This window comes from Serratia sp. PL7, assembly GCF_945957435.1.
This window is the reverse complement of record NZ_CAMFLB010000003.1, coordinates 282,877-396,831: the sequence shown is the minus strand read 5'-3', so window position 1 is coordinate 396,831 and position 113,955 is coordinate 282,877. Positions and strand designations below refer to the sequence as shown.

General features: G+C 59.9%; 104 protein-coding genes (2 of these 104 cut by a window edge). 67 read left to right on the top strand and 37 right to left on the bottom strand.

What is annotated here, in order from left to right; all coding sequences use genetic code 11:
• Nucleotides 1–258 carry the end of an alanine racemase gene (alr, locus tag N6G83_RS20000; protein ID WP_167324653.1) on the top strand. Its footprint begins 822 nt before the window's first position, so only the last 258 of its 1,080 coding nucleotides appear in the window; its start codon lies beyond the left edge, outside the window; the stop codon is at nucleotides 256–258.
• A 44-nt stretch (nucleotides 259–302) separates the two neighbouring features.
• Here the strand turns inward: alr and N6G83_RS19995 are convergent, their stop codons facing one another.
• Nucleotides 303–1,070 carry a transporter substrate-binding domain-containing protein gene (locus N6G83_RS19995; RefSeq protein ID WP_260515777.1) on the bottom strand — a complete coding sequence of 256 codons (768 nt, stop codon included), beginning with the start codon at nucleotides 1,068–1,070 and terminating at the stop codon, nucleotides 303–305.
• 215 nt (nucleotides 1,071–1,285) lie between these two features.
• On the opposite strand from N6G83_RS19995, the gene N6G83_RS19990 reads away from it, so the two are divergent.
• The 5 genes from N6G83_RS19990 to maa all read left to right on the top strand — a co-directional run bounded on the left by N6G83_RS19990 (nucleotide 1,286) and on the right by maa (nucleotide 4,643).
• A complete protein-coding gene (locus tag N6G83_RS19990) occupies nucleotides 1,286–1,759 on the top strand; it encodes an Lrp/AsnC family transcriptional regulator (RefSeq protein WP_025304444.1) in 474 nt (157 codons plus the stop codon).
• A gap of 80 nt (nucleotides 1,760–1,839) precedes the next feature.
• The gene (locus N6G83_RS19985; RefSeq protein WP_043139687.1) at nucleotides 1,840–3,033 is read left to right on the top strand and encodes an amino acid aminotransferase; all 1,194 of its coding nucleotides are present in this window, start codon (nucleotides 1,840–1,842) and stop codon (nucleotides 3,031–3,033) included.
• Between the two features lie 126 nt (nucleotides 3,034–3,159).
• On the top strand, nucleotides 3,160–3,576 hold the full coding sequence (locus N6G83_RS19980) for a secondary thiamine-phosphate synthase enzyme YjbQ (RefSeq protein WP_004936779.1): 417 nt from the start codon (nucleotides 3,160–3,162) through the stop codon (nucleotides 3,574–3,576).
• 4 nt (nucleotides 3,577–3,580) lie between these two features.
• Nucleotides 3,581–3,934, top strand: a complete 354-nt coding sequence (locus tag N6G83_RS19975) for an MmcQ/YjbR family DNA-binding protein (RefSeq protein WP_025304442.1) — start codon at nucleotides 3,581–3,583, stop codon at nucleotides 3,932–3,934.
• Nucleotides 3,935–4,085: 151 nt separating this feature from the next.
• Entirely contained in the window at nucleotides 4,086–4,643 is a 558-nt protein-coding gene (gene maa, locus N6G83_RS19970) for a maltose O-acetyltransferase (RefSeq protein WP_025304441.1), read from the top strand.
• 31 nt (nucleotides 4,644–4,674) lie between these two features.
• On the opposite strand, the gene N6G83_RS19965 is transcribed toward maa, so the two are convergent.
• Together N6G83_RS19965 and uvrA are read right to left on the bottom strand one after the other, a co-directional pair.
• Entirely contained in the window at nucleotides 4,675–5,727 is a 1,053-nt protein-coding gene (locus N6G83_RS19965) for an NAD(P)-dependent alcohol dehydrogenase (protein WP_025304440.1), read from the bottom strand.
• A gap of 229 nt (nucleotides 5,728–5,956) precedes the next feature.
• Nucleotides 5,957–8,785 (bottom strand): excinuclease ABC subunit UvrA, encoded by a 2,829-nt coding sequence (gene uvrA, locus N6G83_RS19960; RefSeq protein WP_025304439.1) that lies wholly within the window; start codon nucleotides 8,783–8,785, stop codon nucleotides 5,957–5,959.
• 277 nt (nucleotides 8,786–9,062) lie between these two features.
• On the opposite strand from uvrA, the gene ssb1 reads away from it, so the two are divergent.
• Nucleotides 9,063–9,596, top strand: a complete 534-nt coding sequence (gene ssb1, locus N6G83_RS19955; RefSeq protein ID WP_063988542.1) for a single-stranded DNA-binding protein SSB1 — start codon at nucleotides 9,063–9,065, stop codon at nucleotides 9,594–9,596.
• Between the two features lie 85 nt (nucleotides 9,597–9,681).
• Here the strand turns inward: ssb1 and N6G83_RS19950 are convergent, their stop codons facing one another.
• The 4 genes from N6G83_RS19950 to bhsA form a co-directional block, all read right to left on the bottom strand.
• Nucleotides 9,682–10,638: a cyclase family protein gene (locus tag N6G83_RS19950; RefSeq protein WP_025304437.1), complete on the bottom strand. Its 957-nt coding sequence runs from the start codon at nucleotides 10,636–10,638 to the stop codon at nucleotides 9,682–9,684.
• A gap of 221 nt (nucleotides 10,639–10,859) precedes the next feature.
• Nucleotides 10,860–11,072, bottom strand: coding sequence for a DUF1471 domain-containing protein (locus N6G83_RS19945; protein ID WP_004936800.1), 213 nt, complete (start codon nucleotides 11,070–11,072; stop codon nucleotides 10,860–10,862).
• A gap of 263 nt (nucleotides 11,073–11,335) precedes the next feature.
• Complete coding sequence (locus N6G83_RS19940; protein WP_127146306.1) at nucleotides 11,336–12,085, bottom strand: 3-oxoacyl-ACP reductase family protein; 750 nt, start codon at nucleotides 12,083–12,085, stop codon at nucleotides 11,336–11,338.
• 149 nt (nucleotides 12,086–12,234) lie between these two features.
• The gene (gene bhsA / locus N6G83_RS19935; RefSeq protein ID WP_099816661.1) at nucleotides 12,235–12,495 is read right to left on the bottom strand and encodes a multiple stress resistance protein BhsA; all 261 of its coding nucleotides are present in this window, start codon (nucleotides 12,493–12,495) and stop codon (nucleotides 12,235–12,237) included.
• Between the two features lie 195 nt (nucleotides 12,496–12,690).
• On the opposite strand from bhsA, the gene N6G83_RS19930 reads away from it, so the two are divergent.
• From N6G83_RS19930 to N6G83_RS19910, 5 genes are all read left to right on the top strand, one after another.
• The gene (locus N6G83_RS19930; RefSeq protein WP_197765063.1) at nucleotides 12,691–13,134 is read left to right on the top strand and encodes a lipocalin-like domain-containing protein; all 444 of its coding nucleotides are present in this window, start codon (nucleotides 12,691–12,693) and stop codon (nucleotides 13,132–13,134) included.
• Entirely contained in the window at nucleotides 13,131–13,799 is a 669-nt protein-coding gene (locus N6G83_RS19925) for a glutathione S-transferase family protein (protein ID WP_043139706.1), read from the top strand. The genes N6G83_RS19930 and N6G83_RS19925 overlap by 4 nt, the downstream gene beginning before the upstream one ends.
• A gap of 47 nt (nucleotides 13,800–13,846) precedes the next feature.
• Nucleotides 13,847–14,254 carry a VOC family protein gene (locus N6G83_RS19920; RefSeq protein ID WP_025304432.1) on the top strand — a complete coding sequence of 136 codons (408 nt, stop codon included), beginning with the start codon at nucleotides 13,847–13,849 and terminating at the stop codon, nucleotides 14,252–14,254.
• A 317-nt stretch (nucleotides 14,255–14,571) separates the two neighbouring features.
• Complete coding sequence (locus tag N6G83_RS19915) at nucleotides 14,572–15,933, top strand: NCS2 family permease (protein WP_025304431.1); 1,362 nt, start codon at nucleotides 14,572–14,574, stop codon at nucleotides 15,931–15,933.
• A gap of 197 nt (nucleotides 15,934–16,130) precedes the next feature.
• A complete protein-coding gene (locus N6G83_RS19910; protein ID WP_025304430.1) occupies nucleotides 16,131–17,780 on the top strand; it encodes a Na+/H+ antiporter in 1,650 nt (549 codons plus the stop codon).
• 76 nt (nucleotides 17,781–17,856) lie between these two features.
• Here the strand turns inward: N6G83_RS19910 and N6G83_RS19905 are convergent, their stop codons facing one another.
• Nucleotides 17,857–18,744, bottom strand: coding sequence for a LysR family transcriptional regulator (locus tag N6G83_RS19905; protein ID WP_025304429.1), 888 nt, complete (start codon nucleotides 18,742–18,744; stop codon nucleotides 17,857–17,859).
• Between the two features lie 140 nt (nucleotides 18,745–18,884).
• Between N6G83_RS19905 and N6G83_RS19900 the strand changes: the two genes are divergently transcribed.
• The 3 genes from N6G83_RS19900 to N6G83_RS19890 all read left to right on the top strand — a co-directional run bounded on the left by N6G83_RS19900 (nucleotide 18,885) and on the right by N6G83_RS19890 (nucleotide 38,379).
• Nucleotides 18,885–19,307, top strand: coding sequence for a CidA/LrgA family protein (locus N6G83_RS19900; protein WP_004936830.1), 423 nt, complete (start codon nucleotides 18,885–18,887; stop codon nucleotides 19,305–19,307).
• Nucleotides 19,300–19,989: an LrgB family protein gene (locus N6G83_RS19895; RefSeq protein WP_004936833.1), complete on the top strand. Its 690-nt coding sequence runs from the start codon at nucleotides 19,300–19,302 to the stop codon at nucleotides 19,987–19,989. The genes N6G83_RS19900 and N6G83_RS19895 overlap by 8 nt, the downstream gene beginning before the upstream one ends.
• 609 nt (nucleotides 19,990–20,598) lie before the next feature.
• Nucleotides 20,599–38,379 (top strand): non-ribosomal peptide synthetase, encoded by a 17,781-nt coding sequence (locus N6G83_RS19890; RefSeq protein WP_260515768.1) that lies wholly within the window; start codon nucleotides 20,599–20,601, stop codon nucleotides 38,377–38,379.
• 42 nt (nucleotides 38,380–38,421) lie between these two features.
• Here N6G83_RS19890 and N6G83_RS19885 read toward each other — a convergent pair whose 3' ends face one another.
• The 3 genes from N6G83_RS19885 to lpxO form a co-directional block, all read right to left on the bottom strand.
• On the bottom strand, nucleotides 38,422–39,120 hold the full coding sequence (locus tag N6G83_RS19885; protein ID WP_240275319.1) for a CTP synthase: 699 nt from the start codon (nucleotides 39,118–39,120) through the stop codon (nucleotides 38,422–38,424).
• A gap of 113 nt (nucleotides 39,121–39,233) precedes the next feature.
• Nucleotides 39,234–40,154 carry a kdo(2)-lipid IV(A) palmitoleoyltransferase gene (gene lpxP, locus N6G83_RS19880; protein WP_016930250.1) on the bottom strand — a complete coding sequence of 307 codons (921 nt, stop codon included), beginning with the start codon at nucleotides 40,152–40,154 and terminating at the stop codon, nucleotides 39,234–39,236.
• 303 nt (nucleotides 40,155–40,457) lie between these two features.
• Nucleotides 40,458–41,363, bottom strand: coding sequence for a lipid A hydroxylase LpxO (gene lpxO, locus N6G83_RS19875; RefSeq protein ID WP_025304427.1), 906 nt, complete (start codon nucleotides 41,361–41,363; stop codon nucleotides 40,458–40,460).
• A 248-nt stretch (nucleotides 41,364–41,611) separates the two neighbouring features.
• On the opposite strand from lpxO, the gene N6G83_RS19870 reads away from it, so the two are divergent.
• The gene (locus N6G83_RS19870) at nucleotides 41,612–41,953 is read left to right on the top strand and encodes a hypothetical protein (protein ID WP_016930249.1); all 342 of its coding nucleotides are present in this window, start codon (nucleotides 41,612–41,614) and stop codon (nucleotides 41,951–41,953) included.
• Nucleotides 41,954–42,101: 148 nt separating this feature from the next.
• Nucleotides 42,102–42,332 carry a hypothetical protein gene (locus N6G83_RS19865; protein WP_260524021.1) on the top strand — a complete coding sequence of 77 codons (231 nt, stop codon included), beginning with the start codon at nucleotides 42,102–42,104 and terminating at the stop codon, nucleotides 42,330–42,332.
• 74 nt (nucleotides 42,333–42,406) lie between these two features.
• Here the strand turns inward: N6G83_RS19865 and fis are convergent, their stop codons facing one another.
• The 11 genes from fis to N6G83_RS19810 form a co-directional block, all read right to left on the bottom strand.
• A complete protein-coding gene (gene fis / locus N6G83_RS19860; protein WP_000462905.1) occupies nucleotides 42,407–42,703 on the bottom strand; it encodes a DNA-binding transcriptional regulator Fis in 297 nt (98 codons plus the stop codon).
• A complete protein-coding gene (gene dusB, locus N6G83_RS19855) occupies nucleotides 42,685–43,689 on the bottom strand; it encodes a tRNA dihydrouridine synthase DusB (protein ID WP_025304426.1) in 1,005 nt (334 codons plus the stop codon). Before dusB ends, fis begins: the two co-directional genes overlap by 19 nt.
• 393 nt (nucleotides 43,690–44,082) lie before the next feature.
• Nucleotides 44,083–44,964 carry a 50S ribosomal protein L11 methyltransferase gene (prmA, locus tag N6G83_RS19850; protein ID WP_016930246.1) on the bottom strand — a complete coding sequence of 294 codons (882 nt, stop codon included), beginning with the start codon at nucleotides 44,962–44,964 and terminating at the stop codon, nucleotides 44,083–44,085.
• A gap of 11 nt (nucleotides 44,965–44,975) precedes the next feature.
• Nucleotides 44,976–46,421: a sodium/pantothenate symporter gene (gene panF / locus N6G83_RS19845; protein WP_260515758.1), complete on the bottom strand. Its 1,446-nt coding sequence runs from the start codon at nucleotides 46,419–46,421 to the stop codon at nucleotides 44,976–44,978.
• Complete coding sequence (locus N6G83_RS19840) at nucleotides 46,411–46,653, bottom strand: YhdT family protein (protein ID WP_025304424.1); 243 nt, start codon at nucleotides 46,651–46,653, stop codon at nucleotides 46,411–46,413. Before N6G83_RS19840 ends, panF begins: the two co-directional genes overlap by 11 nt.
• A 152-nt stretch (nucleotides 46,654–46,805) precedes the next feature.
• The gene (accC, locus tag N6G83_RS19835) at nucleotides 46,806–48,155 is read right to left on the bottom strand and encodes an acetyl-CoA carboxylase biotin carboxylase subunit (protein ID WP_019453177.1); all 1,350 of its coding nucleotides are present in this window, start codon (nucleotides 48,153–48,155) and stop codon (nucleotides 46,806–46,808) included.
• Nucleotides 48,156–48,167: 12 nt separating this feature from the next.
• Nucleotides 48,168–48,635 (bottom strand): acetyl-CoA carboxylase biotin carboxyl carrier protein, encoded by a 468-nt coding sequence (accB, locus tag N6G83_RS19830; protein ID WP_004936889.1) that lies wholly within the window; start codon nucleotides 48,633–48,635, stop codon nucleotides 48,168–48,170.
• Between the two features lie 32 nt (nucleotides 48,636–48,667).
• Nucleotides 48,668–49,120, bottom strand: coding sequence for a type II 3-dehydroquinate dehydratase (gene aroQ, locus N6G83_RS19825; protein WP_004936891.1), 453 nt, complete (start codon nucleotides 49,118–49,120; stop codon nucleotides 48,668–48,670).
• 287 nt (nucleotides 49,121–49,407) lie between these two features.
• Nucleotides 49,408–50,007, bottom strand: a complete 600-nt coding sequence (gene msrQ, locus N6G83_RS19820; protein ID WP_004936895.1) for a protein-methionine-sulfoxide reductase heme-binding subunit MsrQ — start codon at nucleotides 50,005–50,007, stop codon at nucleotides 49,408–49,410.
• The gene (gene msrP, locus N6G83_RS19815; protein ID WP_147823178.1) at nucleotides 50,008–51,009 is read right to left on the bottom strand and encodes a protein-methionine-sulfoxide reductase catalytic subunit MsrP; all 1,002 of its coding nucleotides are present in this window, start codon (nucleotides 51,007–51,009) and stop codon (nucleotides 50,008–50,010) included.
• Nucleotides 51,010–51,165: 156 nt separating this feature from the next.
• Nucleotides 51,166–52,143, bottom strand: coding sequence for an MDR family oxidoreductase (locus N6G83_RS19810; protein WP_260515755.1), 978 nt, complete (start codon nucleotides 52,141–52,143; stop codon nucleotides 51,166–51,168).
• 204 nt (nucleotides 52,144–52,347) lie between these two features.
• On the opposite strand from N6G83_RS19810, the gene csrD reads away from it, so the two are divergent.
• From csrD to N6G83_RS19670, 28 genes are all read left to right on the top strand, one after another.
• Nucleotides 52,348–54,282 (top strand): RNase E specificity factor CsrD, encoded by a 1,935-nt coding sequence (gene csrD / locus N6G83_RS19805; protein ID WP_025304421.1) that lies wholly within the window; start codon nucleotides 52,348–52,350, stop codon nucleotides 54,280–54,282.
• A 413-nt stretch (nucleotides 54,283–54,695) separates the two neighbouring features.
• Complete coding sequence (gene mreB, locus N6G83_RS19800; RefSeq protein ID WP_003855260.1) at nucleotides 54,696–55,739, top strand: rod shape-determining protein MreB; 1,044 nt, start codon at nucleotides 54,696–54,698, stop codon at nucleotides 55,737–55,739.
• A gap of 94 nt (nucleotides 55,740–55,833) precedes the next feature.
• Nucleotides 55,834–56,850 (top strand): rod shape-determining protein MreC, encoded by a 1,017-nt coding sequence (gene mreC, locus N6G83_RS19795; protein WP_025304420.1) that lies wholly within the window; start codon nucleotides 55,834–55,836, stop codon nucleotides 56,848–56,850.
• A complete protein-coding gene (gene mreD / locus N6G83_RS19790; protein WP_004936918.1) occupies nucleotides 56,847–57,335 on the top strand; it encodes a rod shape-determining protein MreD in 489 nt (162 codons plus the stop codon). Before mreC ends, mreD begins: the two co-directional genes overlap by 4 nt.
• A gap of 10 nt (nucleotides 57,336–57,345) precedes the next feature.
• Nucleotides 57,346–57,930, top strand: a complete 585-nt coding sequence (locus N6G83_RS19785) for a Maf family protein (protein WP_004936921.1) — start codon at nucleotides 57,346–57,348, stop codon at nucleotides 57,928–57,930.
• Nucleotides 57,931–57,968: 38 nt separating this feature from the next.
• Complete coding sequence (gene rng, locus N6G83_RS19780) at nucleotides 57,969–59,438, top strand: ribonuclease G (RefSeq protein WP_025304418.1); 1,470 nt, start codon at nucleotides 57,969–57,971, stop codon at nucleotides 59,436–59,438.
• Nucleotides 59,439–59,526: 88 nt separating this feature from the next.
• Nucleotides 59,527–63,330, top strand: coding sequence for an AsmA2 domain-containing protein YhdP (yhdP, locus tag N6G83_RS19775; protein WP_260515752.1), 3,804 nt, complete (start codon nucleotides 59,527–59,529; stop codon nucleotides 63,328–63,330).
• Entirely contained in the window at nucleotides 63,327–64,169 is an 843-nt protein-coding gene (gene nit1 / locus N6G83_RS19770; protein ID WP_260515750.1) for a deaminated glutathione amidase, read from the top strand. The genes yhdP and nit1 overlap by 4 nt, the downstream gene beginning before the upstream one ends.
• A gap of 25 nt (nucleotides 64,170–64,194) precedes the next feature.
• A complete protein-coding gene (gene tldD / locus N6G83_RS19765) occupies nucleotides 64,195–65,640 on the top strand; it encodes a metalloprotease TldD (protein ID WP_025304416.1) in 1,446 nt (481 codons plus the stop codon).
• Nucleotides 65,641–65,745: 105 nt separating this feature from the next.
• The gene (locus N6G83_RS19760; protein WP_049208419.1) at nucleotides 65,746–66,510 is read left to right on the top strand and encodes a CDP-diacylglycerol diphosphatase; all 765 of its coding nucleotides are present in this window, start codon (nucleotides 65,746–65,748) and stop codon (nucleotides 66,508–66,510) included.
• 473 nt (nucleotides 66,511–66,983) lie between these two features.
• The gene (locus tag N6G83_RS19755; protein ID WP_025304414.1) at nucleotides 66,984–67,373 is read left to right on the top strand and encodes a hypothetical protein; all 390 of its coding nucleotides are present in this window, start codon (nucleotides 66,984–66,986) and stop codon (nucleotides 67,371–67,373) included.
• A 65-nt stretch (nucleotides 67,374–67,438) separates the two neighbouring features.
• Nucleotides 67,439–68,497 carry a methyltransferase gene (locus N6G83_RS19750; RefSeq protein WP_025304413.1) on the top strand — a complete coding sequence of 353 codons (1,059 nt, stop codon included), beginning with the start codon at nucleotides 67,439–67,441 and terminating at the stop codon, nucleotides 68,495–68,497.
• Nucleotides 68,498–68,563: 66 nt separating this feature from the next.
• Nucleotides 68,564–69,289: a beta-ketoacyl synthase chain length factor gene (locus N6G83_RS19745; RefSeq protein ID WP_049204337.1), complete on the top strand. Its 726-nt coding sequence runs from the start codon at nucleotides 68,564–68,566 to the stop codon at nucleotides 69,287–69,289.
• The gene (locus N6G83_RS19740) at nucleotides 69,286–70,104 is read left to right on the top strand and encodes a lysophospholipid acyltransferase family protein (RefSeq protein WP_025304411.1); all 819 of its coding nucleotides are present in this window, start codon (nucleotides 69,286–69,288) and stop codon (nucleotides 70,102–70,104) included. Before N6G83_RS19745 ends, N6G83_RS19740 begins: the two co-directional genes overlap by 4 nt.
• Nucleotides 70,079–70,336 carry a phosphopantetheine-binding protein gene (locus N6G83_RS19735; protein WP_049204340.1) on the top strand — a complete coding sequence of 86 codons (258 nt, stop codon included), beginning with the start codon at nucleotides 70,079–70,081 and terminating at the stop codon, nucleotides 70,334–70,336. The genes N6G83_RS19740 and N6G83_RS19735 overlap by 26 nt, the downstream gene beginning before the upstream one ends.
• 13 nt (nucleotides 70,337–70,349) lie before the next feature.
• Entirely contained in the window at nucleotides 70,350–70,601 is a 252-nt protein-coding gene (locus N6G83_RS19730) for an acyl carrier protein (RefSeq protein WP_025304409.1), read from the top strand.
• 6 nt (nucleotides 70,602–70,607) lie between these two features.
• Nucleotides 70,608–71,186: a hypothetical protein gene (locus N6G83_RS19725; RefSeq protein ID WP_127146315.1), complete on the top strand. Its 579-nt coding sequence runs from the start codon at nucleotides 70,608–70,610 to the stop codon at nucleotides 71,184–71,186.
• On the top strand, nucleotides 71,183–72,544 hold the full coding sequence (locus N6G83_RS19720; RefSeq protein ID WP_049204345.1) for an AMP-binding protein: 1,362 nt from the start codon (nucleotides 71,183–71,185) through the stop codon (nucleotides 72,542–72,544). The genes N6G83_RS19725 and N6G83_RS19720 overlap by 4 nt, the downstream gene beginning before the upstream one ends.
• On the top strand, nucleotides 72,531–72,884 hold the full coding sequence (locus N6G83_RS19715) for a hydroxymyristoyl-ACP dehydratase (protein ID WP_025304406.1): 354 nt from the start codon (nucleotides 72,531–72,533) through the stop codon (nucleotides 72,882–72,884). The genes N6G83_RS19720 and N6G83_RS19715 overlap by 14 nt, the downstream gene beginning before the upstream one ends.
• Nucleotides 72,875–74,566, top strand: coding sequence for a glycosyltransferase family 2 protein (locus N6G83_RS19710; RefSeq protein WP_025304405.1), 1,692 nt, complete (start codon nucleotides 72,875–72,877; stop codon nucleotides 74,564–74,566). The genes N6G83_RS19715 and N6G83_RS19710 overlap by 10 nt, the downstream gene beginning before the upstream one ends.
• Nucleotides 74,567–74,569: 3 nt before the next feature.
• Nucleotides 74,570–74,992 (top strand): acyl-CoA thioesterase, encoded by a 423-nt coding sequence (locus N6G83_RS19705; RefSeq protein ID WP_025304404.1) that lies wholly within the window; start codon nucleotides 74,570–74,572, stop codon nucleotides 74,990–74,992.
• A complete protein-coding gene (locus tag N6G83_RS19700; protein ID WP_025304403.1) occupies nucleotides 74,989–75,594 on the top strand; it encodes an outer membrane lipoprotein carrier protein LolA in 606 nt (201 codons plus the stop codon). Before N6G83_RS19705 ends, N6G83_RS19700 begins: the two co-directional genes overlap by 4 nt.
• A complete protein-coding gene (locus N6G83_RS19695; RefSeq protein WP_260515746.1) occupies nucleotides 75,563–77,884 on the top strand; it encodes an MMPL family transporter in 2,322 nt (773 codons plus the stop codon). The genes N6G83_RS19700 and N6G83_RS19695 overlap by 32 nt, the downstream gene beginning before the upstream one ends.
• Nucleotides 77,881–78,468 carry a DUF3261 domain-containing protein gene (locus N6G83_RS19690; RefSeq protein ID WP_004144509.1) on the top strand — a complete coding sequence of 196 codons (588 nt, stop codon included), beginning with the start codon at nucleotides 77,881–77,883 and terminating at the stop codon, nucleotides 78,466–78,468. The genes N6G83_RS19695 and N6G83_RS19690 overlap by 4 nt, the downstream gene beginning before the upstream one ends.
• Before the next feature lies 1 nt (nucleotide 78,469).
• Nucleotides 78,470–79,639, top strand: a complete 1,170-nt coding sequence (locus N6G83_RS19685) for a beta-ketoacyl-[acyl-carrier-protein] synthase family protein (protein ID WP_260515808.1) — start codon at nucleotides 78,470–78,472, stop codon at nucleotides 79,637–79,639.
• On the top strand, nucleotides 79,636–80,112 hold the full coding sequence (locus N6G83_RS19680) for a hypothetical protein (RefSeq protein ID WP_004144507.1): 477 nt from the start codon (nucleotides 79,636–79,638) through the stop codon (nucleotides 80,110–80,112). Before N6G83_RS19685 ends, N6G83_RS19680 begins: the two co-directional genes overlap by 4 nt.
• The gene (locus tag N6G83_RS19675; protein WP_004144506.1) at nucleotides 80,109–80,840 is read left to right on the top strand and encodes a 3-ketoacyl-ACP reductase FabG2; all 732 of its coding nucleotides are present in this window, start codon (nucleotides 80,109–80,111) and stop codon (nucleotides 80,838–80,840) included. Before N6G83_RS19680 ends, N6G83_RS19675 begins: the two co-directional genes overlap by 4 nt.
• Nucleotides 80,837–82,066, top strand: a complete 1,230-nt coding sequence (locus N6G83_RS19670; RefSeq protein WP_260515744.1) for a beta-ketoacyl-ACP synthase — start codon at nucleotides 80,837–80,839, stop codon at nucleotides 82,064–82,066. The genes N6G83_RS19675 and N6G83_RS19670 overlap by 4 nt, the downstream gene beginning before the upstream one ends.
• Before the next feature lie 55 nt (nucleotides 82,067–82,121).
• On the opposite strand, the gene N6G83_RS19665 is transcribed toward N6G83_RS19670, so the two are convergent.
• A complete protein-coding gene (locus N6G83_RS19665) occupies nucleotides 82,122–83,804 on the bottom strand; it encodes a PglL family O-oligosaccharyltransferase (RefSeq protein ID WP_260515743.1) in 1,683 nt (560 codons plus the stop codon).
• Nucleotides 83,805–84,498: 694 nt separating this feature from the next.
• Nucleotides 84,499–85,440: a nucleoside hydrolase gene (locus N6G83_RS19660; protein WP_025304397.1), complete on the bottom strand. Its 942-nt coding sequence runs from the start codon at nucleotides 85,438–85,440 to the stop codon at nucleotides 84,499–84,501.
• A gap of 207 nt (nucleotides 85,441–85,647) precedes the next feature.
• Between N6G83_RS19660 and N6G83_RS19655 the strand changes: the two genes are divergently transcribed.
• Nucleotides 85,648–85,923, top strand: a complete 276-nt coding sequence (locus tag N6G83_RS19655) for a zinc ribbon domain-containing protein (RefSeq protein ID WP_025304396.1) — start codon at nucleotides 85,648–85,650, stop codon at nucleotides 85,921–85,923.
• A complete protein-coding gene (locus N6G83_RS19650; protein WP_060448023.1) occupies nucleotides 85,920–86,264 on the top strand; it encodes a hypothetical protein in 345 nt (114 codons plus the stop codon). The genes N6G83_RS19655 and N6G83_RS19650 overlap by 4 nt, the downstream gene beginning before the upstream one ends.
• On the opposite strand, the gene aaeR is transcribed toward N6G83_RS19650, so the two are convergent.
• Nucleotides 86,255–87,166: an HTH-type transcriptional activator AaeR gene (aaeR, locus tag N6G83_RS19645; protein WP_025304394.1), complete on the bottom strand. Its 912-nt coding sequence runs from the start codon at nucleotides 87,164–87,166 to the stop codon at nucleotides 86,255–86,257. The genes N6G83_RS19650 and aaeR overlap by 10 nt on opposite strands.
• A 314-nt stretch (nucleotides 87,167–87,480) precedes the next feature.
• Here aaeR and aaeX point away from each other — a divergent pair, with 314 nt between their 5' ends.
• The 5 genes from aaeX to N6G83_RS19620 all read left to right on the top strand — a co-directional run bounded on the left by aaeX (nucleotide 87,481) and on the right by N6G83_RS19620 (nucleotide 91,647).
• Nucleotides 87,481–87,684, top strand: a complete 204-nt coding sequence (aaeX, locus tag N6G83_RS19640) for a p-hydroxybenzoic acid efflux pump operon protein AaeX (RefSeq protein WP_004936952.1) — start codon at nucleotides 87,481–87,483, stop codon at nucleotides 87,682–87,684.
• A 7-nt stretch (nucleotides 87,685–87,691) separates the two neighbouring features.
• Nucleotides 87,692–88,627, top strand: a complete 936-nt coding sequence (aaeA, locus tag N6G83_RS19635) for a p-hydroxybenzoic acid efflux pump subunit AaeA (protein WP_033644462.1) — start codon at nucleotides 87,692–87,694, stop codon at nucleotides 88,625–88,627.
• On the top strand, nucleotides 88,627–90,594 hold the full coding sequence (aaeB, locus tag N6G83_RS19630) for a p-hydroxybenzoic acid efflux pump subunit AaeB (protein ID WP_197765058.1): 1,968 nt from the start codon (nucleotides 88,627–88,629) through the stop codon (nucleotides 90,592–90,594). The genes aaeA and aaeB overlap by 1 nt, the downstream gene beginning before the upstream one ends.
• 280 nt (nucleotides 90,595–90,874) lie before the next feature.
• A complete protein-coding gene (locus N6G83_RS19625) occupies nucleotides 90,875–91,342 on the top strand; it encodes a ribonuclease (RefSeq protein WP_025304391.1) in 468 nt (155 codons plus the stop codon).
• A 5-nt stretch (nucleotides 91,343–91,347) separates the two neighbouring features.
• The gene (locus N6G83_RS19620) at nucleotides 91,348–91,647 is read left to right on the top strand and encodes a barstar family protein (RefSeq protein WP_004936963.1); all 300 of its coding nucleotides are present in this window, start codon (nucleotides 91,348–91,350) and stop codon (nucleotides 91,645–91,647) included.
• A gap of 30 nt (nucleotides 91,648–91,677) precedes the next feature.
• Here N6G83_RS19620 and yjgA read toward each other — a convergent pair whose 3' ends face one another.
• On the bottom strand, nucleotides 91,678–92,226 hold the full coding sequence (gene yjgA / locus N6G83_RS19615; RefSeq protein WP_004936968.1) for a ribosome biogenesis factor YjgA: 549 nt from the start codon (nucleotides 92,224–92,226) through the stop codon (nucleotides 91,678–91,680).
• A gap of 179 nt (nucleotides 92,227–92,405) precedes the next feature.
• Between yjgA and pmbA the strand changes: the two genes are divergently transcribed.
• Together pmbA and cybC are read left to right on the top strand one after the other, a co-directional pair.
• Complete coding sequence (gene pmbA / locus N6G83_RS19610; protein WP_260515738.1) at nucleotides 92,406–93,746, top strand: metalloprotease PmbA; 1,341 nt, start codon at nucleotides 92,406–92,408, stop codon at nucleotides 93,744–93,746.
• A 138-nt stretch (nucleotides 93,747–93,884) separates the two neighbouring features.
• Entirely contained in the window at nucleotides 93,885–94,271 is a 387-nt protein-coding gene (gene cybC / locus N6G83_RS19605; RefSeq protein WP_016930224.1) for a cytochrome b562, read from the top strand.
• A gap of 4 nt (nucleotides 94,272–94,275) precedes the next feature.
• Here the strand turns inward: cybC and N6G83_RS19600 are convergent, their stop codons facing one another.
• The gene (locus tag N6G83_RS19600; protein ID WP_049204360.1) at nucleotides 94,276–95,058 is read right to left on the bottom strand and encodes an AraC family transcriptional regulator; all 783 of its coding nucleotides are present in this window, start codon (nucleotides 95,056–95,058) and stop codon (nucleotides 94,276–94,278) included.
• A 282-nt stretch (nucleotides 95,059–95,340) separates the two neighbouring features.
• Between N6G83_RS19600 and N6G83_RS19595 the strand changes: the two genes are divergently transcribed.
• Genes N6G83_RS19595 through N6G83_RS19585 form a run of 3 tightly spaced genes read left to right on the top strand, consistent with a single transcriptional unit; the run spans nucleotide 95,341 to nucleotide 98,454 of the window.
• Nucleotides 95,341–96,795, top strand: coding sequence for an FAD/NAD(P)-binding protein (locus tag N6G83_RS19595; protein ID WP_025304387.1), 1,455 nt, complete (start codon nucleotides 95,341–95,343; stop codon nucleotides 96,793–96,795).
• Entirely contained in the window at nucleotides 96,792–97,673 is an 882-nt protein-coding gene (locus tag N6G83_RS19590) for a formyltransferase family protein (protein ID WP_060434657.1), read from the top strand. Before N6G83_RS19595 ends, N6G83_RS19590 begins: the two co-directional genes overlap by 4 nt.
• Nucleotides 97,666–98,454: a sulfite exporter TauE/SafE family protein gene (locus tag N6G83_RS19585; protein WP_025304385.1), complete on the top strand. Its 789-nt coding sequence runs from the start codon at nucleotides 97,666–97,668 to the stop codon at nucleotides 98,452–98,454. Before N6G83_RS19590 ends, N6G83_RS19585 begins: the two co-directional genes overlap by 8 nt.
• 37 nt (nucleotides 98,455–98,491) lie before the next feature.
• Here N6G83_RS19585 and rnk read toward each other — a convergent pair whose 3' ends face one another.
• Complete coding sequence (gene rnk, locus N6G83_RS19580; protein WP_004936993.1) at nucleotides 98,492–98,902, bottom strand: nucleoside diphosphate kinase regulator; 411 nt, start codon at nucleotides 98,900–98,902, stop codon at nucleotides 98,492–98,494.
• Nucleotides 98,903–99,346: 444 nt separating this feature from the next.
• On the opposite strand from rnk, the gene N6G83_RS19575 reads away from it, so the two are divergent.
• The 10 genes from N6G83_RS19575 (at nucleotide 99,347) to N6G83_RS19530 (ending at nucleotide 108,276) form a co-directional block, all read left to right on the top strand.
• Complete coding sequence (locus N6G83_RS19575) at nucleotides 99,347–99,673, top strand: glycine dehydrogenase (RefSeq protein ID WP_089180543.1); 327 nt, start codon at nucleotides 99,347–99,349, stop codon at nucleotides 99,671–99,673.
• A gap of 36 nt (nucleotides 99,674–99,709) precedes the next feature.
• Nucleotides 99,710–100,075 carry a glycine-rich SFCGS family protein gene (locus N6G83_RS19570; RefSeq protein WP_004937000.1) on the top strand — a complete coding sequence of 122 codons (366 nt, stop codon included), beginning with the start codon at nucleotides 99,710–99,712 and terminating at the stop codon, nucleotides 100,073–100,075.
• Nucleotides 100,075–100,371 carry a DUF4312 family protein gene (locus N6G83_RS19565; RefSeq protein WP_004937003.1) on the top strand — a complete coding sequence of 99 codons (297 nt, stop codon included), beginning with the start codon at nucleotides 100,075–100,077 and terminating at the stop codon, nucleotides 100,369–100,371. The genes N6G83_RS19570 and N6G83_RS19565 overlap by 1 nt, the downstream gene beginning before the upstream one ends.
• A 30-nt stretch (nucleotides 100,372–100,401) precedes the next feature.
• Complete coding sequence (locus N6G83_RS19560; RefSeq protein WP_004937006.1) at nucleotides 100,402–101,178, top strand: DUF4311 domain-containing protein; 777 nt, start codon at nucleotides 100,402–100,404, stop codon at nucleotides 101,176–101,178.
• 11 nt (nucleotides 101,179–101,189) lie between these two features.
• On the top strand, nucleotides 101,190–101,840 hold the full coding sequence (locus N6G83_RS19555; protein ID WP_004937013.1) for a DUF4310 family protein: 651 nt from the start codon (nucleotides 101,190–101,192) through the stop codon (nucleotides 101,838–101,840).
• 63 nt (nucleotides 101,841–101,903) lie between these two features.
• The gene (locus N6G83_RS19550; protein ID WP_197825122.1) at nucleotides 101,904–103,043 is read left to right on the top strand and encodes an amidohydrolase/deacetylase family metallohydrolase; all 1,140 of its coding nucleotides are present in this window, start codon (nucleotides 101,904–101,906) and stop codon (nucleotides 103,041–103,043) included.
• Nucleotides 103,027–104,145 carry a DgaE family pyridoxal phosphate-dependent ammonia lyase gene (locus N6G83_RS19545; RefSeq protein WP_197825123.1) on the top strand — a complete coding sequence of 373 codons (1,119 nt, stop codon included), beginning with the start codon at nucleotides 103,027–103,029 and terminating at the stop codon, nucleotides 104,143–104,145. Before N6G83_RS19550 ends, N6G83_RS19545 begins: the two co-directional genes overlap by 17 nt.
• The gene (dagF, locus tag N6G83_RS19540) at nucleotides 104,142–104,882 is read left to right on the top strand and encodes a 2-dehydro-3-deoxy-phosphogluconate aldolase (RefSeq protein WP_025304381.1); all 741 of its coding nucleotides are present in this window, start codon (nucleotides 104,142–104,144) and stop codon (nucleotides 104,880–104,882) included. The genes N6G83_RS19545 and dagF overlap by 4 nt, the downstream gene beginning before the upstream one ends.
• 211 nt (nucleotides 104,883–105,093) lie before the next feature.
• Nucleotides 105,094–106,308 carry a lactonase family protein gene (locus tag N6G83_RS19535; RefSeq protein ID WP_260515734.1) on the top strand — a complete coding sequence of 405 codons (1,215 nt, stop codon included), beginning with the start codon at nucleotides 105,094–105,096 and terminating at the stop codon, nucleotides 106,306–106,308.
• A 51-nt stretch (nucleotides 106,309–106,359) separates the two neighbouring features.
• The gene (locus N6G83_RS19530) at nucleotides 106,360–108,276 is read left to right on the top strand and encodes a BglG family transcription antiterminator (RefSeq protein ID WP_038629931.1); all 1,917 of its coding nucleotides are present in this window, start codon (nucleotides 106,360–106,362) and stop codon (nucleotides 108,274–108,276) included.
• Between the two features lie 40 nt (nucleotides 108,277–108,316).
• Here N6G83_RS19530 and npr read toward each other — a convergent pair whose 3' ends face one another.
• The 9 genes from npr to kdsC all read right to left on the bottom strand — a co-directional run.
• Nucleotides 108,317–108,589, bottom strand: a complete 273-nt coding sequence (gene npr / locus N6G83_RS19525; protein WP_004937034.1) for a PTS phosphocarrier protein NPr — start codon at nucleotides 108,587–108,589, stop codon at nucleotides 108,317–108,319.
• Nucleotides 108,586–109,440 (bottom strand): RNase adapter RapZ, encoded by an 855-nt coding sequence (gene rapZ / locus N6G83_RS19520; protein WP_015379177.1) that lies wholly within the window; start codon nucleotides 109,438–109,440, stop codon nucleotides 108,586–108,588. The genes npr and rapZ overlap by 4 nt, the downstream gene beginning before the upstream one ends.
• A gap of 129 nt (nucleotides 109,441–109,569) precedes the next feature.
• Nucleotides 109,570–110,031, bottom strand: a complete 462-nt coding sequence (gene ptsN, locus N6G83_RS19515) for a PTS IIA-like nitrogen regulatory protein PtsN (protein ID WP_016930212.1) — start codon at nucleotides 110,029–110,031, stop codon at nucleotides 109,570–109,572.
• 155 nt (nucleotides 110,032–110,186) lie between these two features.
• Complete coding sequence (hpf, locus tag N6G83_RS19510) at nucleotides 110,187–110,474, bottom strand: ribosome hibernation promoting factor (RefSeq protein ID WP_004937038.1); 288 nt, start codon at nucleotides 110,472–110,474, stop codon at nucleotides 110,187–110,189.
• A gap of 23 nt (nucleotides 110,475–110,497) precedes the next feature.
• Nucleotides 110,498–111,931, bottom strand: a complete 1,434-nt coding sequence (rpoN, locus tag N6G83_RS19505) for an RNA polymerase factor sigma-54 (protein ID WP_043141961.1) — start codon at nucleotides 111,929–111,931, stop codon at nucleotides 110,498–110,500.
• 52 nt (nucleotides 111,932–111,983) lie between these two features.
• Nucleotides 111,984–112,709, bottom strand: coding sequence for an LPS export ABC transporter ATP-binding protein (gene lptB / locus N6G83_RS19500; RefSeq protein WP_004937040.1), 726 nt, complete (start codon nucleotides 112,707–112,709; stop codon nucleotides 111,984–111,986).
• A 6-nt stretch (nucleotides 112,710–112,715) separates the two neighbouring features.
• Complete coding sequence (gene lptA / locus N6G83_RS19495) at nucleotides 112,716–113,255, bottom strand: lipopolysaccharide ABC transporter substrate-binding protein LptA (protein WP_025304377.1); 540 nt, start codon at nucleotides 113,253–113,255, stop codon at nucleotides 112,716–112,718.
• On the bottom strand, nucleotides 113,224–113,802 hold the full coding sequence (gene lptC / locus N6G83_RS19490) for an LPS export ABC transporter periplasmic protein LptC (RefSeq protein WP_004937047.1): 579 nt from the start codon (nucleotides 113,800–113,802) through the stop codon (nucleotides 113,224–113,226). The genes lptA and lptC overlap by 32 nt, the downstream gene beginning before the upstream one ends.
• On the bottom strand, nucleotides 113,799–113,955 hold the end of the coding sequence (gene kdsC / locus N6G83_RS19485) for a 3-deoxy-manno-octulosonate-8-phosphatase KdsC (protein WP_021505108.1). 398 nt of this gene lie beyond the right edge of the window; 157 of the gene's 555 nt are visible here — the last part of the coding sequence; its start codon lies off the right edge, out of view; it ends in the stop codon at nucleotides 113,799–113,801. The genes lptC and kdsC overlap by 4 nt, the downstream gene beginning before the upstream one ends.

Below are 113,955 nucleotides of genomic sequence, written 5' to 3'. Positions count from 1 at the left end.
GACGGCTACCCGCGCAGCGCGCCGACCGGTACGCCGATCCTGATCAACGGCCGCGAAGTGCCGATTGTAGGCCGGGTGTCGATGGACATGATTTCGGTCGATCTCGGGCCGGATGCCGCCGATAAGGTGGGGGATGAAGCGGTGTTGTGGGGGCCGGCATTGCCGGTCGAGCGTATCGCCGCCTGCACCGGCATCAGCGCTTATGAACTGATCACCAAGCTCACGCAGCGCGTGGCGATGGAATACATCGGCGACTGATGCGCCGCAGGGGCCGACGCGCGTCGGCCCCGTTTCTCAGCGCGTTACTTCTTTACCGCCAACCACTTATCGATAACCTTCTGATACTCGCCGGTCGCCTTGGCCAGGTGCAGCCACTGATCCACATACAGTTTCCAGCTCAGATCGTCGCGCGGCAGCATGTAAGCTTTCTCGCCGTACTGCATCGGTTTGGTCGGATTCACCGCGCACAGCTTCGGATAGCGCTTCTGCTGGTACAGCGCCTCGGAAGCGTCGGTGATCATCACGTCCGCCTTGCGGTCCACCAACTGCTGGAAAATGCTCATGTTGTCGTGCGTCAGCGTCAGTTTGGCCTTCGGCAGATAGGCGTGCACGAAGGCTTCGTTGGTGCCGCCCGCCGGTTCCAACAGACGCACCGACGGCTTGTTGATCTGTTCGAGAGTGCGGTATTTCTTCACGTTGGTGCAGCGCACCAGCGGAATTTTGCCGTCGGTATCCAGCTTGTCGGCGAAGAACACCTGTTTTTGCCGCTCCAGCGTGACGGAGATGCCGCCCATTGCGATGTCGCACTTGCCGCCGACGAAGTCCGGGGTCAGGGTTTTCCAGCTGGTTTTCACCCACTTCACTTTCGCGCCCAGACTCTTGGCCAGCGATTCTGCCATGTCGATATCGATGCCTTCATAGCTGCCGTCTTCCTTGAGGAAGGTATAGGGCTTGTAGTCGCCGGTGGTGCAGACCTCCAGGGTCTTTTGCTGCAGCACTTTATCCAGGTGGGATTGCGCGCTGGCGCTGCCGGCGGCGAGCAGCAGCGCGAGGGGGAGTAGCTTTTTCATCTGGCGTCCTTTTTATACATTCGTGGTTTTATGCGTTACTTCGCCGTTAATTGTCGTTTGTCTGCATGAGTTAGCCGTTTTTTATGCCGCTTACCGGCGAAAACGCCGGGCGTTGCTGCTGTACGCGATTCAAGCGCCAGGGTGTGACGTCGGCAACGGTAAAAAAACTGGTAGGCTGTAACGTCAACATTTATTAACACAGTTTACAGGTGGCTATGTACAACATTGACGATTTTGATATGAAAATCCTGACGCTGTTACAGGCCAACGGCCGTTTGACCAATCAGGAGCTGAGCGAGCTGGTCGGGCTCTCGGCCTCCCAATGTTCGCGGCGGCGCATCAGCCTGGAGCAGGCGCAGCTGATCCGCGGCTACCACGCGCGGCTGGCGCCGGAGGCGGTCGGCCTGGGGCTGGTGGGGCTGATTGAAGTCAGCCTGATCACGCACGCGCAGGAGCAAATCGACAGCTTTCATCAGATGCTGGAGGACGTGGACGCGATCCTTGACGCTTACAAGACCACCGGCGACGCCGATTACCTGCTGAAAGTGGCGGTGGCTGACCTGCCGGCGCTGAGCGAATTCATCAGCCAGACGCTGTCGCCGCACAAAAGCGTGGCGCATATCAAAACGGCGGTGGTGCTCAATCGCATCAAGGAAAACGGTTTGTTGCCGGTGACGCGAGAAAGCTGAAACCGAATGCGCTTTTCCGTCTATATTAGGAACGTAACGCTGTGCCTAAACCACAATAAATAAACCAGGAGAAAAACCCCGTGTTCCAGAACGTTGACGCCTATGCCGGCGATCCCATTCTGTCGCTGATGGAAAAATTCAAACAAGACCCGCGCGCGCACAAGGTGAACCTGAGTATCGGCCTGTACTACGATGCGCAGGGCATCATCCCCCAGATGCGGGCGGTCGCCGCGGCGCAAGCGCAGTTGAACAGCGTCGAGCACGGCGCCTCGGTATACCTGCCGATGGAAGGGCTGCAACCCTATCGCTCCGCCATCCAGCAGCTGCTGTTCGGCGCGCAGCATCCGATGCTGCAGCAGGGGCGCATCGCCACCATTCAGACCGTTGGTGGTTCCGGCGCGTTGAAAGTGGGCGCCGACTTCCTGAAAAGCTACTTCCCGGATTCGCAGGTGTGGGTCAGCGATCCGACCTGGGAAAACCACGTCGCCATCTTCAGCGGCGCCGGTTTCAAAGTGAATACCTATCCGTATTTCGACAGCGAAAGCCTGGGCGTGAAGTTCGACGCCATGCTCGCTGCGCTGAAACAGCTGCCGAAGCACAGCATCGCGCTGCTGCATCCGTGCTGCCACAACCCGACCGGTTCCGACCTGACCCCCGCCCAGTGGGATGAGGTGGTCAAGGTGATCGCCGATCGTGAAATCATTCCGTTCCTTGATATCGCCTATCAGGGCTTCGGCGGCGGCATGGAGCAAGACGCCTACGCCATTCGCGCCATCGCGGCGGCCGGCCTGCCGTGCCTGGTGAGCAACTCGTTCTCGAAGATCTTCTCGCTGTACGGCGAGCGCGTCGGCGGCCTGTCGGTGGTGTGCGAAAGCGAAGAGGCGGCCGGGCGCGTGCTGGGCCAGCTGAAGGCCACCGTGCGCCGCAACTACTCGAGCCCGCCGAACTTCGGCGCGCAGCTGGTTGCCAAGGTGCTGAACGACGCCCAGCTGAAAACCCAGTGGCTGGACGAAGTGGAGAGCATGCGCACCCGCATTCTCGAGATGCGTCACGCGCTGGTGGACACCCTGAAGAGCGCGCTGCCGCAGCGCAATTTCGATTACCTGCTGGCTCAGCGCGGCATGTTCAGCTACACCGGCTTCAGCGCGGCGCAGGTCGATCGCCTGCGTGAAGAGTTTGGCGTCTACCTGATCCACAGCGGCCGCATGTGCGTGGCCGGCCTGAACCACAACAATGTGCGTCAGGTGGCCGAGGCGTTTGCCGCGGTGCAGTAACGCCTGTTAGTCTGAACGGACGTTCATCGGGGAGCGATAGCGATATCGCTCCTTTTTTATTGCCGGTGCGCCGCCGAAGTTGCCGCAAACCGGAGAGAGAATATACTGATTGAGGGGCGCTCACTCATGTGGCATCAGCAAACGCTAATCCTCAGCGCAAAAGCGCGTGGCTTTCATCTGGTTACCGACGAGATCGTCAACCAGTTAACCCACTTACACCGCCTGCAAACCGGCCTGCTGCATCTGTTGCTGCAGCATACCTCGGCCTCGCTGACGCTCAACGAGAACTGCGATCCCACGGTGCGAGCCGATATGGAGCAGCATTTCCTGCGCCAGGTGCCGGAAAACGCACCCTATCAACATGACTACGAAGGGCCGGACGACATGCCGGCGCACATCAAATCCTCGCTGCTGGGCGCTTCCTTGACGCTGCCCGTCAGGCACGGGCGGCTGATGTTGGGCACATGGCAGGGCATCTGGCTGGGGGAGCACCGCATCCACGGCGGAGCACGCCGTATTGTGGCCACATTACAGGGGGAATAACCCAATGAATAACAGCGCATTGCTGGAGTACTGCATGGCGAAGCCGGGCGCGGAGCAGAGCGACCAGAACCAGTGGCAGGCCAGCCAGATCAAGGTGGGCGACGTGATGTTCGCGATGGTGTGCGAGGTCGAAGGGCGGCCGGCGCTGGCAATCAAGTCCAGCCCGGAGCTGGCGGAAAGCCTGCGCGAGCACCACCCGGAGATCGTCGCCTGCGACGGCCTGAACAAGGCGCACTGGAATACGGTGTTTCTCGACGGCAACCTGCCGAACTCGCAGTTTTATACGCTGATCGACAGCTCCTATCAGCTGGTGGTGGAAGGCCTGCCCGAACACGTGCGCCAGGAACTGCGCGCCTGATTGCCGGGCGGCGGCACCGCCCGTTTTTCTCCTGCTTTTCGTGTTAAATCGTGATCGCGGCTTTAAATTGGGAGCGTTCCCTTTTTGTCGTCAGGAAAAAACGGCTACGCTTGGGCATTCAAGAAACGCGGATAAGATTAAGGAGGCCGACATGGCCATCAGCGAAGAAAAGCGCAAGATGATCGCCGGGGAGCTGTACGACGCCGGTGATGACCTGCTGCGCAGCGAACGTCGGCGCGCGCGCCAGTTGACGCATCGCTATAACCACTCCTCGCCGGAAGAGGGCGAGCTGCGCAAACAATGGCTGGACGAGCTGCTGGGCGGCTATCAGGGCGGCACCATTGAGCCGACGTTCCGCTGCGACTACGGCTATAACATCTATCTCGGCAAGAACTTCTACGCCAATTTCGACTGCGTGATCCTCGACGTGTGCGAGGTGCATATTGGCGATAACTGCCTGCTGGCGCCGGGCGTGCATATCTACACCGCCACCCATCCGCTGGACGCCGAGACCCGCGTCGGCGGCGCGGAGTTCGGCAAGCCGGTCAAGATTGGCGACAACGTGTGGATCGGCGGGCGCGCGGTGATCAATCCGGGCGTGACCATCGGCGATAATGCGGTCGTGGCCTCCGGCGCGGTAGTGACCAAAGACGTGCCGGCCAACTGCGTGGTGGGCGGCAACCCGGCCAGGGTCATCAAGCAGCTATAAAAAAACGGGCGCCGCCGGGCGCCCGCTGTCATCAGGCTCGCAGCGAGTCGATATCCACCACGAAGCGGTACTTCACGTCGCTTTTCAGCATGCGCTCATAGGCCTCATTAATTTGCTGCATCGGGATCAGCTCGATATCGGACGTGATGCCGTGTTGGCCGCAGAAGTCCAGCATCTCTTGCGTTTCCGCGATGCCGCCGATCAGCGAACCGGCGATACGGCGGCGCTTCATGATCAGGTTGAACACCTGCGGCGACGGATGATCGTGCTCCGGCGCGCCGACCAGCGTGAGGGTGCCGTCGCGGCGCAGTAAGTTGAGGAACGGGTTCAGATCGTGCTGAGCCGCTACCGTGTTGAGGATGAAGTCGAAGCTATTAACGTGCTGCGCCATTTCATCCGGGTTGCGTGAAATCACCACTTCATGGGCGCCGAGGCGCTTGGCGTCTTCTATTTTCGACGGCGAGGTGGTGAACAGCACCACGTGCGCGCCCATCGCCTGCGCCAGTTTGACGCCCATGTGCCCCAGCCCACCGAGGCCGACGATGCCGACCTTTTTGCCTGGCCCCGCGCCCCACTGGCGCAGCGGCGAATAGGTGGTGATGCCGGCGCACAGCAGCGGCGCGACCCCGGCCGGATCGAGGTTTTCCGGCACGCGCAGCACGAAGTCCTGATCTACCACCAGATTGGTGGAGTAGCCGCCGTAGGTTACGGCACCGGTCTGACGATCCTGGCCGTTATAGGTGCCGGTAAAGCCGTTCTCGCAATACTGTTCCAACCCCTCATCGCAGCTCGGACAGCTGCGGCAGGAATCCACCATGCAACCGACGCCGACCAGATCGCCGACCCGGTAACGCGAGACATGGCCGCCGACGGCGCTGACGCGCCCGACGATTTCATGGCCTGGTACCACCGGGTAAATCGTATTGCTCCATTCGTTGCGAGCCTGATGCAGGTCCGAATGGCAGACACCGCAGAACAACACCTGAATTTGCACATCGTGGTCGCGCAGGGCGCGCGGTGGGTAATCGAAAGGCACCAGCGCAGATTTCGCATCATGCGCGGCATAGGCATGGGTAATGTTCATGGTCGCTCCAGTTATCAATGTAGGGGGGACAACGCTTGGCCGGCAGCGGAGTGCCGGTAAGATGCGGCCTGAATCAGACAGGGCGGCCGCCGAGGGAACATTGATGATAAAAGCGGTGAGTGCGGAGGGAAATGCCTGAAAATGTCGAAATCTTGCCCGTTTCTGTTTGATTGCAATGAAACGGGTCAGCGTGCGGGTCGCCTGAACGACGGCCCGCACGTTGGCGATATTACTTGTTCAACAGCGGTTTTAGGAAGCGCGCGGTGTGCGATTTTTCACACTCGGCCACGGTTTCTGGCGTGCCGGCGACCAGGATCTCGCCGCCGCCGCTGCCGCCTTCCGGCCCCAGATCGACGATCCAGTCGGCGGTCTTGATCACGTCCAGGTTATGCTCGATGACCACGATGGTATTGCCCTGATCGCGCAGCTGATGCAGCACCGCCAACAGCTGTTGGATATCGGCGAAGTGCAGGCCGGTAGTCGGTTCGTCGAGGATATACAGCGTCTGGCCGGTGCCGCGTTTCGACAGCTCGCGCGCCAGCTTGACGCGCTGCGCCTCCCCGCCGGAGAGCGTGGTGGCCGACTGGCCGAGGCGGATGTAGGACAGGCCGACATCCATCAGGGTCTGCAGCTTGCGCGCCAGCGCCGGCACTGCGTCGAAGAAGTCACGCGCTTCTTCGATGGTCATCTCCAGCACTTCGTGGATGCTCTTGCCTTTGTACTTCACTTCGAGCGTTTCGCGGTTATAGCGTTTGCCCTTGCACTGGTCGCACGGCACGTAGATGTCCGGCAGGAAGTGCATTTCGACCTTGATCACCCCGTCGCCCTGGCAGGCTTCACAGCGCCCACCCTTGACGTTGAAGCTGAAGCGGCCTGGCGTATAACCGCGGCTGCGCGATTCCGGCACGCCGGCGAACAGCTCGCGCACCGGGGTGAAGATACCGGTGTAGGTGGCCGGGTTGGAGCGTGGCGTACGGCCGATCGGGCTCTGATCGATGTCGATCACCTTGTCGAAATGTTCCAGGCCGGTCACTTCGCGGAACGGCGCCGGCTCGGCGATGGTGGCGCCGTTAAGCTGGCGCTGGGCGATCGGGAACAGCGTATCGTTGATCAGCGTTGATTTGCCGGAGCCGGACACGCCGGTGATGCAGGTAAACAGACCGACCGGCAGCGTCAGCGTCACGTCCTTCAGGTTGTTGCCGCGCGCGCCGCTCAGCTTCAACACTTTGGTCGGATCGGCCGGCACACGCTGCGCGGGAATGGCGATCTCGCGCTTGCCGCTGAGGAACTGGCCGGTCAGCGATTCCGGCTGCGCCATGATGTCGTCGACGGTGCCTTCTGCCACCACCTGGCCGCCGTGCACGCCGGCGCCGGGGCCGATGTCGATCACGTGGTCGGCGGCGCGGATGGCGTCTTCGTCATGCTCCACCACGATCACCGTGTTGCCGAGGTTACGCAGGTGGATCAGCGTTTCCAGCAGGCGCTCGTTATCGCGCTGGTGCAGGCCGATCGACGGCTCATCCAGCACGTACATCACGCCCACCAGGCCGGCGCCGATCTGGCTGGCCAAACGAATACGCTGCGCTTCGCCGCCGGAGAGCGTTTCCGCCGAACGGGACAACGACAGGTAGTTCAGGCCGACGTTCACCAGGAACTTCAGGCGATCGCCGATCTCTTTCAGCACTTTCTCGGCGATCTTGGCGCGCTGGCCGCTGAGCTTCATGTTCTGGAAGAAGGTCATCGCATGGCCGATGCTCAGATCGGAGATTTCCGGCAGCGTGGTGTCTTCGACGAACACGTTGCGCGCTTCTTCGCGCAGACGGGTGCCGTGACACGAGGCGCAAGGGCGGTTGCTGATGAACTTCGCCAGCTCTTCGCGCACCGCGCTGGATTCGGTCTCTTTATAGCGGCGCTCCATGTTGTGCAGCACGCCTTCGAACGGATGGCGGCGCACGGTGGTGTCACCGCGATCGTTGATGTATTTGAATTCGATCGACTCTTTGCCGGAGCCGCTCAGTACCGCCTTCTGTACGTCGGCGCTCAGGGTGTTGAACGGCGCTTCGACGTCGAACTCATAGTGCTCCGCCAGTGAACGCAGCATCTGGAAATAGTAGAAGTTGCGGCGATCCCAGCCGCGGATCGCGCCGCCGGCCAGCGACAGCTCGGGGTTTTGCACCACGCGATCCGGATCGAAGAACTGCTGCACGCCCAGGCCATCGCAGGTCGGGCAGGCGCCGGCCGGGTTGTTGAAGGAAAACAGGCGCGGTTCCAGCTCGCGCATGCTGTAGCCGCAGATCGGGCAGGCGAAGTTGGCGGAGAACAGCAGCTCGTCCGCTTTTTCGTCGTCCATGTCCGCCACCACCGCGGTGCCGCCGGACAGCTCCAGCGCGGTTTCGAACGATTCGGCTAGGCGTTGCGCCATGTCGTCACGCACCTTGAAGCGATCGACCACCACTTCGATGGTGTGTTTTTTCTGCAGCTCCAGCTTCGGCGGATCGGACAGATCGCACACTTCACCGTCGATGCGCGCGCGGATATAGCCCTGAGCGGCCAGGTTTTCCAGCGTTTTGGTGTGCTCGCCCTTGCGATCTTTCACTACTGGCGCCAGCAGCATCAGGCGCTTGCCTTCCGGCTGGCTCAGCACGTTATCGACCATCTGGCTGACGGTTTGCGCCGCCAGCGGCACATGGTGATCCGGGCAGCGTGGCTCGCCGACACGGGCGAACAGCAGGCGCAGGTAGTCGTGGATCTCGGTGATGGTGCCGACCGTGGACCGCGGGTTGTGCGAGGTGGATTTCTGCTCGATGGAGATCGCCGGCGACAGACCTTCAATATGGTCGACGTCCGGCTTTTCCATCAGCGACAGGAACTGGCGCGCATAGGCGGAGAGTGATTCGACATAGCGCCGCTGCCCTTCGGCGTACAGCGTATCGAAAGCCAGCGAAGACTTGCCGGAACCGGACAGGCCGGTGACGACGATCAGTTTGTCACGCGGGATGATCAGGTTGATGTTTTTCAGATTATGGGTTCGAGCACCACGAACTTCGATATTGTCCATTTACACTTCCCGTCTTGATGATACACCGCGCCTGTCGCGATTTTTGCGGGGGATTTTGTGATGGATCTCGCAAAAAACCGGCACAGCCTGGTCGAAACGCATAATTATGACACAAAAAAACCTGAATGAATATCCAGTATGAGAATGCAACAAGGTCGATCGAAAAGACAATTCTGGAATGCAATTCGCACTTATCAACACGGGTGTGGTTTCGTACTCAGCGTGGTAAACTGACGCGTTTATACTGTGTAGAAATCAATCATCGGGAGAAGTGCTCATGGCCAGCAGAGGCGTAAACAAAGTAATTCTGGTCGGGAATCTGGGTCAGGATCCAGAAGTCCGTTACATGCCGAACGGCGGCGCAGTGGCCAACATTACCCTGGCGACCTCCGAAAGCTGGCGTGACAAGGCGACCGGCGAACAGAAAGAGAAGACCGAGTGGCACCGCGTCGTGCTGTTCGGCAAACTGGCCGAAGTGGCGGGCGAATACCTGCGTAAAGGCTCTCAGGTCTACATCGAAGGCTCCCTGCAGACGCGTAAATGGACCGATCAGTCCGGCGTGGAAAAATACACCACCGAAGTGGTGGTTAACGTCGGCGGCACCATGCAGATGCTGGGCGGCCGTCAGGGCGGCGGCGCACCGGCAGGCCAATCTGCCGGCGGCCAGGGCGGTTGGGGCCAGCCTCAGCAGCCACAGGGCGGCAACCAGTTCAGCGGCGGCCAGCAGCAGTCTCGTCCGGCGCAGAACAGCGCTCCGGCGGCCAGCAGCAACGAACCGCCAATGGATTTTGACGACGATATCCCGTTCTAAGCCTGGCGACAGTGCTAAAAAAACCCCGCTCAGGCGGGGTTTTTTGTGGGCGCTCGCTGCCGATTTTCTGCGGCGGTGTTGCCAATCAGTAAATTGCTACCGGGTTGATGTTGACCTGCGTTGAACCGACATACAGCGGTTGTCCCAGCACGAACAGGAATTCCCAGGTTTTCGTGCGCACCAGTGGGCGGCTGTCGATCAGTTCCAGGTTATAGACGCCGCGCTTGGCCAGCAGGTACTGGTTGACCGGGAACTCTTCGTCATTTTTCGGGTTAGGGTACACTTCGGAGGCCCAGGTATCACCGCCAAAGGCCACAATGCCTTGGTCAGCCAGCCACTTCGCCGCTTCCATGCCGATACCCGGTTCGACCTCCAGGAATTTTTTATTGTCCTTACCAATCAGCTCCAGCCAACCGGTATTAAATAAAACAACGTCGCCTTTTCTTAAGCTAATGCCCTGCTTCTTAAGCACCGCTTGAATATCCGCAACGGAAAATTCGGTGCCGCCCGGAACGATGTCTTTATGATAATAAGCCGTCATATCGAGCACCACGCCGCGGGTGACCATGGGCGGCACTTTTTCCACGCCCAATTTTTTCACGCCATCTACGGTGACGAAGTCCGCCGCCTTATTGCCGTTATAATAAACGTTGTCGATGCCGATATGGCCTATACCGTTCAACTGGGTGCCGACGCCGGTCCAGGCATTCACCAATTCATCATTAAAGGTGAATTTATTTGGGCCAAGCGTTTTGCCGTCCTGCTGACCAGGCTGAATATTATATAAACGGAAGCTACGGTGGCGGAACGCCGGGAAATCTTTATCGACGGGAACCGCCAATGACAATGTCTTGCCCTGTTTTACCAGTTGCACGGACTGTAGTACCCCTTCCGGCGTGAGCAGGTTGGCGGCGCCGATTTCGTCTTTTGCACCGTAAACAGAAGGGTACCAGTCTGACGGCTGAGCGGCGGACTCTGCGGCCTGTGCAGGCACTGTGGCAAGCAAAGGTAGCAAGAGGGAGAGGCGATACAATGATTTCATCAGTGACTCATCCTTATAACGACGTAGTGCAGAGTGAATGAAAATGAACCGTCCGGACTTAGGCGACGTCAGGCCGCCGAATAATAACCGGTGGAGAAAGAGGCTCATTTTTAGTACGCGGGTGTTTTAGCGTAATGCTTTATAAAGCATGGCGAATAACCACCCGACGATGACTTCCTTATGCGGAAATAAATAACGCCGTGCGAGCGGCGTCATTGATATTATTTTTTCAGCTCTGCACTCATGGTGACGAAATTGCCCATGTAGGCGCTGGTGATTTTGTAGCCGCTTGCACCGGCCTCTTGCGCTTTTTTAGCGATGAGAGCTTCGGTGGAGTCCAGCGTTCTACCGGTTGCGGTAACGCTTTCTGCTGCGGCGTTAAACGACAACATGGAAAACAGAGCGAGTGAAATAACGGTGGTCATGGTTTTCATATCTTTATCCTGTGTTCGACAATTCGAAAAATAAGGGTGTCCGGTACGACACGATGGAGCGAAGGATAAAGGGGACGGTGAGGTGAATAAATAACAGAATCGTCAATAAACTATTCCGTTTTTGTGCATAAACTGATTCGATTGTTGTCTTTCAAGCGGTATTGGTGGGGTATAGCGGGGGTGGCGAACGGGTATGTATCGACCTTCAGGCTTACACTCCGCGACAGGCGAATAAATAAAAAGCCCCTTACGGGGCTTGGACGTTACGCCGAGAAACCGCCGTCGATGCTCAGGCTGGCGCCGGTGATGTAACCCGCCTGCGGGCCGGCGAGGTAGGCGACGAAGCTGGCGATCTCTTCATCTTTGCCGTAGCGGCCGATCGCCATCAGCTGCTTGAGCTGATCGGCGAATTCGCCGGCGTCCGGGTTCATCTCGGTGTCTACCGGGCCGGGCTGCACGTTATTGACGGTGATGCCGCGCGGGCCGAGATCGCGCGCCATGCCTTTGGTCAGGCCGATCAGCGCCGATTTGCTCATCGCATACACCGCCGCGCCGCCGAACGGCACGCGCTCGGCGTTGGTGCTGCCGATGTGGATGATGCGCCCGCCGTCATTCATGTGGCGCGCCGCTTCCTGGCTGGCGACGAACACGCTGCGCACGTTGACCGCTAGCATGCGATCCAGATCGTCCAGCGCCAGCGCTTCGGTGCTGCCCAGTGTAAACACCCCGGCGTTGTTCACCAAAATATCCAGGTTGCCGAAGTGGCTGACGGCCTGACGCACCGCCTGCTGCAGCGCCGCCGCATCGGCGCTGTCGGCCCTGATGGCGAGGGCTTTGCCGCCGGCGGCGGTAACGGCGCTTGCCACCGCTTCGGCGCGATCGGCCGAGGTGGCGTAGGTAAAGGCGACCGCGGCCCCTTCACTCGCCAACCGTTTGGCGATGGCGGCGCCGATGCCGCGTGAGCCGCCTTGGACGAATGCGACTTTGCCTTGCAGAGGATGTGCTGTGGTCATGTTATTTCTCCAAAGTGGGTGAGGGTAAGGCGTTATTCCCAGTATCGGTGAAATGTCCGGCGGCCACTGTTCACAAAGAGCTTTGCCTGCCCACAACGAGAAAAGCCCCTTGCGGGGCTTCTTTCTTCCGTCGGTTGGCTGTTCGACGATCAGTTGAAGATTTCTGCGGTGCCGTACAGTTTGTTCTGGCCGCCGGCGGCGACGATGCGGTATGAGCTGGCGCCCGACGCGGCGGCTTTGCTGGCCAGTTCGCTTTCCAGCGCGCTCAGGTTGGTGGCGCCGCTAACGGAGATTACGCCGATTTTTTGGGCGTCTGCAGCGGGTTGGCTGGAAGGCAGGTCAGCGGCGAAGGTAGCGAAAGAAGCGGTAGCCAGCAGCGCAGCGGTAGCAAAAATTTTGACGTTTTTCATGATGTGTTCCTCAGAGTATTTGTTAGGTGAGAGCCTGTTGCCTCTCGATGTGTTAAATAATAGTGCACCGGGTGTGAATAAAAAATCGGAGAGTTTTGAGTATCTCTGTCAAATAAACTGATTGTTTTTCACCCGCTGGCGCGCGGTAAAAATCGCCACTACCCTTTACAGAGGATCTTTAACCGGAGAAGCGTAATGACGGTAAACGCGTTTATCGGCAGCTGGGCGCTGGTGTCGTCGGTGTTCAAAAACCAGAACGGCGAGCTGAATTACCCGCTGGGCGAGAAGGTGTTGGGGCGCATCCACTATGAGGCCAACGGCACGATGGCGGCGCAGCTGTATAGCGCCGTGCGGCCGCGTTTCGCCGCCGACGATTTGGCGCAGGGGTCTGAGCGGGAGATCCGCGCCGCCTTCATCAATATGATTTGCTACTTCGGCCACTATCAGGTGGAGGAAAGCGAACAGCGGGTGGTGCATCAGGTCGAAGGCTGTTCGTTCCCCAATTGGGTAGGCAGCCGTCAGGTGCGTTTTTACGCTTTCAGCGGCGATCGGCTGACGTTGCGCACGGTGCCCTTGCAGCTCGGCAACGGCGTGCAGGTTGGCGAACTGGTGTGGCAGCGGACAGAGGCTTCGTCATGATCATTGTTCATCATCTCAACCACTCGCGATCGCAGCGCATTCTGTGGTTTTTGGAAGAGCTGGGTGTGCCCTATCAGGTGCAACGCTACGAGCGCGATCCGCAGACCCTGCTGGCGCCGGCGGCGCTGAAAAAGATCCATCCGCTGGGCAAATCGCCGGTGATCGTCGACGGCGATCTGACGCTGGCGGAATCCGGCGCCATCATCGAATACTTGCAGGAAGCCTATGACGCGCAGGGCATGTTCATGCCGACCGACTTCCACGCGCGCCAGCAGTATCGCTATTGGCTGCACTACGCCGAAGGATCGCTGATGCCGCTGTTGGTGATGAAGCTGGTGTTCAGCCGCCTTGGCCAGCCGCCGATCCCCTGGCTGCTGCGGCCGGTGGCCGGCGCGATCGGCAAGGGCGTGCAGCGCGAATACCTCGACAAACAGATCGCGCCGCACTGCGAATACCTCGAACAGCACCTGAACAAGGGCAGCTGGTTTGTCGGCAACGATTTCAGCGCGGCGGATATTCAGATGAGCTTTCCGCTGGAGGCGATGGCGGCGCGCGGCGCGTTGGACAATTGCCCGAAACTGCGCGGCTTCCTGCAGCGCATTCATGCCCGGCCCGCCTACCAGCGGGCATTGGAGCAGGGCGGCCCTTACAACCTGCTGAGTTAAGCGGATGGGCTATACTCGATGGGGTCATTCTTCATCGGAGGTAGCCCATGGCTACGCAAATCTTCGTTAACCTACCCGTACGCGATCTGCCCGCGTCGATGGCGTTTTTCACCCACCTGGGGTTCGCTTTCAACCCGCAATTTACCGACGATACCGCCGCGTGCATGGTGGTCAGCGACACGATTTACGTGATGCTGCTGACCCATGACAAATTCAGGATGTTTACCCCGAACCCGATCGGCGACGCCAAACAGGCCACCGAGGTGCTGGTGTGCCTGTCGCAACCCAGCCGGGCGGCGGTGGACGAACTGGTGCGCAAGGCGATCGCCGGCGGCGGCAACACTTATCATCAGCCACGCGACTACGGCATGATGTATGGCCATGGCTTTCAGGACCTGGACGGCCATATCTGGGAATTGATGTATATGGATCCCGCTGCGGTACAGGCGCAATAATCTCGCCGGGGCGTCCGTCGCCCCGGTTTTATCGTGCAGACGCCATTCCCGCCACTTTCTGCATAAATTGCCGCGATCTTTAGTTGATTAGACGCCATGGAAGGCAGGATAATCGTTTGCCTTGAATAAACCACCATAAATTACCCGTACCGCGCGCTGCGAGTTAAACGTTTGCCTTGGTGCGCATTGCCGTTGGCGATGCGACGGAAGGGCAAGGAAGCGGAACGTGACGTAAACGATTACGTGGCGATCGGGCGCGGGCGAGATGACAGGCCTGCTGTGACGGGCCGATTAATGAAACACAGGGGAAGTAACCTATGTCGAACTCTCAAGCGAACCACGCCGCAAAACCAACCGGCGGGCTTGATGGCTATTTTAAAATTTCCGCGCGCGGCAGCAGCGTGCGACAGGAAGTGGTGGCGGGGCTGACCACCTTCCTGGCGATGGTGTACTCGGTGATCGTGGTGCCGAGCATGCTGGGCAAAGCGGGCTTCCCGCCGGCGGCGGTGTTTGTCTCTACCTGCCTGGTGGCCGGGCTGGGCTCGCTGCTGATGGGGCTGTGGGCTAACCTGCCGATGGCCATCGGCTGTGCGATCTCATTGACCGCTTTCACCGCCTTCAGCCTGGTGCTGGGCCAGCACATCAGCATTCCGGTGGCGCTGGGCGCGGTGTTCGTGATGGGCGTGCTGTTTACCGTCATCTCGGTCACCGGCATCCGCGCCTGGATCCTGCGTAACCTGCCGATGGGCGTGGCGCACGGCACCGGCATCGGCATCGGTCTGTTCCTGCTGCTGATCGCCGCCAACGGTGTCGGCCTGGTGGTGAAGAACCCGCTGGATGGCCTGCCGGTGGCGCTTGGCGCCTTCACCTCCTTCCCGGTGGTGATGACGCTGGTCGGCCTGGCGGTGATCTTCGGCCTGGAGAAGCTGCGCGTGCCCGGCGGCATTCTGCTGGTGATCATCGCCATTTCCATCATCGGCCTGATCGTCGATCCGGCGGTGAAATACCAGGGGCTGTTCGCCATGCCGAGCCTGGCGGACGCTGACGGCAAATCGTTGATCTTCAGTCTGGATATCATGGGCGCGTTGCAACCGGTGGTGTTGCCGAGCGTGCTGGCGTTGGTGATGACCGCGGTGTTCGACGCCACCGGCACCATCCGCGCGGTGGCCGGGCAGGCCAACCTGCTGGATAAAGACGGGCAGATCATCAACGGCGGCAAGGCGCTGACCTCGGATTCCCTGAGCAGCATCTTCTCCGGCCTGGTGGGCGCCGCGCCCGCCGCGGTCTACATCGAGTCCGCTGCCGGCACCGCCGCGGGCGGCAAAACCGGCCTGACCGCCACCGTGGTCGGCATCCTGTTCCTGCTGATCCTGTTCCTGTCGCCGCTGGCCTATCTGGTGCCGGTCTACGCCACCGCGCCGGCGCTGATGTACGTCGGCCTGCTGATGCTGAGCAACGTCACCAAGCTGGACTTCAACGACTTCGTCGACGCAATGGCCGGCCTGCTGTGCGCGGTGTTCATCGTGCTGACCTGCAACATCGTCACCGGCATCATGCTGGGCTTCAGCTCGCTGGTCATCGGCCGCATCTTCTCCGGCGAATGGCGCAAGTTGAACATCGGCACCGTGCTGATCGCCGTGGCGCTGGTGGCGTTCTACGCCGGCGGCTGGGCGATTTAAGCCTCTTGGGTTTCCCTCGCCCATCGGGCGGGGGAGCCTGTGACGGCAATTCCCTTCTTAAGATAAGTCTTCTTCTGCTCTGCACCGCGTTTTGAAAGGCACAACAAGCTTTAACGGCTGTAAAAAAAGTGATCTACTATCGGGACCAACGCAGGCCCTGAGCCGATGTCGTCTGAATCGTAGAGTCTAAGGAAAGCATGGAAATCTTTTTTACAATCCTCATTTTGATCCTGGTGGTCTCCCTGTCCGGGGTGGTGACGCGCATGTTGCCGTTCCAGGTGCCGCTGCCGCTGATGCAAATCGCCATCGGGGCCCTGTTGGCCTGGCCGCATTTCGGGCTGCACGTCGACTTTGATCCCGAACTGTTCCTGGTGCTGTTCATCCCGCCGCTGCTGTTCGCCGACGGCTGGAAAACGCCGACGCGCGAGTTCCTGCATCACGGGCGTGAAATTCTCGGCCTGGCGCTGGTGCTGGTGTTGATCACCGTGGTCGGCGTCGGTTATCTGATCTACGCCATGGTGCCGGGCATTCCGCTGGTGGCGGCCTTCGCGCTGGCGGCGGTGCTGTCGCCGACCGATGCCGTGGCGCTGTCCGGCATCGTCGGCAAAGGGCGGATTCCCAAGCCGATCATGGGCGTGCTCGAGGGCGAGGCGCTGATGAACGACGCGTCCGGCCTGGTATCGCTCAAGTTCGCCATTGCGGTGGCGATGGGCACCATGGTGTTCACCGTGGGCGGCGCGACCCTTGAATTCCTCAAAGTGGCGATCGGCGGCCTGTTGGCCGGCGTGGCGGTCACCTGGACCTACAGTAAATCGCTGCGGGTGATGAGCCGCTGGAGCGGCGACGATCCGGCGACCCAGATCGTGTTCCTGCTGCTGCTGCCGTTCGCTTCTTACCTGATTGCCGAACACATCGGCGTCTCCGGCATCCTGGCGGCGGTGGCGGCGGGGATGACCATCAGCCAATCCGGCGTGATCCGCAACGCGCCGCTGGCGATGCGTCTGCGCGCCAACAGCGTATGGGCGATGCTGGAGTTCGTGTTCAACGGCATGGTGTTCATCATGCTGGGCCTGCAGCTGCCGGGCATTCTTGAAACCTCCATCCTGCAGGCGGAGCTGGATCCGACCATCCAGACCTGGTACCTGTTCGCCGACGTGGCCACCATCTACGCCGCACTGCTGGTGCTGCGTTTCACCTGGCTGTGGGTGATGAAGAAGGCCAGTAACCGCTTTATGAAAAAGCGTCCGCTGCAGTTCGGCGATTACAGCACGCGTGAGCTGTGGGTGGCGTCGTTCGCCGGGGTGCGCGGGGCGATTACCCTGGCCGGCGTGCTGTCGATACCGCTGTTGCTGAGTGACGGCACCGCCTTCCCGGCGCGCTATCAGCTGGTGTTTATCGCCGCCGGAGTGATCCTGCTGTCGCTGATTGTCGGCGTGCTGGCGTTGCCGCTGCTGCTGCGCGGCGTGCAGGTGGCCGACAAGAGCGCCAGCAAGCACGAAGAGCGCATGGCGATCGCCATGGCGGCCGAGGTGGCGATCGAGAGCGTGAATAAAATGGAAGAGCGCCTGGTTGCCGATACCGAAGAGAACCTCGATCCGCAGGTGTTGAAAGAGGTCAGCTCGCGGGTAACGGGCATGCTGCGGCGGCGCATCGCGTCGAAAGACGATATCGAGAATGCGCTGGCGATGGAAAACCTCGAGCGGCGTTTCCGCCTGACGGCGCTGCGCGCCGAGCGCGGCGAGCTGTACCACCTGCGCGCCACGCAGAAAATCAGCAACGAGACGCTGCAAAAACTGCTGCACGATCTCGACCTGCTCGAAGCGCTGTTGATCGAACGCGAAGGGTAAACCCCAGAAGAGGAATAAACGTTTTTCCTCTTTATTTCTGTCCTGAAGGGCCGCCTGTGCGGCCCTTGTTTTTTGGCTACTTGAGCGGCGGCCAATAGTCGCGGCAGCAGGCGATCCAGGCCTGCGCGCTGTGCGACAGGTAGCTGCCCTGACGCCAGATCAGGCCGATTTTCCACTCCATGCGCGGCTCCAGCGGCAGCCAGACCAGGTTTTCCTTGTCCAGCCAGCGGCAAACCGGCTCCGGCAGCATGGCGATGCCCACGCCGGCCTGCACCATCGAGGCGAGGAAGTCCCATTGGCCGCTGCGCACCGCGATTTGCGGTTCAAAACCGGCCTGGCGAAACGCCTTCATCAGCATCTTGTAAAGCGCAAAGTCTTCGTTATAAATCAGGATCGGGCTGTCGGCCAATTCGGCGATATTGATGCGGGTGCGGTTGAGCCACTGCGGCGTGCGCGGCGCCACTACGCACATCGGATGGCCCAGCAGCGGCAGAAAGGTCAGCGGCTGTTCCGAATCGAAGGGTAACACCGTCATCGCCAGATCCAGTTCGCCGGACATCACCGCCTGTTCGACCGACAGCCCGCCCAGCTCGGAAATCTTCAATTCGATACCGGGGTAGGTTTGGCGAAAGCGGCGGATCAGATCGGCGATCTGCCTGCCCACCATTGGCGGAATGCCCAGCCGCAGCACGCCCTTTTTCACCGAGCTGATGTCTTCCAGCTCCGCCTCCAGTTGCCGGAATTCGTCGAGGATCGTCAGGCCGCGCTGATACACCGCCTGGCCGCTGTCGGTCAGGCGCAGCTTGCGGCCTTCGCGGATCAGCAGCGTGCACTCCAGCTCCTCCTCCAGATGCCGCAGCATCTTGCTGATGGTGGGCTGGGTGACGAACAGTTTTTCCGCGGCGCGGGTGAAGCTTTGCTGGCGCACCACTTCAACGAAGTAGCGCAGGGTGCGGACATCCACGTTAGGGTTCTCCTTGGGGACGCTACCGGCGGGAAACTATTCCCGGACGGCATGATGTCGATAATTTTAATTCATTTCAGGCGTGGTTTCCCGGCTGCGTATACTGTAGGCCGTTAATTTATTGTTTGAGGTCATCTTTCATGTCTCTGGCGTTACGCCGCGTTGCCCCCTCCCTGCTGACCCGCTTGCAGGTGCCGATTCAGGTGGCGTTGTATGCGGCGCTGTTCCTGATCGCCGATCGTCTGGTGCAACAATTCCACCTGCCGCTCCCCGCCAATATCGTCGGCATGTTGATGCTGCTGGCGCTAATCCTGCTGCGCATTCTGCCGCTGAGCTGGGTTAAGGCCGGCTCCCGCTGGCTGCTGGCGGAAATGCTGCTGTTTTTCGTGCCGGCGGTGGTGGCGGTGGTCAACTATGCCCAGCTGTTGATGGTCGAGGGCTGGAAGATCTTTTTGGTGATCGCGGTCAGCACCATGCTGACGTTGGGCGCCACCGGGCTGGTGGTGGACAGGGTGTATCGGCTGGAGATTTGGCTGCAGCGTCGGAAGCAGCGTCATGAATGATTTTATCCTTAGCTTGGCCTGTTTTCTGGCGACGCTGGCGCTGTACTTCGCCAACAAGAAGCTGTATCGCCGCCGGCGCACGCTGTTGCTGATGCCGCTGGTGCTGACGCCAATGATCCTGGTGCTGCTGCTGGTGGTCACCCACATCTCCTATCAGGACTATATTGGTGAAACTCACTGGCTGCTGTGGCTACTGGGGCCGGCAACCATCGCTTTCGCGGTGCCGGTGTATGAGAACCTGCATATCATCCGCCGCCACTGGCTATCGCTGACCGCCGGCGTAACGACCGCGGTGCTGGTGGCGGTGTACAGCTCGGTGTGGCTGGCGCGCCTGCTGACGTTGCCGGAAGAGGTGCAGCGCAGCCTGGCGGTGCGGTCGATCACCACGCCGTTCGCGCTGGAGGCCGCCAAACAGATGGGCGGGCAGCCGGATCTGGTGGCGCTGTTCGTGGTGATCACCGGGGTGTTCGGCATGGCGGTGGGGGATATTTTGTTTTTGCGGCTGGCGGTGCGCAGCCGTCTGGCGAAGGGCGCCGGATTTGGCGCCTCGTCGCACGGTGCCGGCACCGCTCGCGCTTATGAGCTGGGGCCGCAGGAGGGCGTAGTGTCGAGTTTGGTGATGATGCTGGCCGGCATCATTACGGTCGTGGCCGCGCCATTGATCGGCCGGCTGATGTGGTAAGACCTCTCGGGGCGGGCTCTGCCGCCCCTTTTACGTTATCTGTCGTTGGGAACGGTGCCGTTGGTGGACGCCAGAAAAAACGAAGAAATTTTTCAGCATAATTTTTCTCATCGTTATAACAAAAAACGATAGATGCGCCGCAGGCAAAATCGCCGTCCATTTTAATTGGAAGTAAATTAATTAAAAAATAAATTATTATCATTAAAACAATAAAGTATAACTTATTGATATGGAGGGGCTCTTACCGTAAGTATTGTTGCACATTAACTGTGGTGAATAATACAAAATAATATTAATCTCTCCATAATTATATCGAGTTAATAAAAGCGGAATACGCTCGTCATCCCTGAGTAATATCGGGGAAATAAAATGATCATTTATCCCCTTTCGCACATTTCGCCAAAAAAAATATCCTCTCCTATACTTCACACCTCAGCAAATTGAGGCACAGGGGGAACCTCTGGATTAACCATTTCATTCTTTCTTAGTTGGGGGAGACCCAGCTTTTCTACGGTTTTTTATTCTGACTTGAACTGTCGGACGGCCAGGCTTTGCCTAAATCCGGACGGACCCTTTCATTAACGTAATGAAAACGTGCTAGAGAATATTATGAACAAACAAACTGATGTGAAGAGTGGGGAATTCCGTACGGGTGCTCATATTTCGTTGGAAAAAGTCGAACTGCATGAAATTACCACCGCTCAGCGCGAGCTTTGGCTGAGCGCCAGCATGTCTGAAGGCTTGCCATTCAATATGTGGGGATACGGCACGATACAAGGGCCGTTGCAGATAGCCCTGCTGCGCCAGGCGATAGACGCGATCATTGAAGAAACGCCGGCGATGCAGGCCCATTTCACCGAACAAGACGGCGAGCTTTATCAATACCGTGCGGCGCGCAGTCATGACCCGCTTTCCGTGCATGACTTCAGCAGCCAGGAATACCCTGAGCTGGCGGCGCAGCGCTGGATGCGGCAAGATGCCGATCGCGTGATCTCCGCGCTGGATCAGGACCTGTTCGGTTTTGCCTTACTGACGTTGGCGCCGGGCAACTATATCCTCTACCGACGTTTTCACCACATGCTGGTGGATGGCCGCAGCGCCGAAGAGTTTATGCGTCGTATCGCGCTGTATTACAACGCATTGGCTGAGAAAAAAAACATTCCTGAATTCAGTAATTGCAGTTTTACCCGGCTCTATGAACACGACCTGCAGTACCGCGATTCTTCCCGCTTCGCCACCGATAAACAGTTCTGGCAAGGCTATACGCTCGCCGCGCCTCATAGCCTGACGCGTCAGGAGAAACTCGTCCCTTATTCGTCCATGCAAATCAGCAATCACACATTAAAAATAAATGAGATAGCGGCGATTGATCGGGGGGCGGAAAAAGCCGGCGTACATCGCGCTCATATATTGGCGGCGGCCGTCGCATTATGTTTCCATAGTATTACTGGTCAGACCTTATTGAATTTCAGCCTGCCGGTGACCGGTACGCGAGAGCGAAACAGTATTGGTATGACTGCGAATGTGGTGCCACTGATTTTAGCTATTAACCCTGAAAGTCGTCTGGCTGATTTTGCACAACAGGTCGCTGCGGAAATAGCCAAAGTGGTTCGTCGGCAATTATATCGCGGTGAGGATATTCGTCGCGATCGCAGCACCATGAGTTCATCCTGGTTTGGTCCCGCCATCAATATCGTTTCCTTCGATCATGGCGATCCGTTTTGGGGATGTAAGACACGTTGGTACTACGGTGGCAACATCGCCGTCAGCGATATGCAAATTCTATTTTACGAAGATCAGCAGGCGCAAGAGTTGGACGTCATGTTTGCCGATGCGCCGCATGCCCATTCATTAAGCCAGCTTGAGAGTTTACAACGGCGTTTCCAATTTATTCTGCGGCTCCTCTCTGAACAACCTGAAGGCAGCATTGCCCAGGTGATGCAACAGATCTCTGCGCAGCCTGAAGCGGACGTCAGCGGCAGTTTCTATGATCTCCGTCGACTGCCGCCGGCCGCCGGCTTCATCCGCTGGGATCGCCCTGCTGCTGAGCTGGTGCGCCTCGCGACGTCACTCGGCCATCCTGCGGGGAATTGCCCGCTGAAAATCCTGTTGGCCGACCGGGCGCTGGGCGTTGGGCGCCTGGAAATGCTGCCTGACGCCGACAATGCGCCACCCGGTACGCTGCTCTGCGTCGACGATGCGGGTTGGAATATCGCCACGGCGGAAGGGGCGGTGCGGATCGGGGGTTGGTTCACCGCCGAAGGCGAGCTGACGGCGGGGGAAGCGCTGGCGCAGCTGCACGGTTTGACGGTGGGCGAGCCGTTACCGTTGCTTGATCCTTCGCAGGCGAAACGATTGGAGGAGCGACAGGCGGCCGGTGGGCATCATGCGGCCTTCTGGCAACCGCGATTGGCGCAGTTTGCCCCGGCGGCGTTCCCGGTGGCCTGGCAGCGCGAAGCCCGGCCGGCATGGCAGGCTACGGCCTGGCAACACGCGGGCAAGATCGAGGTTGAAGCGGTGTTGACCGGGCTGGCGCTGTATCTGGGATTGATGGGCGGCGAAAGTGATTTCCAACTTGGCTGGCTGAACGCGACGGACGACGTCATCGGCGAACCGGGCCAGGTTTGGACACTGCCGCTGCAGATCTCGCTGAATCCGACGCTGGGTTTCGCCGAGGCGCAGGTGCAGATGCGACGCGAATGGCAGCAGGCGCGCGCGCGTCGCGCCTACCATCCGGCATTGCTCGGCCTGGACACGCGTTCGCGCGCCTGGTCAACCGTCGTGACGCTATTGCGCCGCGACACCTCGCCGGGATTCGACGACAGTCAGGAGGGCGCAGCGGCGGTGAAACGCTCCGGCGCTCGGGCAGTGCTGCAAATCTGTGAAAGCAACGCCGCTTTCCGTTGGGTGTACGACAGCGCCGCGGTGGGGGACGAGCAGATGCTGCGTGCCGCGCAGCATCTGCTATTGCTGCTCCGGCAGGCCGCTGCGGCGCCGAATGCGCCGGTGCGAGGCGATCGTTTACTGAGCCAGGCGGAGCGAGAGCTATTGCTCAACGTGCGCAACCGCACGCACCGGGCTTTCCCGCAGGCGTCGAGCGTGTCGGCCCTGTTTGAAGCGCAGGCGCGGCGTACGCCGACGGTGCCGGCGCTGTCTCAGGGGGCGATGTCGCTGAGCTATGCGGAATTGAACGCGCGCGCCAACCGGCTGGCGCATTACCTGACGGCACGCGGCGTAGGGCCGGAAAGCCGCGTAGCGGTCTGCGCCGCGCGCAGCCCGGAGATGATCGTCGCACTGCTGGCGATCCTGAAAGCCGGCGGCGCCTATGTGCCGCTGGATCCGGCTTATCCCGCTGAGCGTCTGCACTATATCGTGCAGGACTGCGCGCCGGCGCTGCTGTTGGCGGATAGTACCGGCCGCGCCGCGCTGGGGGCGGTAGCAGCGCCGTTGTTGGCGCTGGAAGACGCGCTGCCAGAGCAGGATCACGACCTGCCGCCGCGCGCGCAGCCAGGCAGCCTGGCGTATGTGGTTTACACCTCGGGCTCGACCGGCAAACCGAAAGGGGTAATGGTGGAGCAGGCGCACCTGATCAACCTGATCATGTGGCACTGCGAAGCGACCGGTTTGCAGGCTGGTGAGCGAACGACCAGCATGGCGGGGTTGGGTTTTGACGCCAGCGTTTGGGAAATCTGGCCGACGTTGACGCAGGGGGCGACGCTGCTGCTGCCACCGGCAGAGGCGGCGGGCAATGGCGAAGCGCTGCTGCAATGGTGGCGTGGCAGCGGTGTGCAGGTCGGGTTTATGGTGACGCCGCTGGCTGAGATCGCACTGATGGGCGAGATGCCTGCCGATCTGCGGATGCTGCTGATCGGCGGCGACAGCATTCGCCGCTGGCCGCTGCCGGCGCCGCCTGGTGTAACCATTGTGAATAACTATGGGCCGACGGAGACGACCGTGGTAGCGACTTCGGGCGAGCCGGCGGTCGGTACGGCGATGCCGTCTATCGGCCGGCCTATCGCCAACGGCCGGGCGTACTTGCTGGATGACGATGGCCAGCCGGTACCGCTGGGCGCCGTGGGTGAACTGTATATCGGCGGCGCGCAGGTGGCGCGCGGTTACCTGAACCAGCCGGCGCTGACGGCGGAGCGTTTCCTGGCCGATCCTTTCGCGCCGGGCGGCCGCATGTACCGCACCGGCGATCTGGCGCGCTATATGCCGGATGGCAGCCTGGAGTATCTGGGCCGCAACGATCTGCAGGTAAAAATTCGCGGCTTCCGCATTGAATGCGGTGAAATCGAGTCGCAGCTGGCTATGCATGCCGCCGTGCGCGACGCGGTGGTGGATGCGCTCACGGATGGCGAAGGCGACAAACGTCTGGTGGCCTGGATCGTGCCGCAGCCGGAGGCGGAGCGTGAGGCGCTGGCGCAGACGTTGCGCCGGGCACTCGCTACAACGTTGCCGGATTATATGGTGCCGACGGCCTTTGTGTGGCTGGAGGCGCTGCCGCTGTCGCCGAACGGCAAACTGGATCGGCGCGCGTTGCCGGTACCGGCGCCGGACGCCGCCATGCGCGAAGCCTATGTCGAGCCACAGGGGGAAACCGAAACGCTGCTGGCTCAGATTTGGCAGGGGTTGCTGAGCGTTGAACGCGTGGGGCGTCACGACAACTTCTTCGAGTTGGGCGGCCATTCGCTGCTGGCGGTGAAGCTGATGGCGCAGCTGCGCCAGGCCGGGCTGTCGGCGAGCGTTCAGGCGCTGTTCTCCACGCCAACGCTGTCGGCTCTGGCGCAAACGCTGGTGTCGCAGCAGCGGATTCAGGTGCCGGAAAACGTGATTGCGCCGGGCTGCCGTGCAATCACGCCGCAGATGCTGCCGCTGGCCGATCTGACTCAGGCGGAGATCGATCAGATCGTCGACGGTGTGGAGGGGGGCATCGACAACGTACAGGATATCTACGCCCTTTCCCCGTTGCAGGAAGGGATCTTGTTCCACCACATGCTGGCGGAAGAGGGCGACCCCTACCTGCTGTCGGCACTGCTGCGTTTCGACAGCCGGGCGCGTTTCGATCGCTGGCTGGCGGCGATGCAGCAGGTGGTGGAGCGTCATGACATTTTGCGCACGGCCTTTGTCGGTGCGGGGCTGTCCGAACCGGTACAGGTTGTCTGGCGTCGGGCGCGTTTAGCGGTGATCGAGCTGGCGCTGGATCCGGCCGAGGGGCCGGTCGGCCGTCAGCTGGAAGCGCGCTTCGATCCCCGACGGATCCGGCAGGATCTGACGCGGGCACCGCTGCTGTATTACGTTATCGCCGAAGAGAGCGACGGCAGCTGGTACGTCTTGCAGCAGTGGCACCACCTGATTGGCGACCACTCGACGCTGGCGATGATGGGAGAAGAAGTCAACGCCATTCTGGCCGGGCGCGGCGATACGCTGGGCTGCGCGCAGCCGTTCCGCAATGCGGTGGCGCAAGCGCGTTTGGGGCTCAGCGAACAGGAACATGAGCGTTTCTTCCGCGGCATGCTGGCGGATATCGACGAACCGGTGCTGCCGTTCGGGCTCGGCAACGTACACGGCGACGGACAGTGCGCCAATACCGGCCGTCTGGCGCTGGCGCCTGCGCTGAATGCCGGCCTGCGTCGACAGGCGAAGCGGCTGGGCGTCAGCCTGGCCAGCCTGTGCCATCTGGCCTGGGCGCAGGTGTTGGCGCGCACCAGCGGGCGTGATGCCGTGGTGTTCGGCACGGTGCTGCTGGGCCGCATGGAATCGGGCGAAGGCGCCGACCGGGCGCTGGGGCTATTCATCAATACGCTGCCGCTGCGGCTGGATATGGACGGGCGCAGCGTTGAGGCGTCGGTGCGGCAGGCGCATGCGCGCCTGAGCGGCTTGCTGGCGCATGAGCACGCCTCGCTGGCGTTGGCGCAGCGCTGCAGCGGCGTGAAAAGCGGTGCGCCGCTGTTCAGTGCGCTGCTGAACTACCGCCACAACGACGGGGAAGCCTTGGCGCTGCCGGAAGGGGTCAGCCTGATCGGCGCGGACGAACGCACCAACTACCCGTTCGTGCTGTCGGTGGACGACGGCATGGATTCGCTGGCGTTGACGGCGCAGGTCATCGACCCCATCGAAGCCTCGCGGGTGTGCCGCTATATGCAACAGGCGTTGACCGCTCTGGTGAATGCGCTGGAACACACGCCGGAAATGCCGGTGCGTGAACTGTCGATTCTGCCGGACGACGAGTACGCCTTGCTGATCAATGGTTGGAACGCAACGGCACAGCCTTATCCGCAGGACGTTTGCCTGCATGGGCTATTTGAAGCGCAGGTGCGCCGCACGCCGGACGCCGTGGCGCTGGTTTGCGGCGACGCCGAACTGAGCTACGCCCAACTGAACGCGCAGGCCAATCGCCTGGCGCACGCGCTGATGCAGCGCGGCGTCGGGCCGGATTGCCGGGTGGCGGTGTGCGCCGAGCGCAGCCTGGCGATGGTGACGGCATTGTTCGGCATCCTCAAGGCCGGCGGCGCCTATGTGCCTCTGGATCCGGCTTATCCGGGCGAACGTCTGCAATATATCCTGCAGGACGCCGATCCGGTGCTGCTGCTGGCAGACGCCGCCGGCCGCGCGGCGCTGGGCGAACACGCGGTGCCGCTGCTGGCGCTGGATGAACCGTTGCCGGACGATCTGAACGCCGATAACCCGGTGCCGCGCGCGCAGCCCAATCATTTGGCCTACGTGATTTATACCTCCGGCTCGACCGGAAAACCGAAAGGCGCGATGAATGAGCATCGCGGCATCGTTAACCGCCTGATCTGGATGCAGCAGGCTTATGGGTTGACGCCGGCGGATACGGTGCTGCAGAAAACGCCGTTCGGCTTCGACGTCTCGGTGTGGGAATTCTTCTGGCCGTTGATGTATGGCGCGCGCCTGGTGATGGCGCGCCCGGAAGGCCACAAGGATCCGGAGTACCTGAGCCGCGCCATTGAACAGTATGGCGTGACAACGCTGCATTTTGTGCCGTCGATGCTGCAAAGCTTCCTGCTGTATGAAGGCGCGAGCCGCCGTTGTGGGCAGGTGGTGCGCGTCATGTGCAGCGGCGAGGCGCTGCCCGCCTCGCTGGTGGCGGAGTTCTACCGCCAGATGCCGCATGTCGAGTTGCATAACCTCTATGGTCCGACCGAAGCGGCGGTGGACGTGACCGCCTGGCACTGCACCTGCCAACCCGGGCTGGTGTCGGTGCCCATTGGGCGGCCGGTGGCCAATACGCGGATCTATCTGCTTGATGAACAAGGGCAGCCGGTGCCGCTGGGGGCGGTTGGCGAGCTGTATATCGGCGGCATCCAGGTAGCGCGCGGCTATTTCAACCGGCCTGAACTGACGGCGGAGCGCTTCCTGGTCGATCCGTTCGATGCCGGCCACGGCGGCCGCATGTACCGCACCGGCGACGTGGCCCGCTACCTGCCGGACGGCAATATCGAGTATCTGGGCCGCAACGATCAGCAGGTGAAGATCCGCGGTTTCCGTATCGAATGCGGCGAGATAGAGGCGGCGCTGGCCGCGCATCCGCAGGTGCGCGAAGCCGTGGTGGATGCGCGCGGCGGCGACGGCGGTGAGAAACGCCTGATCGCCTGGGTGGTGCCGCAGCCAGGTGCCGATGAGGCGTCGCTGGCGGAGGTGCTGCGCCGGCATTTGGCCGACAAACTGCCGGATTACATGGTGCCGGCCGCTTGCGTGCTGCTGGAGGCGCTGCCGCTGTCACCAAACGGCAAGCTCGATCGCCGCGCATTGCCCGACCCGTCGGGCGAGGCCTATCGTCGTGAAGCCTACGAGGCGCCGCTGGGGGACGTCGAGCAGCGTCTGGCTGCGCTGTGGGAAGAACTGCTGGGCGTGGATCAGGTTGGCCGCAACGACAGCTTCTTCGCCCTGGGCGGCCATTCGTTGTTGGCGGTGCGTTTGGCCAACCGCCTGCAGCAAAGCGGGTTGCCGCTGTCGCTGCAGGCGCTGTTCGCCAACCCGGTACTGCAGGCGCTGGCGCGCCAGATCACGCAGGCGGAAAGCCTGCCGCCGATTCTGCCTGCGCCGCGCGATGCGGCCTTACCGCTGTCGTTCGCTCAGCAGCGCCTGTGGTTCCTGACCCAACTGGACGGCATGAGCGAAATTTACCACATGCCGCTGGCGCTGCGGTTGCGTGGGCCGCTGAATCTGGCCGCCTGGCAGAGCAGCCTCGACGCGCTTTATGCGCGCCACGACGCGTTGCGCACCGTCTTTATCAGCCGCGACGGCCAGCCGCAGGCGCTCATTTTGCCGATCGCCGGTTTGCCGCTGACAATCCACGATCTGCGCGGCGTCGCGGATGCGCAGGCGCGCGCCGCCATGCTGATACGGGAAGAGGCTGCGGCGCCCTTTGATCTGGCCGGGGGCCCGCTGTTGCGCGCCAGCCTTATCCGGCTGAGCGACGAGGAACAGCTGTTCGCGTTGACCTGCCACCACATCATTTCCGATGGTTGGTCGAACGGCATATTGCTGCGGGAGCTGGGTGCGTTGTATGGCGCGTTGTGTCGCGGCGAACCATCGCCGCTGCCGCCGCTGGCGTTGCAATACGCGGATTACGCCCACTGGCAGCGGCAATGGCTGCAGCCGGCGCGCTTGTCGAAGCAGGCCGATTATTGGCGCCAGACGTTGGGCGATGCGCCAGCGCTGTTGACGCTGCCGACCGACCGTCCGCGCCCGGCGGTGCAGTCATTCGCCGGGGATCGGGTGGCCGTCTCGCTCGATGCCGAACTGACTGCAGCGCTGAGGCAATTCAGCCTGCGTCAGGGATGCACGCTGTTCATCACGCTGTTGACGGCGTGGAGCGTCGTGCTGTCCCGTTTGTCGGGGCAGCGCGATCTGGTGATCGGCACGCCGGAGGCCAACCGTCGCCGGCTGGAAACGGAACCGATGATCGGCTTCTTCGTCAGCACCTTGGCGCTGCGCATCGATCTGTCCGACGATCCGGATTTGTCGACGTTGGCGCTGCGCGTGCGCGATACGCTGCTGGCGGCGCGCGATCATGGCGATCTGCCTTTCGAGCAGGTGGTTGAACAGGTGAACCCGCCGCGTCATCGTGGCCATACTCCGTTGTTCCAGGTGATGCTGAGCTGGCAGGACGGTTCGGTGCACGACATCGGCCTGCCGGGGCTGCAGGCGGAAGCGATCGATGCCGGCTATGCCGCGGCGAAATATGACATGACGCTGGATCTGACCGAGATCGGCGAAGAGATCGCCGGTTCGCTGTATTACGCCACCGCGCTGTTCGATCGTGAAACCGCCGAGCGCTACGGGATCTATCTGCGCCAGGTGTTGCAGAGCATCGCGTTGGCGGCGCCGCAGCCGGTTTCGCAGCTTGCGCTGTTGCCGCAGAACGAACGGCAGCGGTTGTTGCATGGCTGGAACTGGACGCCGGACGAACCGCAGGCGGATCTCTGCCCGCACCATCACCTGGAGCGGCTGGCGCTGCGCACGCCAGAGGCGATCGCTGCGGTGTGCGGAGAAGAACGCCTCAGCTATCGGGCGCTCAATGAACGAGCCAACGCGTTGGCGCAGGTGTTGATCGCGCGCGGCGTCGGGCCCGATCGTCTGGTGGCGCTGTGTGCGGAGCGCAGCACGCCGATGCTGGTCGGGTTGCTGGCGATCCTGAAAGCGGGCGGCGCCTATGTGCCGCTCGATCCGGCTTATACCGGCGAACGCCTGGAGTACATTTTACACGATGCCCGGCCGGTGTTGCTGCTGGCCGACGCCGCAGGGCGTTCGGCGCTGAGCGGGGCTGATGTGCCGACGATGGCGCTGGAGGAAGACTGGGGCACCGAGGCCGCCAATCCGCAGGTTGCGGGGCTGACGGCGGCCAATCTGGCCTATGTGATCTATACCTCCGGATCGACCGGTAAGCCGAAAGGCGTGATGGTGGAACATCGTCAGGTTGAGCGCCTGTTTACCGCGACCGACGCCGGGTTCGGCTTTGACGCCGGGGATGTCTGGTGTCTGTTCCACTCGTTCGCCTTCGATTTCTCGGTATGGGAAATCTGGGGCGCGTGGCGCCACGGCGGCCGGTTGGTGATCGTGCCGCAGGAAACGGCGCGCTCCGCCCCCGCGTTCTATCAGCTGGTTTGTCACCAGGGCGTGACGGTGCTGAATCAGACGCCAAGCGCCTTTAAAGCGTTCATTCAGGCTCATGACGACACGCCGCATCGGCTGCGCTACATCGCCTTCGGCGGCGAAATGCTGAATCCGGCCGATCTGGCGCCGTGGTATGCCCGTAATCGGCCGGACGCGCCGCGGTTAATCAATATGTACGGCATAACGGAAACGACGGTGCACGTCACCTACCGGGAAATGTCTCCGGCGGACATCACCGGCAGCGGCAGCCCGATCGGCCGCCGCATCCCGGATTTGCGCCTGTATCTGCTTGACGAACACGGTCAGCCGGTGGCGCAGGGCGCAGTGGGTGAGCTGTATGTCGGCGGGCTGGGTGTGGCGCGCGGCTACCTGAATCGGCCGGAGCTGAATGCGCAACGTTTCCTCGACGATCCTTTCGTGGCGGGAGAACGGATGTATCGCGCCGGCGATCTGGCGCGCTATCTGCCGAACGGTGAGCTGGAGTACCTGGGGCGCAACGACCAGCAGGTGAAAATTCGCGGTTTCCGCATTGAGTGCGGTGAGGTGGAGGCGGCGCTGCTGGACCATCCTGAGGTCCGCAGCGTGGCGGTTGACGCCTGGCAGGACAACGGCGGCGACAAACGTTTGGTGGCCTGGGCGGTGCCGGGCGAAGGGGGAGATCGGGAAACGCTGGCGCTGCGGCTGCGCCAGCATCTGGCCGGCCGTCTGCCGGACTATATGGTGCCGACGGCATTTGTGTGGCTGGACGCGTTGCCGCTGACCACCAACGGCAAACTGGACAAACGCGCGCTGCCGGCGCCTGAGCTGGGGGCCGCCGCGCGCGCCGTTTATGAAGCGCCGGCCAATGAACGAGAACGCCTGCTGGCGTCCATTTGGCGTCAGTTGCTGAATGTTGAACGCGTCGGTCGTCATGATGATTTCTTCGCTCTGGGCGGACATTCGCTGCTGGCGGTACAGTTGGCCAATCGGGTACAGCAGGCCGGCTGGCGGCTGCCGCTGTCGGCGCTGTTCGCTGCGCCGGTGTTGCAGGCGCTGGCGCAGTGGCTGGAACGGGAGGGGGCGGCGCAGCCGACGGCCATCGTGCCGACCCCACGTCACGACGCATTGCCGTTGTCGTTTGCCCAGCAGCGGCTGTGGTTCCTGAGCCAAATGGGCGGGATCGGCGAGACTTACCATATCCCGCTGGCGTTGCGCCTTGACGGCGACCTGGATGCGCCGGCGTTCCAACGCAGCCTCGACGCGCTGTATGCCCGCCACGAAGCCTTGCGCAGCGTGTTTGTTTGCCAGGATGGGCAACCTCAGGTGCGGATCTTGCCGGAGGCGGCCATGCCGCTGGCGCATCACGACTTGCGCGGCGAGCGTCATGCGGAGCAACGTTTGCACGCGCTAGCCGAAACGGCGATGAAAGCGCCGTTCGATCTGGAAAGGGGGCCGCTGGTGCGGGCTTGTTTGCTGCAAGTGAGCGAGCGGCGGCATCTGTTCCTGCTGACCTGCCACCATATCGTTTCCGACGGCTGGTCTACCGGGATCCTGATGCGGGAGTTGAGCGCATTTTATGGCGCCTTCCAACGCGGTGAACCGTCTCCGCTGCCGCCGCTGGCGGTGCACTATGTCGATTATGCCGTTTGGCAGCGCCAGTGGCTGACGCAGGAACGGTTGGCCGAGCAGGCGGCGTTCTGGCGCCAGACGCTGGGCGATGCGCCGGCGCTGCTGACGCTGCCGACCGATCGGCCGCGTCCGGCGATGCAGTCGTTCGCCGGCGGCGAGGTGCCTCTGGTTATCGACGCGGCGCTCACCGACGCGCTGCGGCGGTTGAGCCGCCAATACGGCGGCACGCTGTTCATGACGGTGCTGGCCGCCTGGAGTTTGGTGTTGTCCCGCATGGCCGGTCAACCGCAGGTGGTGATTGGCACCCCGGAGGCCAACCGCAGCAGGCTGGAAATCGAACCGCTGGCCGGCTTCTTCGTTAGCACGCTGGCGATGCATGTCGATCTGCGCGGTGAGCCGACGCTGAAAATCTTGCTCGAACGCGTGCGCGAGACGGTATTGGCGGCGCGGGAAAACGGCGATCTGCCGTTTGAACAGGTGGTGGAGGTGGTCAATCCGCCGCGCCAGCTGGACGCGACGCCGCTGTTCCAGGTGATGCTGGCCTGGCAGGACGGCTCGGTGCGCGATATCGCATTGCCGGGCCTGCAAACGACGGATGCCGGGCTGAACTATGACGTCGCGAAATTCGACATGACGCTCGAGTTGGCGGAAAGCGGCAGCGGCATTGTCGGCTCGTTGAACTACGCCAGCGCCTTGTTCGATCGCGACACGGCGGTGCGCTACGGCGCGTATCTGCAGCAGGCGCTGCGAGCGATGGCGGCGGATCTTGACCAGCCGGCGGCGCGCGTCGATCTGCTGCCTGCGGCCGAACGTCAGCTGCTGCTGCACGAGTGGAACCGCACCGAGCGGGCGTATCCGGCGCAGGCGTGCGTGCATCAACTGTTCGACGAGCAGGCGCGGCGCACGCCGCAGGCGACGGCGTTGGTCGATGGCGAGCAGCTTATCTGCTACGCACAGTTGGCGGAGCACGCCAATCGGCTGGCCTGGCGCCTGATTAAGGCGGGCGTGGAGCCCGGCCAGCGCGTGGCGGTCCGGTTTGAGCGCAGCGCTGCCCTGGTGATCGCCCAATTGGCGATCCTTAAGGCCGGTGCTGCCTATGTGCCGGTTGATCCGCAGCTGCCGGCCGGCCGCCAGAACTGGATCATCGCCGACAGCGGTGCAGTACTGTTGCTGAATGGCGGCGAGGACGACGCGCAGATCGGCGTCGGCGTCGCTCGTCTGCCTCAAAGCGATGACGCGGACCTGCCGTCCGATGCGCCGATATTGGCGAGCAACAGTCTGGATCTGGCCTACATCATGTACACCTCCGGCTCAACCGGTAAGCCGAAAGGCGTGATGGTGCCGCATCAGGGGATCAACCGACTGGTGATCAATAACGGTTATGCGGAGTTCAGCGACTCGGATCGTATCGCTTTCGCCATCAACCCGGCGTTCGATCCGGCGACGCTGGAAGTTTGGGGAGCCTTGCTGAACGGCGCCGCGCTGGTGGTAGTACCGCCGGCGGTCTTGCTGGACGCCTCGGCGTTCGCCGATTTGCTGACGCGCCAGGCGATTACGGTGCTGGTGCTGCCAACCTCGCTGTTCAATCAGCATGCGCATAGCATTCCCGCGACGTTAGCGGGGCTGAAATACCTGATCAGCGGCGGCGAAGCGGCGGATCCTCATGCCTATACCCGGGTGCTGAAGGAGGGGGGCCGGGTGCAGCTGATCAACGGATACGGCCCGACGGAAGCCACCACTGCCGCTACCTCGGCGCACATCACCGTGGCGGCGGGGCGGCACCGTTTGCCGATTGGCCGGCCGATCGGTAATACGCGGGTGTATCTGCTGGATGAACATCGCCAGCCGGTGCCGCTGGGCGCGATCGGCGAGCTGTATATCGGCGGCGTGGGCGTGGCGCTGGGTTACCTGAATCGCGAAGACCTCACGGCCGAGCGTTTCCTGGCGGATCCGTTTAACGAGGGAGGCCGCATGTATCGCACCGGCGATTTAGCGCGCTATCTGCCGGACGGCAACCTCGATTACTGCGGACGCAACGATCAGCAGGTGAAGATCCGCGGCTTCCGCATCGAGTGCAGCGAGATTGAAGTCCTGCTGGAAACGCACCCGGCGGTGCGCGAAGCGGTGGTTGACGTGCGCGGTGCGCATCCTGCGTTGATCGCCTGGATCGTGCCGCAAGCCGAGGCCGAGGGCCGCGATCTGACCGACGAGCTACGGCGGCATTTGGCGGCGCAGCTGCCGGACTACATGGTGCCGGCGGCCTGTCTGATGCTTGCCGACTTGCCGTTGACCCCGAATGGTAAAGTGGATCGCCGCGCGTTGCCGACGCCACAGGCCGGCGATTTTGCGCGCGTGGGCCATGAAGCGCCTCAGGGCGACACGGAAACCCTGTTGGCGTCGATCTGGGGCGAATTGCTCGGTCTGCCGAATGTCGCCCGACATGACAATTTCTTCGAGTTGGGCGGGCATTCGCTGCTGGCGGTGAAACTGATCGCGGAGCTGCGTCGCTGCGGCCTGACGGCGAACGTGCAAACGCTGTTTACCGCCCCGACGCTGGCCTCGCTGGCGGAGGCGCTGGAGGCGCGCTGCGAAATCGAGATCCCCGAGAACCTGCTGCGGCCGGATAGCGCGCGCATCACGCCTGAGTTGCTGCCGCTGGCCTCGCTGAACCAGGTTGAGATCGACAGCATCGTGGCGCGCGTGCCGGGCGGGGTGGCCAACGTGCAGGATATCTATGCGTTGTCGCCGTTGCAGGAGGGGATTCTGTTCCACCACCTGTTGGCGGAACGGGGCGATCCGTACCTGCTGTCTACGCTGTTGCGCTTTGAGAACCGCGAGCGTCTGGATCGTTGGCGGGCCGCGATGCAACAGGTGATCGATCGCCACGACATTCTGCGCACGGCGTTCATCAGTGAGGCGATCCGCGAGCCGGTACAGGTCGTTTGGCGCGCCGCCGCGCTGCCGTGGACTGAGCTGACGCTCGATCCGGCGCAGGGGGCGATTGGCGATCAACTGCTGGCGCGCTTCGATCCGCAGCATGCGCGTCTGGATCTCAGCCGTGCGCCGCTGCTGAACGTCGTGGTGGCGCAAGATAGCGATGGCGGCTGGTGGATGCTGCAGCAATGGCATCATTTGGTGGGGGATCATTCCACTGCCGCATTGATCGAAGAAGAGATCGCCGCGATCCTCGCCGGCAAAGGCGCCGAGCTGGGCGCCGCGCCGCCGTTCCGCAATGCGGTGGCGCAGGCGCGTTTGAGCGTCAGCGCGCAAGAACATGAAACCTTCTTCCGCGCCATGCTGGCGGACATCGAAGAGCCGGTGCTGCCGTTCGGGCTCGGCAACGTGCGCGGCGATGGCAAGGGCGTCACCACGGCGCACCAGCCTATCGACAAGGCGCTGAACGAACGTCTGCGGCATCAGGCCAAACGGTTGGGCGTGAGCCTGGCCAGCCTGTGCCATTTGGCCTGGGCGCAGGTCTTGGCCCGCACCAGCGGCCACGACCGCGTGGTGTTCGGTACCGTGCTGCTGGGACGCATGCAGGCGGGGGAAGGCGCCGAGCGAGCGATGGGGCTGTTTATCAATACCTTGCCGCTGCGCCTCGACATCGGCGATGACGATGTGGCGACGGCGGCGCGCCAGGCCCACGCGCGGCTGAGCGGGTTGCTGCAGCATGAGCACGCGCCGCTGGCGCTGGCGCAGCGCTGCAGCGGCGTGGCGGCGGGGATGCCGCTGTTCAGCGCGTTGCTCAACTATCGCCACAACAACGGCAGCGAGCTGGTGTTGCCGGAAGGCATGACGCTGTTGAGCGCGCAGGAGCGCACCAACTATCCGTTCGTCCTGTCGGTGGAAGACGGCGGCGACTCTCTGGGGCTGACGGCGCAGGTCAGCGAACCGGTGCCGGCGGCGAGGATCTGCGGCTATATGCAACAGGCGCTGGCCTCATTGGCGCAGGCGTTGGAAAGCCAGCCGACCCTGCCGGCGAGCGAGCTGGAGATCCTGCCGCCGTCTGAGCGCCGGCTGCTGCTGGAGGAATGGAATCAGACGACGGCGCCTTATCCGGCAGAGCTTTGCGTGCATCAGCTGTTTGAACGCCAGGCGCAGCGTGCGCCGCAGGCTGTCGCGATCGTGCAAGGCGACCGTCGGATCGGCTATGCGGCGTTGAATGCCCAGGCTAACCGGCTGGCGCATGCTCTGATCGCCCACGGCATTCAACCGGGCGAGCGCGTGGCGACGCGTCTGACGCGCAGCATCGATCTGGTGGCGACGCAGCTGGCGATCTTCAAGGCCGGCGCGGTGTATGTACCTATCGACCCGCAGCTGCCGGCGGCGCGTCAGCAGTGGATCCTGGAGGACAGCGGCGCGCGCCTTATCGTCGGTGAAGCGACGGACGGGGATACCTTGCCGCTGCTGCGGCCGGCAATCTCCGGCGGTGACGAGAACGACCCGGCGCTGTCGCTGTCGAGCGCTGAGGTGGCATACATCATGTACACGTCCGGCTCCACAGGGCTGCCTAAAGGTGTGATGACGCCGCACCAGGGCATCACTCGGTTGGTGATCAACAACCGTTATGCGGCGTTCGATGCGACCGAACGGGTGGCTTATGCCGCTAACCCGGCCTTCGACGCCGCGACGATGGAGGTGTGGGCGGCGTTGTTGAACGGCGGCGAACTGGTGGTGATCCCGGCGGAAACCGTGATGGATGCGGCGCGCTTGAGCGCCGCATTGACGCAGCATCGCGTGACGACGCTGTTCCTGACGACCGCGTTGTTCAATCAGTATGTGTACAGCATGGGCGCGACGCTCGCCCAGCTGCGCTATCTGATCTGCGGTGGGGAAAAGGAGGAGCCGAGCGCCTTCGAACGCCTGCTGCAGGAAGCGGGGCCGGTACAGCTGATCCATGCCTATGGGCCGACGGAAGCGACGACCTTCGCGACGACGGCGGCGATCGCCGAGGTGCAAGGCGCCATGCGTTTGCCGATCGGTAAACCGATCGGCAACACCCGCGCCTATGTGCTGGATGCGCGCGGCCGACCGGCGCCGCTGGGCGTGATTGGCGAGCTGTATATCGGCGGCGTCGGCGTGGCGCTGGGGTACCTCAACCGGCCGGAACTGACCGCGGAACGTTTCCTGAACGATCCGTTTAACCCGGGCGGGCGCATGTATCGTACCGGCGATCTGGTGCGTTACCGGGCGGACGGCAACCTCGAGTATCAGCGACGCAACGATCGTCAGGTGAAAATTCGCGGCTTCCGTATCGAGATGGGAGAGATAGAGGCGCGCCTGGCGGCGCACCCGGCGGTGAACGAAGCGGTGGTCGATGCCTGCTGCGTCGGTGCGGATACGCGGTTGATCGCCTGGATCAGCGTGCGTGAGAACGTGGCGAGCGACGGGTTGGCCGGTGAGCTGCGTCAGCACCTGGCGGCGCAGCTGCCGGACTATATGCTGCCTGCGGCCTTTGTCTGGCTGGCGTCGATGCCGCTGACGCCAAACGGCAAGATTGATCGGCGGGCTCTGCCGGCGCCGGAGATGGCCGCCGCCGCAGGCGAAGCCTACGAAGCGCCGCGCGGCGATACCGAGACGCTGTTGGCGCAGGCGTGGGCGGAGTTGCTGGGGCTGCCGCAGATCGGCAGACACGACAACTTCTTCGAACTGGGCGGCCATTCGCTGCTGGCGGTCCGTCAGGCCAGCCTGGCGCAGCAGTGGGGGATCGCACTGCAGGTACAGGCGATCTTTGACCACCCGGTGCTGGCGGATCTGGCGGCGCATGTCGAGCAGCGCACGGGCGGACAGCCGCTCAGGGCATTGCCGGCGCGCCGCAGCGGCCAGCGCCCGCCGGTCTTCTTCATGCCGACCGGTTATGGCGATCACTCCTATGTTTATGAGATAGCCAAAGAGATCGATGCGGACTTCCCGATTTATGCCGTGCCGTGGCCAGAGATGACCGACGCGCCGCCGGCAACGATGGAGGCGATGGCGGAGATCGTTGCCGGCGTTATCCGGCAGGCGCAAGCCAGCGGGCCGTATCACCTGTTCGGTTATTCTTCGGGCGGGATCTTGACCTACATGGTGGCGGAACGGCTGCAGGCGGAGGGGGAAGAGGTGGCGCTGGTGGGCCTGCTCGACACCCTGCGGCCGCAGCAGGCGATGCGCGATGCGACACAGCTATTCCTCAGTTGGCTGGAGGTGGAACATCCGACGCTGGAGGCGCCGCTGTTCTCCCGCCTGCAGCCGCTGTCGGTGGAGGAGGCGTTGGCGGTGCTGCACGGCCAGGGCATCAGCACTTTCCTCGACGATCCGCTGAAGGAAGCCGCGTTATGGCGCAAGCGTTATCACTATGCGACCCTGGTCGGCGCCAGCGTCATCCGGCCGCTCGGCCTTAATCTGCACCTGTTTAAAGCGGTGGAGGAGATGCCCGGCTTGCTGAACGACGATCTGGAAGCCTACTGGCAGCGCATCAAGCCGGCGGGTTACAACCGCCGCGACGGCTCGGCACTCGGCTGGGAGGGGCATTTGCCGGCGTCGGCGGTGACGGTCAACCTGGTTGATGGCGATCATGTCACCATGATGTCGGAAGCCGTGAACCGGCGCGGCTTAGGGGAGCGCATCAGCGCCGTGCTGAATTCGCTCGTCCGACGCTGACCGCGTTGCTTGTCAATGAAGCCCTCGCAGGAGGGCTTTTTTTTACCCGTTGGCGGCTGTTTTGACGAGTTCCACCACCAGCGGTGAAAGCTCGCCGCGCAGCGCGGCGCGTTCCGACTGGAACAGCGTGGCGACGTAAAAACGCTGGCCCGGCAGTTCGATGGCGCGCACGTCGCCTTCGCTGTCGTGGCCGCTGATGATCAGCGGGAAGCGCTCAAGATCGGCGACGAATTCCGGATTCACGCCAAAGTTGCAGTGGTAGCCTTCATGGGTGTTCAGGCTGCCGTAGGCCTGTGCGACGCGGGTGTCGGGCTGAAAAACGATGTCGCCGGTTTTTTCCACCAGCGAGCAACTCAGCGGGGCGATCACCAGCCGGCCACCGCTGTCGGTTTCCGCATGGCCGGCGTCGTGCCAGCCCATCACGTTGCGGGCGTATTCGACGATGGCGTATTGAAAACCACCGCAGGAGCCGAGGAACGGCACGTCGTTTTCCCGCGCATGACGGATCGCCATAAAGGCGCCGTCGTCGTAACGATACGGGCTGCCTGGCACCACCCAGATGGCGTCGAAATTTTGCAGCGTTTCGGGGGAGATCAAGGTTTCGGTCGGTAGCCACTGGGGCTGCACGTCAATATCGAGATGGGCGGCGGTGAGCTGGAGCGCCACGGGGATGGCCTGATGGGCCACGGCTTGCGGGTTGTAATCACCGACCAGAGCAATGCGAACTTGAGCTTTCATCATTTCCGTTCCTGTGCGGGTAAAGAAGGAGATTACAGGAAAGTACAGTGTCGAGCCGCCGTTTTTTAAAGGTGGCGCACAAAAAAGCCCGGCATTGGCCGGGCTGAAAAAAAAGGTCAGTACAGCGAGGGCGCACCAGCCGGTCGGGTTTTGAAACGGCGGTGCAGCCACATGTATTGCTCCGGCGCTCGCATGATCTCTTTCTCGATCACTTTGTTCATGTAAGCCGCCGCCGCCTGTTCGTCGCTGAGTGGATAGTCTTCCAGGGCCGGCTGGATCAGCAGGTCGTAGCCGCGGCCGCCTTCGCGGCGGATCAGCACCACCGGCACCAGCGCCGGGTTGGCCATGCGCGCCAGCATAAAGGTGCCGCTGGTGGTAGCGGCCTGATCGACGGCGAACAGCGGGGCGAATACGCTGCCGCGCGGGCCGTAGTCCTGATCCGGCGCGAACCATACCGCCTCGCCGCGCTTGAGCGCGTGCACCATGCCACGCAGATCTTTGCGGTCGATCATCGCCTTGTTGGAACGCATGCGGCCTTTGGTCTGCGCCCACTCCATCGCTTTATTGTTGTGCGGACGGTACATCGCCATCATCGGCTGGCACAGGCCCATTGCCCGGCCGCCCAGCTCCAGCGACATGAAGTGCACGCCGATCACCAGCACGCCGCGATCGTCGCGCTGCGCCATTTTGAGGTGGTTGATGCCGGAGACGTTGAACCAGCGTTTGACGCGTTTATCCGACCAGAACCAGGCCATGCCGGTTTCCAACAGGCCCATGCCGAGCGATTCGAAGTTGCCCACCACCTTGCGCTCGCGCTGCGCTTCGTCCATCTCGGGGAAACACAGCTCGAGGTTGCGACGAGTGATGGTGACGCGGCGTTTGAGAAATCGCATCGAGGTACGCCCCATCCACACTCCCAGCCGATTGAGCAACGGGTAGGGGAGCTGGACCAGCAGGAACAGCAGGGCGAGGCCGAACCAGGTTAACCAGTAGCGCGGGTGCAGCAAGGCCAGTTGAAATGCTTTGGCTGATTTCATAGAAACTCTTTTTATACGTTAAAAGGGGCAGCAAGCTGTAACGCATATAAAGGTTCCACTCGATAGCGATACGACTACTCAGACACCCAGGTACGGCCAGGGTTTAGTCGGAATTCCATAATTGACTAAACATTTACATTCGAAGGGCGGTTTGCGCTGCTATCAGGCTTCGGAGGGATAGCTGTTGGCCAGCGGAGGCGGCTCTAGGAACGTGTATGTTAACACAGGGTACGGGGTGTGGCGGAAGAGGGGCATGCGAATATTCTCATTCGCGTTGCCCCTGTGTTGACGATTGGCGACGGTTTACAGGCTGGGGAGGATGATGGCGGCGAAAATAGCGACGATCACCAGCCACTTCAGCAGGTAGTAACCACGGCGGTTGCGCGCTTTCAGGCGTTGGCCGGCATCGCGCACTGCGTTGACGTACTTGAAGATGCGGTTGATGCCGCCGGTGCGGTCCTGATCGTCGTTCGGCGAGCTGGCTGCCGACATCAGCGTGGCGCCGACCCAGTGGTTGACCGCCTGCGCCCAGCGCCATTTCATCGGCCGTTCGACGTCGCAAAACAGAATGATGCGCGTCTGATCGGTGGCGTTCTGCGCCCAGTGCACGTAGGTTTCATCAAAGATCACCGCCTCGCCGTCACGCCAACTGTGCTGCTCGCCATCGACCTCGATGAAGCAGCGATCGTCGTTGGGCGTCATCAGCCCCAGATGGTAGCGCACCGAGCCGGCGTAAGGATCGCGGTGTTTACCTAAATGGCTGCCGGGCGGCAGCTCGGCGAACATCGCGGCCTTGACCGACGGGATGCGGTTGAGCAGCTCGACGGTTTTCGGGCACAGCGTTTGCGCCGAAGGGTGGCTGTCGCTGTACCACTTCAGATAAAAACGTTTCCAGCCGCGCTTGAAGAAGGTGTTGAATCCGGCGTCGTTGTGCGACTGCGCCTTTTTGATGTGATCCTGCAAGCGCACCGCTTCCTCGCGGATCACCTGCCAGTTGTCGGTCAGCGTCTGCAGCTCCGGGAAGCCTTTTTCGTCGAAATAGGGCTGTTTGGCGGGCAAACGGGAGAAGCCGGTCATAAACATGTTGATCGGCCCCATAAAGGTGGAGTGATCGAACAGTTGGCGGGTAAGCTTTTGTTTCTCTTTGCCGCGGGAGTGTGCGTAGAGGAAGCTGATGATAAAAATGCCGATGATGATCGCGGCAACCATAGAATCCATCCCTGTTGGTGCTTGTTAAAAATTCGTACAAATTATAGTTTTGTGACAGGAAAAATTTAACTTTTTCGTGCGCTTTACCCGCTCATACTGCTTGGTGGCATAAAAAATCAATAAAACCGTTGGTAATAAAATTTTGTATCGATTTTTTTGGTTTTAGTCCTATTCTTAAATCGTTCAAGGGGCATTTCATGCCATCTTGTTTCATGACGAATGGCACGTATCTGAGAAAAGAGGGACTTATGAAGAAATCAATCATTGCCTTGTCTGCACTGCTGCTCGCTTCCCCGGTGTTCGCTGCTGAAACCGCGACCGACACCGCCGCTCACGCCAGCAACGAGGTCGTCGCTGAGGCGCATAAAGGGGCGGATACCGCCAAAGAAAAGCTGCACCAGTCTCAGGACAAGGGTGAAGAGCTGAAGCTGAAAGCCAAGCACGCCGCCGAAGGCAAGAGCGACAGCGTCGGCAGCAAAGTGAGCGAAGGCTCGCAAAAGGCCTGGCACTCCACCAAACAGGGTACGGAGAAGGCTTGGGACAAGACCAAGCAAGGGGCGGAAAGCCTCAAGAACAAAGCGACCGAATAAGGTCTCCGCTTTTTACCCCAAGGGCCGCGCTGCGGCCTTTTTTATTGCCCGCAAACCAGAGCCTATGCCCCCGCTTTGTCGCCCCGAGTAAAACGTGAGAGTATTCTTCATCGATTGGCGACTCAATCGTAAGCAAGGAGGAAGCTCTATGAGATCCCACTGGGTAAGGCGTTTATTGACACCCTCACCAACCTGGACAGGCAGAGCATCGGTTATCTTGGGTCTGCTGGTGTTTGGGGTGTTGAGCGGGCTGGATAGCCTGGGTGTAGCGTTGGACGGGTGGAAGCGTTCCGTGATGGTCGCGGCCGTGGCGGGTATTTGCTATTTCATTGCCGGATATATTGATAAGCGCATTCCGCGCAAAGCCCCGCCAATGTAGGCATAAATTAGACAAAGAAAAAGGCGCTTATCAAATGAGATAAAGCGCCTTTTCAACACGTTAACTGACTAGTATCAGTTCATGCCGTATTTTTTCAGCTTCTTACGCAGCGTGCCGCGGTTGATGCCCATCATCAGGGCTGCGCGGGTCTGGTTGCCACGGGTGTATTGCATCACCATGTCCAACAGTGGCTGTTCAACTTCAGCCAGTACCAGCTCATACAGGTCATTTACGTCTTGACCGTTCAGTTGAGCAAAATAGTTCTTCAGTGCTTGTTTAACCGAGTCACGCAGAGGCTTTTGAGTCACCTGATCTTGTGAGTTAACGGTAGAAACGGTCAGTACGTCAGAATTTACGCGTTGTTCGAACATAGTTCTGTCAGCTCTTTTTTTACGCTAAGATTTTCGAAATATGCCTCCAACGCCTCCAGCTGTTCGCTGGCATCCTCTATGGCGTTGAATGTGCGCCGAAACTGGTCATTCGGAGCGTGTTCCTGGAGATACCAGGACACGTGCTTACGAGCAATCCGGAATCCCTTGCCTTGGCCATAAAAGCCGTGCAATTCCCGAATGTGCCCAATCAACAAGCGCTTCACCTCGCCAAGCGGCAGCGGCGGCAGCAACTCCCCAGTGTCCAGATAATGCTGGATTTCCCGGAAGATCCAGGGTCTCCCCTGAGCAGCGCGGCCTATCATCAGGGCATCGGCCCCGGTGTAGTCGAGCACTGCTCTGGCTTTATGCGGGTCAGTAATATCCCCATTCGCGATAATCGGAATGGAAACACTCTGCTTAACTGCCCGAATGCTGTCGTATTCCGCGTTGCCGTTAAACAGACAGGCGCGGGTTCGGCCGTGAATCGTCAGGGCCTGAATACCACAGTCTTCGGCCAGTTGGGCAATCTCTACACAGTTACGATGCTCTGGCGCCCAGCCGGTGCGAATCTTCAGCGTTACCGGCACATCCACTGCGTCAACCACCGCGTGGAGGATCCGTTTAACCAGATCCGGGTACTGCAACAAAGCGGACCCGGCAAGCTTCCGGTTCACTTTTTTGGCCGGGCATCCCATATTGATGTCGATGATCTGCGCGCCGCTGGCCACGTTGATACGCGCGGCGGCGGCCATATCATCAGGATCGCATCCGGCAATCTGCACGGAGCGGATCCCTGGTTCATCGCTATGCACCATACGCAGACGCGACTTATCCGTCCGCCACACCTCCGGGTTGGAGGAGAGCATTTCGGATACAGCCATCCCAGCACCCATTGCATGACAGAGGGTTCTGAACGGGCGATCTGTAATACCGGCCATCGGGGCCGCAATCAGGCAATTAGTAAGCTGGTGGTGTCCAATGCGCATAGACAAAGAGTGACCATACTGTGTCCGCAAGGGCGCGTATATTACGCATTTTTGCGTCGAGATGAAAGGCCAAACTTTAACCAATTGGCCCTGTATTAGGGCGAAAAATGCGCTACGCGGCGATTCATAAAAATATTATATATATTTTACAATGAGTTGACGAAAAGTGCTTATTTTGTGTGCGGCAAAATATTCGCCTTTGTGCAGAATATTATCTGCATTCGCCCGCTATTTTTGCTGGTATAGCCTGCCTGGAAGGCGCATTGTCAGGGCGATCCGTCGTTGAACGGCAAAAAATTGCATAAAATTTTGTCTCGTCCGTCTGGCGATCGCCGGACAAAAAAAATCCACCGGCGCAGGGCCGGTGGATGAGGGGGCAATAGACCGTGACGCTTACTTGCGGCGGCCGGTGATACGGCACCACTCTTCGCGCTCGGCGACCGGATCGAGCGTGAACTTCTCTTCGTAGGCTTCCGCTACGCTGCTCGCCTGGCTGGCCAGCACGCCGGACAGCCCCAGATGACCGCCGGCCTTCGGCAGGCAACCAATCAGCGGCGCCAGCTCGCGCAGCGGGCCGGCGAGGATGTTGGCGACCACCACGTCCGCCAGCAGGTCCGCCGGCTGGTCTTTCGGCAGATACAGCTCCAGACGCTCTGAAACGCCGTTACGCTGTGCGTTATCGCGGCTGGCCTGAATGGCCTGGGGATCGATGTCGATGCCGATAGCGCGTGCCGCACCCAGCTTCAGCGCGGCGATCGCCAGGATGCCGGAACCGCAGCCGAAGTCGATGACGGTTTTGCCGGCCAGATCGAGGCCGTCCAGCCACTGCAGACACAGCGCGGTGGTCGGGTGGGTGCCGGTGCCGAACGCCAGGCCCGGATCGAGCATCACGTTAACCGCGTCGGGATCGGGAACGTCGCGCCAGCTCGGGCAGATCCACAAGCGCTCACCGAAGCGCATCGGGTGGAAGTTGTCCATCCACTCGCGCTCCCAGTCCTTGTCTTCTAGCTGTTCTATCTTGTGGCGGAAACCGGCGCCCAGCAGCGGGTGCTGTTCCAGCATCGCCACCACCTCGGCCATATCGGTTTCGGCGTCGTACAGGCCGATCACGTCGGTATCGCCCCACAGCAGGGTTTCACCCGGCAGCGGTTCGAACACCGGGTTGTCGTGGGTGTCCTGGAAGGTCACCGACACGGCGCCGCTTTCCACCAGCGCGTCGCTCAGGTCTTCCGCCTGGCTGCCGGTGGTGTTCAGTTTGAGTTGGATCCAAGGCATAGCAATTCTCTTTAAGAGGGTAATGATGACGCCGCCCGGCGCTTTTCGCCGACGATGTTACCGAGATAAAACGCCAACAGGCTGAGCAACAGCGAAGGCACGATAGGATGCAGCCCCGCCGGTTGCAGGTTGAAGCTGGCCAATAGCGTATAGCATACCGCACCCGACACCATTGAGCTAAGCGCTCCCTGAGCATTGGCGCGTTCCCAATACAGGCCCAGCACCAGCGGCCACAGGAAGACCGCCTCCAGCCCGCCGAAAGCCAGCAGGTTGAGCCAGATGATCATCTCAGGCGGCCGCCAGGCCGCCAGCAGCACCAGCAGACCGAGGATCAGCGTGGTCAGGCTGGAGAAGCGCTTGATCAACCGCTCGTTGTGGATCTGCTGTGGGCGTACGCCCAGGTAGAGATCCTTGATGATGGTGGCGGAGGATTGCAGCAGCTGGGCGTTGATGGTCGACATGATCGCCGCCATCGGCGCCGCCAAAAAGATCCCGGCGGCGTACGGCGGCAGCACGGTGATCATCAGCGTCGGGATCACCTGATCGGGGATCTTGAGGTCCGGCAAGACCGCGCGGCCGAGCGCGCCGGCCAGGTGCATGCCGAACATCAGCACCGCCACCACCACGGTGCCGAGCAGAATGCCGCGATGCACCGCCTTGCTGTCTTTGTAAGAGATGCAGCGCACGGCGGTGTGCGGCAGGCCGATCACCCCGAAGCACACCAGGATCCAGAACGACGCCATAAACGGCAGGCTGAGGATTTGATCGCCGCCCTGCGGCGACACCAGCGCCGGATCGATCTGCTGCAGCTTGTTCACCGCGCTGTCCAATCCGCCGGCGGCGTGGATCACTGCCACCAGCAGCAGTACGGTGCCGAGCAGCATCACCAGCCCCTGCATGGCGTCGTTCAGCACGCTGGCGCGGAAGCCGCCGAAGGCGGTGTACAGCGCGATGCTGATGCCGAAGATCAGCAGGCCGGTGTCGTAGGGAATGCCGGCGGCGGTCTCCAGCAGGCGGGCGCCACCGATAAACTGCACCGTCATGGCGCCGAGGAACGCCACCAGCAGACTGAGGCTGGCCAGCCACACCAGCAGGCGGCTCTGGTAGCGGCCATACAGCATGTCATTGAGGGTGATGGCGTTGTAGCGCCGCGCCAGGATGGCGAATTTCTTGCCCAGCACGCCGAGCGACAGCCACACCGCCGGTAGCTGGATCATCGCCAGCAGTACCCAGCCCAGGCCGTATTTATAGGCGGCGCCGGGGCCGCCTATAAACGAACTGGCGCTGATGTAGGTGGCGGTCAAGGTCATCGCCAGCACAAAGCCGCCCATCGAGCGGTTGCCGAGAAAGTATTCGCTGAGGAAATTCCCGCTCTGGCGGCGGCTGTAGGCATACACCGACAGGCCGAATACCAGCAACAGGTAGGCGACCAGCGGCAGGATCACTTCAGTTTGCATCGCTGTCCTCCAGCGAAATGTCGCGGAACACCGTGCGCACCATCAGCCAGCACAGGCCGGTGAACAGCAGCGGGACCAGCAGGCAGGCCATTTCGAACCAGTGCGGCAGGCCGGTGACGCCGATGGCGCTGTCCGGCAGGTAGGCTGCCAGCCCCCAGGCCAGCAGGTAGAGCAGCGTCAGCCCCAGCGCCCAGCGCGCTTCGCGGTGCGCCTGAATAAAGCGTTTGTCCATCCGTGTCTCCCATAGGTTTACGGTGATGGATTCATCAAAGGTAGGGAATTTTACGGCATGACGGCGTTTTGCCAAGCCGTTACTGGCGGCAGCGCCAAAGAAAAAGGCCGGTGATTAACCGGCCTTTCGTCAGACGATGCTGCGTGGCTGCCTTAGGTTTCCTGCAGACCCAGCTTCTTCTCCAGATAGTGGATGTTGGTGCCACCGTGCTGGAAGTTTTCGTCGTTCATGATCTTCTGCTGCAGCTCAACGTTGGTTTTGATGCCGTCGATGATCAGTTCAGCCAAGGCGTTTTTCATGCGGGCTATCGCCACGTCACGGTTTTCGCCGAAGGTGATCAGTTTGCCGATCATGGAGTCATAGTACGGCGGTACGGTATAACCGGCGTAGATATGAGATTCCCAACGCACGCCGAAACCGCCTGGCGCGTGGAAGCGGGTGATCTTGCCCGGGCTCGGCAGGAAGGTGTTCGGATCTTCGGCGTTGATGCGGCATTCTACCGCGTGGCCGTGGATCTTCACTTCTTCCTGTTTGATCGACAGCGGCTGACCGGCAGCGATGCGCAGCTGCTCTTTGATCAGATCCACGCCGGTGATCATTTCGGTAACCGGGTGTTCTACCTGAATACGGGTGTTCATTTCGATGAAATAGAACTCGCCGTTTTCATACAGGAACTCGAAGGTGCCCGCACCGCGGTAGCCGATTTCCACACAGGCTTTCGAGCAGCGCTCGCCGATGTAGCGGCGCATTTCGCTGGTGATGCCCGGCGCCGGCGCCTCTTCGACCACTTTCTGGTGGCGGCGCTGCATGGAGCAGTCGCGCTCGGCCAGATAGATGGCGTTGCCCTGGCCGTCGGCCAATACCTGAATCTCGATGTGGCGCGGATTCTCCAGGTATTTTTCCATATACACCATGTCGTTGTTGAAAGCCGCTTTGGCTTCCGCTTTCGTCATGTTGATGGACTGCTCAAGGTCTTTGTCGCTGCGCACGACGCGCATGCCGCGACCGCCGCCGCCGCCGGAGGCCTTGATGATGACCGGATAACCGATGCGCTTGGCGAAGGCACGGTTTTTATCCATGTCGTCGGTCAGCGGGCCGTCGGAGCCCGGTACGCAGGGCACGCCGGCTTTTTTCATGGCGTTGATCGCGGAAACCTTGTCGCCCATCAGGCGGATGGTTTCGGCTCTCGGGCCGATGAAGATGAAGCCGGAGCGTTCAACCTGCTCGGCGAAGTCGGCGTTCTCCGACAGGAAGCCGTAGCCCGGGTGGATCGCCACGGCGCCGGTGATTTCCGCCGCCGAGATGATGGCCGGGATGTTCAGGTAGCTTTTTACCGATGGCGCAGGACCGATGCAGACGGTCTCGTCGGCCAGCAGAACGTGTTTCAGATCGCGGTCGGCCGCGGAGTGAACCGCAACGGTCTTGATGCCCAATTCTTTACAGGCACGCAGGATGCGAAGCGCGATCTCGCCGCGGTTGGCGATAACAATTTTATCAAGCATGGGGGCGCCTCGTTATTCGATGACGACCAGCGGCTCGTCATATTCGACCGGCTGGCCGTTTTCCACCAGGATGGCTTTCACGACGCCGGACTTGTCCGCTTCGATCTGGTTCATCATTTTCATGGCTTCAACGATGCACAGGGTATCGCCGGCGTTCACTTTCTGGCCCACTTCCACGAAGGCTTTCGCGTCCGGGCTTGGGGTGCGGTAGAAGGTGCCTACCATTGGGGAACGAACGACATGGCCACTCACGGCCGCCGGTGCTGCAGGGGTTTCTGCCGCAGGCGCGGTGGCAACGGCGGTAGCCAGGGCTGGCTGCTGCTGTGCCGGCATCGCGTAGGCCTGCTGCATGACGGGATAAGCCTGCGCCGGTGCGGCACGGCTGATGCGAACCGATTCTTCGCCTTCAGAGATTTCCAGTTCAGAAATACCTGATTCTTCAACCAGTTCGATCAGTTTCTTGATTTTACGAATATCCATGAGTGTGATTCCGTACTCTTTTTGTGGAGCAATTAGTGGGTTTTCGACAGACGGTTAACCGCTGCCTGTAAAGCGAAAGCGTAGCCATCCGCGCCGAGGCCGCAAATCACGCCTACCGCTACGTCTGAGAGATAAGAGTGATGGCGGAAAGGTTCGCGGGCGTGCACGTTGGACAGGTGGATCTCGATGAACGGGATCTGCACCGCCAGCAACGCATCGCGCAGCGCCACGCTGGTATGCGTGAACGCCGCCGGGTTTATCAGAATGAAATCGGTGTTGCCGCGCGCCTGATGAATGCGATCGATCAGCTGATGCTCGGCGTTGGATTGCAGATGGCTCAGGGTAATATCCAATGCGGATGCCTGGTTTTCCAATCCGTTAACAATCTCTGTCAGCGTCGTGCTGCCGTACTTCTCCGGCTCACGCGTCCCCAGCAGATTGAGATTGGGGCCGTTCAGAAGCAAAATGTGAAACTTATCCGCCATTGTGCTGGTATCTCCGGCAATAAAACCATCATCGTAGAAAATAACCCGATGTTACCGATTTGTCACCTGTTAAGGGGCAAATTCACCCTGAGAACAGAAACAAGGTCGGGCATTATAACGATATCGTAGCAATTCGCAGCTAAATACTGGTCTTATCAGCGAAGATATTCAACCCCAAATCGAGGAACTGGGGGATCCGTGACAGGAATATGAGCGCTGGAACACAGAAAAAGTTCCCGCCGGCGGCGCGCGTTTTTCCGCGCCAATAACGCGCACCGCCGCGCGATTCAGCGCCACCAGGCGCGGAATTTCTTGTAACGCAGGCCCAACAGCGCCACCGCCAACAGCGCGTAAATGAACGGCTGGGGGGAGAACGTTTTGACCGACCACAGGTAGTGGATGGGGGCGAGGATCGCCGCCAGATAGACGAAGTTGTGCAACGTTTGCCATTTGGCCCCCAGCTTGCGCATCGCCCACAGCGTCGACGTGGCCGCCAGCGCCAGCAGGATCAGCCAGGTGAGGATGCCGAGCGTCAGATAAGGGCGGTTCACCAGCTCGCTGCCCAGCAGGCCGAGATTGCTCAGCCCCAGCTCCAGCGTGGAGTAGCTTATCAGGTGCAGCGTGCCCCAGGCAAAGCACCACAGCCCCACCAGACGGCGACAGCGGATCAGCAGCGGCTGCCGGGCGTAGCGCGCCAGCGGGGCTATCATCAGCGTGGCCAGCAGCAGTTTCAGCGTCATCCTGCCGGTGAAATGCTGGATGTCCTTGGACGGATCGGCGCTGAACCAGCCTTGATCCACTGCCAGCACCAACCACAAAAAGGGCAAAAACGCCGCCAGATGCAGGGCGGCTTTCAGCCATTTGATATGAACAGGCGTCAGGCGCACTTAGAAATTCTCCCGCAGATCCATGCCGCGATACAGCGACGCTACCTGATCGGCATAGCCGTTGAACAGCAACGTCGGCTGCCGTTTGACGTCGAGAATGCCGCCGGAGCCGATAAAGCGCTCGGTGGCCTGCGACCAGCGCGGATGATCGACGTGCGGATTCACGTTGGCGTAAAAACCGTACTCGTTCGGCGCGGATTGGTTCCAGGTAGTCGGCGGCTGATCGCGCACCAAACGGATATGCACGATCGATTTGATGCCTTTGAAGCCGTATTTCCACGGCGTGATCAGCCGCAGCGGCGCGCCGTTTTGCGGCGGCAGGGTTTTGCCGTATACGCCGACGGTCAGCAGCGCCAGCGGATGCATCGCCTCGTCCAGCCGCAGCCCTTCGACGTAGGGATATTTCAGGCCGCCGCCGATAAAGCGATCTTTCTGGCCGGGCATCTGCTCCGGATCGTACAGCGTCTGGAAGGCCACGTAGCGCGCGTTGCTGTTCGGTTCGGCCAGCTTGATCAGCTTGCCCAGTTCGAAACCGATCCACGGCACCACCATCGACCAGGCCTCGACGCAGCGCATGCGGTAAATGCGCTGTTCCAGCGGGAAACGCTTCATCAGATCGTCGATGTCCAGCGTGATCGGCTTCGCCACCTCGCCGTCGATGCGCACTTTCCAACCTTCGGTCTTGAGCCCGCCGGCGTTGGCGGCCGGATCGGCTTTGTCGAGGCCGAACTCATAGAAGTTGTTGTAGCCGGTGACCTTGTCTTCCGGCGTCATCGCCAGCTGCGCCTGCCAGGCGGCCGGTTTGCTGAATTCCAGCGCTTTGCCCGGCGGCGCCTTGGGGCGATCGTTGCCCTTGAACCACGACAGCAGGTCCGCCTGCGCGCCGGTAGGCAGCGCCAGCGTGGCGGCGGTGATGCCGAGCGCCTGCAGCACCTTGCGCCGCTGGTGGAACACGCTTTCCGGCGTGACGTCGGCCTCGGTTAATTTCGGGTGTTTGTTCATGCTTATGCTCTCCGCGACTGATGCCCGCCGTCCGCGAGCGGCTGACGGGTCTTCATGAAATAAGCATGGCGTTAAAGCCGGCCGGAAGCGAGGGGGCGCGGGAAAATATGAAATTTCGCAGATGCGGGCGAACCCCCCGTTGCCGGGGGGAGAAGGTCAGCGGATTTTCACCAGGGTGCGGCCGGTGATTTGGTTGTTCAGCAGTGCGGCGGCGGTGGCCGGCGCCTGCTCGAGGGCGATTTCATGCGTGGCCTGCTGATAGAAGCTGTCCGGCAGAATGCCGGCCAGCCGTTCCCAGGCGGTTTGGCGGCGGTGCAGCGGCGTATGCACCGAATCCACGCCCTGCAGGCGCACGTTGCGCAGAATGAACGGCATCACGGTGGTCGGCAGTTGATAACCGCCCGCCAGGCCGCAGGCGGCGACGGTGCCGTTATAGTTCATCTGCGCCAGCACCCGCGCCAGCAGTTTGTCGCCGACGGTGTCCACTGCGCCGGCCCACAGCTGTTTCTCCAGCGGACGCGGCGTGTCGATATAGCCATCGCGCGACATGACCTCTTTGGCGCCAAGCGCTTTCAGGTACTCGGTATTGCTGCCGCGGCCGCTGATGGCGGTCACCCGGTAACCCAGCGCCGCCAGCAGGGCGATGGCGGTGCTGCCCACGCCGCCGCTGGCGCCGGTGACCAGGATATCGCCGTCGTCCGGGTGTACGCCGCCTTCTTCCAGCGCCATCACGCACAGCATGGCGGTAAAGCCGGCGGTGCCGATGATCATCGCCTTGCGCTCATCCAGGCCGTTCGGCAGCGGCACCAGCCACTCACCGGAGACGCGCGCCTGCTCGGCCAGGCCGCCCCAATGGTGTTCGCCCACGCCCCAACCGGTGAGCACCACGCTTTGCCCCTCTTTGAAGCGATCGTCGCGGCTGTGGCGCACGGTGCCGGCGAAGTCGATGCCCGGCACCATCGGGAAGTTGCGCACGATCTTGCCTTTGCCGGTGATCGCCAGCGCATCTTTATAGTTCAGGCTTGACCAGTTGATGTCGACGGTGACATCGCCTTCCGGCAACCGATCGCTGCCGATATCTTTGATATGAGCCAGAGTTTGGTCGTCTTGTTGTTCCAATAACAGTGCACGCATGTCACTCTTCCTCTCGTTTACACTTTTCTATCAATGGCTGAATCACATTTATTTGACTATATGCATAATAAGCGGCCCAAGTCCTGATAAAGGACAAAAACGGCGCTTGCAGGTTTAATTCCTCGGCAAGGCTTGTTAGGGTTGGACGGCCCCTTTTAGCTAAAGGGTGAACACTCACTTAACCATAGCGGACAAGGCACAGGGATGCGATTTACCACCAAACTCTCTGCATTGATCACTCTGTTGGTCGCGCTGGCGATGTTTTTGATGCTGATGGGATGCTCATACAGCTTCTTTTACGTTACCCAGGATCGCCAGGAGCGCCGCTTTGATTCGCTGGTCACCTCTCTCGATCAAGCCATGTTGCAGGAATCGCCGCGCGATCAGGAGAAATGGTTGCCGATTGTCATGCGTCCGCTCGGCATTGTGTCGATCCGCGTAGAGGCCGGTACCAGCAAGCTCCTCGACTATAAATTGCCGACGCTGAAAAAAGAGCCCTGGGATGCGCTGAACGGCTATCGTCAGGTCTCGCGAACTCTGTTGCAGCACCCGGGCAGTACGCTGCACATCACCTACCTCGATCCCTTCGCCAGCGACGTGCGCACGCTGCAATCCACCGCCGCCGTCACGCTGTCGATCGTCGTCATGGTGGTGGTTTTGCTGTTCAGCCTGCGCTGGCTGCGTGAGCAGGCCGACGGCGAAGATCGTCTGGAACGCCGTGCGCGGCGCATTCTGAACGGCGAGCGTGAAAACGTCATGCAGGGCGACGTGCGTGAGTGGCCAGCCAACGTCAGCGGCGCGCTCGACCGCCTGCTGGCCGATCTGGCGGAAGCGCGGGAAGAGCGCAGCCGGGTCGATACGCTGATCCGCGCCTTCGCCGCGCAGGATGCCAAAACCGGGCTGAATAATCGCCTGTTTTTCGATAATCAATTGACCACTCAGTTGGAAGATGAAGGCTCGCACGGCATCGTGATGATGGTGCGGCTGCCCGACTTCGAGACCCTGCGCGAGACGCACGGCAGCATGGCGGTGCAAGAGCTGATGTATTCGCTGGTCAACCTGCTGTCTACCTTCGTGATGCGCTACCCGTCGGCGCTGCTGGCGCGCTACTTCCACAGCGATTTTACCGTGCTGTTGCCGCATCGAACCCTGAAGGAAGCCGACGGCATCGCTTCACAGCTGGTCAACGCCATCGATGCCTTGCCTTCCACGGCGCTGATCGATCGCGAGGCCTTCCTGCACATCGGCATCGTGGCGTACCGCAGCGGTCAAACCACCGAGCAGGTAATCGACTATGCGGAGCAGGCGACGCGCCACGCTACGCTGCAGGGCGAAAACGGGTGGTATGTGTACGACAGCCAGGTGCCGGAAAAGGGGCGCGGCAGCGTCAAGTGGCGCACGCTGCTGGAACAGGTGCTGGCGCGCGGCGGCCCGCGGCTGTATCAGAAACCGGCGGTGACCGTGGAAGGCGAGGTGCACCATCGTGAGATCATGAGCCGGATCTATGACGGCACCCAGGAATTGCTGCCGGCGGAATATATGCCGCTGGTGCAGCAGTTGGGGTTGGCGGAGAGTTACGATCGCCAACAGGTGAGCCGCATCATTCCCTTGTTGGCGCAGTGGCCCGAGGAAACGCTGGCGTTTCCGCTGTGCGTGGACTCGATTTTGCAGCGCTCTTTCCAGCGCTGGCTGCGCGATACGCTGTTGCAATGCGAAAAAAGCCAACGTCGGCGAATTCTGATTGAACTTGCGGAGGCAGATGTGTGTCAACATATCGACCGTTTGCGTCCGGTGCTGAGGCTGTTGTCAGGGCTGGGCTGCCGTCTCGCGGTGTCCAAAGCGGGTTTAACCGTGGTCAGTACGTCCTATATCAAGTCGCTGCAGGTGGAGATCGTCAAGCTCCACCCGGGGCTGGTGCGGAGCATCGATAAGCGGGACGAAAACCAGCTGTTCGTGCAGAGCCTGACCGGCGCCTGCGCGGGCACGCGTGCTCAGGTGTTCGCCGCCAGCGTACGTACGCGCAACGAATGGCAGACGCTGAAAGAGCGGGGGATCCACGGCGGGCAGGGCGACTTTTTCGCATCGCCGGAACCTATCGACGCGGGGCGTAAAAAATATTCACGTCGTTATCGTGTTTAAGCTGATTGCCGGACAAAAATTGACGTAGAATGAGCGCCGGATCCATCTGGGCCATGTCACCCGTCATTTTGGAGTTTTCTCCAATCTGCCTGCGACAACGACGCCTATTTGAGATAGGCTCTTGTCAGCTTTTATCTGGTTGGCGTTGGTAGGTGCTTACCATCGGCGGCAATCAGGGAATATGTTAGATTTTATGAGCTGTGTTACGCCGTTTCGTGCGTTGACAGGGTGGTAAACTGAGCCTTTGTTCAGGGAATTCAGGCCTCATCCAATTTCCGTGCATTCGAGCAGAAACAATACAGACTATTTTTCACCGAAGTAGAACGTTTTTGCGCCTTGTCGCTGCTTCGTGTGGTTGGTAAAGTAGGCGGATTTTATTTTCCGCCCCCAGCTTGCAGGATTATCCTTTCGTTATGTTTAAGAAATTTCGTGGCATGTTTTCCAACGACTTGTCCATCGACTTGGGTACCGCCAATACCCTGATTTATGTTAAAGGGCAAGGCATCGTACTGAATGAACCTTCGGTGGTTGCCATTCGTCAGGATCGTGCCGGCTCCCCAAAGAGCGTCGCGGCCGTCGGTCATGACGCCAAACAGATGCTGGGCCGCACCCCCGGCAACATCGCGGCTATTCGCCCGATGAAAGACGGCGTGATCGCCGATTTCTTCGTGACTGAAAAAATGCTGCAGCACTTTATCAAACAGGTTCACAGCAACAGCTTTATGCGCCCAAGCCCGCGCGTGCTGGTCTGTGTGCCGGTCGGCGCGACCCAGGTTGAACGCCGCGCTATCCGCGAGTCCGCCCAAGGGGCCGGCGCGCGTGAAGTGTTCCTGATTGAAGAGCCGATGGCGGCGGCGATCGGCGCAGGTCTGCCGGTCTCCGAAGCGACCGGCTCCATGGTGGTGGATATCGGTGGCGGTACCACTGAAGTGGCGGTGATCTCGCTGAACGGCGTGGTGTACTCTTCTTCCGTGCGCATCGGCGGCGACCGTTTCGATGAAGCCATCATCAATTATGTGCGCCGCAACTACGGCTCGCTGATCGGCGAAGCCACCGCAGAGCGCATCAAGCACGAAATCGGTTCTGCCTATCCGGGCGACGAAGTGCGCGAAATCGAAGTGCGCGGCCGTAACCTGGCTGAAGGCGTACCGCGCGGCTTTACCCTTAACTCCAATGAAATCCTCGAAGCCCTGCAAGAGCCGCTGACCGGTATCGTCAGCGCGGTGATGGTTGCGCTGGAGCAGTGCCCGCCAGAATTGGCCTCCGACATTTCCGAACGCGGCATGGTATTGACCGGCGGCGGCGCGCTGCTGCGCAACCTCGATCGCCTGCTGATGGAAGAAACCGGCATTCCGGTCGTGGTGGCGGAAGATCCGCTGACCTGCGTGGCGCGCGGTGGCGGCAAGGCGTTGGAAATGATCGACATGCACGGCGGCGATTTGTTCAGCGAAGAATAGTCAGCCCCAGGAAGGAGGAATCGTATCGGATGAATGCGCACAGCGAAAATCGGGTACGGTTCCTCTTTCTGTTGTCGAGGAACTCGCATAATTTATGAAGCCGATTTTTAGCAGGGGGCCTTCCCTGCAACTGCGACTTTTTTTGGCGGTGATTGCGGCCATTGGCCTGATCGTTGCCGACAGCCGGCTCGGCACGTTCGTGAAGATACGCAACTACATGGACACCGCAGTCAGCCCTTTCTATTTTCTGGCCAACGGGCCACGTAAAGTTTTGGACAGCGTGTCAGAGACGCTGGCCACCCGCCAACAGCTGGAGCTGGAAAACCGCGCTCTGCGGCAGGAACTGCTGCTGAAAAACAGCGATATTCTTCTTCTTGGCCAATTCAAGCAGGAAAACGCCCGCTTGCGCGAGCTGCTGGGTTCTCCGCTGCGCCAGGACGAACACAAGATGGTCACCCAGGTGATCTCCACCGGCTCCGATCCTTACAGCGATCAGGTCGTTATCGACAAAGGGTCGGACAACGGCGTCTATGAAGGCCAGCCGGTGATCAGCGACAAGGGCGTGGTTGGCCAGGTGGTGGCGGTGGCGAAAGTCACCAGCCGCGTGCTGCTGATCTGCGACGCCTCGCACGCGCTGCCGATTCAGGTGCTGCGTAACGATATTCGAGTGATCGCCGCGGGCAGCGGCTGCGCCGACGATCTGCAACTGGAGCATCTGCCGAACAACACCGATATCCGCGTTGGCGACGTGCTGGTGACCTCCGGCCTCGGCGGCCGCTTCCCGGAAGGCTATCCGGTGGCGGTCGTTTCCTCGGTCAAGGTCGACAATCAGCGCGCTTACACCGTGATTCAGGCGCGGCCGACCGCCGGTCTGCAGCGCTTGCGCTACCTGCTGCTGCTGTGGGGCGCCGATCGCAACGGCGACATGCCGCTGCCGCCGGACGAAGTGCACCGCGTGGCCAATGAGCGCCTGATGCAGATGATGCCGCAGGTGTTGCCGCCTGCCGGTTCCGTTGGGCCGCAGCTGCCCGCACCGGCCACCGGCGTGGCGCCGCAACCCGCCGGCGCTACGCCATCGGCTCAGCCTGCCGCGGCGGGAGTGGTGCAATGAACAGTTACCGCAGCCACGGGCGCTGGATCATCTGGCTGTCGTTCCTGGTGGCGTTGGTGCTGCAAATCATGCCGTGGCCGGAGCAGATCTACATGTTCCGGCCTTCCTGGCTGGTGCTGATCCTGATCTACTGGGTAATGGCCTTGCCGCATCGTGTCAACGTCGGTACCGGCTTCGTGCTGGGGTTGATTATGGATCTGATCCTCGGCTCTACGCTGGGCGTACGCGCGCTGGCGCTGGGCATCATCGCCTATCTGGTGGCGTTCAAATTCCAACTGTTCCGCAATATGGCGCTGTGGCAACAGGCGCTGATCGTCGTGCTGCTGTCGCTGTCGATGGATGTGGTGGTGTTCTGGGCTGAGTTTTTAGTGATCAACGTCTCTTTCCGCCCAGAGGTATTCTGGAGTAGTGTGGTAAACGGCATTTTGTGGCCGTGGTTATTCCTGTTGATGCGCAAAATCCGCCGTCAGTTCGCCGTACAGTAAGGGTATATCAATGACTTCGCTTTATCTGGCCTCCGGCTCCCCACGTCGACGTGAACTGTTGACCCTGTTGGGCGTGTCGTTTGACATTCTGCTGACGCATACCGAAGAGCAGCGCCGGGAAGGCGAAGCCGCAGAGGCCTATGTGCGCCGTCTGGCGCAGGACAAGGCCAAGGCGGGCGTGGCGCTGGCGCAGGAAGATCGGCCGGTGCTGGGCGCAGACACCATCGTGGTGCTCAACGGCCGGGTGCTGGAGAAGCCGCGCGACGAAGCCCATGCGGCGGACATGCTGGCGGCTCTGTCGGGCAAACAGCATCAGGTGATGACGGCGGTGGCGATCGCCGATCGCCACGACGTGCGCTGCCAGCTGGTGGTGACCGACGTGACGTTCCGCAGCCTGTCACAACAGGATATCCGCGACTATATTGCTACGGGCGAACCGATGGATAAAGCGGGCGCCTATGGAATTCAAGGAAAGGGTGGTTGTTTCGTCAGAACGATAACCGGGAGTTATCACGCGGTGGTCGGTCTGCCGCTGGTCGAAACACATGAGCTGCTCAGTAATTTTGTCGCATTACGTGATGTAAGAACCGGTTGATGGGCGCTGCCATTATCGACCGGCTCTGAGGAGAAGGCATGACAGCTGAGCTACTGGTTAATATCACACCGTCTGAAACGCGGGTCGCCTATATCGATGGCGGCATTCTGCAAGAGATTCATATCGAACGCGAATCCAAACGCGGCATCGTCGGCAATATCTATAAAGGGCGCGTTAGCCGCGTCCTGCCGGGGATGCAGGCGGCGTTCGTCGACATCGGCCTGGACAAGGCCGCCTTCCTGCACGCCTCCGACATCATGCCGCATACCGAATGCGTCGCCGGCGACGAGCGGAAAAACTTTCATGTGCGCGACATCGCCGAGCTGGTGCGCCAGGGGCAAGACCTGATGGTGCAGGTGGTGAAAGATCCGCTCGGGACCAAGGGCGCGCGTCTGACCACGGATATCACGCTGCCTTCGCGCTATCTAGTCTTCATGCCGGGCGCGGCGCACGTCGGCGTTTCGCAGCGCATCGACAGCGAAGCCGAGCGCGAGCGCCTGAAGTCCATCGTTGCGCCGCACTGCGACGAGCTGGGCGGCTTTATTATCCGCACCGCGGCGGAAGGCATCGGCGAGGAAGAGCTGGCGCAGGATGCCGCGTTCCTCAAACGCCTGTGGACCAAGGTGATGGAGCGCAAGAAGCGCAACCAGACCAAATACAAGCTGTACGGCGAGCTGGCGCTGGCGCAGCGCATCTTGCGCGATTTCGCCGGCGCGGCGCTGGATCGCATTCGCGTCGATTCGCGGCTGACGCACGATCTGTTGGTGGAGTTTACCGGCGAGTACATCCCGGACATTACCAACAAGCTCGAACTCTACACCGGCAGCCAGCCAATTTTCGATCTGTACGACGTGGAAAACGAAATCCAGCGCGCGCTGGAGCGCAAGGTTGAGCTAAAGTCCGGTGGCTATCTGATCATCGATCAGACCGAGGCGATGACCACCGTCGATATCAATACCGGCGCCTTCGTCGGCCACCGCAACCTCGACGAAACCATCTTCAATACCAACATCGAGGCGACGCAGGCCATCGCGCGCCAGCTGCGGCTGCGCAACCTGGGCGGCATTATCATCATCGACTTTATCGATATGAACAACGAAGAGCATCGCCGCCGGGTGCTGCACTCGCTGGAGCAGGCATTGAGTAAAGATCGGGTAAAAACCACGATCAACGGCTTCTCTCAGCTAGGCTTAGTTGAAATGACGCGTAAACGCACGCGTGAAAGCATTGAACATGTGCTCTGTCACGATTGTCCTACTTGCAATGGGCGCGGCACCGTGAAAACGGTGGAAACCGTGTGCTACGAGATCCTGCGCGAGATTGTACGCGTGCACCATGCTTACGATTCCGATCGCTTCCTGGTGTACGCCTCCGCGGCGGTTGGCGAAGCGCTGAAGAGCGAAGAGTCGCATGCGCTGGCCGAAGTGGAGATCTTCGTCGGCAAACAGGTGAAGGTGCAGATCGAACCGTTGTACAGCCAGGAGCAGTTCGACGTCGTCATGATGTAGCCCGCCCGACATCGGTAGGGGCCCGGCACGCCGGGCCCGTCAGTGCATAGATATTCCCGTTGCCAGGCAGCGGAGCAAGGAGAACTGCGTGAGGCGACTGCCTGGGATTCTGTTAGCAACAGGCGCCACCCTAATCGTGATTGTGGCGCTGCTGATCAGCGGGCTGCGCCTGATGCTGCCGAAGCTGAACGACTATCGTCCCCAACTGCTGGCGCAGGTGGAGAAGCTATCCGGTGTGCCTGTGCAGATGGATTTCCTGCAGGGCAGTTGGGAAACGTTCGGCCCACAGCTTGAAGTGCGCAACCTGAGCGTTACGCTGCCCAAAAGCGATGTGCATATCGAACGCGTGACGCTGGCGCTGGACGTGTGGCAATCGCTGCTGCACTGGCGCTGGCAGTTCCGCGATCTGACCTTCTATCAATTCCGCCTCGATCTGAACGCCACGCTGGGCGGCGATCGTGAGGGCGACGGCCTTGAGCCCGGTAAAATCAGCGATCTGATGCTGCGCCAGCTCGACCATTTCGATCTGCGCGACAGCCGTATCTCGTTCCTGACGCCCGCCGGCGCGCGCGCCGAATTCGACATTCCCCAACTGACCTGGCTCAACGGCCGCGATCGCCACCGCGCCGAGGGGCAGATCAGCCTGTCGACTCTGAACGGCCAGCACGGTGTGGTGCAGCTGCGCATGGACCTGCGCGATAATCAGGGCCTGCTGGACACCGGCACGGTCTATCTGCAGGCCGATAACATCGACATGAAACCCTGGTTTACCCGCTGGCTGCGCGCCAACACCGGGCTGGAAAGCGCCGACTTCAGCCTGGCGGCCTGGCTGCAGGTGCAAAACGGTGAGATCGCCGGCGGCCATGCGTTGCTCAAGCAGGGGGCAGCTAACTGGAATACCGGCGCCGCGCAGCACCGGCTGGACGTCGACAATCTGGCGCTTTCGCTGCGCCGCCAGGGCACCGGTTGGCAGCTCGACGTGCCGCAGTTGCGGTTGAGCACCGACGGCCAGGCCTGGCCGCAGGGCGCGCTTTCCGCGCTGTGGCTGCCGGAAAACACCGAATTTATGGGGCCGGCGCAGAATGAAGAGCTGCGGGTGCGCGCGACCCATCTTCAGTTGGAGCGTCTATCGGCGCTGCTGCCGACCTTCTCGTTCCTCAGTCCGGACGTGCTCGATCGCTGGAACGATCTGCAGCCGCAGGGGCAGGTGGAAGCGCTGGCGCTGGACATCCCGCTCAAGCAGCCGGAAAAGAGCCGTTTTCAGGCGCTGTGGCGCGATGTCAGCTGGCAGCGTTGGGAACTGCTGCCGGGCGTCAACCACTTCTCCGGCGCGTTGAGTGGCGGGGTGGAGAACGGCCGCCTGACGCTGGGGCTCACCGACAGCACCCTGCCTTACGGCGACATGTTCCGCGCCCCGCTTGAAATCAGCAGCGCGCGTGGCGCGCTGACCTGGCGTTACAACGATCAAGGCTGGGAGCTGGCGAGTCAAGGGCTGGACGTCAAGGCGAAGTCGCTGTGGGTCAACGGCGATTTCCGTTATCAGCAGCCGGCCAAGGGCGATCCGTGGCTGAATATCCTGGCGGGCATCCGCCTGTATGACGGCGCCGACGCCTGGCGCTATTTCCCGGAACCGCTGATGGGCAAGCATCTGGTGGACTACCTGGGCGGCGCCATTCAGGGCGGCCAGGTGGATAACGCCACGCTGATTTATTCCGGCGATCCGCAGCATTTCCCGTACCGCAAAAACGAAGGGCAGTTCGAAGTCTTCGTACCGCTGCGTCACGCCACCTTCCAGTTCCAACCGGGCTGGCCGGCGCTGACCGATTTGGCGATCGATCTCGATTTCGCCAACGAGGGGCTGTGGATGCATGCGCCGCAAACCCGCTTGGGCAAGGTGGCGGGCAAAAATATCAGCGCGGTGATCCCGGATTACCTGAAAGAGCGGTTGCTGATCGACGCCGAAGTCGCGGGTGCGGGCAGCGACGTACATGACTACTTCATGCAGACACCGTTGCACGATTCGCTGGGGGCGGCGCTGGATCAGCTGCAGATTGGCGGTGATGTCAGTGGGCGCTTACATCTCGATATCCCCCTGGACGGCGAGCAGGTCAGAGCCACCGGTGAAGTGGCGCTGAACAACAATTCGTTGCTGATAAAACCGCTGGAAAGCGAGCTGCAGAAGCTCAGCGGCAAGTTCCGCTTCGACAATGGCAATCTGGAGAGCGACACCCTGTCGGCCAACTGGTTCGGGCAACCGGTGGCGGTCAACTTCACTACGCAGGAAGGCGAGCGTGACTACAAGGTCAACGTCGGTCTGAAAGGAGACTGGCAGCCGGGCAAGTTCCCCGGCCTGCCAAAAGAGGCCGCCGATGCGCTCAGCGGCAGTGCGCCCTGGCAGAGCCAGGTGGCCATCACGCTGCCGCATCAGGGCTCGGCCAGCTACGATATCGGCCTTGACGCAGACCTGAAGAAAGTGAGCAGTCACTTACCTTCGCCACTGGACAAGGCGTCGGGAGAGGCGCTGCCGGTGAACGTCAAGGTCAAAGGCGGTTTGAACGGCTTTATGTTGACCGGCAGCGCGGGCAAACAGAACCGCTTCAGCAGCGAATGGAACTTCGATAAAAAACAGGTGAACCTGGCGCGCGCCGCCTGGCAAACCAACGGGGGCGGCACCCCGCCTCTGCCGGCCGGCAAGTCGATGACGTTGAACCTGCCGGCGCTGGACGGCGAGCAGTGGCTGGCGCTGCTGGCACCGGCGCTGAAACAGGGCGGCGGCAGCGGTCAGGTGGGCGGTTTCAGCTTCCCCACCACCGTGGCGCTGACCACGCCGCAGCTGCTGTTGGGCGGCCAGGCCTGGCATAAGCTGACGCTGTCGGCCGAGAAACAGCTTGGCGCTACCCTGGTGAGCGCCAAGAGCGACGAAGTGGATGGTAGCCTGCGGGTGGCCGATCGCGGGCCGTGGCGCGCCGATATCAACTACCTGTATTACAACCCGCAGTTCGCAGAGACGAAAAACGCGGCGGGCACGCCGCCGCCGTCGACCGAGAACGTTTCCTTCCGCGACTGGCCTTCGTTGATGCTGCGCTGCAAATCGTGCTGGGTGCTGGGGCAGAACCTCGGCAGGGTCGAGGCGGATCTGACCAATCGGGGCGATACCCTGACGCTGGATCACGGCCTGGTCGATACCGGCAAAGGGCGCATGACCGCCACCGGCCTGTGGAAACAAAATGCGCAGGAAGAGCGCAGCTCGCTGAAAGGCAAGCTGCTTGGCGGCAAGATCGATGAAACCGCCGCCTTCTTCGGCATCACCATTCCGCTTAAGGGCGCGCCTTATGACGTGGATTTCGATCTGTACTGGCATGGCACGCCGTGGCAGCCACGGGTCGATACGCTGAGCGGTGCGCTGCAGGTCAAGATGGGCAAGGGTGAAATCGACAGTATGGGCGGTGGCCGTGCCGGTCAGCTGCTGCGGCTGGTCAGTTTCGATGCCCTGCTGCGCAAGCTGCAGTTCGATTTCAGCGATACCTTCGGCAAAGGCTTCTACTTTGATTCCATCCGCAGTACCGCCTGGCTGAAAGATGGCATAATGCATACAGATAATCTATTGATCGACGGCCTGGCGGCGGATATCGCCATGAGCGGCCAGATCGATCTGGCGCGCCGTCGCATCGATATGGAGGCGGTGGTGGCGCCGGCGATTTCGGCGACGGTCGGCGTGGCCACGGCGTTTGTCGTCAACCCGATCGTCGGCGCGGCGGTATTTGCCGCCTCGCAGGTGCTGGGGCCGCTGTGGAGCAAGATTTCGCTGATTCGCTACCATATCGGCGGCGATCTCGACCAGCCGAAGATCAATGAGGTACAGCGTAAGTCAAAGGAGGATAAGGCGTCATGAAGAATGCTAACGTTGCGTTGTTGCAGTTGTGCAGTGGCGATCAGGTGCGCGATAACCTGGCCCAGATTGAACAGCAGATCAAGCAGCTCAATGCCGGGGTAAAACTGGTCATGACGCCGGAGAACGCGCTGCTGTTCGCCAACTCCGCAGCCTATCGCCAACAGGCGGAAAAACAGGGCGATGGCCCGCTGCAGAATGCGGTGCGCGAACTGGCGCGCCGCTATGGCGTGTGGTTGCTGGTGGGCTCGATGCCGCTCGTCAGCCGTGAGAACCCGGAGCTTATCACCACCAGCAGCCTGTTGTTCGACGAGCAGGGCGAGATCCGCGCCCGCTACGACAAGCTGCACATGTTCGATGTGGACATCAACGACGCGCACGGCCATTACCGCGAGTCGGATACCTACCAGCACGGGCAGCACCTGACGGTGGTGGATACGCCGGTCGGGCGTTTGGGCATGACCATATGTTACGATCTGCGCTTCCCTGCGCTGTTCCAGGCGCTGCGGGCGCAGGGCGCCGAACTGATTTCGGTGCCGGCGGCCTTTACCCGGGTAACCGGCGAGGCGCATTGGGAAATCCTGCTGCGCGCCCGGGCGATCGAAAACCAGTGCATGATCCTAGCGCCGGCGCAGGTGGGGCGCCACGGGCCGACCCGCCGCACCTGGGGCCACTCGATGGCTGTCGACGGCTGGGGCAAGGTGTTGGCCGAGAACGCGGACGCCGTGGCGGCACTGAAGGTGCGTGTGGACGCCGCAAGCCTGAAAAATATTCGTGCGCAGATGCCGGTGCTGCAGCACAACCGATTCCAGACGTCGCTGACGGCGCCGTCTGACAAGTAATCCTCCAATCAAGAGTGAAACCATTATGAGCCTGACGTTTGTCAGTGAGCAGTTACTCGCTACCAACAAGCTGAGTCATCAAGACCTGTACAGGGTACTGGGTCAACTGGCAGAACGCCGTATCGACTACGCCGATCTCTATTTCCAGTCCAGCTATCACGAAGCCTGGGTGATCGAGGACGGCATCATCAAGGATGGCTCTTACAATATCGACCAGGGCGTCGGCGTGCGCGCCGTCAGCGGCGAGAAGACCGGCTTCGCCTATGCCGATCAGATCACCCTGAATGCGCTGCAGCAAAGCGCCCAGGCGGCGCGCAGCATCGTGCGCGAGCAGGGCGACGGGCGGGCGCATACTCTGGGCGAAATCGGTTATCAGGCGCTGTACCCGCTGCTCGATCCGCTGCAAAGCCTGCCGCGCGAAGAGAAAATCGCCCTGCTGCACCGCGTCGACAAGGTGGCGCGCGCCGCCGATGCGCGGGTGCAGGAAGTGAACGCCAGCATCACCGGCGTTTACGAGCAGGTGCTGGTAGCCGCCACCGACGGCACGCTGGCAGCGGACGTTCGCCCGCTGGTGCGCCTTTCCGTCAGCGTGCTGGTGGAGCAGGACGGCAAGCGTGAGCGCGGCTCCAGCGGCGGCGGCGGCCGTTTCGGCTATGACTACTTCCTGGAAGCCGTCGACGGCGAGGTGCGCGCCGATATCTATGCCCAAGAGGCGGTGCGCATGGCGCTGGTCAATCTTGGCGCAGTGGCGGCGCCGGCCGGCAATATGCCGGTGGTGCTGGGGGCCGGTTGGCCAGGCGTACTGCTGCACGAGGCGGTGGGCCACGGCCTGGAAGGCGACTTCAACCGGCGCGGCACCTCGGTGTTCAGCGGCCATATGGGCGAGCTGGTGGCGTCCGAGCTGTGCACCGTGGTGGATGACGGCACCCTGCAAGGGCGCCGCGGTTCGCTGGCGATCGACGACGAAGGCGTGCCGGGCCAGTACAACGTACTGATCGAAAACGGCGTGCTGAAAGGCTACATGCAGGACAAGCTCAACGCGCGGCTGATGGGCGTCGCCCCGACCGGCAACGGCCGCCGCGAGTCCTACGCGCATCTGCCGATGCCGCGCATGACCAACACCTACATGCTGGCGGGCCAATCGACGCCGGAAGAGATCATCGCCAGCGTCGAGTACGGCCTGTACGCGCCGAACTTTGGCGGCGGCCAGGTGGACATCACCTCCGGCAAGTTCGTGTTCTCCACCACCGAAGCCTATCTGATCGAGAAAGGCCGTATCACTAAGCCGGTGAAAGGGGCGACGCTGATCGGCTCCGGCATTGAGGCGATGCAGCAGATCTCGATGGTCGGCAACGATCTGGCGCTTGATAAAGGCGTGGGCGTGTGCGGCAAGGAAGGCCAGAGTGTGCCGGTGGGCGTCGGCCAACCGACGCTGAAACTGGACACGCTGACCGTCGGCGGCACGGCGTAATTTTTCCTCAAGGGGCCGCATTGGCCCCTTGTTCATTCCCCATTTTGAGTTTTCTCTCGCCCGCGCAAAGAGTGCTGTGCGGCGATGATGCCGAGAAAGATGACGATGGCGTGCTTTGGTGTGTCTACCCGGCGTTGGCTGCTGGTGCTGGGGGTTCTCTCCTTGACGGGGTGCGCCCGTTCCGATGCGCTGTGGGGCGTGGTCGATAAGCTCTGCATGGCCAACTATCAGCAAAAGCGCGATCCGGCCCCGTGTGAGCAGATTTATATGCCGCAGGGGAAAGCGCAGGGCTTCAGCGTGCTGCAAAACCCGCGTTATCCCTATCACTTCATCCTGGTGCCGACGGCGCCGCTCTCCGGTATTGAAAGCCCGCAGCTGCTGGCCGGGGAACGGACGGACTATTTTGGCTATGCATGGCTGATGCGTTACCGGTTGGCCGCCGAGTATGGCGGGCCGGTGCCGGATGATATGTTGGGCATGGCGATCAACTCCGCTTACGGCCGTAGCCAGAACCAATTGCATATTCACCTGACCTGTCTGCGCGAAGATGTTCGGCGTCAATTGCAGGCGGAACGCCCCTACATACAGGAACAATGGCGGCCTTTGCCGGATAAGCTGTTGCGCCACACCTATTATGCTCGCCGCGTGATGCAGCCGACCGCGATGGGCATCTACCCGATTAAGGATTTGGCGGGTTATTTCCATCTGTCGCCGCCGCAGCTGGCGGAATATGGCGTGGCGTTAGTGCCCACCACGTTTGCCGGCCAACGGGGTTTTATCTTGCTGGCCTCGAAGCGCGGCTGGGACGTCGGCAATCGCGCGTCGGTAGAATCGCTGCTGGATAAAGAGTGCGCGATATTGCCGCGTTGAGCTCAAGAATGTCTCGCTACACGATGCTGATTAACCGGCCTGTGCAGGTGTATCAGCCATTATCCCTGCAGTTCCCATTTAGCCAGCCATACTTGGCTTTGAGAGCCAGAGGGATGGTATAATTTGGTTACATTTTTTCTTGAGTAAGGGTATTGATTGGAGTACTTTAATGGCCGGAGCTGATGGACATGAATAAGCGCTTTGATGATGTTAATTTAATCGATGTAATCACCGATAGCTTAAATGAATATTTAATGGTTACAAGTTAAACCTGTCCAATAGTTCATTGAATTGCGAGTCTTTCAGTTTTTTTATATTGATTTTTCAGCCTGCCGATGGCTGATGAATTTATTTTGAAATACAGTAAGGTTTCCGGTTAATAAATAAATCGCGGTTTCATCTGGCGGTGAGTGTGCCGGTATTCATTTATCCATTGATGAAAGTTATCAGAATTACTTTAATATGGAGGTTGTATGAAAAGGGTTTCCAAGTTGTTAATCGCATTTTCCGTGGCGGTGGCCTTAGTGGGATGCGCGCGTACAGCACCCGTTGATAATGTTCATTCGACGGTTAGTGCCGGGCATAGTGAGGCTCAAGTCAGAAACGCAATCCTTAAGGCTGGCGCCCAACGCCAATGGATCATGAATGATGTGGGGCCAGGTGTCATCAAGGCGCGTCAGCAAAACCGCAATCACAGTGCGGAGGTGCGTATTACCTACTCGGCAACAGCTTATTCTATCGATTATGACAGCAGCCAGAATCTGCTCGCTTCTCAAGGTAAGATTCATAAGAATTATAATCGTTGGGTACGCAATCTGGATAAAGATATTCAGGTCAGTCTCGCCACGAATGCACTGCAGTAATATCTTTTTAGTCGGGCCAAGTATGGCCCGATAAATATTTTTAGCACAGGACGCTTATCATCGTTATGTACGAACAAGACACCTTTAATGCGCTTGATGCCATAACCGAAGCGCAACGCATAGCTTTCGCTCCCATGCTGTTTCAAACGGCGCTTTGTTTGCGCAATGGGGGGGTGTTGGCCTATCTGGATAAGCAAGGTGAACAAGGCGCGTTTCTGGATGAAATCGTTGCTAATAGCAGTCTGAATGATTATGCCACCAGCGTGCTGTTGGATATGGGATTGAGTGGCCGCATCATTATCTGTCGCGACGAGCGCTACCGCCTGTCCAAAGTGGGGCACTTCCTGCTGCATGACGCGATGACCCGTGTGAATATGGATTTCACACAGGATGTCTGTTACCAGGGGTTGTTCTTTCTGGCGCAAGCGCTGAAGGAGTCCAAGCCTGCGGGGCTCCAGGTGTTCAGTGACACGGAAACTATCTATCCTGTGCTGTCCCAGTTACCATCCCCAGCTCGCGAAAGTTGGTTTGCATTCGATCATTACTACTCTGATGCGGCCTTTAGTGCGGCATTGCCGCATATTTTCGCCGGCAAACCCTTAAGCCTGTACGATGTTGGGGGAAATACGGGAAAATGGGCGCTGCGTTGCTGCCAATACGATGACGACGTCACGATTACGATACTGGATTTGCCGCAACAAATTGCACTTGCCCGCCAAAATGTCGAAAATGCCGGTTTTTCTCACCGCATTGGCTTTCATGCGGTTGATATGCTCGAAGAGGCCACCTTGCCTGGCGAAGCGGATATCTGGTGGATGAGCCAGTTCCTCGACTGTTTCGCTCCGCAGCAGATAATTGGCATGTTGGAGCGTATCGCTAAGGTGATGAAACCCGGCGCTCGGTTGTGCGTTATGGAGCTGTTCTGGGATGCGCAAAAATTTGAGGCGGCGTCATTCAGCCTGAACGCCACGTCGCTTTATTTCACGTGCATGGCTAACGGTAATAGCCGTTTTTACAGCGTAGAGAAATTTTATCGCTACCTGGAAGCGGCAGGATTTGAGGTGGAACAACGCGTCGATCATCTCGGTGTTGGTCATACCTTACTCATATGCAAGAAAATTTGACTTGAAAAGAGGCGTCAGTTTGGCGCGTTGTGCCAGGGATAACGGATACACCACGGATTTGCATTAATGAAATTTGCCTTGAACATTGTCGACTGGCAGGCACGAGCACCCGGCCTGAGCGCCGCGTCCCAGTGGCTTGCATGGGCGCACCAGCCTGATGCCATTGATTCGAGCGCGCCTCAGGCGTTGCCTGATGAATTGCCGATGATGGCCGCGCGTCGCTTGAGCTCCGGCAGTAAGCTGGCGGTTGATTGCGGGCTTTCTTTGCTGCGTCGTCATGCCGTTGATGCAGTGCTCTATACCAGCCGTCACGGGGAGCTGGAGCGCAACTACCGTATCCTCCATGCATTGGCGACCGGCCAGTCTGTTTCGCCGACGGATTTTACCATGTCGGTTCATAATTCCGCGGTTGGAAATCTGACGATCGTTGCTAGGCAACCGATAGTATCTTCTTCGCTTTCTGCTGGCATGGATACGTTTCAGCAAGGGCTTTGTGAAGTGGTTTGCTTGCTGCAGGCCGGCCATCAGCGTGTATTGATGGTGGATTTTGATGGTGTGATCCCAGCGTTTTACCATCCGGGGCTGCCTGCGCAAATGCCCACCTGGGCGTATGCCGTGGCGCTGCTGTTTGAGGCGGGGGATACGTTGCAATGCTCCACGGAGAGTGATTATGCAGGCAATGAAATGTCTTTGCCGCAAAGCTTGCGGTTTTTAAGGCACTATCTCGCGCAGACGCCCCACTTTACGATTGACGGAGAACGAGTGCAGTGGCGTTGGAGTCTCATGAAATGAATGCTGTAACCGGATTAAATCGCATCTGGCGCCTGGTAATGACCGGGTTTTGCTTCGCGTTATTCGGGCTCGGCGGGCTGCTGCTTTCCCTGACCTGGTTTAATTTGCTGTTGCTTGTTGTACGTGATGACAATAAGCGCTGCCGCATAGCGCGGCGCAGTATTTCAGCCAGTTTTCGATTGTTCTTGACGGTGGCGAGGAGCATTGGCGTATTAGATTACCGTATCCATGGCGCCGATTGCCTGCGTAATGAACGCGGCTGTCTGGTAGTGGCGAACCATCCTACGTTGATTGATTATGTGCTGCTGGCTTCCGTGATGCCGGAAACGGATTGCCTGGTGAAAAGTGCATTACTGAAAAATCCGTTTGTCAGCGGGGTGATTCGTGCAGCGGATTATCTGGTTAACAGCCAGGCTGAGACTTTGTTGCCACAGTGTCAGGAAAGATTGGGGCGTGGTGACACCCTTTTAATTTTTCCTGAGGGCACGCGTACCGAACCGGGGAAAAAGATGTCTCTGCAGCGCGGGGCGGCCAATATTGCCGTCCGTTGCCGCCGCGATCTGCGTATTGTGGCGATTTGCTGCAGTGAACATTTATTGGATAAACAGAGCAAATGGTACGATGTCCCCCTTACAAAGCCGCTCTTTGAGATCAAAGTACGCGGTCGAGTGCCGATCGAGCATTTTTATGATGGCAAAACACCAGAGCCGGCATTGGCGGCAAGGCAGCTGAACCGGTACCTTTCGCAACAATTACAATTCGTTGAAATACCTTTTTCGGAACTTAATGATGCAAGCGCTTTATCTAGAAATTAAAAATCTCATTATTGATACATTGAATTTGGAGGAGCTGACGGCGGATGATATTGAAACGCAGGCGGCTCTGTTCGGGGAAGGATTAGGACTGGACTCCATCGATGCGCTTGAACTCGGGCTGGCGGTAAAAAATAAGTACGGCATCGTGCTTTCCGCCGAAAGTGAAGAAATGCGCCAGCACTTTTACTCTGTAGCAACGCTGGCTTCTTTTATTCATTCGCAACGAGCCTGAGAAAGAATCCGCCATGACAGAACAACACGCTATTTATGAAGAAGTCTCCGCGCTTCTGATCAAACTCTTTGAAATTGATCCCGCGTCGATTACACCGGAAGCCCGCTTGTATGAAGATCTTGAGCTCGACAGCATCGATGCGGTCGACATGATTGTGCAATTGCAAAAGAAAACCGGCAGGAAGATCAAACCGGAAGAGTTTAAAGCTGTGCGAACCGTTCAAGATGTCGTCGAAGCGGTAGAACGTTTGCTGCGGGAAGCCTGATCCATCGTGCAGGGGAAAAGGTTGTCGGTGCTACAGGTTATGATGGCGCTAATATTGTTAGCTTGGCCGTTTTTGGTTTGGTTTGGCCTGCTGCATGACGGCCTGCATTGGCTGCTGCCATCGATGGCACTGATGCTGTTTCTACGCTTACGTCAGCTGCGGCGAAAAGCCGGGCCGATGCATCGCATTATGCAGTACGTGGCATTTGCTGGGGTTGCGTTATGCGTTGCCAGCGCGCTGTTACGCGCCCATCAACTGCTGCTGTGGTGGCCCGTAATTGTCAATTTGGTGATGCTGTGCGGCTTTGGGGGGTCGCTGTGGAGTGATATGCCGTTGGTTGAGCGTTTGGCTCGGCTGCGCGAGCCGCGGCTGCCGCCCGAAGGCGTTCGTTATACGCGTCGAGTTACCCAGGTCTGGTGCATCTTTTTCGTGTTCAACGGCTCCATGGCCTGTTTAACCGCCTTGCATGGAGATATGGCGCTTTGGACAATGTGGAACGGCATGATTGCTTATCTGCTGATAGGCGCGCTGATGGCCGGCGAATGGTTGGTGCGTCGTCGAGTAATGCAGCGAGATGTGCGATGACTCCCCCTCTTTCACTGTCGCAATGGTTAAGTGCATCGCGCTCCGATGAAACGCCCATTGCTTGGCTTGGCGAACAGACCTGGACACTCGGCCAATTGCGCTATGACGTATCGATATTGCTCGATCGTTTGCGTCAGCAAGAAGCCGATCGCTGGGCGCTGTGCTTTGAAAACAGCTATTTGTTCATTGTGGCGTTGTTGGCTGTCTTGTACGCCGGCAAAACACCGGTGATCCCAGGCCATCGCCGGCTCTCACTGCTTGAGGAGCAACGGTCGCTGTTCAGCGGCGTGTTAAGTGATGCCGAACTGTGCTGGAGCGAGGGGCTGCTCGTTGTGGCGTCAGCCCAAAAGTCGGCGCCGACGAAGATATGTCTACCGGCGATCGCCGATGACGCCAGCATCGAACTGTTTACTTCCGGATCCACCGGGCAACCCAAAAGAGTCGTTAAGCGGGTCGCGGTTCTGGATTATGAAGCCAGGCTGTTGGCAACCCGCTTTTCTGGGCAGTTGGACGGTTGCCGTGTGGTGGCATCGGTTGCTCCCCTGCATCTCTATGGCCTCACGTTTCGCATTTTCTTGCCTATGTCGCAGGGATTACCTCTGCATGCGGCAATGGTTCATTACGCCGAACAGCTGGCCGCTTTTGATCGTTCTTATCGCTATCTATTCGTCAGCAGCCCTGCTTTCCTCAAACGGCTCGATCCCCGGTTGGCTGCGCCATCGGTCAGCATGATTTTCTCCGCAGGCGGCATGTTGCCATGGAAAGACGTTATGGCGACGCAGGCATGGCTTGGCGTCTGGCCGGATGAAATTTACGGCTGTACTGAAACCGGCATTCTTGCTTGGCGCTACCGTGAACAAGATGACATTCCGTGGCAACTGTTTCCGGGGGTGAGGCTCACGGCGGAGGGCGATGCCTTCCGCGCCGTATCACCGTTGATTGCGCAACCTGACGGGCAATTATTGGATGATGAGCTGCAGTTTATCGGGCATGGCCGTTTCCGTTTGCAAGGGCGCCGTGGACGAGTGGTGAAAATAGAAGAAAAACGCATCTCACTGAGTGAAGTTGAACGCCGGCTGATGGCGCTGGACGGCATTCAGGACGCGGCGGCGTTGCCGGTTGTTCGTCGAGGACGCCAAGGTATCGGCGCACTGCTGGTGTTAGATCGTGAACGGCAGGATGCCTGGCGAGAAAAGCACGGTAACGCGTTGGAGTTGTCGTGGCGTCGTGCACTGTCCCCGTGGCTTGAGCCGATGGCTATTCCTCGTTATTGGCGGGTGGTTAATGAAATCCCGGTAAACAGCATGAATAAGCGCGTTGATACGCAATTACAGGAGTTTTTCAATGACGCCCCATAAAATCGAATGCCACCAGCCGCAGCCTGGTCAAGCCGAGATCACCTTTTCTCTTGAGCCGGAACTGTTCTGGTTCAAAGGGCATTTCGCCGTGCAGCCGCTGTTACCGGGCGTAGCGCAACTCGACTGGGTAATGCATTTTTCCGCGATGTTGCTCACGCCGGGTTTTTACTTCCACAGTATTCAGAACGTCAAATTTCAAGCGCCGTTGTTGCCGGAAAATCGAGTGACGCTGAGGCTCAATTGGCATGAGGAGCGAGGCAGCCTTACTTTCGCTTACTTGCGGCATGATGGCGCAACCCTTCATACCGCCAGCAGCGGGAAAATCCGGTTATGTCGTTGAGTTATTTTCCCTGTGTCGTGATCCCCTGCTACAACCACGGCGCGATGATGGCGCGCGTACTGTCACGTCTTGAGCCGTTGGCCTTGCCTTGCATCATCGTCGATGACGGCAGCGATGCCACCACGCGGCGGGAGCTTGATGCTCTGGCTGAGCAATATGAACGAGTGACTCTGGTTCGTCTGGATGTCAACGCTGGTAAAGGCGTGGCCGTTATTCGCGGTTTGGAGGCGGCGGCATGCGCTGGTTTTACCCATGCGGTGCAGGTCGATGCCGATGGGCAACATGCGATTGAAGACATCCCTGCACTGTTAGCGCTCAGCGAACGGTATCCGGAAGCGCTGATTTCCGGGTTGCCGATATACGATGATTCCGTGCCGCGAGCGCGCCTCTACGGACGTTGGGTGACGCATGTTTGGGTATGGATTGAAACGCTTTCTCTGCAGTTGAAAGATAGTATGTGCGGCTTTCGCGTTTACCCGTTAGCCCCGACTTTACGGCTTGCCGGTCGCGTTTCACTGGGGAGGCGGATGGATTTCGATACGGAGGTGATGGTGCGCCTTTATTGGCAGGGTAACACCAGCTATTTCGTCCCGACGCGAGTGACCTATCCCCAGGATGGTGTATCGCATTTCGATACATTGAAGGACAACGTTCGTATTTCGATGATGCACACCCGCTTATTTTTCGGCATGTTGCCGCGCATTCCTTCACTGTTGTGTCGCAGCACAAATGCGCATTGGGCGAAACAAGCGGAAGTCAAAGGAATGTGGGGCATGCGCTTCATGTTAGCGGTGTGGCGGTTGCTCGGTCGCCGCGCATTTTCGCTTTTGCTGTGGCCGGTGGTTGGCGTCTATTGGTTGAGCGCGGCGGCGCCGAGACGGGCATCCCGGCAGTGGCTTGCACGCGTACGTCAACAGCTTGTTTTGCGCCGGCAGGCAATTCCCCCGTATCTGAATAGCTACCGCCACTTTCTGCGATTTGGGCACGCCATGTTGGATAAGGTCGCCGGTTGGCGGGGTGAGCTGAAATTGGGGCGAGATATCGTTTTTGCTCCGGGGGCGGAAGAGGCACTAAACAGCGCCAGTACGCAGGGGAAGCTGTTATTGGCTTCACACCTGGGGGATGTGGAAGCGTGTCGGGCGCTGGCGCAGCGGCAAGGTGGGAAAGTGGTGAACGCCCTGGTCTTCAGCGAAAACGCCCAACGCTTTAAACAGGTGATGGAAGAAATGGCGCCGCAGGCGGGAATAAACCTGCTCCCGGTGAATGACATTGGCCCTGAAACGGCAATGTTGCTGAAGGATAAATTGGATCGCGGTGAGTGGGTGGCTATCGTTGGCGATCGCATTGCGGTAAATCCGCAGCGTGGTGGCGATTGGCGCGTCAGCTGGAGTTCGTTTATGGGGCAGCCCGCGCCTTTCCCGCAAGGGCCGTTTATTCTAGCCGCACTGCTGCGTTGCCCGGTATTGTTGATCTTTGCTTTGCAACGGGAGGGAAAACTGCACATACATTGTGAGGCTTTCGCCGATCCGCTGCCATTACCGCGAGCTGAACGTCAACAGGCCCTTCAGCTGGCTATCGATCGCTATGCTGCCCGTCTTGAACATTTCGCACTGATGTCCCCGTTGGACTGGTTTAACTTTTTCGATTTTTGGCGGCTGCCTGACACCGCCGATAAGGAGTAATGGGTGCTTAACGACCCTCGCTTTACGGCTGACGTTGAACTCACCATCCCGTTTCATGATGTCGACATGATGGGAGTGGTGTGGCACGGCAACTATTTTCGTTATTTTGAGATCGCTCGTGAGGCGCTGCTGAACCAGTTTGATTACGGTTACCGGCAAATGCAGGCGTCCGGGTATGTTTGGCCGGTTGTCGATACTCGGGTGAAATACCGCGACGTGCTGACATTTGAGCAGCGCATCCGCGTTCGCGCACAGTTGGAAGAGTATGAAAACCGCTTGCGCATCGCTTACCAGATATTCGATGTCTTGACTGCGAAACGGACCACAACGGGTTACACCATTCAGGTTGCGGTAGAAGAGAAAAGCCGTGAAATGTGCTTCGTGAGTCCAGATATTTTGTTTGAACGAATGGGAGTAGCGCCATGAGACTTTTGCCTTTATGCCTGCTTTTGCTGGCGCCGTGGGTGCATGCCGTCACGCTGGATGAGCTTCAGCAACGTTTTACCGGGCAGCCGGTGATCCGGGCTCATTTCGCACAGACGCGTACGATTAAGGACATGCCGCAACCGCTTCGCTCACAGGGGGAAATGCTGCTTGCCCGCGATCAAGGGTTGTTGTGGGATCAAAAGAGTCCTTTCCCCATGCTGCTGATGCTGAACGATTTTCGTATGGTTCAACAGGTGAATGGCCAGCCTCAACAAACGGTTACCGCCGAAAATAATCCGCAGATGTTCCAGTTTAACCATCTGTTGCGCGGACTATTTCAGGCCGATCGCAAGGCGCTGGAACAGAATTTCCGCGTAGGTTTTCAGGATAAGGGAGAGGGGCGTTGGGTACTTCGCCTGACGCCGACGACCACGCCATTGGATAAAATTTTCTCCTCAATCGATTTGTCTGGTGAAACTTATCTGGAGTCTATTCAGCTCTATGATAAACAAGGCGATCGTACGGAAATTATACTTTCTCAACATCGACTGACCCCTGCGACCCTGACTGATGACGAACGCCAACGCTTTGCCGCCGACTAATTCCCGCCGCCTCGCCCTGTTATGGGGATTGGTATGTTTGATGCTGCTCGGCGTGTTGTTGGCGTTGCTGCCGGGCGCACGTTTGAACAGCAGCGTGTTGGCGATGCTGCCCAAGCAGGCGCTGGGTTCGGTTCCGCTCGCGATAAGTGACGGCTTTATGCAGCGCCTGGATAAACAGGTAGTGTGGTTGGTCAGCCCCGGTAAACAGCCGGATCCGCGAGTAGCAGAAACGTGGTTGGCGCAACTTCAACAGTCACCCGCGTTGTCTGAAGTTAAAGGAAAGATGAACGCCGAAAGCCAGAAAGCCTGGGGAGCCTTTTTCTGGCAGCACCGCAACGGGCTTATCGATAGCGCCACTCGCATGCGCTTGCAAAATGGCGGTGAAGCGCAAGCGCAATGGGTTCTGTCACAGCTCTATTCCGCTTTTTCTGGCGTTAGTGGCAAAGAGTTGCGGAACGATCCATTGATGCTGATGCGTGGCTCCCAGTTGGCGCTTGCGCAAAACGGTCAGCGACTGCGGCTGATGGATGGCTGGCTTGTCACTCAGGACGAGCAGCAAAACTACTGGTATTTGTTACACGGGGAGCTGGTGGGTGACTCCTTCGATATGCAACAAACCCATCGCTTGGTGGCGGAGCTCGCGGTACAGGAAGCGTCACTGAAGGCGCTCTATCCGCAGGCGCAGCTGCTTTCTCGGGGGACGGTGTTCTACAGCGACTACGCCAGCCAGCAAGCGAAGCGGGATATCGCCACCCTCGGCGCTGCCACGATCCTGGGCGTGGTTCTGTTAATTATCGTGGTCTTTCGTTCATTGCGACCGTTGCTGTTGTGTCTACTTTCTCTCAGCGTCGGAGCATTGGCGGGGACGGTGGCCACGTTGGTGCTGTATGGCGAACTGCACCTGATGACGTTGGTGATGAGCATGAGCATCATCGGGATTTCTGCCGATTATACGCTCTACTATCTGACCGAACGCATGGTGCATGGCGCGGTCATGTCGCCCTGGCAAAGCCTGACGAAGGTTGGCAAAGCGCTTTTGTTGGCATTGTTGACGACGGTGGCGGCCTATCTAATCATGATGTTGGCTCCTTTCCCCGGCATTCGCCAGATGGCCGTGTTTGCCGCCATCGGACTTAGCGCATCGTGCCTGACCGTATTTTTTTGGCATCCCTGGTTGTGCCGCGGCTTACCGGTGCGGCCGGTTCCGGCGATGGGGGTGATGCTGCGTTGGTTGGCGGCCTGGCGGCGCAATAAAGCAGTGCGCGTAGGGGTGCCGACGGCCTTGGCTCTGCTGTCAATGGCTGGGATTGCCACGTTGCGTGTGAATGATGATATTTCCCAACTGCAGGCGTTGCCGTCTTCACTGCTGGCGCAGGAGAACAAGATTAGCCGATTGATCGGGCAAAACGTCGATCAAAAATGGTTCGTGGTCTATGGCGCTACTCCAGAACAGACGCTGCGGCGGTTGGAAACTTTCCTGCCGCACCTGGAGCGAGCGCAACATGAGGGAATGATTAGCCATTTCCGCGCGATCCCCCTTAATTCGCTGGCGTGCCAAGAGCAGGATTTACGTCTGCTGCGTGACGCGGCACCAACCGTGCTTCTTGCGCTAAAAAATGCGGGGCTTGATATGGCTAACCCCGATCTGAACGCAATGCCGGTTTCCGTACCCACATGGCTGGAAAGCAGCATCAGCGAAGGTTGGCGTTTGTTGTGGCTGACTCTGCCCAACGGCCAGAGTGGGGCGCTGGTTCCCGTCGATGGTGTAACGTCAGGCAATCAATTGGGAGAGCTGGCGGACAAGCAGGCCGGTGTGGCATGGGTGGACCGCAAACAGTCTTTTGATTCGCTCTTCGCGCTCTACCGTTCCGTATTGACGGGGTTGTTGGGTATCGCGTTGGTTGTGATCGCCTGTGGCGCGATGGTTCGCCAAGGGTGGCGTAAAGGGCTTGTCAGCCTGATACCGTCCCTGTTGTCGCTGGGATGTGGGTTGGCTGTGCTCTCGTTTTGCGGGTATAGCGTAAACCTATTCTCGCTGTTGGCATTAGTGCTGGTATTGGGCATTGGCATCAATTACACACTGTTTTTCAGTAACCCGCAGGGGACGCCGCTGACTTCGCTGCTAGCCATTACGTTGGCGATGATGACGACTTTGCTAACGCTTGGCATGTTGTTGTTCAGTGACACGCAGGCAATCAGCTGTTTCGGAATTGTTTTGGTCAGCGGAATTTTCGTCGCCTGGCTACTTTCACCACTGGCGATGCCAAATAAAAAAAGAGAAAAAAGATGATGGTACGTAATTGCTGGCGATTCGCTGCGCTGCTCGTTGTGATGGGGATAGCCGGCTGCAGCCATTCGATTGCTCCGGGGAATGACACGTTCCCACAGGCCTGGCTAGAACCGGGCACCCGCGTGGTGTTGCCTGCGCCTGGTTTGTCACCTGCGATCGATAAGCAGCAACTGCTGACCGGTACTTTCAACGGCAAAAGCCAGTCGCTGTTGGTCATGTTGCATGCTGATGAGCAGAAAATCACCCTCGCCGGGCTTTCCTCCGTGGGAATTCGGCTGTTTAAGCTTACCTATGATGAGAATGGGTTACACGCCGAGCAATCTATCATCGTTCCTCAATTACCACCGGCAAGCCAGGTGTTGGCCGATGTCATGCTTAGCCTTTGGCCGCTTGAAACTTGGCGGGCGCGGCTGCCGAATGGCTGGACGATCGTCGATAAGGGTAATCAGCGCGAGCTGCGCAACGCCAGCGGCAAGCTGGTGACCGAGATCGCCTATCTTCAGCGTAATGGCCTGCGAGAGCCGATTAGCATTCAACAACATGCTTTTAAATACCAAATCACCATTCAATACCTGGGTGAATAACATGATTTACATCTCTGCCATCGGTATGATTAATGCGCTTGGGAATTCTCTGGATGAGATAGCCGCAAACCTCGCTCGCGGCTCTGCGCCGGGTATGCGTCCGAGAGCGGGGTGGCTACAGGGGAACCCGGAAGCCGTGCTGGGCGGCGTTGAGGGAGAGTTACCCGTTATCCCTGCGTCGTTTTCCGCTCATCGTTCCCGTAATAATCAACTGTTGCTGGCCGCGCTGGAGCAGATCCAGCCGCAGGTTGATGAAGCCATCGCCAGGTTTGGCCGCGATCGGATTGCCGTCGTGATGGGCACCAGCACCTCCGGGTTAAACGAAGGCGATGAGCATGTACAGCTGACGTTCAACGGCGAAGTTAGCCCGCGTTGGCGGTATCCTCAGCAGGAGCTCGGCGATCCGTCGCGATTTCTCAGCCGCTGGCTACAGGTCGATGGGCCAGCATTTACGCTTTCGACAGCTTGCTCTTCCAGCGCCCGAGCCATTATCAGCGGGCGGCGGCTGATCGAAGCGGGGCTTGCCGATGTCGCCATTGTTGGCGGCGCCGATACGTTGAGCAGAATGCCGATCAACGGTTTTCACAGCCTTGAGTCGCTATCGTCTGAGCTTTGCCAGCCGTTCGCCCAAAACCGTTGCGGCATCACTATCGGTGAAGGCGCTGCACTCATGGTGCTGACCCGCGAGCCTCAGCCTCTTGTTCTATTAGGGGTGGGGGAATCCAGCGATGCTTGGCATATATCAGCACCGCATCCTCAGGGAGAGGGTGCCATTCGTGCCATTGAACAAGCCTTGGCCGAAGCGGATATCGAGGCGAAACAGGTTGGTTACATTAATCTGCACGGCACCGCGACACTGCTTAACGACCAAATCGAGTCCCGCGTAGTGCATTCGCTGTTTGGTGAACAGGTACCATGCAGTTCGACCAAGCATTTAACCGGCCATACTCTGGGGGCTGCGGGGATCACGGAGGCGGCTATCAGCGCGCTGATTTTACTGCGCAATTTACCTTTACCCGCCCAAGATTTCAGCGCTTCGCCAGCAGACCCCGTGCTCCCCGCTTGCGGTGTCATGCATACCAGCCAACCGTTGGCTCGACCGATAATCCTCTCTAACTCTTTCGCCTTTGGCGGAAATAACGCCAGTATTCTATTAGGGAAAGATGTATGAACGAATATTTGCCGCCGTCCGAGTACTTGCCTCATGCTGAGCCGATGATGCTACTGGATGAGGTCGTCAACGTGACTGAAAACGATGTTCACTGTCAGGTTAGCGTGCATCTTGGCGGAGTGTTGGGACCCTTTCTCGATGCTCAGGGCAATCTGCCGGGATGGTTTGCGCTGGAGTTGATGGCGCAAACGGTGGGGGTTTGGTCCGGCTGGCATCGCCGCCAAGCGGGGTTGCATGAAATTTCATTGGGCATGGTGCTTGGCGCCCGCGAGTTAACCTGTGCGGCCGGGCATCTACCAGGCAATGCGACGTTGAATGTTCAAGCTAGGTTGCTGATGCAAGACGAACGTTTCGGCAGCTTTGACTGCACCATTACCGTAGGGGAAGAGTGCCTGGCATCTGGCCGTGTGAATACTTTCCAGCCAACGTCAGAAGAATTGACATCGCTTTTTAATCAGGGAGAGACCGCATGAGTCGTTCAGTTCTGGTCACCGGGGCTAGTAAGGGAATTGGGGGCGCGATTGCTCGTCAGCTTGCCGCTGATGGTTTTATCGTCGGCGTCCATTATCACCGAGATCAGGCCGGCGCCCAGGAAACCCTCGCAGCCATTGAACAGTCTGGGGGGCAAGGTCGCCTGCTGAACTTTGACGTAAGTGAACGTGATCAGTGCCGTGAAGTGCTGGAAAAGGATATGGCTGCCCACGGCGCCTGGTACGGTGTGGTCTGCAATGCAGGCATCGCCCGGGATGGGGCGTTCCCTGCGCTTAGCGAGAACGATTGGGACAGCGTGATCCACACCAATCTCGACGGTTTTTATAACGTCATTCATCCTTGCATCATGCCGATGATCGGCGCACGTAGAGGTGGTCGAATCATTACGTTGTCGTCGGTATCGGGAATGATGGGCAATCGCGGTCAGGTCAATTATAGCGCCGCTAAAGCGGGGATCATCGGCGCCACCAAAGCATTGGCCATTGAGCTTGCGAAGCGCAAAATCACCGTTAACTGCATTGCTCCAGGCCTGATCGACACGGGGATGATCGAAATGGAAGAGGCCGCATTGAAAGAAGCGATGGCGATCATTCCAATGAAGCGCATGGGCCAGACGGATGAAGTTGCCGGCCTGGCGAGCTATTTAATGTCCGATATTGCGGGCTACATCACCCGCCAGGTCATTTCCATCAACGGAGGAATGTTATGACTTGTCGTGTTGTCATCACCGGCATGGGCGGCGTAACCGCCTTTGGGGAACGGTGGCAGGATGTTTCCCGGCGTCTGTTGGCATATGAAAATGCGGTGCGGACAATGCCCGAGTGGCAGATTTATGATGGATTGCATACCTTACTGGGCGCACCAATCGATGATTTCGTCCTGCCTGAGCATTACACCCGAAAGCGCATTCGCGCAATGGGGCGAGTCTCACTCCTTTCCACTCGCGCTACTGAACTGGCATTGGAACAAGCGGGGCTGATTGACGATCCGGTACTGACTAACGGCCAAACCGGCATCGCCTACGGTTCTTCGACGGGAAGTACCGGCCCCGTGAGCGAATTTGCCACTATGCTTACTGAAAAACATACCAACAACATCACTGGCACCACTTATGTGCAGATGATGCCACATACCACAGCGGTTAACACCGGTCTGTTTTTCGGCCTGCGCGGCCGAGTGATCCCGACCTCCAGCGCATGCACCTCAGGGAGCCAGGCGATTGGCTATGCCTGGGAGGCTATTCGTCACGGTTATCAGAAGGTTATGGTTGCTGGTGGCGCAGAAGAGCTTTGCCCCTCGGAGGCCGCGGTGTTCGATACGCTATTCGCAACGAGCCAGCGTAACGATAGCCCTAAAAGCACACCGTCCCCTTTCGATCGGCAGCGTGATGGCCTGGTGATTGGCGAAGGTGCCGGGACGTTGGTCCTGGAAGAGTTGGAATATGCGAAAGCGCGCGGCGCCGTTATCTACGGTGAAATTGTCGGTTTTGCCACCAATTGCGATGCGGCGCATATCACTCAACCGCAGCGTGAAACGATGCAAATATGCATGGAGCAGGCGTTGAAGATAGCTGGCTTGAATGTGCGGGACATCGGCTATATTTCCGCTCATGGCACTGCCACCGATCGAGGGGATATCGCTGAAAGCCAGGCTACGGCAGCTATTTTTGGCGGCCAAACGCCGATTTCATCGCTGAAAAGCTATTTTGGCCATACGCTGGGAGCCTGCGGCGCGCTGGAGGCCTGGATGAGTTTGCAAATGATGCGAGAAGGCTGGTTTGCGCCAACGCTTAACCTTCATCAGCCGGATGAGCAGTGTGGTGAGCTGGATTATATTATGGGGGAAAGCCGGCGCATCGATTGTGAATACTTACAGAGCAATAATTTCGCGTTTGGCGGCATCAATACCTCCATCATCATTAAACGTTGGGTTTAAGTTGAAACGGCGGGAGCAATAAAATTGATTTCCGCCATTCCAACCTCTATAGGGTTTACCTAAACCGCGCATCCCGAGAAAACAGAAAAGCGGCCTCCCGCTGGCGAGCGTCGGCTTGTGCCTGATCCCCCTGATAGCGCAAGATCATGATCAGCGTGGCGTAGACGTTGGCGTCGATGCGGCGCTGCAGATAGGCATTGGCCCACTGCCGATAGCCGGTCAACAGGGCATCATCGCGCGTTTGGTTATAGACCAGCAGCGCGTGAGATTGCTCGTCGAACGTTTTGCGCTCCCGATAGATCCAGGCGGCCGGCGGCGGCATCTGCTCGATGCTGTCGATGGTGGTCAGCATCGTGCGCTCCGATTGGGTGAGCGCCATGCGCCCTTGCCAGGCGAAGACCGCCATCACTAACACGCCGAGCGCCGCCATTGCTACAGGCAGACTCAGGGCTTTGGCTAACGGCAGCGGGCGTGGGGCGCCGGTTTGGCCGTCCAACAGTGCCAGCAGCAGCAGAAACGCCAGCCAATGCGGCGCAGACAGATAGAAAGGGTATTCCAGTTGGGTGTGTATCAACATTGGCAGCAGCACCAGAAACAGCCCGACGCGCGCACCGGCCGGCGCTTCGCAATCCCGTTGCCAGGCGCGTTTCAGCAGCAGCGCGCCGGCGACGATGACGATAGCGATACCTGCCAGCGCCGGCAGGCCGCCCTCAACCCACCACAGCAGGATTTCATTGTGCGGATGTCCGGCGACTTCCAGCACTTCTCGCCAGGGCATTGTCTGCAGGCGGAAGTGCGCGAAGCTGTATTCAAAGCCGCCATAGCCCCAGCCCAGCAGCGGCTTGGCCAGGATCATGGCGCCGACGTCGTGCAGCATGGTCAGACGTGAATAATTAGAGCCTTCGCGTGCGATGAGACCTGCGCGGCCATCCAGGCCAAAGCCGGTGAACAGCACCGTCAGACCGATCGCGGCGCCCAGCAGCAGCGCGCCACCCGCCCAGCGGCTTTCGAGCGTGCGGTGGCGGGCAAAGCGCCACAGCAGTAGCAGCGCCGCCAATGCGGCCCCCAACCAGGCGGCGCGCGACTGGATCAGTACCAGCAGGGCTGAGAAAGCAGCCAGCAGCGCGAGCAGCGGGATTTGCCGCCGCCGCGTTGGCGCAGAGAGGGGAGCCAGCAGCTGCCAGAGCGCCAAAGCCAACCCGGTGGCGATAAAGCTGCCCAGCACGTTCGGTTGCTGAAAGACGCCGTAGACCCGGCTGCCGTTAGGGGATACCCAAGCCAGCGCGGGGGCGAACAGTTGCAGAGCCGCCAGCAGTGCCTGAACGCCGACGGCGAACAGCAGACCGTACAGCAACAGGTTGCGCTGCCTGGGGGTTAGGCGCAGCTGCAGGCAGGCGACATAGAAAAGCCAACCACCGAGCAGACCGGCGCAGCGCCACAGGGCGTCTTCGCGCCACTCGGAGCGAGTATACAGCAGCGGCAGCGCCAGCACGGCGATGCCGAGCAGCAACAGGCGTGCGGTGGGGGTCAGCGAAAGACGGGTACGGCCAAGGCAAACGGTGAACGTCACTATCAGCGTGGTGAGCGCCATGACGGCCCAGGCCAGAATGTTTTGCGGCAGCGCCAGACCGTCGCCGCCCATATTGGGGTAATAAATCGGCAGGATCACCGTCATCCAGATCAGCAGCAGGGGCAGCACGGCGATGGTCGCTGCGTTAGCGGGAGATTTATCGGCCATGGTTAACCTGCCATGGCCTGATAGCGTTTATTGAATGCATGTTTTTATTATTCCCTTTCCTTTGTCCTGATATTGAAATGCGTGTAATGTTCAATTCGCAAATGTCTCACGGGAAATTTAAACCGTCTTTATGGTGAAGCGATAAATAATGTTTGCCCTGAGAATGCGCGAGGCTGTGTACCCAAAGAAAGTTTAAGCCGTATTTTTCACCCGTAAAAGGTATGTTTGTTGTTTGCAAAAACAGACGCGCCATTTTCTCAAATCTATTGTGATTCAGTCAATTCATAATCTAATTCTTGTTTTTGTTAATTAAAATCAAATGGTTGATTGTGATTCCTACGTGCGCGAATATCGTGGGGTATCCCGGCAATGGCCTATATTGGCAGGCCCTGTGAAGAATAAAAGAGGTATCTGCTTTTTTAATTGATGTCGTCAGTGTCGGCGCGACGGCGGAAATTTACCTCATCGTTTCTCATTGCTGATTTTTAAATTCAATATGATTTTCATTTTTTTATTTTTATTAGGATTCTTCTTGTCTTTATCTGTTTTTTTAAATTTTTATGGAATTATCTATTATTGGGATTGTTCTGCTGTATTGGAAATAAAAGCGGTTATGACTTGAGCCTCCCCGTTGCCGCGGCAGAATACAGACTAACGCGCCTGCCCAAGCGCGTTAGTCTCGTCTCTTGTGCGCTTACTCCACGTCGCCGATCCGTTCCAGCGCATCCACCACCAGATCCCAGAATTTATCCTGATCCAGTTTGACCGCGACCTGGGTGTGGCAGTCCGGCGGCGGCGGCGCGCGGAAGTCCGCGACCGTCATGCCCAACGTCAGGGTGCCGGTCAACTCGATATCCACCGGCGCTTTGCGCACCGACATGACGCTCGGATCGATCACATAGGCCACCGCGCAAGGATCGTGCACCGGCGGGGCACTGAAGCCCTGCGCCTGCCGGTACATACGGCCAAAGAATGCCAGCAGTTCGCCGACGAAGGCGGCCGGCCGGGTGCCGAGGGCGGCGATGCGTTCGCAGACTGCCGGCGTGGCCAAAGCCTGGTGAGTGAGATCCAGCCCGACCATGGTCAGCGGCCATTTTTCGTTAAATACAATGTGCGCCGCTTCGGGATCGATTTTGATATTGAACTCCGCCACCGCGCTCCAGTTGCCCACATGGTAGCCGCCGCCCATCAGCACCACTTCCTTGACCCGCTCGGCAATGCGCGGCTCTTTACGCACGGCCATGGCGATATTGGTCAGGCCGCCGGTAGGCACCAGCGTCACGCTGCCGGGCGGGTGGGCCATCACGGTCTCGATGATCAGATCCACCGCGTGGCGCGAGTCCAGCTGCAGGTGGGGTTCCGGCAGCACCGGGCCATCGAGGCCGGAATCGCCGTGAATGTCGGGCGCCACTTCGATATTGCGCACCAGCGGGCGCGGGCAGCCGGCGGCGAAGGGTACGCCGGTGATATTGGCGATGCGGGCCACCGCCAGCGCGTTGCGCGTCACTTTGTCCAGCGTTTGGTTACCCACCACGGTGGTGACCGCCAGTAGGTCGATCTGCGGATTGCCCCAGGCCAGCAACAGGGCGATGGCGTCGTCATGCCCCGGGTCACAGTCCAGTATGATTTTTTTCATGGTTATTCCTGATGCAGGGAGAGGTTTCCGCAGCATAACGCAGCGCGGTGGCGTGGGATAATGCCGATGGTGCTTTTGTTAACGGCATCAAAGCCTTGCCACTTTTACGATGTAATGAAACGTAAATCCTGCTCGTCGGGCTTTACCCTGGAGTTTACTCCAGGGTTTACAGTGAGGTTCAGCGTCAATGCACAGAGGAGAGGCGGGATGAGCTTACTGAAACGGTTGTTGGGGCAAGGCGGTATTAACGGCGGTCATCTGCGTGCGAGCCACGGCGGTGGGCATCATGGCAACCGCTATAACCAGCATGGCGAGCCGGGGCCGCAGTGTCCGGAATGCCGGGCCGTGAATAAATCGGGCGCCCGTTATTGCCACCGCTGCGGTCAGCCGTTTGCCGCGGCGAGCGCCACCTGCGGACAGTGTGCCGCGCCGCTGCCGCCGGGGAGCCGCTTTTGTCCGCAGTGCGGCGGCGGTGTGCCGTGAACCGGGGCGGTTGGACACTCGCGCTGCTGCTGGGCGCCATGGTGCTGTGGACGCTGCTGGCCTGGGGCGTCGCCGGGGTGCTGGCCTGGCTCCCGGCGTTGGCGGAGGCAGCCGGGAAAGCATCGTTGCCGGTGAACGGTGCGCTGAACCTGGTGCCGCAGGCGGTGTTGGACGTCTGGCTACCGTGGCTGAAACAGCTGGCCAGCGGGCTGGCGAGCTATTTTCCTCTGCTGCTGACCTGGGCGGGCTACGCCGTCTGGCTGTTGTGGGGCCTCGGTATGTTGGCGCTGACGCTGCTGGGTGCGCTGGCGCACCGTTATTTGAGCACGGCTCAGCGATAGCCCTGATAGACTGCCGCGACGCGTTCGAAATAGTCGGTTAAATAATTGATGCACACCTGCACCTTCAGCGGCAATTTGTCCTTCTCGGTATAGAGCGCGTAGATCGGCCGCGGATCCGAATGGTAGCTTTTGAACAGGATCTCAATTTCGCCGCGTTTGATCTCTTCGATCACCCACATCAGCGGAGCGTAGGCGATGCCGGCGCCGTTTTTCAGCCAACGGATCATGGTGGAGGAGTCGTTGGTGACGAAGCGCCCCTGCGGGGAAATGCGCGTGGTGATGCCTTCCGGCGACATCAGTTCGAATTCGCTGTCGGGCCGCACGCTGTACTCCAGCCAGGAGAAGTTGACCATGTCGCTCGGCTTCTGCGGCGTGCCATGCTGGCTCAGGTAGCTTTTGGCGGCGCACACCACCATCGGCATCTGCCCCAGGCGGCGGGAGAACAGGCTGGAGTCCTGCAGCGCGCCGGTGCGGATCACCAGATCCAGCCCGTCGGTGATCAGGTCCGGTGCCGGAATGCCGGTCACCAGGTTGACCGTCAGACCCGGATACTCTTTCATCATCTCGGCGGTCATGTTCGCCAGCACGTTTTGCGCCATGGTGGATGAGCTGCCGATACGCAGCGTACCGGCGGGCGTATTGTTAAACGCATACAGTTGCTCATGCACTTCGCTGACTTCCTGCAGCATGCGTCGGCAGCCCTGATAGTAGATTTTGCCGGCCTCGGTCAGGCCGATGCTGCGCGTGCTGCGGTTCAACAGCTTGACCTGCAGCTCATTTTCCAGTTTCGAGACGGTTTGGCTGATCGATGAAACGCTCATGCCGAGTTGGCGCGCGGCCGCGGTAAACGACCCGAACTCAACCACTTTGGCGAATACCGACATCCGTTTTAATCTTTCCATTATTCACTCTGGCTTAAAAGTGATTTAGATCACAGATTGTTGATGCCTTGATAGTAAGCAGGCTAATATAACGTGGTCGGGTGAATAGACCTTACCAACGTGCGAGAGCGATCGGCGACGTAATCCTGCCGCTCCTCTGGCACCCTCGCAATCCCTGTCGTGGACGTCTGCCCCAAAGTTTAACCTTTTTTCGGGTTCGTGACCTGGACAAGCTGTCTGGTCAAGATTTGTGGCGCGCGCACGCTAAAATGTAAAGAGAATGTGAATGGCGAGATGTGTCTTTCCCCGGCGCAGTGAACAATAAGGAAAAAGTGATGAGTTTGCTTCCGGTTATGGTCATCTTCGGACTGTCGTTTCCGCCGGTGTTTTTCGAGCTGCTGGTGTCGCTGGCGCTGTTTTTTCTCTTGCGCCGCCTGCTGCAGCCGACGGGGATTTACGATTTTGTCTGGCATCCGGCGCTGTTTAACACCGCGCTGTATTGCTGCTTGTTTTATCTGATTTCGTGTCTTTTTGTTTGAGGTCGCTGTGAAAAATTTTTCGATAAAAATAACCCGAATCGCGATCACTTTGATTCTTGTGCTGCTGGGCATTGCCGCGGTATTCAAGGCCTGGGTGTTCTACACCGAGTCGCCGTGGACGCGTGATGCCAAGTTCACCGCCGACGTGGTGGCGATCGCGCCGGACGTCAGCGGCCTGCTGACCGACGTGCCGGTGGTGGACAACCAGCTGGTGAAGAAAGGTCAGGTGCTGTTCGTGGTCGATCGGCCGCGTTATGAGCAGGCCTTGGCGGAAGCCGGCGCCGACGTCGCCTACTATCAGACGTTGGCGGCGGAGAAACGGCGTGAGGCCGGCCGCCGCGTGAAGTTGGGCGTGCAGGCGATGTCGCAGGAAGAGATTGACCAGTCGAACAACTCGCTGCAGACCGTGCAGCACCAGCTGGCGAAGGCCATTGCGGCGCGCGAGCTGGCGCAGCTGGATCTGGAGCGCACCACGGTGCGCGCCCCGGCCGATGGCTGGATCACCAACCTCAACGTACACGCCGGTGAATACATCACCCGTGGGTCGGTCGCGGTGGCGCTGGTGAAGAAAGATTCCTTCTACATCCTGGCGTACCTGGAAGAGACCAAGCTGAACGGCCTGAATAAGGGCGATCGCGCGGAGATCACTCCGCTCGGCAGCAACCGCATCATGCACGGCACCGTCGACAGCGTGGCGGCGGCGGTGAACAACAGCAGCAGCACGGTGAACAACAAAGGGTTGGCCTCGATCGACAGCAACCTGGAGTGGGTACGCCTGGCGCAGCGCGTGCCGGTGAAGATCCTGCTGGACGCCAAGGACCAACAGCATCCGTACCCGGCCGGCACCACTGCCACCGTGGTGATCGTTGGCAAAAACGATCGCAATGCCGACAGCGGCTCACCTTTTGTGCGCCTGATGCACCGGCTGCGTGAGTTCGGCTAATGAGCAGCCCAACCTTTATCCGGCTGAGATTCGCCTTCAAACTCAGCTTCGCGATTGTGTTTGCGCTGTTCGTCGGCTTCCATCTCAATCTGGAAACCCCGCGCTGGTCGGCGATGACCGCCGCCATCGTCGCCGCCGGCCCGGCCTTTGCCGCCGGCGGTGAACCCTTCTCCGGCGCCATCCGCCACCGCGGCTGGCTGCGTATCATCGGCACCTTTATCGGCTGCTTCGTCGGCCTGATCATTATCATCACCACCGCCCGCGCGCCGGTGGTGATGCTGCTGCTGTGCTGCATCTGGGCCGGTTTCTGCACCTGGCTTTCTTCACTCATCAAGGTGGAGAACTCCTATGCCTGGGGGCTGGCCGGATATACCGCGCTGATCATCATCGTGACGGTCGCTACCAGCGAGTCTCATCTGCTGGAAGCGCCGCAGTTCGCCATCGAGCGTTGCAGCGAGATCGTGCTGGGGATCGTCAGCGCCGTGTTGGCGGATCTGCTGTTCTCGCCGCGTTCGATCAAACAGGACATCGATCGGGCGGTGGATCAGCTGCTGGTGGCTCAATACCGCCTGATGCAGATGTGCATCAGCAACGCCGACAAAGAAGACATCGATCGCGCCTGGAGCAATCTGGTCAAGAGCACCACGGCCCTGGACGGCATGCGCAACAACCTGATGATGGAGTCCTCGCGCTGGCAGAAGGTCAATCGACGGGTGAAGGCGCTGCATACGCTGTCGCTGACGCTGATCACCCAGGCCTGCGAAACCTATCTGATCTTGTTGAATCACCCGGATGCGCTGAAAGAAAGCCTGCGGGAGCAACTGATGGTCCCGGCGGAAACCCCGCAGGAGATCCACAAGCGCATGAAGCTGTTGCGCCAGGTGCTGACCACGCATCGTTCCGAGGAAACGCTGCCGACCATCACCGGTTGGGTCGGCGCGGCGACGCGCTACCTGCTGCTGTCGAAAGGCGTGCATGCCAACTGCAGCATCAGCGCGGTGGAAGAAGGGGTGCTGAGCAACGAAACCGTGGTCAAACCGACCTCGGCGGAAGGGCATCACGCGATGATCAACGGCTTGCGTACCTTTGTGGCGACGGCCTTCGGCAGCCTGCTGTGGCTGTGGACCGGCTGGACGTCCGGCAGCGGTTTTATGGTGATCATCGCGGTGATCACCTCGCTGGCGATGCGCACCCCGGCGCCGCGCATGGTGGCGATGGATTTCGTGCTGGGCATGCTGGCGGCGATCCCGGTCGGTTCCCTGTTCTTCATGGTGATCCTGCCGGCGACCCAGCAGAGCATTTTGCTGCTGTGTCTCAGCCTCGGCCTGCTGGCGTTTTTCATCGGCATCGAGGTTCAGAAGCGGCGGCTCGGTTCGCTGGGGCTGCTGGCGGGGACCATCAACATTCTGGTGCTGAGCAACCCGATGGAGTTCAACGTGACCCAGTTTCTCGATGGGGCGCTGGGCCAGTTCCTCGGCAGCTGCGTTGGGCTGATGGTGCTGCTGCTGATCCGCGATAATTCGCGCGAACGCACCGGCCGCACGTTGCTCAACCAGTTCGTCAGCAGCGCGGTGTCGGCGCTGACCACCAAGGCGGCGCGCCGTCGGCAAAACCACCTGCCTGCGCTGTATCAGCAGCTTAATCAGCTGCTGATGATGTTCCCGAACGACATCGCCAAGTATCGTCTGGCGCTGAACCTGATCATCGCCCACCAGCGCATGCAGCGAGCGGAAATTCCGGCCAGCGAAGAGCTGTCGGCCTTCCACCGCCAGATCCGCAGCACCGCCGATCGGGTGGTCTCCGCCAAGAACGACGTCAAGCGCGCCTATTACTACGATCGCTTGCTGGGTGAGATGAATGAGTACCAGCAGAAGCTGGTGGACAATCAGGCGCCGCTCAGCGTCACCGGGCCCGTGAAACGCCTGGCCGATATGCTGCATCGCTATCGTCACGCCTTGATCGATTGATGCGTTCCCTCCTGTTGCGCCGCGTTGTGCGGCGCCTTCCCTGACTATACTGAAAGCAGTGCCCGATCTGGCGGGCCGTCTCATAAGAGGCGGCCCGTTTTCAGAGAGACTCCGAGTGCCAGAACGGCTGGAAAGTGGCATCATTGTCATGAATGGATGAAACGCTTACCGCCGCGAAAACGTGACGTGCCGGTCATCTTAGTTTCATCCAGGTCGACTATATACCTAACTAGCCTGGGGGAGCTGCGGCGCCTTCGGCGGCATAATTTCAGGGAATGTCATGAACAAGCGGATTCTGTTGGCGATTGTCATCGCCGTGGTCATCGCCGTCTTCAGCGCGCTGCGCGGCAACGAGCACCGTGCGATCGACGGCAATCCGGCGAGGGTGCCGGCACCGGCGGGCCAGCAGCAGAGTATCGACCGGCTCACGCAGCAGCAAACGGTGGTGAGCTACCTGCAGCAGCATCAGCGGCTGCCGGACTATTACGTCACCAAGAAGCAGGCGCGCGAGCAGGGCTGGGATCCGCGTTCAGGCAACCTCTGTGCAGTATTGCCGGGCAAGGCGATTGGCGGCGATCGATTCTCTAACCGTGAAGGGCAACTGCCGAGCGCCGGCGGCCGGGTCTGGCGCGAAGCGGACATCAATTACCAGTGTGGCCGGCGCGGCGCCGATCGCCTGTTGTATTCGAGCGACGGTCTGATCTTCGTTACGCGCGACCATTACAAAAACTTCATTCGTGTGGAGTGAGTTTGATGGCAAAAGTAGAGTTTGATTTTGAGCAGATCCAGGACGTGCCAACCTTCTACCGCGATTTCGCGCACAAGTTTGCGCTGGACGAGGGGTTTGGCGCCAACCTCGACGCGCTGTGGGACGTGGTGACCGGCGATATCGGTCTGCCGGTGGAAATCGAGTTCACCCACCTCAATGCCCGCAGCAAGCGTCGTTTCGGCGCAATCATTCTGCTGTTTGAAGAAGCGGAAGAAGAGCTGGAAGGCAGCCTGCGCTTCAATATCCGCGAAAGCAGCGGCGAACCGGCGCATCACCGGGGATGAAACGGGTTCATCCCGGGACGGCGGCGGCGCTTAGTCAGCCGCTTCGGCCAGCTCGCGCAGGTATTGGAAGATCTGGCGGTAAGCCTTAGGCGGCTTGTTGGCGGCCTTCTCTTTCTGCGCGTTGCGCACCAGTGAACGCAGCTGTTGACGATCGGCTGCTGGATACAGATCCAGGATCGACGGAATGACGTCATCGCCTTCTTCCACCAGGCGGTCGCGCAGCGCTTCCAGCTTATGGAACAGCGAAACCTGCTGGTTGTGGCGGTTTTTCAGCTTGTCGAGCGCGGTCTGAATCGGCTCGATATCGCGGGCGCGCAGCATCTTGCCGATCAGCTGCAGCTGACGGCGACGGCCCTCTTTCTTGATCTTCTGCGCCAGCTCGATGGCGGCGCGCAAATCTTCATCCAACGGAATGCGATCCAGCGCGTTTTTGCCCAGATCGACCATTTCGGCCCCCAGGTCTTTCAGCGCTTCGGCATCACGTTTAATTTCACTTTTACTGACCCAGATAATCTCGTCATCGTCCTCGTTTTCATTCTCCGGGACATCGTCGAGCCAGTCTTCAGGCTGTTTGTTCATGGTAGGCTCCGTTAAAAAGAGGCTAATCCTAACAGGTTGCCGGCTTTATGCGAAATTCAACGCGGTTCCTGTTAGACTCAACGGCAGAGATCTCAGGATTTTTGCGCGCCGCTCCGCGTGCACAACTACGCCGCTCCGGCACTTTTCTCAACGATTTTCTGATTAATTATGGCAGATTGATGAAAGTAGTCACTCAAGTTGCAGAACAGCGCAAGGCGCTGGAACAGGCCGTTTCTCAGGCGCTGGAGCTGGCCCGCGCCGGTTCCGACGCGGCGGAAGTGGCGGTCACCAAATCGACCGGCATCAGCGTCAGCACTCGCTTCGGCGAGGTGGAAAACGTCGAGTTCAACAGCGATGGCGCGCTGGGCATCACCGTGTATCACCGCCAACGCAAAGGCAGCGCCTCTTCCACCGATCTCAGTCCGGACGCCATCGCCCGCACCGTACAGGCGGCGCTGGACATCGCGCGCTACACCTCTGAAGATCCCTGCGCCGGCCCGGCGGAGAAAGATCTGCTGGCGTTCGAGGCGCCGGATCTCGATCTGTTCCACCCGACCGAGCTGGACGCCGAGCGCGGCATCGAGCTGGCGGCGCGCGCCGAGCAGGCTTCGCTGGCGGCGGACAAACGCATTACCAATACCGAAGGCGGCAGCTTCAACAGCCACTACGGCATCAAGGTGTTCGGCAACAGCCACGGCATGCTGCAAAGCTACTGTTCCAGCCGCCACTCGCTGTCCAGCTGCGTCATTGCGGAGCAGGACGGCGATATGGAGCGGGATTACGCTTACACCATCGGCCGTGCGATGGGCGATCTGCACAGCCCCGAGTGGGTGGGGCAGGAGTGCGCCCGCCGCACGCTGGCACGTCTTGCGCCGCGCAAACTGTCGACCATGAAGGCGCCGGTGCTGTTCGCCTCCGAAGTGGCCACCGGGCTTTTCGGCCATCTGGTGGGCGCCATCAGTGGCAGCAGCGTCTACCGTAAATCCACTTTCCTGCTGGACTCGCTCGGCAAACAGATCCTGCCGGGATGGTTGACCGTCGAGGAGCATCCGCACCTGCTGAAAGGGCTGGCGTCAACGCCGTTCGACAGCGAGGGCGTACGCACCCAGCGGCGCGATATCATCAAGGACGGCGTGCTGCAGACCTGGTTGATGACCAGCTACTCGGCGCGCAAGCTGGGCCTGCACAGCACCGGCCATGCCGGCGGCATCCATAACTGGCGCATTGCCGGGCAGGGCGCGGACTTCGCCGGCATGTTGAAACAGCTTGGCACCGGCCTGGTGGTCACCGAGTTGATGGGCCAGGGCGTCAGCGGCGTCACCGGCGATTACTCGCGCGGCGCCGCCGGTTTCTGGGTGGAAAATGGTGAGATCCAGTACCCGGTTAGCGAGATCACCATTGCCGGCAACCTGAAAGACATGCTGCGCAACATCGTCAGCGTCGGCAGCGATATCGAAACCCGCAGCAATATCCAGTGCGGTTCGGTGCTGCTGCCGGAAATGAAGATCGCCGGTCAGTGATCCTCTGCGCGGCCGGCGCCCGCCGGTCGCGCGTTATCCCGTCTCAACCTTGCTTACAAATCTCCGGTTTCGGTTTTGCCCGGCCTTGCCTATGGTAACGGTGGGTTAATTAAAACAATAACTGGAAGGTGAGCAAACATGCAGAATACCCTGAAAGCGCTGGCGGCGTTGACGCTGCTGGCAGCCAGTTCGCTGGCGGTCGCTGCCGATCTGGGCGACGATATGGACACCCTGGCGGAAAACTATAAAACGGTGCTGAATACCGATTCCGCCGCTACCCTCACACAGAGCCTGCAAAACATGCGCGCCGCCGCGCAGGATGCCAAACAGGGCACTCCGCCGAAGCTGGAAGACAAAGCCGCCGACAGCCCGGAGATGAAAGATTTCCGCAGCGGGTTGGATACCCTGATCGGCCAGATCGATCAGGCGCTGGCCCTGGCCAATCAGGGCAAAGTCGCCGAAGCGAAGCAGCTGGCGCAGGGCTTCAAGCAAACCCGCGACGCCAACCACAAGAAATTCCGCTAATCCGTCAACCGTCGCGCCCGTCTTCCGTCAAATAGGAGGAGGGCGCCTGCCCGAGCACGCGGCGAAACATGGTTGAAAACGCCGCGCTGCTGTCATATCCCATTTCCATCGCCACCTGCGTTACGCTGCGTCCTTCGGCCAGCAGCGCCAACGCCAGTACCACGCAGGCGCGCTGGCGCCATTGCGAAAACGGCAGGCCGGTCTGCGCGCGAAAGAAGCGGCTGAAGGTGCGAATGCTCATGTACAGACGAGGCGCCCACCGCTGCGCGGAGTCGTGGGCGTCGGGGTGCTGCAAAAAGGCGCGGCACAGCTCGCCTAACCGAGGATCGGCGGGTAGCGGGATGTGCAACGGCAAGGGCTGCAGCCTGGCCAGCTCATGCAGCAGCAGTATTGCCAGCGCTCCGTCGCGCCCCTCTTGTTCATACTCCAGCGGCATATCCACCGCCGCCATCAACAGCTGGCGCATCAGCGGAGTGACGCTGACCACCTGGCATACCTGCGGCCGTTCGGCGGGCAACGCGCCGGGTTCGAGGTACAGGCTGCGGGTGGTGACACCGACCATCCTCACCGCGTGCGGCATCTGCGGCGGCAGCCATACCGCGTGCTGCGGCGGGACGACCCAATTGCCTTGCTGCGTGAAAACGTGCATGACGCCGGTGGCGCCGTACAGCAACTGCGCGCGCCGGTGGCTGTGCATCGGCAGCAGGTGTCCCGGCGGATAATCGGTGCCGATGGCGATCACCGCGCGCGTTACGTGGTCGATGTCATCAATGCGGACGTTGCGCATGTGTTTCCTTTGGCGGGCAGATTGGCCGAAACGCAATGATAGTTGGCCTTTCATATAAAGCAAGCCAGCGGCCGCCGCCCTACTATCGGGGCAGAAAAATAATGCTTGTTCGCGGTGCCGTTATTTTATCGGCCATAAAGCCCGTGCAAGTTTTCACACCGGGGTGGGACGAAGGTTTTCGTTCTCGCAATACAAGAAGTTAATAAGGAATAAAGCGTCATTTATTCCAACACCTGAAGCAATAGTTCTTAGCGCAGTTCAATGACTATAAGGTGATATTTCATGTATAAGTTCGGTGTGGTTGGCGGCGGAGCCGCCGGGATCGCTTTTGCGTATAACTTTATAAAAAATAAGTCGGTTAATCATTGCAAAAGGCCGCTTTCCCTGACGGTGTTCGACAAGCAGGGCTTCAAGGGCGGAATGGCATACAGCAGCGATTTTGACAGCCATATATTAAATATGACGCCGGAAAATATGTCGGCGGATATTTTCGACGACACGCACTTCGTTGATTGGATCGCCATGCATTTCCCGCAGTTTTGCCAGGATCGTTATCCGCCGCGCTGGCTGTATCGGGAATATCTCGATTTTATTCGCGACATGACGATTTATATGGCGGCGGACAGTAACGTCGCGCTGAATTTCGTGACCGCCGAAGTAAATGCCATCGCGCCGCTCGAAGCCGGCTACCGGCTGACCACCACCTGTGGCAGCGCCGAACAGATGAATGCGCTGGTGCTGTGTTCGGGGCACAACCCGCCGGAATGTCTCTATCCGGTAGATGGCGTGATCGCTTATCAGGCCCACCAGGATCTGCCGCCGATCAACCCTTATTCGAGCATCGGCGTGATCGGCTGCAGCCTGACGGCGATTGACGCCATCGTTGAGCTGATGGAGCGCCTGGGGGCGACCGACATCTGTGCCCTGTCGCGCTCGGGCCTGTTCCCCAGCGTGCAGCCGGCGCTGATGCGTCCGCCGCCGGAAGCATTTGTTGAGGCGCTGCGGCGCTTTGTCGCCGGCCGCGATTTTATTGACGCGCATCAGCTGGTACATGCGATCAATGCCGCGCTGGCGCGCCACTATCCGGGGCCGGAGCGGCTGACGGTGCTCTCGGCGCTGGGGGAAAGGCGCGATTGCTATCGCGATCTGGCAGACAGTCTCGATCGCGCGCGTTTTGCCCGGGAGCATATCTGCAGCTATCTGGCGGCGATCCACCCGGCGGTGTGCGCCGCCTGGGTCAAGATGGATGCCAACAACCGGCAGGTCTTCATGCGCTTTTACAACTCCTCCTGGATGCGCAATCGACATGCCATGCCGCTAAAGAACGCCAGCAAGATCGTGGCGGCGCTTGAGAGCCAACGCTTGCGTGCCTGCGGCGGCCTGGTGGATATCAGTAAGGGGGCGGACGGGTTTATCCTTCGTTGCCATGAGACGCGGGTGCATGCGCAGTATCTGTTCAACTGCACCACGCCTTCTTATCAACTGCCGCCCAACCGCCTGAGCCATCAGCTGCTGCAAGACGGGCTGGTGCAAGAGAACCTGTTCGGCGGCGTGAAGTGCAACCCGCACACGCTGAAAATCGCCGACCGACGCGGCCGTGAGCAGCATCTCTACTCGCTCGGCGCGCCCGCCAAGGGCGATCTGTTTTACACCTCGGCGATGGAATCCATCACGCGGGATATCAGCAAGATCGTGTTCAACAACCCTATTTTCAATGCAAAGAAGGCTGAAGTATGAAAAACGTAGCGCTCTTTGTCGGCAACGACATTTTCTCCTGGCTGGTGTGTCAGGATCTGATCGCCACCCTGAGGGACGAGTGTACTTTTACGGTGTATTTTCCCCTGGCGAAAAGCGCCGGGCGCACGCAGGAGCCGGCGGTTCGCCGCCTGGGGCTGTATGAGCGCGAGGTGCTGAATGATTTCGTGTTCCCGTTCGTTGGCCGCAACGCCGCCGCCTGTGAGGGCGCCTATCAGCCGCCGGCTCTGTTCCTGGCCGCCGCCGGGGTCAAAGCGCATCGCGTTCTCGACATCAATGACGCCGCGTTTATCAGCAGCCTGGGCCATATGGACGGGGTGATCTCTTTACGCTGTTATCAGAAATTTTCCGCCGACTATGTGCGCGCCTTCAGCCGACGCGGCAAGCTGCTGTGGAACCTGCATCCGGGAGATTTGCCACGCTATCGCGGGGTGATGACGCTGTTCCGCGCGATGATGAACGGTGACAGGGACTGTGCGGTAACGCTGCATGAAATGGATGAGCACTGGGACGCCGGCCCGGTGATCGCCCGTCTGCCCGCCGAGCTGCGCCACGATCTGTCGTTCCTGGAAAACATGATGTTGCTGGGCGTACAAAGCGGCACCTTTTTGGCGCGCCAGCTGATGCGGGCGGAGCACAGCGAAGCGATAACGGCGGAAAAGCAGGGCGATTCGCGCTACTGGGGTTTCCCGGATGCGCAGACGCTGGCGCAGGCGGAACAGGCGGGCATTGAGCTGGTGGACCATGACGCCGTGCGTGAGCAGTATCTGGGGCTGTTCGTCGGCGATCGCTTCCACCCGCTGGCGGGGCAGTTCTGCGCCGGGTTCGACGACTTCGTGCGGGCGCACGGCCATGATTGAAACGTTGATTGTACTGGGGGCCGGTTTTCTGACCGGCATCACCACCATTCTGTTCGGCTTCGGCGGCGGCTTTGTAGTGGTGCCTTTCGTCTATCACTTGATCTCTGTGTCGGGCGAGCAGCCCGGCCAGGCGATGCATATCGCGGTGGCAACCTCGACGGCGGTGATGATCCTCAACGCGAGTTACGCGACGCTGACCAACTGGCGCAGCGGCAACCTGCTGCGCGAAACCATCGTGCCGCTGATCTTTTTCATCGGCATCGGCGCTGCGCTGGGCGCGTTCGCCTCCTCACTGCTGGCGGACGGCGTGATCCGCGGGCTGTTTGTGGTCTATATGGCGGTGACCATCGCCGACTGTCTGTTCCGCCGAGGTTTTCTGGTCAAACCGGCGCGCGCCGACCTGTCCCCCGCCACGTTGTGGGGCGGCGGCCCGCTGATAGGCGGTATCGCCACGCTGCTGGGGGTGGGCGGCAGCGTCATGACGGTGCCGCTGCTGCGCCGCCACGGCTACGACATGAAATATTGCGTCAGCGCCGCCAATCCATTGTCGATCCCGGTGGCGGTGATCGGGGCGCTGATGTATATCGTGTTGGGGTGGCACGAGATGAGCGGGCCGCAGTATCTGGGCTACGTCAATCTGAACATTCTGGGGTTGTTGGTGGTGGCGGGGATTGCGGGGATCGTGTTTGCCAGGCGCTGTTTGCCGAAGGTGAGCGATGCGCTGCATGCCAAAATCTACGTGCTGCTGCTGATCGCCGTGCTGATCGCTATCTGCCTCTGAGACAGAAAGGGCGGCCGGATGCCGCCCTGAAAACCGCTTAACGGTGGTATTCGCCCGCCGCTTCCGGCTGGTACAACAACTCCAGCACTTCAATCCGCGCTTCTTCACCGTTCGGCAATTGCCAGGAGATCTGCTTGCCGACGTGCATGCCAAGCAGCGCTGCGCCCAGCGGCGCCATCACCGACAGCTGATCGTGGCTGTCTTTCAGCGATGCCGGGTAAACCAGCGTGCGCACGTGCTCTTCATCGGTGTGCAGATCGCGAAAACGCACGCGGCTGTTCATGGTCACCACGTTGGCCGGCATTTTCTCCGGCGGCAGGATTTCCGCGCGATCCAATTCGTCGTTCAGCGCGGCGGCGACGTCGGTATTGGCAAAGGCCGGTTGTTCCAATAGCGCATCCAGGCGTTCCGCATCCAGCTCATTAATAGTAATGATGGGTTTGGTCATTCCACTCTCCAGTCAAATCAAAGGGCGCCAGTCTGTGCGCCCATAAATTCGGAAAAACAACACAAAGCAACACCCCCGCGCCAGAGGAGCGGGGGTGTGGGTAATGTCGATTTGTCCTAGTGATAGTAGGCGGTTGGGGCAAGAAAAGAAAGAGATCCCGATCACGAAGGCTTTTATCGTCAATCGAGGCAAAAAAAACCGTTAGCCGGGTTATGTAATTGTTATCTCATTCACTTTTTCGCCGCAGCGCCGTTTTGCGAAATGGATCTCCGCGCGTCATTCGATTTCCACTTCGAACTGGAAAAAACCGGTCTACACAGAAAATCCTACCGGGAGTAGGGTAAAGACATCACAGAAAGCGGGTTATTCAGGTGATGCGCTTTACGGCTTACTGATTAATGTGGGATCTAGGGGTACTGAAAAGTGAATGATGGATCTGCTTCGATAAAAGAAATTGAACAATCCGATGTCAGCGAAGCCGGGGCGATCACCGCTCGGGTGTTGGCGGATATTACCGCGATGCTGAATGCTGAAAATATTTATACCAATGCGGTGCAGCAACAGATGCTGGAATCGCATATTCGTGCCATGGTGCTGCGTTCAATAACCGGCGAGCCGTTGCCGGAGGTAGATAAATCATTGTTCGACGAAATCTCCGCCGAATCCATGCAAATGGCGGAGCGCGTGGTGGATCAGTTTGACACATTGCCTATCGAAGAAGCCTATTTATTGTCAGTGCACTTCGAAGTGGCGAAAGATAATAACGCATAGCGGTTAATGCATCGATTTAAATCAGGAGAATATAACATGGGTCAAATTACCGTAGTGATCGGCGATCGTTTGGGCAAAGGGCAAAAAGTCGGCCAGGGTGTTGAAAACGCAGGCGGAAAAGCGGTGGTTATCCCCGGCGTGGCGGCGGACATGAAGCTGGGCGACGTCATGAAAGCGGAAAACGCGCAGCTGGGCATCTCTTTTTGCGGTAGCGGTGGCGCCGGCGCAATTACCGCGCAAACCAAATACGGCTACAAAGCCAAATACGGCATGCGTTCGGTGGAAGAGGGCGTGACGGCAATTAATGAAGGCTGCAACGTGCTGGGTTTCGGCTTTATGGATAAAGAAGAGCTGGGCCAGAAACTGGTGGAAGCCTACGTCAAAAAACATGGCAACCCATAATGAAAGAGCAATATACCACATCGGTAAAGGTGGAGGGTAAAGGCGACAGCAAAGCGAAAGCTTTTGCTTCCGCCTTGGCTAATGTGCAGGGCGCGGTATTAAAGTCCACCAACAATATTCTGCTGCGCATCGAGCCGCAGGACGTCAGCGTAGTGAAAGCGGAAGAGAAAATAACTAAAGAGAAATTTCTTTTCTTCTTTTTGCCGCGTGAAAGAAAGAGCTATGCCGTTTCTCTGGAAATAACCGTGAACGTAACCATTATCAATACCGAGAAGGTTGTCTTCGTCACGAAATAAAAACGTTAGCATAAATGAAAGGGTATACTGATGTTTTTAATCATCTTATTTAAATCGATAATTATCGGTGGGCTGGTGGGAGTCGGCGTAGGGGCCGGCGCCGCACGCATGTTCCACGCACCGACAACACAGGGCATGGGGGCGTTTCGTACCCTGGGCGAGCTGAACTCCTGCGAGGGCGATCCGGCTTCCCACTTCTCATTCGGTCTGGGCTTCTTCTTCAACGCCTGGGCGTCTTCCGTAGCGGCGGGCTCCTTCACGCAGGACGTCGATCACCGCATCATCCCGCACTGGGGCGCGGCGGCCCTGATGGTCAAGAACCGCAATCTGGCGCAAACGCTGCACGATCCGAAAAAAATGGCCATCGCCTGCGGCATCATCGGCATGCTGGTGGTGGCCTTCCTCAATACCACCGCTTCCGCCGTGCCTGCCGCGCTGCAGGTCACCGCGATCAAGGTGCTGGTGCCGGCGGCCAACCTGCTGGTGAATACCGTGATGCCGGTGATCTTCTGGCTGGCGGCGATCGACGCCGGGCGCCGTTCCGGCTTCTGGGGCACCATCTTCGGCGGCCTGGCGCAGCTGATCATGGGCAACGCCGTACCGGGCCTGGTGCTGGGCATTCTGATCGGCAAAGGCGTGGAAGAGAGCGGCTGGAACAAGATCACCAAGATCATGATGGCGGTGATCGTGCTGCTGTTCGTGCTGAGCGGCTTCTTCCGCGGCTTTGACATGAAAGTTCTCGAGTCCTTCAGCCTCGGCGTGCCGGGCTGGCTGGACGCCATTCACAACACCCTGAGCGGTAAATAAGGAGCGGGATGATGGAAGAGCAAACCCAAAAAGGCTTCTGGTACGCCGACTGGTCATTCCCGATTTTTGTTGGCCTGCTGTCCTCCGGCGTGTTCGCCGGGACGCACATGTACTACCTGTACGGCATCGGCGCCTTTAACGAAGTGGCCTTCGTCTCCATGCTGCGGGCGGGGATGGATACCGGCGTGTATGGCGCGGTGGCGGCGTTCGGCGCCAGCTTCCTGTTCGCGCGCATCATCGAAGGTTCACTGGTGGGCATCCTCGACATCGGCGGCGCGATCCAGACCGGCGTCGGGCTGGGCGTACCGGCGCTGCTTTTGGGGGCCGGCATTGTGTTCCCGGTCGCCAACTTTGCCGCTTCGCTGGCTACCGGCCTGATCATCGGCCTGGCGATCGGTTATGTGATCATTCTGGCGCGAAAATTCACCATCAATCAAAGCAACTCCACCTACGGGGCGGACGTGATGATGGGGGCGGGCAACTCCTCGGGCCGCTTCCTCGGGCCGTTGATCATCCTGTCGGCAATGACCGCCTCGATCCCGATCGGCATCGGTTCGCTGCTCGGCGCGCTGCTGTTCTATATCTGGGGTAAACCGATCACCGGCGGAGCGATCCTCGGCGCGATGATCCTGGGGGCGATCTTCCCGGTAGCCATTTCTTAAGAGGCCTGCGCCAGGCGCCGCCCGATGCTGCGGCGGCGCCCGGGCTAACAGGAGCAATGCGGTATGTATGACTTAGTAATCAGAGGCGCCAGACTGGCGGACGATACGCTGATCGATCTGGCGGTGAAAGACGGCAAAATAGCCTCGGTGGGGCGGCTGGCGGCGGACATCAGCGCCGTTCGCCAGCTGGATTTGGCGGGCAACTGCCGCCTGAGCGCCGGTTGGATCGATGCGCACGTGCACTGCTATCCCGAATCGCCGATTTATCATGACGAGCCGGATCGGGTCGGCGTCGCCAGCGGCGTCACCAGCGTGGTCGATGCCGGCAGCACCGGCGCCGACGATATCGACGCCTTTTATCAACTGACGCGCAGCGCCAAAACCAACGTTTTCGCCTTCCTCAATATCTCGCGCATCGGCCTGCTGCGGCAGAACGAGCTGGCGGAGTTGACGGACATCGACAAGCACGAGGCCGGCCAGGCCATCGCCAACCATCCCGGTTTCATCATCGGTATCAAGGCGCGCATGAGCAGCAGCGTGGTGGGCAAGAACGGCACCCGCCCGCTGGTGTTGGCTAAAGAGATCCAGCAGGAAAACCGCCAGCTGCCGCTGATGGTGCATATCGGCAATAACCCGCCGGATCTGGACGAGATTGCCGATCTGTTGACCCGTGGCGACATCATCACCCACTGCTACAACGGCAAACCGAACCGCATTCTGACGCCGGCGGGCACGCTGCGCGAGTCTATCCAGCGCGCGCTGCGGCGCGGCGTATTGCTCGACGTGGGGCACGGCACCGCCAGCTTCAGCTTCGAGGTGGCGCGCCAGGCGATCACGCTGGGTATTTTGCCGCACACCATCAGCTCCGATATTTACTGCCGCAACCGCATGAACGGACCGGTGCACAGCCTGGCGACGGTGATGTCCAAATTCTTCAGCGTCGGCCTGACGCTGCCGCAGGTGATCGCCTGCGTGACGGAGAACGCCGCGTCGGCGCTGCAGCTGAGCGGCAAAGGGCGACTGGAGCCGGGCTATGACGCCGATTTCACGCTGTTTGAACTGCGCCGCGAACCGCAGGTCTTCGCCGACGCCGAAGGGCAAACCGCCGAGGGCGAACGGCTGCTGGTACCGCTGGCCGCGGTGGTGGCCGGGGAAATCCTATTAACCGAACAAGGGGAGGCAAGCCATGTCTTCGATTTATGAAAAATACGGTTTGAAGCAGGTGATCAACACCTCCGGCCGCATGACCATTCTCGGCGTTTCTACGCCGCGCCAGGACGTGATCGACGCCGTTGATTACGGCCTGAACCACTATTTCGAAATCAAGGATCTGGTCAACAAGACCGGCGCCTATATCGCCGATCTGCTCAACGTGGAGGATGCGGTGATCGTCTCCTGCGCCTCGGCGGGCATCGCCCAGTCGGTGGCGGCGGTGATCGTTAAAGATAACGCCAATCTGCTGGTGAACCTGCATTCGGCGCCGGTGACCGTGCCGCGCGAGATCGTGCTGCCGCGCGGTCACAACGTCAACTTCGGCGCGCCGGTGGACACCATGGTGGCGCTGGGCGGCGGCAAGGTGGTGGAGGCGGGGTACGCCAACGAATGTTCGCCGGAGCAGATTGAAGCCTGCATCACGCCGCAGACTGCGGCGATCCTGTACGTCAAATCGCACCACTGCGTGCAGAAAAGCATTCTGTCCGTCGAACAGGCGGCGGTGGTGGCGCGCAAGCATAAACTGCCGCTGATCGTCGACGCCGCGGCGGAAGAAGATCTGATGTGTTACTACCAGATGGGGGCCGATCTGGTGATCTACAGCGGCGCCAAAGCCATCGAGGGGCCGACCAGCGGTCTGGTTGTCGGCAAGAAACAGTACGTCGAGTGGGTGAAGCTGCAATCCGGCGGCATTGGCCGGGCGATGAAGGTCGGCAAAGAGGGCATCCTCGGCCTGACGCAGGCGATTGAAAGCTATCTGACGCTTGAGAAAACCACCGGGCAACAGATGGTGGCGCGGATGACGCCGTTCCTCGACAGCCTCAATACCCTGACCGGCGTCAGCGCCAAGACCGTCTGGGACAGCGCCGGCCGCGATATCGCCCGCGCCGAGATTACCTTCGACGAAGCGGTGTTGGGGCGGTCGACCTATGACATCGTCCAGGCGCTGAAAACCGGCGATATTGCCATCTACTTCCGCGGCTACAAGGCCAACGAGGGCAAGATTGAGGTCGATGTGCGCAGCGTCGACGAGCGGCAACTGATGACCGTCTTTACCTGTATCAAAAACCTGTTTACGGAGAAACAAGCATGAAGCTGCAGCCTAACTACTATCGCGACCGCGTCTGCCTGAACGTGCTGGCCGGCTCCAAAGCCAACGCGCAGGACATCTACGCCGCGGCGGAAGGCCATGTGCTGGTGGGCGTGCTCTCCAAGAACTACCCGGACGTCGACAGCGCGGTGACCGACATGCTGCGCTATGCTCGCCTGATCGAAAACGCGCTGTCGGTCGGCCTGGGCGCCGGCGATCCGAAGCAGTCGGCGATGGTCAGCCTGATCGCTCAGCAGGTGCAGCCGCAGCACGTTAACCAGGTGTTTACCGGCGTCGGCGCTAGCCGCGCGCTGCTGGGCCAGAACGACAGCGTGGTCAACGGCCTGGTGTCGCCGACCGGCCGCGTCGGTTGGGTGAAGATCTCTACCGGCCCATTGAGCGCCGCGGCGCCGGACGGCATCGTGCCGGTGGAAACCGCCATCGCCTTGCTGAAGGACATGGGCGGCAGCTCCATCAAGTATTTCCCGATGGGCGGCCTGAAGTGCAAGGACGAATACCAGTACGTCGCCAAGGCCTGCGCCGAGCATGACTTTATGCTGGAGCCGACCGGCGGCATCGATCTGGAGAACTTTGAGCCGATCGTCGAGATCGCGCTGGCGGCCGGCGTGAAACGCGTGATCCCGCATATCTACAGCTCGATCATCGACGCCGCCAGCGGCGACACGCGTCCGCAGGACGTGAAAACCCTGCTGGCGATGACCAAAAAGCTGGTGGGCTGAACGCACAATGGGATGAGGTAAACGCTGGGAGGCGAAGGTTTTCCCGTGGCGCGGCATGCCGCGCCGTTACCTATAGCCTATAGCTTTCAAGTTGCAGCTAGGCGGCAAGCGCAGGAGCCCCAGGAGCTTACTTAAGTAAGTGACTGGGGTGAGTGTGGGCAGCCAACAACGCTGCGGCTTGAAAGATGACGGGTATATACTGAGGACTACTATGCGAAACTGGCAGGCTCCAACCCGACGCACCGCGTTGTTCCTGGCGCTGCTGGCCGTGACCGGCCCGGCGCTGCATGCTGAGGATGCAATGAACTCCACGTCATCTCATTTTGCCTATATCGGCACCTACAATCCCAACGGCGAAGGCGTTTACCGAGTGCGGGTCGATCCGGCCAGCGGCGCGCTGAGCCAGGTTACGCTGGTCAGCAACGTGCCGAATCCGGCGCAGCTGACGTTGGGCGCTGATGGCAAGACGCTGTATGTCGCCAGCGAAGTGGCCGATTTCAACGGCGGTAAGCACGGCGGCATCACCGCCTACCGGATCAATCCGGCCGACGGCGGCCTGACGAAGCTCAACCAGGTGGATTCGCAGGGGGCGGGGCCGGTGTATCTCTCATCGACGCCGGACGGCCGCCATCTGCTGGTGGCGAACTACGTCAGCGGCAGCGTGGCGGCTTTCCCGATCGAAGCGGACGGCCGCCTGGGCACCGCCAGCTCGGTGCAGCAACAACAGGGCCCGGCGGGCGCGGCCAAACCGGCGGCGGCGGTGAACGGCAGCTTCGCCATCAGCGATCACAACGGCCCGCATGCCCATATGATCGCCAGCGATCCAAGCGGCAAGTTTGTGTTCTCTACCGATCTGGGATTGGATCGCATCTACCAATGGCGCTTTGACGCCGCGAGCGGCCGGCTGACGCCGAACGATCCACCGTGGATCGCTGCCTCGTCCGCCGGCGCCGGCCCGCGTCACTTTGTGTTTCATCCGGATGGCGACACCGTGCTGCTGGTGAACGAAGAGGCTTCGACGTTGACCAGCTACCGTTTTGATCGCCAAAAAGGTACTCTGAAACAACTGCATGCAGTTTCCGCGCTGCCCGCCGACTATCAGGGTACCAGCTTCGCTTCGGGGCTGGCGCTCAGCAAGAACGGCGACACGTTGTACGTCGCCAACCGGCTGCATAACAGCATTGCCCAGTTCAGCGTGGGCACCGGCGGCAAGTTGAAACCGGTGGCGGAAACCTGGACCCGCGGCGATTACCCGCGTTCGCTGGCGCTGAGCTTGGATGGCCGCTATCTGTATGCGTTGAACCAGCGCAGCGATAACGTCACTCGCTTCAGCGTCAACCCGACGGACGGCAAGCTCAGCTTTGTGGGCGGCTATCTGCCGATCGGCAGCCCCTCGCAAATGGCGTTTCTGCCGCCGGCGAAGTAACCCGTGGCCCGCCCGGTTCGCCGGGTGGGCCGCCTGATTGACGGATACAGAATGGTGCGATTTCCTTACCCGCGTTTGGCTTACTTGTTCGATGCTTTGCAAACCGAGACTTTGCCGCAGGATGAGCTGGCGAAGCGTTTCGCCGTGTCCACCCGCACGGTGCGGGCGGATATCACCGCGCTGAACGAGATCCTGGACAAGTACGGCGCGCGTTTCGTGCATAGCCGTGGGGCCGGCTATCGCCTGCAGGTCGATAACGCCGCGCTGTTCAGCGCCCTGCAGCATCAGGAGCGCCGCAAGCATGCTACCCCGCGCAGCGCGCAAGAGCGGGTGCATTATCTGCTGGTGCGTTTTTTGACCTCAGCCTTCTCCCTTAAACTGGAAGATCTGGCCGACGAATGGTTCGTCAGCCGCGGTACGTTGCAAAACGACATGGCTGAGGTGAGGGAACGTCTGGCGCACTATCAATTGACGATCGAAACCAAACCGCGCTACGGCATGAAGCTGTTCGGCGCCGAGATGGCGATCCGCGCCTGCCTCACCGATCTGCTGTTCCAGCTGCAGCTGGCCGATGCCGAGAACCCGCTGCTCAACAACGAGATCCTGCTGCAGCCGCAGGTAGCGGCGTTCGCCGGATTGCTGCATCCGCTGTTGTCGCAATATGCCATTCGCCTGACCGATGAGGGCGAACAGTACCTGATTTTCTACTGCGCGGTGGCGCTGCGGCGCATCAACGACGGCTATCCGCTGCCGGACTTCGAGGTGGAGGACGGCGACGACGCGGTGCGCCAGGTGTCGACCCGCCTGGCGGCGGAGCTGCGTGCGGCCTCCGGCAAAGAGATCTCGATGGCCGAAGAGGCCTATCTGCGGGTCAACATCGCCGCGCGCCGCGTGCAGGACGTGCAACCGACCGAGATCAATGCCGACGATGAAGAAGCGTTGGTGGACTACATCCTGTCCTACATCAACGCACACTATAACTATAACCTGCAGGGCGACGAGCAGCTGCGGGCCGATCTGCTCACCCATATCAAGACCATGATTACGCGGGTGAAATACCAGATCAATATCCCCAATCCGCTGTTGGCCAATATCAAGCAGCACTATCCGATGGCTTATGACGTGACGCTGGCGGCGGTCTCCAGCTGGGGCAAGTACACGCCTTATACGCTGAGCGAGAACGAAATCGGTTATCTGGTGCTGCACATCGGCGTGGGGCTGGAGCGGCATTACAACATCGGTTATGAACGCCACCCGCAGGTGATGCTGGTGTGCGATACCGGCAACTCAACGGTGCGCATGATCCAGGCGCAGATTGCGCGCAAATATCCGCAGCTGGTGATGACGCGCATCGTCTCGCTGCGCGATTACGAGATGCTTGCGCATATCGACGAAGACTTCGTGATTTCCAACGCCCGTATCGGCGAAAAGAACAAGCCGGTGGTAGTGATGTCGCCGTTCCCGACCGATTATCAGCTGGAGCAACTGGGCAAGCTGGTGCTGGTGGATCGCACCAAACCGTACATGCTGGAGAAGTTCTTCGACGCCGAGCATTTCATGGTGCTCAACGAGCCGCTGACGCAGGCGGAGCTGTTCAGCCGGGTGTGCGGCCAGCTGGAGCGGGAAGGGTACGTCGGCGCGGACTTTTATCCGTCGCTGGTTGAACGTGAGGCGATCGTCTCCACGCTGCTGGGTGAAGGCATCGCGCTGCCGCACTCGCTGGGGCTGCTGGCGAAAAAGACCGTGGTAGTGACGCTGCTGGCGCCGCAGGGGGTCGCCTGGGGGGAAGGTGAGATCGCGCACGTGATTTTCCTGCTGGCGATCAGCAAGAGCGACTATGAAGAGGCGATGGCGATCTACGAGCTGTTCGTCACCTTCGTGCGTGAACGCTCAATGAGCCGCCTGCTGGGCAGCGACAGCTTCGACAGCTTCAAAGCGGTGGCGCTGGACTGCCTGAGCCGGAGTTGAGGGGCATGTGAGTGATTGGGCGCAGAAGTGCCCTCAGCGACTAATCTTCATCAAACCCGGAGTTGAACAGCTCGACCACCGCCGCCAGCGCGTTGACTTCATCGGGGCCGGTCGCTTCGACTTCGATGTGCCGACCCTGGGCGGAGTCCAGCATCAGCAGCGCGATGACGCTGCTGGCTTCGGCTTCGGTGCCGCTTTCGTTGCGCAGCATCACTTCGGCGTCGAAGCTTTGCACCAGTTCGAACAGTTTCATCGCCGGGCGCGCGTGCATGCCCAGCTTGTTTTTGATTTCAACCGTCTGTTTGACCGTCATTGCTTGCGCTTTTCCAGCGTGCGGTGGCGCGATTGCACGTTCTTGCCGCGCGAGCGGAAGTAATCGGCCAGCTGTTCCGCCACGTACACCGAACGGTGTTTGCCGCCGGTACAGCCGATGGCGACCGTCAGGTAGCTGCGGTTGTTGGTTTCCAGCATCGGCAGCCACTGTTCCAGATAGCTGCGGGTCTGGTAAATGAAGTTATGCACTTCGGTATGGCGATCGAGGAACGACGCTACCGGCTTGTCCAGACCGGTCATCGGCCGCAGCTTCGGATCCCAGTGCGGGTTAGGCAGGAAGCGCACGTCGAACACGTAGTCGGCGTCGATCGGAATGCCGTGCTTGAAGCCGAAGGATTCGAACACCATCGTCAGTTCGCGCTCGCGCTTGCCGAGCAGGCGGGTGCGCAGCATTTCGGCCAGTTCGTGCACCGACATTTCCGAGGTGTCGATAATCAGGTCGGCCCGGGAGCGCAGCGGTTCGAGGAGATCGCTCTCTTCGTCAATGGCGCTTTCTAGCGACAGGTTTTTGCTGGAGAGCGGGTGCAGGCGGCGGGTGTCGCTGTAACGGCGGATCAGCGTGTTGCGATCGGCGTCGAGGAACAGCAGCTGCGGCGAGAAGCTGTCCGGCAGTTGAGTCATCGCGTATTCGAACACTTCCGGCGATTCCGGCATGTTGCGCACGTCGATGCTGACCGCCGCGGAGATATTGCGTTCCGCCAGCGTATTGGCGAGCTGCGGCAGCAGAACCACCGGCAGGTTGTCAACGCAGTAAAAACCCATGTCTTCCAGCGCCCGCAAGGCGACGGATTTTCCGGAACCGGAACGGCCGCTGACAATCATCAGCACCATGTGGCAACTCCCCTGGCATCGCGGCGGCGTTCATCGCCACCGGTGTAAACTTTGTTATTCCGGCCGAGGCCGGATCCATCATCGTGAAACAGTAACGTTATCCGGGCTGGAAGTCACGCCGACCGGGTATCACTCGGTGATGATTTGGTAAAGTTCTTCGTCGCTTTGCGCGGCGCGCAGGCGGCGGCATACGGTTTTGTCGGCCAGGCGTTTGGCGACCAGCGACAGGGTATGCAAATGGGTTTTGCACTGATCGGCAGGCACCAGCAGCGCGAACAGCAGGTCGACCGGCTGGTTGTCGATAGCGTCGAAAGCGATGGGTTGGTCGAGACGGATAAACACGCCAACGGCCCGCAGTGTGTCCTCTTCCAGTTTGCCGTGGGGAATGGCGATACCGTTGCCGATACCGGTGCTGCCCATGCGTTCCCGGGTGAGAACCGCGTCAAACACCACCTGCGAAGGCAGATTGAGCTGTTTGGCGGCCAGTTCGCTGATAATTTCCAAAGCCCGCTTCTTGCTGGTGCAGTGTACCGAGCTTTTGGTGCACTCGATGTTTAACACCGAGCTTAATTGCATATATTCGTTGTTCATCTCATCTTCACTTAAAACCGCGCCGCCGGGCGCACCCGGCAAGGCGGTTTTTCGTCGGTTTTAACCCTGATTACCGTTCGGCGCGTCACCCATGCGGGTCACGCGCCGAAGGACGAGGCGGCGACGGAGGCAACCTCACGGAATGGGTTAGGGTGTCAGTGTTGCTTCAATTTGTCTTTATGTTTGTTCAATTGACGTGCCAATTTATCGATCAGCGTATCAATTGCGGCATACATATTCTCGTCTTCCGAGGTGGCGTGCAACTCGCCTCCATTCACGTGCACCGTTGCTTCCGCAATTTGCTGCACTTTTTCCACACTTAATACAACATACACCTGATTGATGCGATCAAAATACTGTTCGAGTTTGGCGAACTTGTTGTTCACGAACTCGCGCAACGGATCGGTGATTTCGATGTGGTGTCCGGTAATGTTGAGCTGCATAGTGTCTTCCTTCTCAATAGAGGTCAAACCAACTGTTTACGCTGGTTCGACGGCGGGATGGACAAAGACTCTCGGTACTTGGCGACGGTGCGCCGGGCCACGATGATCCCCTGATCGGCGAGCAGGGTGGCCAGCTTGCTGTCGCTGAGTGGTTTGGCGGGGTTTTCCGCCGCAATCAATTTCTTCACCAACGCGCGGATCGCCGTCGAGGAGGCTTCGCCGCCGCTGTCGGTATTCACGTGGCTGGAGAAGAAATATTTCAATTCGAAAATGCCGCGCGGGCTGTGCAGAAACTTCTGCGTGGTAACGCGCGAGATCGTCGATTCATGCATCTCCACGGCCTGGGCGATATCCGCCAGCACCATGGGTTTCATAAACTCTTCGCCTTGCTCGAAGAACGCCTGCTGCTGGCTGACGATGCAGCGGGTGACCTTCAGCAGCGTTTCGTTGCGGCTCTCCAGGCTTTTAATCAACCACTTGGCTTCCTGCAGGTTGCTGCGGATAAACTGGCCGTCGGCTTCGCTGCGGGCGCTGTTGCCCAGCGCGGCGTACTGCTGATTGATCTTCAAACGCGGCACGCTGTCGCCGTTGAGCTCGACCGTCCATTTGTTCTGCGTCTTGCGTACCAGCACGTCCGGAATCACATATTCCGATTCGCCGGTATTGATCGACTGCCCCGGGCGCGGATCGAGCGACTGAATCAGCAGCATCGCTTCTTTCAGTGTATCTTCTTTTAGCCGGGTTGATCGCATCAGGCTGCGAAAGTCGTGGTTGGCCAACAGATCCAGATGCTCGCTGATGATCAGCCGCGCTTCGGCCAGATAAGGCGTATCTTTGGCGTATTGGGAGAGCTGCACCAGCAGGCAATCGCGCAGATCGCGCGCGGCGACGCCGATCGGATCAAAACGCTGCACGCGCTTCAGCACCGCCTCGACTTCCTCGAGGGTCACGTTCTCGTCGCCCAGGCTTTCCAGAATGTCTTCCAGCGGGACGGTGAGATAGCCGGTGTCATCCACCGCGTCGACGATGGAAGTGGCGATGGCGGCATCGGTATCGGAAAACGGCGTCAGATCCACCTGCCACATCAGATAATCCTGCAGCGTTTGGGTGGTTTCGCCCTGATAGACCGGCAGCTCGTCGTCGCTGTAGTCGGTGCCGGTGCCGGACGGTGTGCCGGCGGTGTAGATCTCATCCCAGGTGGCGTCCAGCGGCAGCTCTTCCGGCATGTCTTTCTGTTCCAGCGCCTCGCGGGTATCGAGCCCCTCGGTCTCCTGGGTTTCTTTGGCGTCGATTTCGTCGTGCAGATCGGTCTGTTCAAGCAGCGGATTGCTCTCCAGCGCCAGCTGGATCTCTTGCTGAAGCTCAAGCGTGGACAACTGCAGCAGGCGGATCGCCTGCTGGAGCTGAGGTGTCATGGCCAGCTGTTGGCTGAGCCTGAGTTGCAAACCTTGCTTCATAGTTTTCTGTCTACTTCCGTTAACGGTGTCGCCCCACAGGGCGCGCCGGCGCTTAGAGGCGGAACTCTTCGCCCAGATAAACGCGTTTAACCTGCTCGTCGGCCAGAATAGCATCCGGCGTGCCGTGGGCAATCAGTTTGCCCTGGCTGACGATGTAGGCGCGTTCACACACGTCCAGCGTCTCGCGCACGTTGTGGTCGGTGATCAGCACGCCCAGGCCGCTGTCACGCAGGTGCTCGATGATTTTCTTGATATCGATAACGGAAATCGGATCCACCCCGGCAAAGGGTTCGTCCAGCAGAATGAATTTCGGGTTGGCCGCCAGCGCGCGGGCGATTTCGACGCGGCGGCGTTCGCCGCCGGACAGCGCCTGGCCGAGGCTGTCGCGCAGATGGGAGATATGGAACTCTTCCATCAGCTCTTTGGCGCGGTCTTCGCGCTGTTCGCTGGTGAGATCGGGACGGATCTCCAGCACCGCCATCAGGTTGTCGTACACGCTCAGGCGGCGGAAGATCGACGCTTCCTGCGGCAGATAGCCGATGCCGCGGCGCGCGCGGGCGTGCAGCGGCAGCAGGCTGATGTCTTCTTCGTCGATCACGATGCGCCCGGCGTCGCGCGGCACGATGCCGACCACCATGTAGAAGGTGGTGGTTTTACCGGCGCCGTTCGGCCCGAGCAGGCCGACGATCTCGCCGGATTTCACTTTCAGGCTGACGTCTTCGACAACTTTACGGCCCTTGTAGGCTTTCGCCAGGTTTTCTGCGATGAGTGTTGCCATAAGTGATTAGTTACTCTTTTTTTGCCCGTTTTTGTCTTGCAACTGCGACGGTACCAGAACCGTTGTCACGCGTTTGCCTTTGTCGCTAAACGCCTGCATTTGCTGCTGTTGCACCAGATAGGTGATGCGATCGCCTTTCACGTTGCTGTCGAGCTGCTCCAGATAGGCGTTGCCCGTCAGGGTCACCAGCTGGGTCGCCACGTCGTAGCGCACTTTTTGCGCGTGGCCTTTGACCGGCTTGCCGCTGTCCTGCATCTGGTAGAAGGTTACCGGGTTGCCGAACGCTTCAATATAGGTCTTATTCTGATCTCCGCCCGGGCGGGTGACGACCACCTTGTCGGCGCGAATATCGATGGTGCCCTGTTTGATCACCACGTTGTCAGTGAAGGTGCTGACGTTGCTTTGCATGTCCAACGACTGCTTGAGCGAGTCGATGCTGACCGGCTGGCTGGAGTCGGATTTCAGCGCCAGAGCGGGGGCGCTGGCGGCCAAAACTAAGCTGCCGAGCAACAGGTTACGGAGTTGGTTTTTGGTTCTGAATTTCATAGTTGGTCTTAACCTTATCAATCAGCTCAGCGGTTTTGGTCCGCAGGTTCCCACGCATTTTCATGCCGTTAGAGGTAAAATTGGTCCCGTAAAGCGTGACTTCGTCATCGGAGGTGACGTCCTGGGTGACCAGGTTTACCTGAGCGTTGTCCGTCTTAATTTTTTCCAGCTGCGAGGTGGTGGTCAGGCTGTTCACCTCGACGTGACCATACAGATACAGCATCCGGTCTTTAGTCAGTTTGGCGCGATCGGCGCGAACTGACCAGGTGGCCACCGCATTCTCATCGAACAGCGTCATCACCGGCTGGGTGAACCAGCTCAGCTCGCCGGCGGTGTAATACTTCGCGTCTTCCGCCACCAGTTTATAATTCAGCTTGCCGGCTGGGTTGTACACCACGGTGACCGTGTGCTGGCTCTGGTAAGTCGGATCCTGATCGTTGACCGGGCCTGGGGCCGTGTCGTCGCTGAAGTCCGTCATGTTCCAGCCGATCAGCGCCAGAACGATCACCGTCAACAGGATGGTGATCCACAGTTTGGTTTTACTCATATCGACAGCCCTTTGGCGTCCTCCAGCTTATTTTGAGCCAAAAGAATGATGTCGCACAGTTCGCGTACCGCACCGCGGCCGCCGGCAATGCGGGTGACGTAGTGGGCGCGCGGCGTCAGCAGCGGGTGGGCGTCCGCCACCGCGACCGCCAGG

What these genes read in the sequence shown, in the direction of transcription:
- hpf (WP_004937038.1), bottom strand. Translation starts at nt 110,474, where the DNA reads ATGCAGCTCAACATTACCGGACACCACATCGAAATCACCGATCCGTTG.
- N6G83_RS19980 (WP_004936779.1), top strand. Translation starts at nt 3,160, where the DNA reads ATGTGGCATCAGCAAACGCTAATCCTCAGCGCAAAAGCGCGTGGCTTT.
- N6G83_RS19680 (WP_004144507.1), top strand. Translation starts at nt 79,636, where the DNA reads ATGAACGAATATTTGCCGCCGTCCGAGTACTTGCCTCATGCTGAGCCG.
- N6G83_RS19570 (WP_004937000.1), top strand. Translation starts at nt 99,710, where the DNA reads ATGGGTCAAATTACCGTAGTGATCGGCGATCGTTTGGGCAAAGGGCAA.
- aaeX (WP_004936952.1), top strand. Translation starts at nt 87,481, where the DNA reads ATGAGTTTGCTTCCGGTTATGGTCATCTTCGGACTGTCGTTTCCGCCG.
- N6G83_RS19890 (WP_260515768.1), top strand. Translation starts at nt 20,599, where the DNA reads ATGAACAAACAAACTGATGTGAAGAGTGGGGAATTCCGTACGGGTGCT.
- N6G83_RS19895 (WP_004936833.1), top strand. Translation starts at nt 19,300, where the DNA reads ATGAATGATTTTATCCTTAGCTTGGCCTGTTTTCTGGCGACGCTGGCG.
- N6G83_RS19555 (WP_004937013.1), top strand. Translation starts at nt 101,190, where the DNA reads ATGGAAGAGCAAACCCAAAAAGGCTTCTGGTACGCCGACTGGTCATTC.
- fis (WP_000462905.1), bottom strand. Translation starts at nt 42,703, where the DNA reads ATGTTCGAACAACGCGTAAATTCTGACGTACTGACCGTTTCTACCGTT.
- ssb1 (WP_063988542.1), top strand. Translation starts at nt 9,063, where the DNA reads ATGGCCAGCAGAGGCGTAAACAAAGTAATTCTGGTCGGGAATCTGGGT.
- bhsA (WP_099816661.1), bottom strand. Translation starts at nt 12,495, where the DNA reads ATGAAAAACGTCAAAATTTTTGCTACCGCTGCGCTGCTGGCTACCGCT.
- N6G83_RS19745 (WP_049204337.1), top strand. Translation starts at nt 68,564, where the DNA reads ATGAAATTTGCCTTGAACATTGTCGACTGGCAGGCACGAGCACCCGGC.
- N6G83_RS19910 (WP_025304430.1), top strand. Translation starts at nt 16,131, where the DNA reads ATGGAAATCTTTTTTACAATCCTCATTTTGATCCTGGTGGTCTCCCTG.
- aroQ (WP_004936891.1), bottom strand. Translation starts at nt 49,120, where the DNA reads ATGGCGGATAAGTTTCACATTTTGCTTCTGAACGGCCCCAATCTCAAT.
- N6G83_RS19755 (WP_025304414.1), top strand. Translation starts at nt 66,984, where the DNA reads ATGAAAAGGGTTTCCAAGTTGTTAATCGCATTTTCCGTGGCGGTGGCC.
- mreC (WP_025304420.1), top strand. Translation starts at nt 55,834, where the DNA reads ATGAAGCCGATTTTTAGCAGGGGGCCTTCCCTGCAACTGCGACTTTTT.
- aaeB (WP_197765058.1), top strand. Translation starts at nt 88,627, where the DNA reads ATGAGCAGCCCAACCTTTATCCGGCTGAGATTCGCCTTCAAACTCAGC.
- aaeR (WP_025304394.1), bottom strand. Translation starts at nt 87,166, where the DNA reads ATGGAAAGATTAAAACGGATGTCGGTATTCGCCAAAGTGGTTGAGTTC.
- rpoN (WP_043141961.1), bottom strand. Translation starts at nt 111,931, where the DNA reads ATGAAGCAAGGTTTGCAACTCAGGCTCAGCCAACAGCTGGCCATGACA.
- N6G83_RS19560 (WP_004937006.1), top strand. Translation starts at nt 100,402, where the DNA reads ATGTTTTTAATCATCTTATTTAAATCGATAATTATCGGTGGGCTGGTG.
- N6G83_RS19600 (WP_049204360.1), bottom strand. Translation starts at nt 95,058, where the DNA reads ATGCGCAACGTCCGCATTGATGACATCGACCACGTAACGCGCGCGGTG.
- uvrA (WP_025304439.1), bottom strand. Translation starts at nt 8,785, where the DNA reads ATGGACAATATCGAAGTTCGTGGTGCTCGAACCCATAATCTGAAAAAC.
- cybC (WP_016930224.1), top strand. Translation starts at nt 93,885, where the DNA reads ATGCAGAATACCCTGAAAGCGCTGGCGGCGTTGACGCTGCTGGCAGCC.
- N6G83_RS19655 (WP_025304396.1), top strand. Translation starts at nt 85,648, where the DNA reads ATGAGCTTACTGAAACGGTTGTTGGGGCAAGGCGGTATTAACGGCGGT.
- msrP (WP_147823178.1), bottom strand. Translation starts at nt 51,009, where the DNA reads ATGAACAAACACCCGAAATTAACCGAGGCCGACGTCACGCCGGAAAGC.
- N6G83_RS19550 (WP_197825122.1), top strand. Translation starts at nt 101,904, where the DNA reads ATGTATGACTTAGTAATCAGAGGCGCCAGACTGGCGGACGATACGCTG.
- rnk (WP_004936993.1), bottom strand. Translation starts at nt 98,902, where the DNA reads ATGACCAAACCCATCATTACTATTAATGAGCTGGATGCGGAACGCCTG.
- N6G83_RS19700 (WP_025304403.1), top strand. Translation starts at nt 74,989, where the DNA reads ATGAGACTTTTGCCTTTATGCCTGCTTTTGCTGGCGCCGTGGGTGCAT.
- N6G83_RS19545 (WP_197825123.1), top strand. Translation starts at nt 103,027, where the DNA reads ATGTCTTCGATTTATGAAAAATACGGTTTGAAGCAGGTGATCAACACC.
- N6G83_RS19690 (WP_004144509.1), top strand. Translation starts at nt 77,881, where the DNA reads ATGATGGTACGTAATTGCTGGCGATTCGCTGCGCTGCTCGTTGTGATG.
- N6G83_RS19995 (WP_260515777.1), bottom strand. Translation starts at nt 1,070, where the DNA reads ATGAAAAAGCTACTCCCCCTCGCGCTGCTGCTCGCCGCCGGCAGCGCC.
- N6G83_RS19900 (WP_004936830.1), top strand. Translation starts at nt 18,885, where the DNA reads ATGTCTCTGGCGTTACGCCGCGTTGCCCCCTCCCTGCTGACCCGCTTG.
- N6G83_RS19710 (WP_025304405.1), top strand. Translation starts at nt 72,875, where the DNA reads ATGTCGTTGAGTTATTTTCCCTGTGTCGTGATCCCCTGCTACAACCAC.
- panF (WP_260515758.1), bottom strand. Translation starts at nt 46,421, where the DNA reads ATGCAAACTGAAGTGATCCTGCCGCTGGTCGCCTACCTGTTGCTGGTA.
- N6G83_RS19940 (WP_127146306.1), bottom strand. Translation starts at nt 12,085, where the DNA reads ATGACCACAGCACATCCTCTGCAAGGCAAAGTCGCATTCGTCCAAGGC.
- csrD (WP_025304421.1), top strand. Translation starts at nt 52,348, where the DNA reads ATGCGATTTACCACCAAACTCTCTGCATTGATCACTCTGTTGGTCGCG.
- npr (WP_004937034.1), bottom strand. Translation starts at nt 108,589, where the DNA reads ATGACGGTCAAACAGACGGTTGAAATCAAAAACAAGCTGGGCATGCAC.
- N6G83_RS19720 (WP_049204345.1), top strand. Translation starts at nt 71,183, where the DNA reads ATGACTCCCCCTCTTTCACTGTCGCAATGGTTAAGTGCATCGCGCTCC.
- N6G83_RS19760 (WP_049208419.1), top strand. Translation starts at nt 65,746, where the DNA reads ATGGCGTGCTTTGGTGTGTCTACCCGGCGTTGGCTGCTGGTGCTGGGG.
- N6G83_RS19565 (WP_004937003.1), top strand. Translation starts at nt 100,075, where the DNA reads ATGAAAGAGCAATATACCACATCGGTAAAGGTGGAGGGTAAAGGCGAC.
- N6G83_RS19920 (WP_025304432.1), top strand. Translation starts at nt 13,847, where the DNA reads ATGGCTACGCAAATCTTCGTTAACCTACCCGTACGCGATCTGCCCGCG.
- yjgA (WP_004936968.1), bottom strand. Translation starts at nt 92,226, where the DNA reads ATGAACAAACAGCCTGAAGACTGGCTCGACGATGTCCCGGAGAATGAA.
- lptB (WP_004937040.1), bottom strand. Translation starts at nt 112,709, where the DNA reads ATGGCAACACTCATCGCAGAAAACCTGGCGAAAGCCTACAAGGGCCGT.
- lptC (WP_004937047.1), bottom strand. Translation starts at nt 113,802, where the DNA reads ATGAGTAAAACCAAACTGTGGATCACCATCCTGTTGACGGTGATCGTT.
- rapZ (WP_015379177.1), bottom strand. Translation starts at nt 109,440, where the DNA reads ATGGTGCTGATGATTGTCAGCGGCCGTTCCGGTTCCGGAAAATCCGTC.
- N6G83_RS19915 (WP_025304431.1), top strand. Translation starts at nt 14,572, where the DNA reads ATGTCGAACTCTCAAGCGAACCACGCCGCAAAACCAACCGGCGGGCTT.
- dusB (WP_025304426.1), bottom strand. Translation starts at nt 43,689, where the DNA reads ATGCGCATTGGACACCACCAGCTTACTAATTGCCTGATTGCGGCCCCG.
- N6G83_RS19870 (WP_016930249.1), top strand. Translation starts at nt 41,612, where the DNA reads ATGAAGAAATCAATCATTGCCTTGTCTGCACTGCTGCTCGCTTCCCCG.
- N6G83_RS19675 (WP_004144506.1), top strand. Translation starts at nt 80,109, where the DNA reads ATGAGTCGTTCAGTTCTGGTCACCGGGGCTAGTAAGGGAATTGGGGGC.
- N6G83_RS19670 (WP_260515744.1), top strand. Translation starts at nt 80,837, where the DNA reads ATGACTTGTCGTGTTGTCATCACCGGCATGGGCGGCGTAACCGCCTTT.
- N6G83_RS19685 (WP_260515808.1), top strand. Translation starts at nt 78,470, where the DNA reads ATGATTTACATCTCTGCCATCGGTATGATTAATGCGCTTGGGAATTCT.
- lpxO (WP_025304427.1), bottom strand. Translation starts at nt 41,363, where the DNA reads ATGGTTGCCGCGATCATCATCGGCATTTTTATCATCAGCTTCCTCTAC.
- N6G83_RS19990 (WP_025304444.1), top strand. Translation starts at nt 1,286, where the DNA reads ATGTACAACATTGACGATTTTGATATGAAAATCCTGACGCTGTTACAG.
- accB (WP_004936889.1), bottom strand. Translation starts at nt 48,635, where the DNA reads ATGGATATTCGTAAAATCAAGAAACTGATCGAACTGGTTGAAGAATCA.
- N6G83_RS19945 (WP_004936800.1), bottom strand. Translation starts at nt 11,072, where the DNA reads ATGAAAACCATGACCACCGTTATTTCACTCGCTCTGTTTTCCATGTTG.
- N6G83_RS19810 (WP_260515755.1), bottom strand. Translation starts at nt 52,143, where the DNA reads ATGCGTGCACTGTTATTGGAACAACAAGACGACCAAACTCTGGCTCAT.
- N6G83_RS19750 (WP_025304413.1), top strand. Translation starts at nt 67,439, where the DNA reads ATGTACGAACAAGACACCTTTAATGCGCTTGATGCCATAACCGAAGCG.
- N6G83_RS19535 (WP_260515734.1), top strand. Translation starts at nt 105,094, where the DNA reads ATGCGAAACTGGCAGGCTCCAACCCGACGCACCGCGTTGTTCCTGGCG.
- N6G83_RS19625 (WP_025304391.1), top strand. Translation starts at nt 90,875, where the DNA reads ATGAACAAGCGGATTCTGTTGGCGATTGTCATCGCCGTGGTCATCGCC.
- N6G83_RS19530 (WP_038629931.1), top strand. Translation starts at nt 106,360, where the DNA reads ATGGTGCGATTTCCTTACCCGCGTTTGGCTTACTTGTTCGATGCTTTG.
- lpxP (WP_016930250.1), bottom strand. Translation starts at nt 40,154, where the DNA reads ATGAAATCAGCCAAAGCATTTCAACTGGCCTTGCTGCACCCGCGCTAC.
- lptA (WP_025304377.1), bottom strand. Translation starts at nt 113,255, where the DNA reads ATGAAATTCAGAACCAAAAACCAACTCCGTAACCTGTTGCTCGGCAGC.
- prmA (WP_016930246.1), bottom strand. Translation starts at nt 44,964, where the DNA reads ATGCCTTGGATCCAACTCAAACTGAACACCACCGGCAGCCAGGCGGAA.
- N6G83_RS19585 (WP_025304385.1), top strand. Translation starts at nt 97,666, where the DNA reads ATGATTGAAACGTTGATTGTACTGGGGGCCGGTTTTCTGACCGGCATC.
- N6G83_RS19950 (WP_025304437.1), bottom strand. Translation starts at nt 10,638, where the DNA reads ATGAAATCATTGTATCGCCTCTCCCTCTTGCTACCTTTGCTTGCCACA.
- dagF (WP_025304381.1), top strand. Translation starts at nt 104,142, where the DNA reads ATGAAGCTGCAGCCTAACTACTATCGCGACCGCGTCTGCCTGAACGTG.
- N6G83_RS19730 (WP_025304409.1), top strand. Translation starts at nt 70,350, where the DNA reads ATGACAGAACAACACGCTATTTATGAAGAAGTCTCCGCGCTTCTGATC.
- N6G83_RS19715 (WP_025304406.1), top strand. Translation starts at nt 72,531, where the DNA reads ATGACGCCCCATAAAATCGAATGCCACCAGCCGCAGCCTGGTCAAGCC.
- N6G83_RS19620 (WP_004936963.1), top strand. Translation starts at nt 91,348, where the DNA reads ATGGCAAAAGTAGAGTTTGATTTTGAGCAGATCCAGGACGTGCCAACC.
- N6G83_RS19590 (WP_060434657.1), top strand. Translation starts at nt 96,792, where the DNA reads ATGAAAAACGTAGCGCTCTTTGTCGGCAACGACATTTTCTCCTGGCTG.
- N6G83_RS19665 (WP_260515743.1), bottom strand. Translation starts at nt 83,804, where the DNA reads ATGGCCGATAAATCTCCCGCTAACGCAGCGACCATCGCCGTGCTGCCC.
- ptsN (WP_016930212.1), bottom strand. Translation starts at nt 110,031, where the DNA reads ATGAACAACGAATATATGCAATTAAGCTCGGTGTTAAACATCGAGTGC.
- N6G83_RS19695 (WP_260515746.1), top strand. Translation starts at nt 75,563, where the DNA reads ATGACGAACGCCAACGCTTTGCCGCCGACTAATTCCCGCCGCCTCGCC.
- N6G83_RS19965 (WP_025304440.1), bottom strand. Translation starts at nt 5,727, where the DNA reads ATGAACATTACCCATGCCTATGCCGCGCATGATGCGAAATCTGCGCTG.
- N6G83_RS19660 (WP_025304397.1), bottom strand. Translation starts at nt 85,440, where the DNA reads ATGAAAAAAATCATACTGGACTGTGACCCGGGGCATGACGACGCCATC.
- N6G83_RS19885 (WP_240275319.1), bottom strand. Translation starts at nt 39,120, where the DNA reads ATGATGAAAGCTCAAGTTCGCATTGCTCTGGTCGGTGATTACAACCCG.
- rng (WP_025304418.1), top strand. Translation starts at nt 57,969, where the DNA reads ATGACAGCTGAGCTACTGGTTAATATCACACCGTCTGAAACGCGGGTC.
- N6G83_RS19865 (WP_260524021.1), top strand. Translation starts at nt 42,102, where the DNA reads ATGAGATCCCACTGGGTAAGGCGTTTATTGACACCCTCACCAACCTGG.
- pmbA (WP_260515738.1), top strand. Translation starts at nt 92,406, where the DNA reads ATGAAAGTAGTCACTCAAGTTGCAGAACAGCGCAAGGCGCTGGAACAG.
- N6G83_RS19840 (WP_025304424.1), bottom strand. Translation starts at nt 46,653, where the DNA reads ATGGACAAACGCTTTATTCAGGCGCACCGCGAAGCGCGCTGGGCGCTG.
- N6G83_RS19785 (WP_004936921.1), top strand. Translation starts at nt 57,346, where the DNA reads ATGACTTCGCTTTATCTGGCCTCCGGCTCCCCACGTCGACGTGAACTG.
- N6G83_RS19975 (WP_025304442.1), top strand. Translation starts at nt 3,581, where the DNA reads ATGAATAACAGCGCATTGCTGGAGTACTGCATGGCGAAGCCGGGCGCG.
- N6G83_RS19925 (WP_043139706.1), top strand. Translation starts at nt 13,131, where the DNA reads ATGATCATTGTTCATCATCTCAACCACTCGCGATCGCAGCGCATTCTG.
- nit1 (WP_260515750.1), top strand. Translation starts at nt 63,327, where the DNA reads ATGAAGAATGCTAACGTTGCGTTGTTGCAGTTGTGCAGTGGCGATCAG.
- N6G83_RS19735 (WP_049204340.1), top strand. Translation starts at nt 70,079, where the DNA reads ATGCAAGCGCTTTATCTAGAAATTAAAAATCTCATTATTGATACATTG.
- mreD (WP_004936918.1), top strand. Translation starts at nt 56,847, where the DNA reads ATGAACAGTTACCGCAGCCACGGGCGCTGGATCATCTGGCTGTCGTTC.
- accC (WP_019453177.1), bottom strand. Translation starts at nt 48,155, where the DNA reads ATGCTTGATAAAATTGTTATCGCCAACCGCGGCGAGATCGCGCTTCGC.
- N6G83_RS19740 (WP_025304411.1), top strand. Translation starts at nt 69,286, where the DNA reads ATGAATGCTGTAACCGGATTAAATCGCATCTGGCGCCTGGTAATGACC.
- maa (WP_025304441.1), top strand. Translation starts at nt 4,086, where the DNA reads ATGGCCATCAGCGAAGAAAAGCGCAAGATGATCGCCGGGGAGCTGTAC.
- tldD (WP_025304416.1), top strand. Translation starts at nt 64,195, where the DNA reads ATGAGCCTGACGTTTGTCAGTGAGCAGTTACTCGCTACCAACAAGCTG.
- mreB (WP_003855260.1), top strand. Translation starts at nt 54,696, where the DNA reads ATGTTTAAGAAATTTCGTGGCATGTTTTCCAACGACTTGTCCATCGAC.
- N6G83_RS19595 (WP_025304387.1), top strand. Translation starts at nt 95,341, where the DNA reads ATGTATAAGTTCGGTGTGGTTGGCGGCGGAGCCGCCGGGATCGCTTTT.
- N6G83_RS19930 (WP_197765063.1), top strand. Translation starts at nt 12,691, where the DNA reads ATGACGGTAAACGCGTTTATCGGCAGCTGGGCGCTGGTGTCGTCGGTG.